We start from the raw sequence: 93,046 nt of genomic DNA on the forward strand, positions 1-93,046 counted from the left end.
CACCAGGGCCGCCTTGCCGATCGCCCGCGCCACGGTACGGCGGCTGCCGACCGTCCGCGCCGCCTCCTCGTCCGCCCACCGCTCCGCCGTATAGGCCACCGCCGTGCGCAGCGGACGCAGGAAGGGGTTGGCGCGCGCGGCCAGCTGGACGGCGAGCAGGAAGCGGTGGTGACGGGCGGCGAGATGGGCGCGTTCATGGGCGAACAGCGCCCGGCGCTCGCCTGGTTCCAGACGCTCCAGCAGCGCCGTGCTCACCACGACACGGTCCCGCCGGCCGCCCGGCAGCGCGTAGGCGTAGGGGACGTCGTCCGGCAGGACCGCCGTCTCCGTGCCGCGCAGCCCGGCCAGCGCCCGGTGGGCGCGGCGGCGCACCCGCCCGTGCCGCCACAGCGTCCGCGCGCATGCCGTGAGCACGGCGCACAGGGCGGGGATCGCCGCCTTCCCGGCCACCTCGTCGTACGGCACCGCGGCCCGCACCTCGGGGTCCGACCAGCCGTCGGGCAGCGGGTTGCCGGGCAGCTGGGCGGTGCCCACGACCATCAGCAGCCCCAGACAGACCGTGCTGCAGACCGCCATCACCGCGGCGACCCCGGTCAGCAGCCGGGTCGCCGTGCGCGGATGCAGATGCTGCTCGGCGAGGCGCGCGATGGGCCACGCCGTCAGGGGCAGCACCAGTGGCAGTAGGACGAACACCCCCATGGCGGCCTCAGACTTCCCCTTCGTCCTGCGTCTGGCGCAGCAGTTCGCGCAGCAGGCGTTCGTCGTCCGGTCCGAGACCGGTGACGAAGCTCGCCAGCACCGCCTCCCGGTCGCTCTCCGCGTCCAGCACCCGGCGCATCCGGTGGGCGGCGAGGCCCGCCTGGTCGGACGCGGACGTCCAGGCGAAGGACCGGCCCGTACGCTCCCGGGTGACCACGCCCTTGGCCAGCAGCCTGGTCAGGATGGTGATGACGGTCGTATAGGCGAGGTCGCCGCCGAGGCGCTCCTGCACCCGGCCGGCCGTCGCCGGACCGTCCGCCTCCCGCAGCGCCGCCAGGACCAGTGCCTCCAGCTCACCCTGCCCACGGCGCCGGGAACCCTCCCGCTGCTCCGTCACGCCCGCCTCCCTTCCGCCGCCGCCTGTTCGCCGGGCAGACATCGTATAGACGCCCGCGGAATCCGTACGCCGGACCGCCCCCGCCGTTCTCTACAGTGATGTAGATTCTGCCCGGGCCGTCCGTGCCACGGAGAAGGAGCTTTGCACCCATGTTCGGACTGAGCGAACTGGCCGTCATCCTCATCGTCGTCATAGCGGTCCTCGCCGCCAAGAAGCTCCCGGAACTGACCCGCTCGGCGGGCAAGTCGGCCCGCATCCTCAAGGCCGAGGCCCGCGCGATGAAGGAGCGGGAGGAGACGCCCGGGACTCCCGGGGCCCCGCGCGTCATCCAGGGCGAGACGCTGCCGCCGCGCACCGCGGAGGACACCCCGCCACGGCCCTGATGGGGCCCAACGGCCCCCTGTCGGGGCCGGTCGGCCCGTGGTGTCTCCTCCGGGGCGGTCGCACGCTGGCATCGAGGGCCGCGAAGTCGCCCGTTCGGCTCCGGCGGCAGCCACCGAGAGGAGACGGCGATGACTTCCACCACCACGCTGACCGCGGGTCTCCCGGCCGAGTACCGGGACCGGCTGATGGACCACGCCCGCGAGGTCTCCTTCGGCGCCGGGGTGCGGCTGTTCGAGGAGGGCCGGCGCGCCGACCGGTTCTGGATCGTGCGGACCGGATCCGTCGCCCTCGACCTTCAGGTGCCCGGCCACCGCGCGGCGGTGATCGAGTCGCTGGGCCACGGTGAGCTGATCGGCTGGTCCTGGCACTACCCGCCGTGCCTGTGGCACCTGGGCGCCGGGACCACCACCCCCGTACGGGCCTGGGAGTTCGACGCGGAGGGCGTACGCGCGCTGTGCGCCGCGGACGCCGAACTCGGCCGGATGATCGCCGTGTGGGTCGGCCGGGTGGTCGCCCAGCGGCTGCACGCGACCCGGGTACGGCTGCTCGACCTGTACGCCCCCTACGGCAGCGGAAGCAGGTGACCGCCGTGAACGGCAGCCCGTACACCGTGGGCGACGTCATGACGCGTGCCGTCGTGGCGGTCGGCCGCGACACCCCGTTCAAGGACGTCGTCCGGCTGATCCAGGAGTGGAAGGTCAGCGCGCTGCCCGTGCTGGAGGGCGAGGGCCGGGTCGTCGGCGTCGTCTCCGAGGCCGATCTGCTGCCCAAGGAGGAGTTCCGCGACAGCGACCCCGACCGGCTCACCCAGTTGCGCCGGCTGTCCGACCTGGCCAGGGCGGGGGCGCTGACCGCCGGGGAGCTGATGAGCAGCCCCGCCGTCACCGTCCACGCCGACGCGACCGTCGCCCAGGCGGCCCGGGTGATGGCACGGCTCCGGCTGAAGCGGCTGCCCGTCGTGGACGGCGAGGGGCTGCTGCGGGGCGTCGTCAGCCGGGTAGACCTGCTGAAGGTGTTCCTGCGCCCGGACGACGAGATCGCCGGGGAGGTCCGGCGGGAGGTCGTCGGCCGGCTCTTCCCGTCCCCGCCCGGCACGGTCGGGGTGGAGGTGGCCGACGGCGTCGTCACCCTCACCGGACGCGTCCCCGACACCTCCCTCGTGCCCGTCGCCGCCCGCGCGGTGCGCGCCGTCGAGGGGGTCGTGGACGTGGAGTTCAAGGTCGCGGACGGGGCTCTGACGGCAGGGCGGTAGCGCAACCCGTGTCACCCGCCGGGCGGACAGGGTTCCCGCACGCGGCGCAGGGCGTGTTTCGCGGCCGCGGTGAAAGGTGAATCCGACACTGACGTGGACGCCACGGCGCGGTCGCCGCGAGTGCCGGGCGGCCGTGGCCGCGTACCCGCCGGGGGCGCTGTGTCGGCGTACCCTTCGGCTCGCGGACCGCGCGGGTGGCAGTGGCGGCCGCGTCCGGGTGCGTACAGGCGAGCCGACGAAGGAGCGCACCGTGAGGCGTCATCTGCGCGCGTTCCGGCGTGGCTGGGAGTGGCTGGGCGCCGATACGCTGCTGCGGCGGGGCCGTGACCTCGAACTGATGCACAGGGCCATGGGGTTCGCCACGCTGGCGCTCGTCACTCTGGCGCCCCTGTTCATCGTGATCGCCGCCGCCGATCCGCTCGGGCGGGGCGGGTTCGCCGCCTGGCTGGCGGACGGCATGGGGCTGTCCGGCCGGTCGTCACGCGTGCTCACGAAGATCATCAGCCCGCCGCGCAAGGTCGTCGGCACGACCAGCGTGTGGGGTGTGGTGGCTCTCGCCGCGTTCGGCATCCCGTTCGGCGGCAGTGTGCAGAACGGTTTCGAGCGGATCTGGAACCTGCCCCCCGGCCCCTGGCACCGGATCTGGCGCCAGGCGACCTGGCTGTGCGTGCTGACCGCGTTCCTCTACCAGGAGGCGCAGACCCGCGGCGCCCTGCACGGGCCGGAGCGGATCACCCTGTCCCTGGTGACGGGCGTCCTGTTCTTCTGGTGGGGGCAGCGCTTCCTGCTGGGCGGCCAGGTCCGCTGGTGGCACCTGCTGCCGGGCGCGCTCGCCACGATGGCGGGCCTGATCGGTCTGCGGGGCTTCTCCTACTTCGTCTTCACCCCGCTGATCGTGGACAACGCGATCAGCTACGGCACGGTCGGTGTCGTCCTCGTCGTCGAGTCGTGGCTCATCGGCGTGGGCTTCGTCATCTACGGCGGCGCCCTGTTCGGCCGCTGGCTCCTGGACCACCACGGCCACCGCTGGACCACCGGGGACACGCAGGCGCCGCCCGCGGACGCCTGACACGCTCCGCGCGGACCTGCCGGCGGGTGCGGCCACCCGTTCCCCCGAGGGTGCCGGCCGGGGCGGGGCCCCCTGCGCGCACGCTTCCGGGCGCCCCGCCGATCGCACACGTGAGGCGCGTTCCCGGTCCGGGCCCGTCACGCGTGTGCCATCGCGCCGAGTGCCGTCACCCGGGTCAGTGCGTCCGCGTGGAAGAGTTCACGGCCGCGTGTGGTGCGTCGGTCTCGGTGGGGGCCGTCCGGGGCCAGGCGCCGCAGGGCGTTCAGCAGGGCGGCGGGGTCGGGGGCGAGCTCCGAGGCGCCGAGTGCCGCCATGCGTCGTACGCCCTCCGCGCCGTGACCGGGCAGCGGGCGGTAGCCCACCACGGGCAGTCCGGCGGCGAGGGCCTGTACGGCGGTCTGGCCGGCCGCGTTGTCGACGAGGACGCGGGCCGCGTGCAGCAGGCCGGGCATGTCGGTGACCCAGTCCGGCACGAGCGCGCCGGGAACCCGGGCGAGGCGGGCCCGCAGGTGCGCGTTCCGGCCGCAGAGCACCACCGGGAGGAAGCCGGCGCCGACGAGCAGCCGGGCCGTCCCCTCCAGTTCCGAGGCCGCGCCCCAGGCGCCCGCCGACAGGACGACGGGCGGGCGCCCCGGGGCGTACGCCCCGAAGCGCCGGCCCCACGCCTGTGCGCCCGCGCCGGGGGCGGAGAAGCCGGGGGCCACGACGGGCCCCGTCGCCTCGGCGGGCACCGGGACGGTCTCGCGCACGGTCCGCGCGGCCTCGTCGGTGAGGCAGAGGTAGAGGTCGTTGCCCGGGTGGAGCCATTGCCGGTGGACGGCGAAGTCGGTCAGGAGGACGGCGCTCGGGGGCCGCAGCAGCCGCCGTTCCCGCAGGTGGCCGGTCAGCTGGGCGGCCAGATGGAAGACGGGGACCACCACGTCGGCGCCGGAACGTTCCGCGAGGTCGGTGAGACCGCCGCCCGCCAGCCGGGCGAGCGGGGTGCCGTCGGGCCGGCGGTGCGGTCCGGGGCGCAGCAGCGCGCGGTAGATACCCGCGTAGGCCCACGGGAAGTGCCGTATCGACGACCGGTAGAAGAGGCGCAGCCCCGTGCCCAGGCCGCGCGGGAGCAGTCGCAGGAGGTCCACGGCCTGGGCCTCGTGACCCTGCTCGCGGGCGCGGCGGGCGAGTTCGCCGGCCACGGTGTCGTGGCCGGCGCCCATGCTCGCGCTGACGATCAGCAGGCGCAGTCCGCGGTTGGCCGGGGCAGACCGGTGGGGCGCCGGAGACGGTGCGTGCACGGATGGCGGGTCTCCCTCCGCCACGTCGGCGAAACACCCTTTGCCGCGTTTCGGTGGCCGCGTCCGGGATACTCCCGGTGCCCCCTCCCCCCGCCGGACGCGCAGCCGAGGTGCACCATGACTCACCCTTCCGCCCCGCACGCCGCCGTGTCCGGCTGAGCGGCGGTACGGCGTGCTGGTCGTCGTACTGGCCCTGCTGGCGGCGCTGTCCAACGCCACCGCCTCGGTACTGCAGCGGCGGGCCGCGGCGGACGAGCCGGACGGCGGCGCGGGGACGCGCCAGGCCGTCCGCTGGCTGCGGAACGTACTGCGGCGGCCCCTGTGGGTGGCGGGTGCGGGGATGCTCGCGCTGTCCACCGTTCTGCAGGCGGCGGCCCTGGGCCTGGGCAGTCTCGCGCTGGTGCAGCCGCTGATGGCCGCCGAGCTGCTGTTCACGCTCGTCGTCGGCAGCGCGGTCTTCCATCGCCGTCCGGATCTGAGGACATGGCTGGCGTTCGCCGCGCTGGCCGCCGGGCTGGCGGCGTTCCTGACCTCGGCCGCCCCCACCACCGGCCGCTCCACGGCCTCCGCGGGGCGGTGGCTGGTGGCCGCGGGGGTGGTCCTGGGGGTCGTGGTGGTGCTGACGGTGATGTCCCGCGGGGTGCGCGGCGCACCCCGCGCGGCACTGCTCGGGCTGGCGTCCGCGGTGTCGTTCGCCCTGACGGCGGCGCTGCTGAAGGAGGTCACCGGCAGGCTCACGGACGGTGTGGGGACCCTGCTGACGACATGGCCCCTCTACGCGACGGCCGCCGCCGGGGGCGTCGCCTTCCTGCTGCTGCAGGCCGCGTTCCGGGCCGGGACGCTGGCGGCGTCCCAGCCCGCTCTGACCCTCGGTGACGCGCTGACGAGCGTGGCGCTGGGGTGGGCGCTGTTCGGGGAGCAGATCACGCTCGGGGTGCGGGTGGTGCCCGCGGTGGCGGGCCTGCTGCTCATCGGGGCGGGCACCGCCCAACTGGCGCGCGCCCCGTCGGTCTCCGGACACTGGGACGAGGCACCACGGCCGCCGGACACCGGCCCGGGCCGGCCGGTGCCGTGAGGAGTCAGCGCCGATGCCCCCCACCCTCCGGCACGCGACGGCCACCGTGCTCGCTCCGCTCGCCGCCGTCGGCGCGGCGCACATCGTCCCGGCGGCGACCTGGCTGCCCGTGGTGCGCAGCCGTCTCCCGCGCCTCGCCGGCGCCGGAGACCCCGCCCATGTGGCACTGACCTTCGACGACGGGCCCGATCCCGAGTCCACCCCGCGCTTCCTCGACGCCCTGGACGCGCTGGACGTCCGGGCGACCTTCTTCGTCCTGGGCGACGGCGTCGTACGGCATCCCGCCGTGGTGCGGGAGACGTTCCGCCGGGGGCACGAACTGGCCGTGCACGGCTGGAGCCACGACCGCCCCTGGCGGCCGGCCCCGGCGGACGACGTACGGTCCCTGCTGCGGGCGGCCGGCGCGGTCCTGGAAGCAACGGGCCGGCGCCCCCGCTGGTACCGCCCGCCCTACGGCATCCTCACCGGCGGACGCTGGGCCGCCGCGCGTACGGCGGGCCTGCGGCCGGTGCTGTGGAGCGTCTGGGGCAGGGACTGGACGGCCCGGGCCACCCCGGCGTCGGTGCGTACGGCCGTGACGGCCCATCTGCGCGGCGGCGAGACGGTCCTGCTGCACGACACGGACCGCATGTCGGCCCCGGACAGCTGGCGGGCCACACTCGACGCCCTCCCCGGCATGGTGGACGACTGCCGCACCGCGGGCCTCTCGATCGGCCCGCTCGCCGAACACGCGGTACGGGGCGTCTGAGGCGCCACCCGGCGGCACGCGCGTACGGCCGTGGCCGGCCGTGCCGGGACGCGGGAGCGCTCGGCTCACGCGTGCCCCGCGCGGACCGCCGCGGCCAGTGCACCGCCGATCGCCCGCGCTCCCGCGGCGTTGGGGTGCAGGGGTGCGGCCGGGCTGGTGGGGGCCACGCCCTCGATGTAGCGGTCGGCGGGAGCGGCGCAGGTGTCGTGGCCGATGCCCAGGGTGTAGGTGTCGACGAAGGCGGCGCCGTGCGCCTCGGCCATTCGGCGCAGTGCGTCGCCGAGGTGGCCGACCGCGCCCTGGAGGTAGTTGGCGTCCTGTTTCCAGAAGGGCTGTACGGGATGGCAGCCGTCGGCACGGAAGTAGTTGCCGTAGCCGACGACGAAGATCTCGGCGTTCGGCGCACGCCGGGTGATCTCGTCCAGGACGCCGGCGAAGACGGGCGCCCAGGCGTCGATGCGGGCCGCGACCCTGTCGGTGCCGCCCGCGGTGTTCCGCTCCGCGCAGCTGGTGCCGAGGGGCGGGGGCAGGACGTTGACACAGCGCAGCGCCTCGTCGAAGAGGCCGGTGTCGTTGCCGCCGATGGTGATGCTGACGAGGTCGGTGCCGGGCGTGAGCGCGTCGTACTGGGGCGGGGTGCCCGGGTACGGGGAGCCGCTCAGATGGCCGACGGTGGCGGCGGAGCAGCTGACGTCGGTGAGCCGCGCGCCGAGCGCCGCCGCGGCGATGCGCGGATAGCCGGCCAGGGAGCGCACGCACAGCGGGGCCGCCGGATCGGGCGGCGGCACCAGGGGCGCCGCCGCGTAGGAATCCCCGAGCGCGACGTACTCGAGTGGTTCGGCCGCGTCCGCGGCGGCCGACAGGGCGCCGGTGACCAGCAGGGTGGCGAGGGCGATGCGCACGATCTTCAAGGACGGCCTCCGTACGGCGGCCACGGGCATACGGTGCCGCCTCGCGACGAGCATGCCCGGACGGCCGTACCACCGCACGGCGGACGGCCGATCCGTACTCCCGCCGGATGACATCACGGTCGGGGACGGCGAGCCCGTCGCTCCGGACCCGGTACCGTCCGCGCGCCCGCCCGCTCCTCGCCTCCGAACGGCCCGCTCCCGGCGGCGAGGTCGCGTTCCAGGTCGTCCAGGGCCCTGCGGGCCGCCTCGATACGCAGGCGCAGCTGCTGTCCCTCCGCCGGCCGGCGCGCGGGTGGTGCCTCCCCTTCCCCCTCGTCCATGTCCCGGGCCTCCTCGAGTGAGGTGAGGACGACACCGATGAGGACGTTGACGAGGACGAAGGAGGCGAGCAGGACGTAGGAGGCGTAGTAGAGCAGGCTCCAGCGGGAGATCTCCAGTCCCGCGTGGACGGCGTCACCTATGCCGTCGAGCATCATCAGGAGGAAGAGCGTGAGGACGGCGCGGCCGATGGAGCCGTAGTGCTCGGGGTCGTGACGGCCGAAGAAGACCCAGCCGACCATCGCGTACATGTACAGCAGCAGCGCGCCGACGAGCAGAAAGCTCAGGGTGCCGGGCAGACTGCGGGCGACCGCGACGAGCACGATGCGCAGCTGGGGCAGGAAGCGGGCGGTGCGCAGCACCCGGGCCAGCCTGAGCAGCCGCAGCACGGTGGTGTTCTCACGGACGACGGGCAGCAGGGTGCACAGGATGACGGCGAGGTCGAAGAGGTTCCACGGGTCCTTGCCGAAGTCCCGGGGACGGTCGGCGTGGGCGGCCACGCGCAGCAGGATCTCGACGGTGAAGGCGGCCAGACAGGCGTGCTCGGCGAGCCGTAACCAGCGGTGCCACTCCTCGACGAGTCCGGAGTACGTCTCCAGGCCCAGCAGCGCGGCGTTGGTGAGGATCAGGGCGAAGACGGTGAGGGCGAACCAGCGGGCCTGCGTGATGTCACGGCAGGTGCGCGCGAGTCGCCGGCGCCCGGACGGGGCGGTGGATCCGACCGGGTGGTCTTGGTGCTGCGGCATCCTGCTGCCTTGTCTCCTCCGGGCCTGCGGCGGTCCGCCCCCGGCCGGATCGGCCGGACACGGGATCGGTGAACGATCATGCTCCGGAAGAGACTTCTACAGCACTGTAGTTACCCGCGCGCGACCACCCCGGCGAAACCGTGGCGCCCGGCCGGGGGTCCGCCGTTCGCACGCTCCCGTGCGCCCGCGGGCGGCGAACAGGCAGGGCGTCCCACTCGCGGTGTCGCCGACCGGCAAGAACCGCGACGCGCGGTGTTCGGGGCTATCCGGCCGTGAAGTCGGCCGCCTTCGTGTCCAGGGTGCTGGAGCCGTCGTCCGCGGTGGCCAGGACCGCTATGTGCCACAGGCCGCCGGGCGACGAGTCGGCGTCGGCGCTGGTGACGGTGACGGTGTAGGCGCAACGGGCGCTGTCCTGGCCGGAGGGCTCGCAGGTGGCGGATTCCGCCGCGGCCATGTCCTTGGCGGTCAGCTCCTGCTGGGCGAAGGAGGAGTTCTCCGGCCAGGCCAGGACCTTGACGCTCTTGACACCCGAGGACGCGGTGACGTCCGTGGTGAAGGTGAGCGAGCCGTCGCGGTCCGCGCCGGGAGCGGTGTACCGCGCGGCGCTGTCCCCCAGGGCCGGAGGCTGCTCGCCGGCGTGGGCGAGAGCGAAGGCACCGGCACCGGCCAGCACCACGACACCGGCGGCGACGGACAGAACCATACGAGGCGACATGAGAATCTCCCACACTTCATCGGCTGGACCGGGCGAAGCTCCCTGGCTGCCCTCTGCCGTCGATCATCGCCGGGCGGGACGTACGGGACATGAGCGCGGGTACTCAGCGCGGCATGAGTAAGTACCCGGTGCGGCCCCTGTGTTGACGGAATCGCCTCCCCCGGGATCCGGCGGCGGGCCGGCCGCCCGCGGAGAGGCCGACGTCCGCTCCACCGAGCGCCGCGGTGCGGCCTCACGTGACCTTCACGGCCTCAAGGTCGATACTTCTTCCATAGGGCTCCTGTCGGCACGCGGTCGACCCACCGGAGGAGATCTCGGTACCGCGCCACCGAAGTCGGCATCATGACCGCGGGAACCCGGTCACGGCCGCCGTGGACCGCCCACGATCGACCACTTCCCCTGCCCGCCCCGACCAGCGACGGCGCAGGCCCGTCACCCACCTGCCAGCTCTCCCAGGAGGCACCCATGAAGATGCTCATCAACGTCCCGGAGACCGTGGTCGCGGACGCGTTGCGCGGGATGGCCGCGGCCCATCCCGAGCTGGCGGTGGACGTGGAGAACCGGGTGATCGTACGCAAGGACGCCCCCGTCGCCGGAAAGGTGGGGCTGGTGTCCGGCGGGGGGTCCGGGCACGAACCGTTGCACGGCGGGTTCGTGGGGCCGGGGATGCTGTCGGCGGCCTGTCCCGGTGAGGTGTTCACCTCCCCGGTGCCCGACCAGATGGTGCGGGCGGCGGCGGCCGTGGACAGCGGGGCCGGGGTGCTGTTCATCGTGAAGAACTACACCGGTGACGTGCTCAACTTCGACATGGCCGCCGAGCTGGCCGAGGACGAGGGCATCCAGGTCGCGAAGGTGCTGGTGAACGACGACGTGGCGGTGACCGACAGTCTGTACACGGCCGGCCGGCGCGGCACCGGGGCGACGCTGTTCGTGGAGAAGATCGCGGGCGCGGCGGCGGACGAGGGACAGCCGCTGGAGCGGGTGGAGGCCGTCGCCCGGCAGGTCAACGAGAACTCCCGCAGTTTCGGTGTGGCGCTGAGCGCCTGCACCACGCCGGCCAAGGGCAGCCCCACCTTCGACCTTCCCGACGGGGAGCTGGAGCTGGGCATCGGCATCCACGGCGAGCCGGGCCGGGAGCGGCGGCCGATGATGACGTCCGGCGAGATCGCCGAGGCCGCCCTCGACGCGATCCTGGACGACCTCAGCCCGCGCAGCCCCGTCCTGGTCCTGGTCAACGGCATGGGCGCGACGCCTCTGCTGGAGCTGTACGGCTTCAACGCCGAGGTGCAGCGGGTGCTCGGCGAGCGCGGGGTGCCGGTGGCCCGGGTGCTGGTCGGCAACTACGTCACCTCCCTCGACATGGCGGGCGCCTCGGTCACCCTCTGCCAGGTCGACGAGGAGCTGCTGCGGCTGTGGGACGCGCCGGTGCGGACTGCGGGGCTGCGCTGGGGTATGTGAGAAACGCCGAGGCCATGACCACACGAGGAGTTTCCTTGCTCGACGCCGACTTCTTCCGCCGTTGGATGACGGTCACCGCCGCCTCCGTGGACCGTGAGGCGGAGCGGCTCACCGCGCTCGACTCACCGATCGGGGACGCCGATCACGGCAGCAACCTGCAGCGCGGCTTCCGGGCGGTGCGCGACGCGCTGGACAAGGAGCCGCCCGCCACTCCGGGGGCCGTGCTGGTCCAGGCCGGGCGGCTGCTCATCTCGACCGTGGGCGGTGCCTCCGGACCGCTCTACGGCACCCTGCTGCGCCGTACCGGAAAGGCGCTCGGGGACGCCGCCGAGGTGGACGAGGGGCAGCTGGCTCAGGCGCTGCGCGCCGGGGTGGACGCGGTACGGCAGCTCGGAGGTGCGGCGCCGGGCGACAAGACGATGATCGACGCGCTGGTGCCGGCGGTGGACGCGCTCGGCGACTCGTTCGCCGCCGCGCGGGACGCCGCCTCGGAGGGTGCCGTGGCGACGACGCCGTTGCGGGCGCGCAAGGGCAGGGCCAGCTATCTGGGTGAGCGCAGTATCGGTCACCAGGATCCGGGGGCCACCTCGGCGGCGCTGCTGATCGCCGCGCTCGTGGACGCGGAGGCCGGCGGTGAGTGACGAGAACCTGGTCGGGATCGTGCTGGTGTCGCACAGCGCCGCGGTGGCCGCGTCGGTGGCGGAGCTCGCGCAGGGTCTGGCGGGCGCGGGCGCGGCGGTCCCCGTGGCTCCGGCGGGCGGTACCGAAGGCGGTGGTCTCGGCACGAGCGCCGAGCTGATCGCCGCGGCGGCCGCGTCCGTGGACCGGGGGGCGGGGGTGGCCGTGCTGACCGATCTGGGCAGCGCCGTGCTCACCGTGAAGGCGCTGCTCGCCGAGGGCGACGAACTGCCCGAGCCCACCAGGCTGGTGGACGCGCCGTTCGTGGAGGGCGCGGTGGCCGCGGTGGTCACGGCCTCCACGGGCGCGGACCTGGCGGCGGTGGAGGCGGCGGCCGTGGAGGCGTACACGTACCGGAAGGTGTGAGGGGCGGGGGCCGCCCGGGGCGGGACCGGCCCGGTTCCGCCTGCTTCCGCCGGCCGCCTCAGCCCGGGTCGTTCACGAACCGCCGGGCGAGGCGCTTGCCTTCCTTGACCACGGCCGCGTGGTCCTCGATGGGCGTCGCCCGGCTGTTCTCGAACACGATGTAGGTGACGCCCGACGGGGTGCCTCCGGCGCGCGGGTCGGGGTCGACACCGAGCGACTCGGCCAGGGCGTAGGAGCCTTCGCCGATGATGCCGGCGGGTCCGGTGTCGCCGACGACCGCGTACCGCACCCGGTCGCGGTACACGACCGCCGCGACCGATCCGCCGCGTACGCCGTGGGCCCAGTAGTTCCACCGCTCGCTGGGGGCGGGCACCACCACATAGGGCGTCTTCTCGGAGCTCAGCGGGCGGCCGTCGGACTGCGCGAAGGCCGTGGAGCCGGAGAAGTACGGGTCGGTGCGGGCGTTGCAGTGGCGGCCGGGGCGTCCGTCGCAGTCGATGTCCATGTCCGCCTTCCAGAACACGGCACCGCGCGTGCCGCACACCGGGACGGTGGCCTTGGCGCCCTGGTCCTTGCGGTAGCGGCCGTGGGAGACGGGGGTGCAGCCGCGCACCCCGGCCAGCAGGTCGGCGGCGGTGACGGGGGCGGCGCGCCGGGCCACCGGTGCGCTGCGGGGCGGGGGCTCGGGGACGGGGACAGGGAGCGCGGAGGGAGCCAGCAGGGCGGCTCCGGCCACGGCCAGGGTGAGCGAGGGGACTGGGGACACGGTCGAGGGGGCCTCTCGTCGGGGACGGGGACGCGCACCCACGGCACTTTGCACCATTCAGTACCGATTTTGTAACACTGCGGCCTCGGCTTGGGCCGGACGGCGCAGGCTCGCACCAGCGGCCACCACAGGGGCCGGGGACCCGGGCCCATGTCGGCCCGGGCCGTCCGGCCACCCGCACCGGCGCGGGATCTGCGACGACAGCGGTCCGCGCCACGACCCCGAACTCGCCTCTCCTGAAGGGCGGTTCGGGCCGTTCACGGCTTCAGCATACGTAACGCGGGCCGGCGCTCCGTCCGCACCCACCCTCTTGATGTGGCCGCGTCAGCCGGTCATATTGGTACGGACCATTACCGGATGTTCCGTGCCGAGCCGGGAGGCAGAGTCGTGCGTGGCGTTCCCTCCGCCGTGTTCCCGCGTCGCCTTCTCGCGACCGCCGGGGCCCTGCTGCTGCTCGCCTCCTGCCGCTCGGGCGGCACGGACGACGCCGGGGCCGGTGAACGCGTGCCCGGGGCGCCGACCGGTGTCACGGCCGAGGCAGGCAGCGCCACCAGCGTGCATGTCATGTGGAACACGGTCGCCGCCGAGGTGAGTCGTTACGAGGTGTATCGGGGCACCACCAAAATCAGGGAAGTGCCCGGTTCCGAGCACATGGTGGATGTCCCCAGGCTCCGGCCCGCGACCACCTATGTGTTCACCATCCGGGCCCGGGACGCGGACGGGCGGCTCGGGCCGCGCAGCGAGGAGGTGCGGGCGACCACACCCGAGGCCGCCCCGGCGGACACCACCGCCCCCACTCCGCCCGGCGGGCTGCACGGCCGGGCGGCGGGAGGCCGGGCGGCCCAGTTGTCCTGGTCCGCCGCACGGGACGACCAGGGTGTGGTGTCGTACAACATCTTCCAGGGCGGAACGAAGATCCACAGTGTGGGCGGCGGCCAGACCGCCACCGTGGTGACGGGACTGCGGCCGGGCACCCGCTACTCCTTCACCGTCCGGGCCCGGGACGCGGCCGGCAACCTCTCCCCCGCCGGCGCCGCGGTCCGTCTCACCACCGGCGGCGACGCGGACGGCCGGGCCACCGCGCCCACCGGCTTCCGGGCCGCGGCCGAACTCTCCGACGGCGCCCACTACCTGGTGCTCACCTGGGTGCCGCCGCGCGTCGACGGCGTCGTCACCGAGTACGAGGTGCGGCTGGACGGCAAGGTCGCCACGTCGCTCGTCTACGGCGGTGACGCCCCGCGCGACCGGGCGACGTACCGTTTCTACGCCGGCCGGGAGGACGGGATCACCCACCGGGTGCGGATCCGGGCGAAGCTGCCGGACGGGACCTGGGGCGGCCTCTCCGCGGAACGCACGGTGACGACGGGCCGCTGACGGGGTCCCACGAGGTCGACCACCAGGGGGAACGCGTCACCTGCCCGGCGGCGACCGGAGTGCGCGCCGGTGCGGGGGCCCGTTGGCTTGGCTCGTGGCAGCACGGGCGCTCCCCGACTAGGCGGCGCAAGGGATGTACCGCCGGCCGTGCCGCCGGAAAGCAGTCGACATGCGCATCTCGAAGCCACTGCTTCGCTCCGGTCCGGCAGCGGCTGCCGCCGCCGCCCTCGCACTGACCCTGGCCGGACCCGCCGTCGCGGCCGGGATCTCCGTCAGCACCACCGGGTCGACCGTCTCGGTCGTCACCAGTGCGTGCACCCAGGTCAACGGCCAATGGGGCACCGCCTCGCTGCTCGGCGGCGGCCAGGGAAGCTTCTCGCAGGGCCGTCAGGTGGCGTTGTCGGGGAGCGCTTCGGGGCAGTCGGCCGCCTGGTCGAACGTCAGTCCGGGCACCTACACGGTGGTCGTGCTGTGCGCCGACGGCAGCACGGCGGGCACGCAGTCCGTCGTCGTCTCCACGGCGCCCGGTCCCACGACGCCCGGTTCCACGGTGACTCCGACGTCCTCGCCGACCCTCGGGGTGATGGGCGGCCTCGGCGGCGGTACGACGGACTACGGCACGGTCACGCTGGTGGCGGGCGGCGCGCTGGTCGGCACGGGAATCGCCGCCACCGCCTGGTATCTGCTGCGCCGCCGCGACCGGCCGCAGCACCTGTAGGGGCCCGGGGCCCGGCCCGTCCCGCATGACACCCCCAGACCGGCGCCGGCCGCCCTCGTATCCGACGCGCTCCGGGCGGGCGGCCGGCGTCGACTCCCCCGCCGGGGGTCACTCCCGCGTGGTGTCCGGCAGCCGGGCGAACTCGGACAGGGCGTGGTCGAGCCACTGGGTCCAGAAGGTCTCCAGGTCGATCCCGGCCCGCAGCACCAGATGCCGCAGCCGGTCCTCCGGTCCGTCCTTGCCGGGCGGGAAGTCGCGCCGCTCGATCTCCCGGTACTCCGCCAACTGGAGTGCGTGCAGCTCCCGGTGGCGCCGCAGATCCGCCTCCAGGCCGTCGGTGCCGACCACGGCCGCCGCCCGCAGCCGCAGCAGCATCGCGTCGCGGTGCGGCTTGGGGTCCTGGGACGCGGAGGTCCAGCGGGCCAGTTCCGCGCGCCCGGCCGGCAGTACCTCGTACGCCTTCTTCTGCCCCCGGGCCGGCTGCTCGGAGGGGAGGGCCCTGATCAGGCCCTCCGCCTCGAGTCTGCCCAGCTCGCGATAGATCTGCTGGTGCGTCGCGGACCAGAAGTAGCCGATCGACCGGTCGAACCGGCGGGTCAGCTCCAGCCCGGACGACGGCCTTTCGAGCAGGGCGGTGAGGATCGCGTGCGGGAGTGACATGCCGCTCATCCTAGGGACGGGTGCTACAGGGCCGCCGCCAGCTCCGTGCCCTGCTTGACGGCCCGCTTGGCGTCCAGTTCGGCGGCCACGTCGGCGCCGCCGATCAGGTGGACGGGGCGTCCGGCGGCGACCAGCTCGTCGTACAGGTCACGGCGCGGCTCCTGCCCGGTGCACAGGACGATCGTGTCGACCTCGAGGACGCTGCTCTCGCCGTCGACGGTGACATGCAGTCCGGCGTCGTCGATCCGGTCGTAGCGCACGCCCGGGACCATGGTGACGCCGCGGTGCTTGAGTTCGGTGCGGTGGATCCAGCCGGTGGTCCTGCCGAGACCTGCGCCCACCTTGGACGTCTTGCGCTGGAGCAGGTGGACGGTGCGCGGCGGGGCGGGACGCTCGGGTGCGGCGAGGCCGCCGGGAGCGCGGTAGTCGAGGTCGACGCCCCACTGGCGGAAGTAGGTCTCGGGGTTCTCGTGCGCCTTGTCGCCGCCGTCGGTGAGGAACTCGGCGACGTCGAAGCCGATGCCGCCCGCGCCGAGGATCGCCACCCGGTCGCCGACGGGGGCTCCGTCGCGGAGCACGTCGAGGTAGCCGAGGACGCTGCTGTGGTCGGCGCCGGGGATGTCGGGGACGCGCGGGGTGACTCCGGTGGCGACGACGACCTCGTCGTGTCCGCTCACGTCGTCGGCACTGACGCGGGTGTCGAGGCGTACGTCGACGGCGAGTTCGGCGAGGCGGGTGCGGAAGTAGCGCAGGGTCTCGTCGAATTCCTGCTTGCCGGGGACCTTGCGGGCGACGTTGAGCTGGCCGCCGATCTCGCTCGCGGCGTCGAACAGGGTGACGTCGTGGCCGCGTTCGGCGGCGCTGACGGCGCAGGCGAGGCCCGCCGGGCCCGCGCCGACGACGGCGACGCGCTTGCGGCGGCGGGTCGGGGAGAGGACCAGCTCGGTCTCGTGGCAGGCGCGCGGGTTGACCAGGCAGGAGGTGATCTGCCCGCTGAAGGTGTGGTCGAGGCAGGCCTGGTTGCAGCCGATGCAGGTGTTGATCGCCTCCGGGCGGCCGTCGGCGGCCTTGGCGACGAAGTCGGGGTCGGCGAGCATGGGGCGGGCCATCGACACCATGTCCGCCGTGCCGTCGGCGAGCAGCCGCTCGGCGAGGTCGGGGGTGTTGATGCGGTTCGTCGTGACGAGCGGGACCGACACCTCGCCCATGAGGCGCTTGGTCACCCAGCTGTACGCGCCCCGGGGCACGGAGGTGGCGATGGTGGGGATGCGGGCCTCGTGCCACCCGATACCGGTGTTGATGATCGTCGCTCCGGCGGCCTCGACGGCCTTGGCGAGGGTGATCACCTCGTCCAGCGTGGAGCCGCCGGGCACCAGGTCGAGCATGGAGAGGCGGTAGACCACGATGAAGTCGTCGCCGACGGCCTCGCGCACCCGGCGGACGATCTCGACGGGGAAGCGCGTGCGGTTCTCGTAGGAGCCGCCCCAGCGGTCGGTGCGGTGGTTGGTCTGCCGGGCGATGAACTCGTTGATCAGATAGCCCTCGGAGCCCATGATCTCGACGCCGTCGTAGCCGGCCTCCCGGGCGAGGCGGGCGGCGCGCGCGTAGTCGTCGACGGTGCGCTCCACCTCGGCGTCGGTGAGCTCGCGGGGCCGGAAGGGGCTGATCGGTGCCTGGAGGGGGCTGGGGGCGACCAGGTCCTTGTGGTAGGCGTACCGGCCGAAGTGCAGGATCTGCATCGCGATGCGCCCGCCCTCGCGGTGCACGGCGGCGGTGATCTCCTCGTGCCGGCCGGCCTCGGCCGCGGTGGTGAGCTTCGCGCCGCCCTCGTAGGGCCGCCCCTCGTCGTTGGGGGCGATGCCGCCGGTGACGATGAGGCCCACTCCGCCGCGGGCGCGGGCGGCGTAGAACTCGGCCATGCGGGTGAAGCCGCCCTCGGCCTCCTCCAGACCGACGTGCATGGAGCCCATGAGGACCCGGTTGGGCAGGGTGGTGAAGCCCAGGTCGAGGGGGCTCAGCAGGTGGGGGTAACGGCTCATCGGGCCCTCCGTGCGCGGTGTCGTGCCTGTATTTGTAGGGCACGCGCACCGGGTTATGCAACTAGTTGCATAAGAGACGGAGGGCACACGGGCGTCACCGGCTTTCGAGTCGTACGTGCAGCTCCTTCTCCTGGTCACCGGGGACCGTGGTCAGGTCGTGCACCGTGAACAGGGAGTCCAGGGTCGTACGGAACCGGTCGATCGCCCAGTAGCCGCCGTGCACGTCGGCGTCGACCGACGCGGCGATCCGGGCGTCCGGGCGGGCGCCCTCGCGCGCGTCGGCGACGTCGAAGGTGCCGAGCCAGACCGTCGGGCGGGTCTCGGAGAACTCCTCCGGTACGTCGTCGGCGCACCGGTCGGACGTGAAGCACGCGCACAGCGTGTCGAACACGATCCGGGCGTCGTCCTTGCTGCATCCGCTGATCTCGACCGAGACGGATTCCGGGTGCGGTCGCTCGCTGCCCATCGTGATCGCTCCTCTCATGGCCATGCCGCCCCCGCACCTCAGCAAAGCACCGGCCGCCGAAGAGCACTACCGCGCGCGGGCGCCTTCACGCGGCGTGCCCCGCGCGGGTGGGAGAAGCTGGAAGGAGACACGTGGAACGGCGGACAACCGTGCTCCCGCGCGGTGGAACGGAGAAGGCGCCGGCAGGCGGCCGGTGACGGCGGGCCGTGGGAATCGGTGAAGACGGAGCGTGGGATGAGTGCAGCGGGGTCTCCCCCGGCCGGCGGTGCCGGACCGGTGCGTCCCAGCGGGCTGCTCGATGTGCTGCGGGTGGCCTCGGTGGTCCTGGACACCGAGGGGCGGATCGTGCTGTGGAGCCCCCAGGCCGAGGAACTGTTCGGGTACGGCGCGCAGGAGGCGCTGGGCCGGTACGCCGCCCGGATCATGGTGCACGAGCGGCATCTGGACCTCGTGTCGAAGCTGTTCGCCGAGGTCATGCGCACCGGACAGAGCTGGGCCGGGGTCTTCCCGATCCGCCGCAAGGACGGCGGCACCCGCCTGGTGGAGTTCCGCAACTCACGGCTGACCGACGACCGGGGGAAGGTGTACGCCCTCGGTCTCGCGGTGGACCAGTCGACCGTGCGGCGGCTGGAGCAGGACGTGGCCCTGTCGACCCGGATCGTCGACCAGTCGCCCGTCGGGCTGGCCGTGCTGGACACCGATCTGCGCTATGTGTCGGTCAATCCGGCGCTGGAGCGGATCAACGGCACACCGGCCGAGGACCATCTGGGCCGCACGGTCCGCCAGGTGCTGCCGCTGGTGGACGCCGAGGTGCTCGAGGCGGCCGCGCACCGGGTCCTGGCGACCGGCACGCCCTTCGTCGACCGGTCCACGACCGGCCGTACCCCGGCCGATCCCGACACGGAGCACGCCTGGTCGGTGTCGCTGTACCGGCTGGAGAACTCACTGGGTACGACGCTGGGCGTCGCCGTGTCGGTGGAGGACATCACCGAGCGGTACCGGGCGAACGCCGAGGCCGAGACCGCCCGGCGGCGGCTCGCGGTGATCGCCGACGCCACCGCCCGGATCGGCACCACCCTGGACCTGGAGCGTACGGCCGGCGAGCTGGTCCACGTGGCCGTGCCGGAACTGGCCGACGAGGCCGCCGTGGACCTGCTGGACGCGGTCGTGCAGGGCCGGCGCAGCACCCTCGGGCCCGCCGAGCCGGCGGTGATGCGGGCACTGGCGGTGCGCGGGCCGCCCTCGGGCGAGGTGCTGGCGGCGGCCGATCCGCCGGGCCAGGTGGCCCGGTACGCGCCGGACCGGCTGATCACCGAGTGCGTACGCACCGGGCTGCCGGTGATGGTGCCGAGGGCGAAGGACGAGGACCTGGCCCGGATCGCCCGCGGCCCGGAGGCGGCCGCACTGCTGGCGCGGGCGGGCGTGCACTCGTATCTGGCCGTACCGCTGATCGCGCGCGGAGAGGTGCTGGGCACCCTCGATCTGACCCGCACGCGCAACCCCCGCCCCTTCGACGAGGACGATCTGCTGCTGGCGCGGGAGCTGGCCTCCCGCGCGGCGATGCAGATCGACAACGCCCGCTGGTACCAGAACGCCCGCGACACCGCCCTCACCCTGCAGCGCAGCCTGCTGCCGAGCCATCCGCCGGTGACGCGCGGACTCGAGGTCGCCTCCCGCTACCAGCCGGCGGGCGCCACCAGTGAGGTCGGCGGTGACTGGTTCGACGTGATCCCGCTGGAGGGCGGCCGGACGGCGCTCGTCGTGGGGGACGTGATGGGCAGCGGCATCGCCGCCGCGGCCACCATGGGGCGGCTGCGCACGGCGACCCGCACCCTCGCCTCCCTCGCCCTGGATCCGGCCGTCCTGCTGGAGCACCTCGACCGGATCACCGCCGACCTGGACCAGGCGATCGCCACCTGTGTGTACGTCGTCCACGATGCCTGCGAGCGGATGTGCGCGATCGCCAACGCCGGACATCTGCCGCCGGCCCGGCTGCGGCCCGGTCACGCACCCGAACTGCTCGAGCTGCCCACCGGGGTGCCGCTGGGCGTGGGCGGGGTCGGCTTCTCCACCACCGAGGTCGAGCTGGAGCCGGGGGACCGGCTGGTGCTCTACACGGACGGTCTCGTCGAGACGCGCCGGCATCCGCTGGACGAGCGCCTGGACCGGCTGCTGGCCCTGCTGGACCACCCCGGCGACTCCCTGGAGGAGCTCTGCGACCTGCTGCTGCGCACCCTGCACGAACCCGACAACTCCGACGACGTGGCCCTGCTCATCGCCCGCGCGACACTCCCGGCCGACTGAGCGGTCCTACGACGGTGCCGCGCCGATCACGACATGGGCGTGCCCCTCGTCGGAGGCGGCCAGCCGGGTGCGCAGTCCGGCGGCGGTGAAGGCGGCGACGGCGGCCGGGGCCTGGCGGCTGCCGGTCTCCACCAGGAGGCAGCCGCCGGGCGCGAGCCAGCCGGGGGCCTCGGCGGCGACCCTGCGCAGCACGTCGAGGCCGTCCGCGCCGCCGTCGAGCGCGACCAGCGGCTCGTGGTCGCGGGCCTCCGCGGGCAGCAGGCCGATCTCGTCGCTGGGCACGTACGGCACATTGGCGGCGAGGATGCCGACGCGGCCGCGCAGCCCGTCGGGAAGCGCCGTGAACAGGTCGCCGGTGTGGACCTGCCCGCCGAGCGCGGCGATGTTGCGTCGGGCACAGCGCACGGCGGCCGGGTCGATGTCGGCGGCGTGCAGTTCGACCGCGCCGAGCGCGGCGGCCAGGGCGGCGCCGACGGCGCCGGAGCCGCAGCACAGGTCGACGACGACACGCGCGGCGGGCGCCTGGGCGAGCGCCTGGTCGACGAGGAACTCGGTACGGCGGCGGGGGACGAAGACACCGGGTTCGACGATGATGCGCCGGCCGTGGAACTCCGCCCAGCCGACGACGAGTTCGAGGGGCAGTCCGGCCGCCCGGCGTTCGGTCATCGCGGCGACGTCCCGCGGGGCGACCGCGGCGGAGAAGATCATCTCGGCTTCGTCCTCGGCGAAGACGCAGCCGGCGGCGCGGAGCGCGGCCACGACGTCGTCACGGGACGGCGGGGGCGGGACGGTGGAGGAAGAGGGGGACTGGGACGGCATGTGCGGCAAGAGCCTGGGCCTTTCGGGAGCCGAAGGGCGCTCTCGCGGTCACCTACAGCCGGTGGCCCGCGTCGCTTCGAGGTGAGAGCACCCGATCTGACACAGCGGTGATGGGTCTCACCTCCAGGACGTCCACCGGCCGGGACGGTCCGCGGCCGGAGGCACACAGTACCCGACGATCACCGGTGGCCGTACGGCGTTTTCGCGCCTCGGGCGACCGGGGCCGCGCAGGCCGCCGTGACCGGTCCGGTGACGCGCCGGCCGGGGTCACCGCGTACGGTTGAACACGGAAACACATGAGCACCCGTCGCAACGGAATCACCGATCACGTGAACATCACCCGAGGCTTCACCGGCCGCCCTCGCGTGCACGACCCCGGACTGCCGCCGGGGCAGTACGACGCGGGCGACGACTGGCCCGTCCTGTCCGCGGAGGTCACGCCCGACCTCGCGCCCGCCGACTGGTCCTTCCGGATCGACGGGCTGGTGGCCGAGCCCCGCACCTGGGACTGGGAGCAGGCGCACGCGCTGCCTGCCTCGTCGTACCAGGGCGCCATCCACTGTGTGACCAGCTGGTCGAAGTTCGGGGTGCGGTTCGGCGGCGTCTCGCTGGACGCGTTCCTCCATGGGGTCCGGCCCCATGGGTCGGCAACACATGTGGTCGCGTATGCGCACACCGGTTACACCGCCAATCTGCCGCTCGCGGACGTGACCGGCGGCCGGGCGTGGATCGTCTGGGAGTACGACGGCCGGCCGCTGCCCGCCGAGCACGGCGGCCCGGCGCGGCTGATCGTGCCGCATCTGTACTTCTGGAAGAGCGTCAAGTGGATCGCGGGGCTGCGGCTCCTCGACCACGACGAGCCGGGCTTCTGGGAGGGCAACGGCTATCACGAGCGGGGCAATCCCTGGGAGGAGCAGCGGTACTCCGGTGACTGAGCAGATCTCGGGGCGCACGCCCCGGCGGACACCGGAGCGTTTCGCTCCGCCGACGCGCTTCGCGGTGCCCGGACGGATCGGCGTGAACGAGCGGACGGCGTCCGTGTGGCGCACGGCGACACTGACCGGGATCCGTCCCGAGACCCCGCGCGCGACGACCTTCCGCTTCGCGGTACCGGGCTGGCCGGGGCATGTTCCCGGGCAGCATCTGCTGCTGCGGCTGACGGCCGAGGACGGGTATGTGGCCCAGCGCCACTACTCGATCGCGTCGGCGCCGGACGACTCCGGGCACATCGAGCTGACCCTGGACCGGGTCGAGGACGGCGAGGTCTCCGGCTGGTTCCACACGGTGGCCCGCCCGGGTGACCGGATCGAGATGCGCGGCCCGCTCAGCGGCTTCTTCGCCTGGCCGGGCGACCGGCCCGCACTGCTGCTGGGCGCGGGCTCCGGCGTGGTCCCGCTGATGTCGATGGTGCGGCACCACCGGGCCCGGGACATGCGGCTACCGCTGCGCCTGCTGGTGTCGGCGCGCGGACCCGAGGACCTGATCTACGCGCGCGAGTACGGCGCGGAGACCACCGCGGTGTTCACGCGGAGCGCCCCGGAGGGTGTGGCCGTGGGACGTATGACGGCCGCTCATGTGGCGCCCTTCCTGGCCAAGCAGCCTCCGAGTGGGTGGGAGGCCTATGTGTGCGGTTCCAACTCCTTCGCGGAGCACGCCTCCAGGCTGCTGGTGGCGGCCGGCCAGCCGGTGGAACGGATCCGGATCGAACGCTTCGGCTGACGGGCCACGGCCGGGCGGCCCGGCCGCCCGTTGCCGGACCTCCCGGAACCCGGGGCTCTGAGAAATCGCTTTCCATACCTTTGACCTGGCGTTTCGCCCGTAACCTCTGGCGGGCTCGCCGGTGATCCACGTACGGTGTCATCGCTTCGCACTGTCTCTTCACGAAGGCGGTTCCTGATGGCCCTGTTCGACCTCCCCCTCGACGAGTTGCGCGAGTACCTCAGCGCGTCCACCGCGCCCGAGGACTTCGACGCGTTCTGGTCCGGGACGCTCGAGGAGGCGCGCTCGTACGACCTGGACGCCCGTTTCGAGCCGGTCGACGCGGGGCTGACCACGGTGCGGGTCTTCGACGTGACGTTCGCCGGATTCGGCGGTCACCCCGTCAAGGGCTGGCTGACGCTGCCCGCGAACGCGGAGGAGCCGCTGCCGCTGGTGGTGGAGTTCATCGGCTACGGCGGCGGCCGCGGGCTGCCGCACGAGCATCTGCTGTGGGCGTCCACGGGCCGGGCCCACTTCGTGATGGACACCAGGGGCCAGGGCAGCGCCTGGGGCGCCGGCGGTGGCACCGCCGACCCGGTGGGCGGCGCTCCCGCGTACCCCGGTTTCATGACGCGTGGCATCGACGCCCCGGAGAACTACTACTACCGCCGGGTGTTCACGGACGCCGTACGGGCGGTGGAGGCGGCGCGCTCGCATCCGCTGACCGACGCGAGCCGCACGGTCGCCGTGGGCGCCAGCCAGGGCGGCGGCATCGCCCTCGCGGTCGGCGGTCTGGTCCCGGACCTGGCGGGTGTCGCGCCCGACGTGCCGTTCCTGTGCGACTTCCCGCGCGCGACGACGCTCACCGACCGGAACCCGTACCGGGAGATCGGCAACTACCTCAAGACGCACCGCGGCCGCTTCACGGACGTGCTGGGCACGCTGTCCTACTTCGACGGGGTGCACTTCGCCGCCCGCGGCCGTGCCCCCGCCCTGTTCTCGACGGCCCTGGAGGACCAGACCTGCCCGCCCTCGACGGTGTTCGGGGCGTTCAACGCCTGGGCGCACGAGGACAAGGAGATCGAGGTGTACGACTTCAACGACCACGAGGGCGGCGGCCCGTTCCAGCAGGCGGCCAAGCTGCGCTGGATGCGTTCCCACGGCTGAGGGGAGCGTACGGTTCCGGCCGAACTGCCCGGCCGCCCTTCCCTGCTGGTGTAGACCAATGCTAGATGTGGTGGCGCAACGAGCCCGCACGGCTACGGACCGTCATCAACAGGAGGCGCGGCATGGCCCGCACCACCCCGCACCACCATCCGCTCACCGAAGGGGAACCGCTCTACCGGAGGATCGCGACGGAGCTGCTCGGCGAACTGCGCGACGGGGCCATCCCGCCCGGTGAACGCCTCCCCGGCGAGCGGCGGCTGGCCGAGCACTTCGAGGTCAGCCGGGAGACCGTACGGCAGGCGCTGGAGGTGCTGCGCCGCGACGGACTCCTCGCCACGGACCGGCGGGGCAGCCACGCCACGCTGCCCGGCCGGCCGACCACGTCCGTGGAGGCGCCGGCCTGGTCCGGTTTCCCGCTGGGCGCCCGGTGTGCCGGGCGGGGTGCGGTGGCCCGGGCCACCGTGGCCTGGGAGGCTCCGCCGTCCGGGCACGCCGAGGCCCTGGGCGTGGCTCCGGCCCGGCCGACGCTGGTGCACCGGTACTGGTCGGCGTCGGCCGACGGGCGGGAGCTGCGGGCGGCGGTGACCTCGTTCTCCGCCGTGGCGCTCGCGGAGGTCGAGGAGCTGGGCCGCTACCGCGACCGCGCCGACGGCACCGGCGCGGCGGAGCTGCGGCGGGCCTACGACTGGATGCGCCGGGCGGGTCTGACCCTGCATCACCGGGACACGATCACACGGATCGCGGGGGCGCCGTCGGTGCGGGTCATCCGGCGGGTGCACGACCAGCACGCACGCCCGCTGGAGATCACCGAGCTGGTGATGGACGCCCAGGAGGACGTCCTGGTCTACGAGTTCACGGTGCCGGCCGCGGTCTGACCGGCCGCCTCCCGTACGACGCGGGCCTGGCGGGCGGTGGCCAGGAGCCGCCGGTCCGCCGACCACACCGCACTGTCGTCGACCGCCCAGCCGCCGCCCGCGTGCTCGGTGCGGATGCGTACGAGCGTCCAGCCCTCCAGGACTCCTTCGCCGAGGGCGTCGGTGAAGTGGACGGTCAGTTCGGCGGTGGGCACCGGGCGCGGGGCGCGCCAGCGGGCGTAGAGGGCGGGCGGGAGGACGTCGGCCAGGGTGGTGACCGCGGCGGCGTCCAGGGTACGGCCGTCGCGGAACCGCACCCAGGCGACGAGTTCGGCGCGCGGGCCGCCGGAGAGGGGGCGGTCGGCGGTGGCCGGGCGTATGTCCAGCTGCCGGGCGAAGGGGGCGAGTTCGGCCGGCAGTTCCAGCGCGGGACAGTCGTCCGGGCCGGGCACGTCCGGGGCGGGGAGGCCCAAGTGCGCGGGGCCGGTGCGCGCCGGGCCGAACAGCGCCGAGCCCATGACGACCGGCTCGCCGTCCTGGTGGCCGGTGAACAGACAGGTGGCGGTACGCCGGCCGGCCATGGGCCCGGTGCCCGAGAAGCGCAGCGGACCGGCGCCGACCGGGGCGAGGAAGTGCGTGGTCAGCGTGCGCACCGGCCGGTCCCCGCCCGTGAACCTGTCCCGTACGGCGGTCAGCGCGGCGCCGGCGACCCAGCCGCCGTGCGCTCCTTCCCAGGACCGCCACAGTGGATCGACACGGGTCTCGTCAGACGAAGTCATGGTCACGTGACCCACCCTAGCCAGGCAGGTTGGAAAATCCAACGGACTGGAGGGGTTGGGTTGGGAATTCCAACCCGCTAGGCTCCCGCCCGCGCGGCGACGACCAGCCGGACCTTCGGGCTGCCGTCCCGGCGCCGTCCGAACTCGGGCAGCGCCCCGAACTCCACCAGGAACCCGGCCCGGGCGAGTTCGCGCCGTATGTCGCCGAAGCGGAAGGTGCGGTAGTACATGACGAACGGCGGGCGCCGGACGGTGTTGCGCACCCGCATCACGGCGTCGAATCCCAGCAGCATCCCGTAGGTGAGGGAGCCCGGCCGGGGCGGTGCCACCACGGGGAAGACGAAGCGTCCGCCCGGCCGCAGCACCGCGTGGACGCCCGCGAACAGGCCCGGCAGCTCACGCGGCAGGAAGTGTCCGAAGGCGCCGAAGCTGACCACGAGGTCGAAGACCGGCCCGAACGGCAGCGCCCGCGCGTCCGCCCGCACCCAGCGCACCGGTGGCCCCGGCGGCCGGACCCGGTTCCGCGCGACGGTCAGCATGCCGGCGCTGAAGTCCACGCCCGTGACGCTCTCCCGGCACACCTGACCCAGCACCTCGACGCCCGCACCGGTGCCGCAGCACAGATCGAGACCGGCGTCGAAGGGCCCCGTCAGCCGCAGTGCGGAGACGGTGGCGTCGAGCACCGAGTCGGGCGTACGGAAGGGGGTGTGGTCGAACTTCGGTGCGAGGAGGTCGTATCCGTGCTCCACGGACGACAGTGCCTGGACGGCGAGTTCACGCAGGCGGGGGCCTTCGGGGCTGAACATCGGATCAGCCTAGAGCAGAGCCTCGCCCCATAGCGGCTCCGCACACCATCCGGCGGGTGGTACAGTGCAATCAGCATACGTAGCACGCCCCCATTCGGGCGTCGGTGCCAGTTCTTTCTCGCCTCTCGCGAGTGTTCTCCCCGGTTCGCCGAGCCGCCGTCGTGTCCGACCGGCGTACGGCCTTCCCCGCACCGCCTCATCGGCAGGATCTGTTCCCGCCGTGACCCAGGTGCTGTTCTCCGCCACGTGGAGGCGCGTGTCCGCCCTCCCCCCGCGGTCCCTCCTTCCCCTCGCATGTTCCCGCCCGTCGTCCGCGAAAGGACCGGCTCCATGACCACCACCACACTCGAACACCCTCCCGTACGGCAGCAGCCCCAGCTCGTCTCCGGTGTCCTCGACGTCGACGCGGCCGGGAAGGGGTGGCTGCGCGCCGAACACTGCCTGCCCTCCCCCGCCGACCCGGCGGTCTCCCCCGCCCTGCTGCGCCGCCACGGCCTGCGCAAGGGCGACCTCGTGGAAGGCGTGTGCGGCGACCGGCGCGCGCTCACCGGCATCACCCGCGTCGAGGGCCGCACGCCCGACGCGTCGCCGGTCCGGCGGCGCTTCCATGATCTGACACCGCTTCACCCCCACCGGCGGCTGCGCCTGGAGCACCCGGCGTCCGGCCTTGCCGGTCGGGTCGTCGACCTGCTCGCCCCCGTCGGCAAGGGACAGCGCGGACTGCTCGTGGCGCCGCCCAGGACCGGCAAGACCGTCCTCCTCCAGCAGCTCGCGGCGGCCGTCGCCGGCAACCACCCCGAGTGCCGGCTCATGGTGGTGCTGCTCGACGAACGGCCCGAGGAGGTCACCGACATGCGGCGCTCGGTGCGCGGCGAGGTGTACGCCTCCACCTTCGACCGGCCGGCCAAGCAGCACATCGCCCTCGCCGAACTGGTCATCGAACGGGCCAAGCGGCTCGTCGAGGCGGGCGAGGACGTCGTCGTACTCCTCGACTCGCTGACCCGGCTGTGCCGGGCGTACAACAACGCGGCCGCGTCCAGTGGCCGCACCCTCAGCGGCGGTGTCGACGCCACCGCGCTGCTCGGGCCCAAGCGGTTCTTCGGCGCCGCCCGGCAGGCCGAGGAGGGCGGCTCCCTCACCATCCTCGCGTCGGCCCTGGTGGAGACCGGTTCCCGGGCCGACGAGTTCTACTTCGAGGAGCTCAAGAGCACCGGCAACATGGAGTTCCGGCTGCACCGCGAGGCCGCCGCGCGACGGCTGTTCCCCGCCGCCGACATCACGGGGTCGGGCACCCGCCGTGAGGAACTGCTGCTCGATCCGGCGGAGTTGACCGCCACACGGGGACTGCGCCGGGTACTGCGTTCGCGGGACGGGCTGTCCGATCTGGAAACCCTGCTGGCCCGCATGCGCGAGACACCCGACAACGCCACGTTCCTGCGGCGCGTCCAGCCGACCCTGCCGGGCGCCTGACAGGACGCCGGCATGTGGCATCCGGGTGCTCGCGAGCGGCGTCCGGCCGGGGCAGCGCGGTGTTCCAGGACTCCATTCCTACGTTTGCGGTATGACTATCGGATTTACTTCCCGAGCTGTCGTGTCGACCTGTGCGCTGTGCACGGCGAGTCTGCTGGTGCCGGCGCCCACCGTGGCGATCGCCGGCGTCGATCCGGGGCCACGGGTGACGGCCGGGGCGCTGCTGTACCGGCCGGGCACACAGGTCCGCCCGCGCCCGGGGGCCCCCGAGGTCCCCGATCCGTCGGCGCTTTCGTGGCTGGTCGCCGACGCCGGCACCGGCGACGTACTGGCGGCGCACGACGCGCACCGCCCGCTGCCGCCGGCCAGCACCCTCAAGACACTGTTCGCGCTCACCGTGCTGCCGACCCTGCCGGCCGGTATCCGGCACCGGGTCCGCGAGCGGGAACTGGCGGGCATCGGCCCCGGCAGCAGTCTCGTCGGGGTCGCGGAGGACCGTACGTACCGGGTGTCCGACCTGTGGAACGGGGTGTTCCTCAGCTCCGGCAACGACGCCGTGCGTGTGCTGGCGGCGCTCAGCGGGGGCTGGCGGGCCACGGCCGAGCGGATGCAGGCCAAGGCCCGCACGCTGGGCGCCCGCGACACCCGGGTGAAGTCGCCCGACGGCTATGACGCGCCCGGCCAGGTGTCGTCGGCGTTCGACCTGGCGGTGTTCGGCCGGGCAGGCCTGCGCAACCACGACTTCGCCCGGTACTGCGGCCGGCGGGAGGCGCTGTTCCCCGCCCGGGACGGGGGCACGTACGACATCGTGAACACCAACCGGCTGCTCACCGGCCAGGACGGCGTCGAGCCGTACGACGGTCTGCTCGGCATCAAGAACGGCTACACCAGCGACGCGGGCAACACCCTCGTCACGGCCGCACACCGCGACGGCCACACCCTGGTGGTGACGGTCATGAACCCCCGCTCGGGCGGCGGCCACGCGGTCTACGAGGAGGCCCGCACCCTCCTGGACTGGGGCTTCGAGGCCACCGGCCGGGTGGACCCGGTAGGCACCCTGAACCTCCCGCACGCCGGGCAACTGGGCGGCCCACAAGCGGACACGGCCACGATCCCGCCGGCCCGCCCCGGCAACTCCCCGACCCACCACCCCGGTTGGCCCATCGCCGCAGCGGCCCTGGCAGGCGCGGCAAGCGTGTCCCTCTACCTGCGCCTGAGATGGGGCCCGGCACTCACACGCTGAGGGGAGAGGAGCGCGCCTCGCGGGGATCGACGCAGCATCACACCCACGCCGGCCCCGTCACCGAGGACAGCTCGGGAACGACCCGAACCTCCCCCACCGGCAGCCCGCCCCCCAGCACCGCCTCACCCCCGAACTCCTTGAGCAAGGACGCGTCCACCCCCGCCCGCGCCAGCGCCCCGGCGGCGACCGGTACCCGCGCCCGCCCCGCCCCGTCCGAGATCTTCACGGCGACCGCCCGCCCATCCGGCAGCGCGGCGACCTGCACACCTTCGAACCCGTCCTTGACGAGCAGCCCCGGCACGGCCCGCATCAGCGCGGCCGCGTCCCGCCCGGTCCCGGAGGCCATCTCCGGGTATCCCCGCATCGCGTCGGCTACGCGAGCCTCCGGCGTACCGGACGCGGCCGCCGCGATCCGCGCACCGGCACGGGCGAGACCGTGCAGGGACACGGCGAACAGGGGCGCCCCGCAACCGTCCACGGTGACCGTGGCGACCCGCTGACCGGTGAGATCCTCGACGATCTCGGCAACAGCCTGCTGAAGGGGATGCGAGGGGTCGAGACAGTCGTCGAGAGACCACCCGTTGAGCCGCGCGGTGTACAGCATCGCGGCGTGCTTCCCGGAGCAGTTCTGGGCGAGCCGCGACGGCGGCCGCCCCTCACGCACCCAGGCATCCCGTACGACGGGGTCGAACGGCAGGTCGGGGACGTTGCGGAGGTCGTCCTCGGTCAGTCCGGCGAGTTCGAGGATGCGCCGGGTACCCGCGAGGTGACGTTCCTCCCCGGAGTGGCTGGCCGCGGCGAGCGACAGCAGCTCGCCGTCGAGCGGAAGGCCCGCGCGGACCATCGCCACCGCCTGGACGGGCTTGAGCGCGGAGCGCGGATAGCAGGCGGCCTCGATGTCGCCGAGCCGGAAGCCGACCTCGCCGTCGGAGCCGAGGACGGCGACGGAGCCGTAGTGGACGCCCTCGACGACCCCGCCGCGTATCAGGTGGGCGACGGGGGCGTGGAGGGGCTCGCGGATCGGGGGTGCGTCCACGAGGTGGGTGCTGTACATCACACTGCCTGGGGGGAGTCGTGGTTCGGTGTGCGCCCGGGGCGCATGATCGCGGTCAGGGTCGTCTCGACCCGGTCGAGGTGGTGGGTCATGGCGTCGACCGCGTCCGGTGCGGAGCCGTCGATCAGGGCCTCGACGATCGCCCGGTGCTCGCGGTCGGACTGTTCGCGGCGGCCGCCCAGTTCGTTGAGGAAGGCGGACTGGCGGGCCAGCGCGTCCCGGATCTCCTCGATGACCCTGCGGAACACGGGGTTCTGGGCGGCTTCGGCGACCGCGAGGTGGAAGACGGTGTCCATGGCGACCCAGGCCGTGGTGTCGGTCTCGCGCCCCATCCGGTCGAGCAGATGGGTGAGCCGGTCCAGGTTCTCCGGGGTGCGGCGCTCGGCGGCGTACCCGGCGACGGGGATCTCGATGTGCCGGCGCACCTCCAGGAGATGGCCGGCCGAGTAGTCGCCGAAGGTCGGGTCCTCGACGGCGTCGGCGACGACGAAGGTGCCCCTGCCGGTCCTGGACACGGTCAGACCCATGGTCTGCAGGGCGCGCAGGGCCTCGCGGAGCACGGGCCGGGACACCTCGAGGGTGCGGCACAGCTCCGCCTCCGAGGGCAGCTTGTCGCCGATCGCGTAGTCGCCGCGCTCTATGGCGCCGCGGAGGTGGGAGAGCACCGCCTCCATCGCGCTGACGCGCCGCGGACCCACACCACCTGTCTGGCTGTCTGACAGGTTCACCAGGCGATGGTGCGGCGGCGGCCGGGGCACTGTCAAGCGGAGGGGTGGGGTCAGCCACACCCCGGCTCGGGGGCCGCCGTCACCCCTGCCCGGGGGTCAGCGCCATTCCGTGGGACCGAAATCGTTCACATACTCAAGCGCATGGCCGATCCCGCGGTACTCACCGCCGACTCTCCCGCACCCGCAGGTGAAAAGGGAAGCGATTTCTCCGTATTGTCACGACGTATAGCCGAAGCGGGTCTGCTGCGGCGCCGCCCGCTGTATTACACGGTGCGTTTCGGTGCCGTGGGGCTCGCGCTCGGCGGCTCCGTCGCGGCTTTTCTCGTCCTGGGTGACAGCTGGAGTCAGCTGTTCGTCGCGGTCGCCCTGGCCGTGGTGTTCGGGCAGCTCGGTCTGGCCGCGCACGATCTGGCGCACCGCCAGGTGTTCTCCCGCCGGCGCCCCAGTGAGATCGGCGGTCTGCTGGTGGCCGACGTACTGCTGGGCATGAGCTACGGCTGGTGGATGAACAAGCACACCCGCCATCACGCGAACCCCAATCATGAGAAGAAGGACCCGGATGTCGCCCCCGACCTCATCGTGTGGTCGCGGCGTCAGGCGAAGCAGGCGAAGGGCCCGGCGCGATTCATCGGAAAGCACCAGGCGGCTCTCTTCTTTCCGCTGCTGACGCTGGAGGGACTCAATCTGAGTGTCAGCAGTTTCAAGGCGCTGCGCAGCCCGTCGATGAAACGTCCGGTGCTGGAGGGAATTCTGCTCGTCACCCATTTCGCCGTGTATTTCGGCGGTCTTTTCCTGGTCCTCTCCCCCGGTAGGGCGCTCGCGTTCATCGCCGTCCACCAGGGACTGTTCGGAATCTATCTGGGTTCCGTGTTCGCCCCGAACCACAAGGGCATGCCGATGATCGAGGAGGGCACGGAGCTGGACTTCCTACGCCGTCAGGTGCTCACGTCCCGCAATGTCGACGGCGGGGTGTTCATCGACGCGTTCATGGGCGGGCTGAACTACCAGATCGAGCACCACCTCTTCCCGAGCATGCCGACACCGGCGCTGGGCCGGGCCCAGGTCATCACCGAGCGGTACTGCGCCGAGCTGGGCGTCCCGTACTGCCGGACGGGACTGCTCGCCTCGCACCGCGAGGCGCTGCGTCACCTGAGGCAGGTGGGGGAGCCGCTGCGCGGCACGTCCTAGTCAGCCCCAGACCGAGCCGGTCACGGCAGCGCCGGCGACGGCGGCGCCCAGGGCGGCCGCCGTGCTCGCCACGACGTTCACGGCGGCGTAACCGCGGGCGCCCGTCCCGGCCAGGCGGAGGGTCTCGTAGGAGAAGGTGGAGTACGTGGTCAGGGCGCCGCACAGGCCCGTGCCGAGGAACAGCTGGAGGCCGGGGCCCGCCGCGCCCGCGGTCACGGCGCCGGTGAGCAGGCCGAGGACCAGGCTGCCGGTGACGTTGACCGTGAGGGTCCCCCAGGGGAACACCGAGTCGTGACGGGACTGCACGGCGCGGTCGGTGAGATAGCGCAGGGGGGCGCCGACCATGGCGCCCAGCGCCACATACAGCCAGTTCACCGTGGTGCCTCGCCGGTGCCCGTGCCGTCGTCGCGGCGGACATGGCGTACGGCCTCGCAGTGGTCGAGGAGGACCAGGCCCTCGGTGACGAGCGTGTCGAGTTCCGGCAGGAAGGCCCGTACGCGCTCCTCGGTGTCCACGACGACGACCGCCACGGGGAGGTCCTCGCTCAGGGAGAGCAGCCGGGAGGTGTGGACGCGGGAGGAGCCGCCGTAGCCCTCGACGCCGCGGAAGACGCTGGCCCCCGCGAGTCCGGCCGCGTGGGCGCGGTGGACGATCTCGGAGTAGAGGGGCCGGTGGTGCCAGGTGTCGTTCTCGCCGACGTACACGGTCAGGCGAAGGACGCTGCCGGTCAGCCTGGTCATGGCTGCCTCCCGATCAGTACACGGCGGGTCGCCGAGGCGGCCGCCCATACGGCGGCGAGTGCCGCGAGCGGTGTCACCGCGAGGTACGCGAGTCCGGTGCCCACCTCGCCGGCGTCCAGCAGGTCGCGGATGCCGACGGCGTAGGTGGAGAAGGTGGTGAAGCCGCCGAGGACACCGGTGCCGAAGAACGGGCGGACCAGCGGGTGGGCGGTGCGGACCTCGGTGACGACCACCATGAACACGCCGATGACGGCGCAGCCGACGACATTGACCCAGAGGATCGTCCAGGGGAATCCGTGTGCCGGGTCCGGCCACCACAGGGAGGCCGCGTACCGTGCCGTCGCTCCCGCTCCCCCGCCCACCGCGACCACGCCGACCACGGGGGCCTGGGTACGGAGGGCGGTGCGGGCCCGTGGGCCCGCCGTTTCCGGGGCTGTCACCGTCGTACGTCTCCCCACTCGCTCGGGATCAGCCTAACGTCCCTGGTCGCACCACCACCCCTTCTCGAACAGATGCGCGACCTCGGCGATCCGTACCTCGTCGCACCGGTAGCGGCCGCGGTCCGTACGGAGCAGACCGAGGGCGGTGAGCAGCCGGAGGTGGGTGCGGACGGCCGGGCCCGGCAGGGCAAGGCGTGCGGCGACGGTCTGTGCGGTGAGGCCGACGGGCTCCGCCTGTCTCAGCAGCGTCAGGATGCGCAGTCGCGTCCCGTCGACGGGGGTCCTCAGCATGGCGTACACCTCCGCGCCGGGCCGCGCGCTCCGGAGCCCCTCCACTCTGCCCGAGTCGAACGCCCCGTGTCCCGTTCCGAAGGCAGCTTGTCCGGGACTCAACGGGCTTGTGGTACAAGGCTGTTCGGCCCCGCCATCGGATTCGCCGGGGCGGGGCCGGGTGGTTCAGCGGTGGCGGAACCACGCTGTGGCGGGCAGGGCGCGGTCGTCGTAGCCGAACAGTGCCTGGTTCTCCCAGCCGTTGCCGGAGGACGGATCGGTGGGGTCCCAGCCGTTGCCGGCGCGGGCGGTCCAGGTCGCCTCCCAGTAGAAGACGCCGAGGCCGCGGCCGTTCGGAACGGCTTCCACGATGCTCGTCACGTCGTTCATCCACCGGGTCTGGCCACTGGTGGACGCCGGGTAGCCGGGGACGAGTTCACCACTGACGTCGATGATGTTCTCGAGGCCGTCCTCGCTGTCGAGCCGGAACGGGTAGGCCGTCTCGGCGACGAAGACGGGCTTGCCGTAGCGGGCGGCCGTGTCGTCGAGGGTGGTCTGGAAGTCGTGCAGGGTGCCGTGCCAGTAGCCGTAGTAGGACAGGCCGACGGCGTCGAACCGCACGCCGTGGGAGACCGCGTTGTCGAACCACCAGCGGGTGCCCTCGAGGTCACCGCCCTCGGCGAGGTGCAGCGCGGCGACCGTGGAAGGGCTGACCGCCTTGACCGCGTCGTAGCCGGAGTTGAGCAGTCCGGCGAGCTGGGTCCAGTTGCCGGTGGAACCCTCGTTCCACAGCATGCCGCCGTTGATCTCGTTGCCCACCTGCACCATGTCGGCGGTGGTGCCCTGCGCCTTCAGGGCGTTCAGGACGTCGTACGTGTGGTCGTAGACGTCCTTCTTCAGCTGTCCGTAGCCGTGTCCGGCCCAGGCGGCGGGCTTGTTCTGCTTGCCCGGGTCGGCCCAGGCGTCGGAGTAGTGGAAGTCGACCAGGAGTTTCATGCCCTGGGCCTTGATCCGCTTGGCCAGGGCGAGGACGTGCGCCTTGTCGTTGTAGCCGTCGGCCGGGTTCACCCAGACCTTGAGGCGGGCGTAGTTCATGCCGGTGGACTTCAGGATCGCGACCGGGTCGCCGGCGGTTCCGGACGCGGTCCGGTACGTGCCGCCCTTCGCCTCGCTCTTGGGCAGTGAGGAGATGTCGGCGCCCTTGACCGCGACGCCCGGGGTGGTGCCGCGGGTGAAGGCCAGATCGTCGACGTTGATCCAGTTTCCGGCGTTGGCATCGCTGTTGACGCTGACGGTGCACTGGCTGCCGGTGACCCGGACGGGTACGACGATCCGTATCCAGCTGGAGTCGGAGACCGGCAGATCGGTGCGCTGTTCGGCGCCGCCGCAGTTCTTCAGGGCGAGGTGGGCGGCGTTCTGGCCGCCGCCGGAGCGGACCCAGGCGGTGAGCCGGTAGTCACCGCTCGTCAGTCCGGACAGGTACTGGTACGTCTCGACCTTGTAGGCGGCGGACGACCAGTGGGAGAGGCGGTGACCGCCGCTGCGGCCACCGGACTCCGTGTACGAGGCCGCCGTGTCGCCGTACTCGGACCAGCCGGCCGGGGTAGCGGTGCCCGAACCGTCGTTCTCGAAGCCGCCGTTGGTGAGCGTGCTGGCCGCCGTCGCGCTCTGGGCGGGCAGGGCGGTGAGGGCGAGCCCGGCCACGAGCGGCGTGAGCAGGGCGTGAAGTGTGCGTCTGGGATGGAACATGGGCGTTCGTCGTCCCTTCGACGTGGGGAGGGGGTGCCCGCACCCGGGAGGGGGTGAGGGCCCCCTCCGCCCGCGGCCGGTGTGCTCACGCGGGCGGAGGGGAGTCGCGGCTCAGCCGTCGAGCCGTACGACCCGGACGGCTCCGGCCGGGACCGCGAGGCGGCCCGCGGCGGGCTCGCCGGTCAGCAGCTCGGTGCCGGGGGTGTCCAGCGGCACCTTGGCGTCGGCGGCGGTGTGGTTGATCGCGAACAGGAAGGTGCCCGACTCGCCGGTGCGGCGCACCACTTCGACGTCGCGGGGCAGATCGCCGCGCGGGTCGGTCCCGGTGTCCTCGACGACCCGGCCGAGCAGGGTGGCCAGGCCCTCGGCGCCGAGCCGGGTGGAGACGTACCAGGCGGTGCCCTCGCCGAGCCGGTGCCGGGTGACGGCCGGGCGTCCCTCGGTCAGGCCGTCCGCGTACGTCCACACCGTCTCGGCGCCGCGCGGCACCACGAACTCCGTCCACACGTCGGCGTCGAGGCCGCTGCCGCCGGGGCCGGTGAGCCGGACCCGCTCGCCCCCCAGCAGGGGGGAGAACTCCTCGACGGTCAGGCCGAGCACGTCACGCAGGGCGCCCGGATAGGGGCCCTCGTGCACGGCGTCGTGCTCGTCGACGATGCCGGAGAAGTACGACACGACGAGGGTGCCGCCGTTCTCGACGTACTCCCGGAGGTTGTCCCCCGCCGCCCGTGTCATCAGGTAGAGGGCCGGTACGACGACGAGGGGATACCTCGACAGGTCGGCCTCGGGGTGGGCGAAGTCGACGGTGAGATGGTGGTCGTAGAGGGCCTCGTACCAGGCGTCGGCCCGTTCGCGGGCGTCGTGGTCCTCGCTGGGGCGCCAGTCGAGGTTCTGCGCCCACCAGGACTGCCAGTCCCACAGCACGGCGACGCCGGCCTCGGTGCGGCTGCCCCGGATCGGCCCCAACGAGGCCACGGCGGAGCCGAGTTCGGTCACCTCGTGGAAGACGCGGGTGTCGGTGCCGCCGTGCGGCAGCATCGCGGAGTGGAACTTCTCGGCGCCGCGCCGGGACTGGCGCCACTGGAAGAACATCGCGCCCTCGGAGCCGCGGGCCACGTGCGCCAGCGAGTTGCGGGCCATCTGGCCGGGGGCCTTGGCGGGGTTGCGGGGCTGCCAGTTGACGCCCGAGGTGGAGTGCTCGAGCAGCAGCCAGGGGGCGCCGCCGGCGACGGAACGGGTGAGGTCTGCGGCCATGGCGAGGTTGACGTGGGTGCGGCGGCCGTCGGTGATCAGATAGTGGTCGTTGGTGACGAGGTCCACCTCGCGGCCCCAGGCCCAGTAGTCGACGGAGTCGCACTGGCTGAGGGCGGTCATGAAGTTGGTGGTGACCGGGACACCGGGCGAGAGCCGGTGCAGGATGTCCCGCTCGGCGGTGAAGTTCTCCCGCATGGTGGCGTCGGCGAACCGGCGGTAGTCCAGCGCCTGGGCCGGATTGCCGACCGTCGGAGTGCGGCGCGGCGGGTTGATCTCGTCGAAGCCGGCATAGCGCTGGCCCCAGAAGGCGGTGCCCCAGGCCTCGTTGACCGCCTCGACGGTGCCGTACTCCCGCCGCAGCCAGCGGCGGAAGTGGTCGGCGCAGGAGTCGCAGTAGCAGGCGGAGACGGGAACGCCGTACTCGTTGTGGACGTGCCACAGGGCGAGCGCGGGATGGTCGCCGTAGCGCTCGGCGAGCCGTGTGGTGATGTTCGCGGCGGCCGCGCGGTAGTCGGCGTTGCTGTGGCAGATGGCGCCGCGTGAGCCGAACTCCAGGCGTACGCCGTCCTCGGTGACCGGCAGCGCGTCGGGGTGGGCGCGGTAGAACCAGGCGGGCGGCGCCACGGTGGGCGTGCCGAGGTCGACGCGGATGCCGGCCCCGTGCAGCAGGCCGAGGTTGCGGTCGAGCCAGCCGAAGTCGTACACGCCGGGCGAGGGCTCCAGCAGGGCCCAGGAGAAGATCCCGACGCTCACCATGGTGACGCCGGCCTCCCGCATCAGCCGTACGTCCTCGTCCCAGACGTTCTCCGGCCACTGCTCGGGGTTGTAGTCCCCGCCGAAGGCGAGCCCGGTGAGGCCCCTGGGGGTGGTCTCCGGCATGGAATCTCTCCCGATGTGTTCGATCTCCTGGGAACGTGCACACACCCTTCCCGGCGGTGCGAGGCCAACATAACCGCACAGCAACAACCATTGACAAGTGTCCGAGGTGTTTCTCTACTGTGAACGCTCACAGAAGCATGGCTGGTTCTCGCAGCAGGCGAGGGCCCCAGGTCAGGGGAGAGTTCCATGCCGTACACGAAGCGCCGTCGCCTCGTGAGTTCCGCCGTCGCGGTCGCGCTCGGCGCCACCGCACTCGCCGCCTGCGGCTCGTCGTCCGACGACGACGCGGCGCAGTCGGGGCCGGTCTCACTGACGTACTGGACCTGGACCCCCGGCATGGACAAGGTCGTCGACCTGTGGAACAAGGGGCCGGGCAAGAAGGAGCAGATCACCGTCACGGTGAAGAAGCAGGCGTCCGGCGACACGCTGGTCACCAAGATCCTCACCGCGCACAAGGCCGGCAAGGCGCCCGACCTGGTGCAGGCCGAGTACCAGGCGCTGCCGACGCTGGTCAGCAATGACGCGCTCGCCGACATCGGTGACGACGTGGGCGACGCGAAGAGCAAGTTCGCCGACGGCGTCTGGCAGCAGACCACGCTCGGCACGGACGCCGTCTACGCGGTCCCGCAGGACATCGGGCCGATGATGTTCTACTACCGCGAGGACCTGTTCAAGGAGTACGGGCTCTCCGTCCCGGCCACCTGGGAGGAGTTCGCCGAGACGGCCCGCGCGCTGAAGAAGAAGGCGCCGGACAAGGATCTGACCACCTTCTCCGCCAACGACTCCGGCCTGTTCGCGGGCCTCGCCCAGCAGGCCGGCGCGCGGTGGTGGACCACCTCCGGCGACAAGTGGAAGGTCGGCATCGACGACGCGGCGACGAAGAGGGTCGCCGAGTTCTGGGGCGGTCTGGTCGAGGAGGGCGCCATCGACAACCAGCCGATGTACACGCCGGCCTGGAACAAGGCGCTGAACACCGGCAAGCAGATCGCGTGGGTGAGCGCGGTGTGGGCGCCCGGCACGCTGACCACGGCCGCGCCGGACACCAAGGGCAAGTGGGCCATGGCCCCGCTCCCCCAGTGGGGTGACGGCGAGAGCCGTACGGGCAGCTGGGGCGGTTCCTCGACCGGTGTCACCACCGACTCCGGGAACAAGGAGGCCGCCGCGAAGTTCGCCACCTGGCTGAACACCGACGGCGACGCCCTGAACGCGCTGGCGAAGGAGGGCGGCATCTATCCGGCCTCCACGTCGGCCCAGCTCAGCGGCGCCTTCACCACCGCGCCGGAGTACTTCTCCAACCAGCCCGACTTCTACCGGAAGGCCGCCGACATCGCGGAGACCACCGCGCCGTCCGCCTGGGGCCCGAACGTCAACGTCGCCTACACGACGTTCAGGGACGCCTTCGGCGCGGCCGCGAAGAACAAGTCGGGCTTCACCGCCGCCCTGACCACCATGCAGGAGGACACGGTCGCGGACCTGAAGAAGCAGGGCTTCGGGGTCGCGGAGTGAGGTCCACGCCCCGCCGGACGTCGTACGGGGTCAAGGGGGCCCCGTACGCGTTCCTGATACCCGCCGGTCTGTTGTTCCTCCTGTTCTTCGCGCTGCCCATCGGGTACGCCGTCTGGCTCAGCTTCCGCAAGGTGCGGGTCTCCGGGCTCGGCCTCGGTGCCGGCGCCCGCGAGGAGGTCTGGGCCGGTCTGGAGAACTACACCGGCGCCCTGTCCGACAGCGAGCTGCTGGACGGCGCGCTGCGGGTGCTCGGTTACGGCTGCATCGTGGTACCGGTGATGCTGGGCCTGGCCCTGGTGTTCGCGCTGATGCTCGACTCCGAGCGGGTGCGGCTGGCGCCCGTCACCCGGCTCGCGATCTTCCTGCCGTACGCGATCCCCGGTGTCGTGGCGGCCCTGCTGTGGGGCTTCCTGTATCTGCCGGACGTGAGCCCGTTCTACTTCGTGCTCGACAGGTTCGGTCTGCCACAGCCGGATCTGCTGGACGGCGGGCCGCTGTATCTGGCGCTGTCGAACATCGCCGTCTGGGGCGGCACCGGCTTCAACATGATCGTCATCTACACCGCGCTGCGGGCCATCCCCGCCGAGGTGTACGAGGCGGCCAGGCTGGACGGGGCCACGCCGCTGCAGACCGCGCTGCGGATCAAGATCCCGATGGTGGCGCCCTCGCTGGTGCTGACCTTCTTCTTCTCGATCATCGCGACGCTCCAGGTGTTCAGCGAACCGACCACGCTCAAGCCGCTCACCAACTCCGTGTCCACCACCTGGAGTCCGCTGATGAAGGTGTACCAGGACGCCTTCGGCAACGGCGACATCTACGCGGCCGCCGCACAGGCCACCCTGATCGCGCTCGCCACGCTGGTGCTGTCCTTCGGGTTCCTGCGGGCCGCCAACCGACGCAGCAAGCAGGAGGCGGCCCGATGAGTTCTGTGGCCCTGCGCAAGGCCGAGCCCGCGGCCGGCACCACCCGGGGCCCGGCGCGCCCCCGCAGGATCGCGCTGGTCCCGACCCTGACCCTGCTGCTCGGCGCGGTCTACTGTCTGCTGCCGGTCGCCTGGGTGGTCATCGCGTCCACCAAGTCCGGCTCGGAGCTGTTCTCCACCTTCACGTTCTGGCCCGGCACCGGCTTCGCCGACAACGTCGCCGACCTCAGCGCCTACCGCGACGGCGTCTACTGGCAGTGGATGGGCAACTCCGCCCTGTACGCCGGGCTGGGCGCGCTGCTGTCGACGTGTGTGTCGGCGGTCAGCGGCTACGCGCTGGCGGTCTACCGCTTCCGGGGCCGCGAGTCGCTGTTCAACGTGCTGCTCGCGGGGGTGCTGATGCCGCCGGTGATCCTCGCCATCCCCCAGTATCTGCTGCTGGCGAAGGCCGACCTCACGGACTCCTATCTGTCCGTGCTGCTGCCGCAGATCCTCTCCCCGTACGGCGTCTACCTCGCGCGGATCTACGCCGCGGCCGCGGTGCCGTCGGACGTGGTGGAGGCCGGGCGGATGGACGGCGCGGGCGAGTGGCGGATCTTCTCCCGGGTGGCGCTGCCGATGATGGTGCCGGGACTGGTGACGGTGTTCCTGTTCCAGTTCGTGGCGATCTGGAACAACTTCCTGCTGCCGTACATCATGCTCAGCGACGACGAGAAGTTCCCGATCACCCTCGGTCTGTACACGCTGCTGGAACAGGGCGCGAACACGCCGGCGCTGTACACCCTGGTGATCACGGGGGCGTTCCTCGCGGTGTTCCCGCTGGTCGCGCTGTTCCTGGTCATCCAGCGGTTCTGGAGTCTGGATCTGCTCTCCGGGGCCGTAAAGTCATGACCATGAGCAACACGGGGGGCCGGCGCAAGCCGCCGACGATCCACGACGTGGCGCGCGAGGCCGGTGTCTCGCGCGGCACCGTCTCGCGGGTGCTCAACGGCGGCCACTACGTCAGCCCCGCCGCGGCGGAGTCCGTGAACGCCGCCATCCGCAGGACGGGGTACGTCGTGAACCGGCACGCCCGTTCGCTGATCACCGGCCGGTCGGACTCGGTGGGGTTTCTGCTCACCGAGCCCCAGGAGCGGTTCTTCGAGGACCCCAACTTCAATGTGCTGCTGCGGGGTTGTACGCAGGCGCTGGCCGCTCACGACGTGCCGCTGCTGCTGATGCTGGCCGGCACGGACGACGAACGGCGGCGTATCACGCGGTACATCACCGCCGGGCACGTCGACGGGGTGCTGCTGGTGTCCAGTCACTCGGGTGACCCGGTGGCGGAGGAGCTGCGGGCGGCCGGGGTGCCGCTGGTGGCGTGCGGGAAGCCGATCGGGCTGGGTTCGAAGGTGAGTTATGTGGCCGCCGACGACCGGGACGGCGCGCGGGACATGGTGCGGCATCTGCTGGCGCTGGGGCGGCGGCGGATCGGCGTGGTGACCGGCCCGCCGGACACGCCGGGCGGTGTGGAGCGTCTGGCCGGGTACCGGGAGGTGCTCGCCGAGGCGGGTGTGGAGGCCGACGAGCGGCTGGTGGTCTCCGGGGACTACAGCAGGGCCAGCGGTGAGGCGGGCGCGGAGCGGCTGCTGGCGCGGGTCCCGGACATGGACGCGGTGTTCGTCGCCTCCGATCTGATGGCCCAGGGTGTGCTCACCGCGCTGCAGCGGTCGGGGCGACGGGTGCCCGAGGACGTGGCGGTCGGCGGTTTCGACGACTCCCCGGCGGCCGTCGCCGCGAGTCCGGAGCTCACCACGATCCGCCAGCCGTGGGACCGCATCAGTACGGAGATGGTGCGGGTGCTGCTGGCCCAGATCGGCGGCGAGGACCCGGCTGCGGTGATCCTGCCGACGGAGCTGGTGAAGCGGGACTCGACGTAGAAGGCCCCCGGCGGACGAAGCCCCCGGACGGCCGAGGCGGTCAGGATCGGAGAAGCCGGGTGGCCCTCCCCCGGCCTAACGTGAGGTCATCGGCGCACACCGGGCGCCGGCCCCGCTTCGAGGAGGAGTACGCCATGACCCACGCGCTGAAGACCATCGTCTACCCCGTGAAGGACGTCGGCCCGGCGAAGGAGCTGTTCCGGACGCTGCTCGGGACGGAGCCGTACGCGGACGAGCCGTACTACGTCGGGTTCCGGACCGGCACCCATGAGATCGGTCTGGACCCGCACGGTCACGGCAAGGGCATGACCGGGCCGGTGCCCTACTGGACCGTGTCCGACATCCGGGCGACCCTGGCCCGGCTGCTGGAGGCGGGTGCGAAGCCGCTGCAGGACGTCCAGGACGTGGGCGGCGGCACGCTGATCGCCGCCGTGCAGGACCCGGACGGCAACCTCGTCGGTCTGTTCCAGGAAGGTGCCGCCTGACCTGCCGCCGAGGGTGATCCTTGCGCGGTCATTGAATCTCGAACAAGTGTTACGGTTCGAGTATGGCAGCGAAGACCGAGGCGCGGCTCGAGGAACGGTGGCGGGAGATCCTCACGGTGCACGCGCGCACCCTGGGCGAGATCGACCGCGCACTGCATCCGTACGGTCTCGGCGCCTCCGACTTCGAGGTGCTCGACCTGCTCGCGACCGCGACGCCCCGGGACGGGGAACACTGCCGGGTGCAGAACCTGGTGGGCCGTCTCCACCTCAGCCAGAGCGCGCTGTCCCGCCTGATCGCCCGTCTGGAGAAGGACGGCCTGGTCGAGCGCAGCCTGTGCCTGGAGGACCGGCGCGGCGTCTATGTACGGCTCACCGGCAAGGGCCGCGAGCTGCACGGCGAGGTGCTCCCGCTGCAGCGCGCGGCGCTGGCCCGCACGCTGGGCGAGTAGGGCCTGTCCGGCGGATCAGGCCCTGGGTCACGGACGGGCGAGGAGTGTGCGCACCCCCTCCGAGGTGAGCGTCAGGCGGTGCTCGGAGCTGCCGTCGATGGTGAGGGACAGGTCCTCGGCCGGCCACTGGGCGGCGAGCGCGCCGAGCGGGACCAGCCGGTAGCGGGAGACGAACGGCAGCAGTCCGGCCATCTCCAGTTCGGATGTGAACACGGGCACCACCTGGTTGCCGCCCGGCTGCTCCAGCACCGGCAGGGCGACCGCGCCGGGGTCGGCGGCCTCCTCGTCGCCCGCGTCGTCCGGCACCGGGATCAGCACATCACTGTTGGCGAGGGCGTCCAGCGCCGTCGTGTCCTGCGTGTTCTCCGACAGGGCGTCCAGGGCCCGCTGCGCGGGCGTGGTGGGGGCGTTGTTCTCGTGCGCGGGTGTGTCCATGGCAGATTCCCTGGTAGCGGCGGTCGTACGGGCCCACCCGGGACAGGATCCGGCCCGGGCACGGTGCTGCACGCGTACCCGTTCGCCTCTCGCGCAACCCCTCGATTCACGGCGTTCACCTGCCGTTCGGCACCCCCCGGGGCCCCGACAGTCCGCATGGCTATCATATGAGCACCCTCTAGCTCGAAAGATGATCCTGTGACTGTCAACGAAGACTCGTTCACCCATTGGAAACACCGCGAGGAGATCGCGGAGTCGATGATCCCGATCATCGGGAAGCTGCACCGGGAGCGGGACGTGACCGTCCTGCTGCACAGTCGCTCCCTGGTGAACAAGTCAGTGGTCAGCATCCTCAAGACCCACCGATTCGCCCGGCAGATCGCCGGCGAGGAGCTCTCGGTCACCGAGACGCTGCCGTTCCTCCAGGCGCTCACCGCGCTCGACCTCGGCCCGTCCCAGATCGACATCGGCCTGCTCGCCGAGGCCCACCGGGCCGACGACCGGGGTCTGTCGGTGGCCGAGTTCACCGCCGAGGCCGTCGCCGGCGCGACCGGCGCCGACAAGATCGACCGCCGTGAGCCGCGTGACGTGGTCCTGTACGGCTTCGGCCGCATCGGGCGGCTGCTGGCCCGGCTGCTCATCGAGAAGTCGGGGTCGGGCAACGGGCTGCGGCTGCGCGCGATCGTGGTCCGCCGGGGCGGCGAGCAGGACATCGTCAAGCGGGCCTCGCTGCTGCGCCGCGACTCCGTGCACGGCCAGTTCCAGGGCACCATCACCGTCGACGAGGCGAACAGCACGATCGTCGCCAACGGCAACACCATCAAGGTGATCTACGCGGGCGACCCGACGGAGATCGACTACACGGCGTACGGCATCAAGAACGCCATCCTCATCGACAACACCGGCATCTGGCGCGACCGCGAGGGGCTCTCGCTGCATCTGCGCCCCGGCATCGACAAGGTGGTGCTGACCGCGCCCGGCAAGGGCGACGTGCCCAACATCGTGCACGGCGTCAACCACGACACCCTCAAGCCGGACGAGCGGATCCTGTCCTGCGCGTCCTGCACCACCAACGCGATCGTGCCGCCGCTGAAGGCGATGGCGGACGAGTACGGGGTGCTGCGCGGGCATGTGGAGACGGTGCACTCGTTCACCAACGACCAGAATCTGCTGGACAATTACCACAAGTCGGAGCGCCGGGGCCGGTCGGCGCCGCTGAACATGGTGATCACCGAGACGGGTGCCGCGTCCGCCGTCGCCAAGGCACTGCCCGACCTCGACGCGACCATCACCGGCAGCTCGATCCGCGTTCCCGTACCGAACGTCTCGATCGCCATCCTCAACCTCCAACTGGGCCGCGCGGCCGACCGCCAGGAGGTTCTGGAGCATCTGCGGAACGTGTCGCTGACCTCGCCGCTGAAGCGCCAGATCGACTTCATCAGCGCGCCCGACGCGGTCTCCAGCGACTTCGTCGGCTCCCGCCACGCGTCGATCGTCGACGCGGGCGCGCTGAAGGTCGAGGGCGACAACGCGATCCTCTACCTCTGGTACGACAACGAGTTCGGCTACTCCTGCCAGGTGGTCCGCGTCGTCCAGTACGTTTCCGGGGTGGAGTACCCGACCTACCCGGCTCCGGCGGTCTGACCACTCCGGAAGGCGGCAAGCGGAACGCGGACGGAACGAGGGTGCGGGGCCGGTGAGATGTCCGGCCCCGCCCCGGTCTGCCCGCGCTACCGACGGTAAGGGGCAGATCGATAACGATCATCCCCGTCCGGGTTGCCTTGGCACGCGAAGTTCCTAGTCTTCCCGCATGGCTCTCTTCAGCAGTCGCACCAGCCGACGTCCCCGGATAGCACCCGCCCTCGACGATGCCGAACTCACCCGCGTACTAGGAAAGTTGAGCAAGCGGAACGGGGGCGGCAAGACCGCGGACGTGACCCTCGTGTCCGCGCTGCTGGAGGAGACCGGCGACGACTGGGACCGGCGCGGGCACCGGATGTCCGTACTGGCCGAGGCGACCGCCGACGTGGGGATCGCGACGGCGTGGCTGAGCCGGGAGCCGGCGAGTCCGGACGCCCTGCTGTTGCACTCCTGGGCCGGACTGGCCCGCGGTCTGCGGGACGGACACCTTGAGGACGCCGGGCGGTTGATCGGCCAGTGCCACGAGGCCGCCGAGCGAAGACCTGAGGATCCGCTTCCGTGGGTCGTCCTGCTCGGGGTGTCCCGGATCGAGCGCTACGGCCAGAACGACGTCAACGCCATCTGGCGGGAGGCCACCGGGCGCGACCGCTGGCACCGCGAGGCGTATCTGCAGATGCTCGCGTATCTGTCCCCGGAGGAGGGCGGCTCCAGCGCGGCCGTACTCGACTTCGTCGACGTGGTGCGCACCCGGATACCGGCCAACGCGCCCTGCGCCGCCGTTGAGTTGACCGCCGCCGTACGGCAGTACCAGGGGCTGCTCGCACAGGGCGGGGTGCGGGCCATGACCGCCGGTCAGCTGTGGGAGGGCGGCCAGATCGCGGCCGCGCTGGAGCAGGCGGCCGCGCTGTGGGCGAAACCGGGCTTCTTCCAGCACGCGGCGGCGCAGGCCGACCTGAACGTGCTGGCGTACGCGCTGTGCGCGGCCGGCCGCGCCGCCGACGCGCACCCGGTCTTCCAGACCCTCCAGGGCATGGCCACCCCCTGGCCCTGGGACGCCGACGGCCCCGCCCTCCAACGCTACGAACAACACCAGTCCAAGTCCGAACGAGGCCGCGGCATCGGCACCCCGTAGCAGCACCCAGCCCCACGCGGCTACGGTCAGCGGCCGCACCTGCGAGCAACTGCCGCAGCGCCAGGCAGCGGCCGCTGCCTGCGGCCAACTGCCCCAGCTGCGGGCAGTCGTGCCGCAGGGGCGGCACGGGTGGGCGCAGCGGCACCCCACAGCGGAGCGCACCGCAGCCCACCCCCGCCACCCTGCGGCGGCAGCCACCCCTCAGTCCCGGGACAGAACCGCCTTCACCGCCTCCGCCAGGGACTTCGCCGGGTCCGCGGACTCGCCCTCGTGGCGCCACGCCACGAACCCGTCGGGGCGGACCAGCACCGCCCCCGACGGGGTGATCCCGTGGGCGGCGGCCCACTCGGGCCCGGGCTCAGGGACCAGGTCGGCCCCGGCCCCGCCCCCGACCCGGTACGAGTCCAGCGGAACCGACAGCGACGCCGCCACCTCGGCCCCCGCCGCATGCCACCCCCCACCCTCCGAGCTCAGCAGCACCAGTGCCCGCTCGTACAGATCGAGCGTGGAGATCCGTGAGCCACCCCGCCTCACCCACAGGTGCGGAGCCCGGCTCCCGGGCTCCCCGTTCAGCACGACCCCGTCCGGCACGACCGCCGTACCCGGATCCGCCCCCACCACCGCTCCGCGCGGATACCGGTACGCCAGTGCCACATTGAGGATCCCGCCCTTGCGCCCCCCGGGCCCGCCCCCGGCTCCCTCCGCGGGCGTGTACCCGGGGTGGCTGTGCTCCACGGACCGCGTGGACGCCCGCGCACTCGTCGCCTCCGCGACAGGCCGCCGCTCCGCGTCGTACGACGCGAGGAGCCCGGGCCCGGCCCACCCTCCCAGCACGGCCGCCAGCTTCCACGCGAGGTTGTGCGCGTCCTGGATCCCGGTGTTGGACCCGAACGCCCCCGTGGGCGACATCTCGTGCGCCGAGTCCCCCGCCAGGAACACCCGCTGGTCGGCGTACCGTTCGGCGACCCGCTCGGCCGCGTGCCAGGCGGCCCGCCCGGTGATCGTCACGTCGAGGTCGGGTACGCCGACGGCCCGCCGGATGTGCGCGGCGCACCGCTCGTCGGTGAACTCCTCGATCGTCTCGCCGTGTTCGGGGTGCCACGGCGCGTGGAACACCCATTTCTCCCGGTTGTCGACCGGCAGCAGCGCCCCGTCGGCGTCCGGGCTGGTGAGGTAGCAGACGATGAACCGCCGGTCGCCGACCACATCCGCGAGATCGCGGGAGGTGAAGGTGACACTGACGTTGTGGAACAGGTCCCCGGGACCGTTCTGCCCGATGCCGAGCCGCTCCCGTACGGGACTGCGCGGACCGTCGGCGGCGACGAGATAGTCGGCCCGGACGGTGGTGTGCTCGCCGGTCTCCCTGCTCTTGAGCCGAGCGGTCACCCCGTCACGGTCCTGGTCGAAGGAGAGCATCTCGGTGCCGAACCGCAGATCCCCGCCCAGCTCCCGGGCACTTCTCAGCAGCACCGGTTCGAGGTCGTTCTGGCTGCACAGGCACCAGCCGGCCGGACTGAACCGGGCCAGCCCGCCGCCGGGGTCGATCTCCCGGAACAGCCACTCCCCCGCGTCGCCCACCAGGGAAGGCGTCTGCAGGATGCCGTGGTTGTCCGCGAGGACGGAGGCGGCGTCCGCGATCCGCCCGTCCACCCCGGCGGTCCGGAACAGCTCCATCGTGCGTACGTTGTTGCCGCGCCCCCGCGGATGGATCGACGTGCCGGCGTGACGCTCGACGAGTGTGTGCGGCACGCCGAGCCGCCCCAGGAACAGGGACGTCGACAGGCCCACCAGGGAGCCTCCGACGATGAGGACGGGAGTGCGGTGGACCGCCTCCCCGGCCGAGTCCGATCGGTTCATTGAAACTCCTCCAGCATCACCCTCGACGGGCTGAGGAACAGGACGCACATTCCATGCCCGGTGCGGGCCCGTCCGCGTCCCCGCGGCACCCGGATGGCGCGCGGTTCACCCAGGTGCCCCGTGTCGCTCGCGCATCCCGGGAGGCCGGATCGACCATCGACTCATGGCGACCGGCGTCCCACCGGACACGGCGGTCGTTCCTGACCTTCAAGAAGAGGAGAGGTGCGCCGGATGACCATGTCGGGACGCATATCGCAGTCCGCTTTCGACGGCTCCAGGCTGCGGGTGATCCTGCTGCTCGACCTGTACGAAGGAGCCCAGGAGCAGTTCCTCGACGCATACGAGCACATGCGCAACCAGGTGGCGTCCGTTCCCGGTCACCTCAGTGACCAGTTGTGCCAGTCGATCGAGAACCCCTCGCAGTGGCTCATCACCAGCGAGTGGGAGAGCGCCCCGCCGTTCCTGGCGTGGGTGAACAGCGAGGAGCACGTCGAGACCGTCCGGCCGATGCACAGCTGCGTCCGGGACACCCGGTCGATGCGCTACAGCATTCTCCGCGAGACCCACCCCGGACGGCCGCTGAGCGCCGAGGCCGCGACCGGGGGGCTCCAGTCGGCGGCCCGTGTCGGCGACGGTGTGGCCCGCCACGCCCTCACCTTCACCGTGAAGCCGGGCTCCGAGTCCAAGGTCGCCGAGCTGCTGTCGGGCTATCAGTCGCCCAAGGCGCAGGTCGACGACACCACGCGGCTGCGCCGCACCTCCCTGTTCATGCACGGCAACCGTGTCGTACGGGCGGTAGAGGTGGAGGGCGACCTGCTGGCCGCGCTGCGCCACGTCGCCCGGCAGCCGGAGATCCGGGCGGTCGAGGAGGCCCTCAACCCCTATCTGGAGCAGGACCGGGACCTCTCCGACCCCGACTCCGCCCGGGTGTTCTTCACCCGGGCCGCGCTCCCCGCCGTGCATCACGTGGTGGCGGGCGGGCCCGAGCCGGCCGCCGTAAGCCGGCACGCGCTGTACTACCCGGCCGTCAAGGGCCGCGGCATGGAACTGGCCCGGTTCCTCGCCCACCAGGACGAGGCGGCGACCGAAGACCCGGACAGCCCGGTGCACGCCAGCACCGTGTTCCAGCGGGACGACACCGTCGTACGGCTCGTCGACGTCACCGGCCAGCTGGACCTGGACCCGCTCGCCGCCCTCGGCATCAAGGGCGCCGGGAAGGCGGCCGAACTGGAGCGGCTCCTGGACGGCGCCGCGATCGGCGTCGAGGGCTCCCTGGACTCCGAGCGCAATCTCAACCGGCTTCTGGCACACGCCGACATGCTGCCCGTCACCGACCGCAGCGCGGCGGACGCCTGACGGTTCACCGCGGTGACGTCCGCGGCCGTGCCCGCGCGGACGTCACCGCAACACCCGGAGGTATCAACCATGTCCCAGCAGCATCCACGCATCGTGGACCTGAGCGAGACGGAACCCAACCGACGGCGCGGGGGTGACCTCAGAACCCTGCTCACCCCGGCCACCGTGGGTTCCACCAGCGGCTTCATGGGCCTGGCGATCATCAAGCCCGGCGAGCGCATCGGCGAGCACTACCACCCGTACTCCGAGGAGTTCGTGTACGTCGTCAGCGGCGCGCTCGAAGTGGACCTGGACGGAGAGCCGTTCGCGCTCCGCGCCGACCAAGGGCTGTTGATTCCCGTCGACATGCGGCACCGCTTCCGCAACGTCGGCGAGCGGGAGGCCCGGATGGTGTTCCATCTGGGGCCGCTCGCCCCGCACCCGAGCCTCGGCCACGTCGACACGGAGGAGACCGAAGGCGCGGCCGCCGGTCCCCAGTTGGCGGTCGGCGGGCCGGAGCAAGGCCGGGTCGCCGAGCCCAGCGAGGCCATAAAATGACCCGCCGGGTGGCCGTCACCGGTATAGGTGTGGTCGCTCCCGGCGGCATCGGGGCGACGGCTTTCTGGGATCTTCTGGCGGCCGGCCGCACCGCGACCCGCGGCATCTCCCTGTTCGACCCGGCGGGGCTGCGTTCCCGCATAGCCGCCGAGTGCGACTTCGACCCCTTCCAGCACGGACTGGACGCGGAACTGTGCCAACGCGCGGACCGTTACGTCCAGTTCGCCGTGGTCGCGGCCACGGAGGCGGTCCGGCACTCCGGGCTCGACATCGCCGCCGGGAACCCCTGGCGCACGGCGGTCTCGCTGGGCAGCGCGGTGGGCGGCACCACCCGGCTGGAACAGGACTACGTCCGGGTCAGCGAAGGCGGCCGGCGCTGGGACGTGGACCACGAGAAGGCCGGGCCTCAGCTGCACACCGCGTTCCAGCCGAGCACGCTGGCCTCGGTCGTCGCCGAGCGGTTCGGCGCCCGGGGGCCGGTGCAGACGGTCTCCACCGGCTGCACCTCCGGCCTCGACGCGGTGGGTTACGCCTTCCACACCGTCGCGGAGGGCCGCGCCGACGTGTGCATCGCGGGGGCGTCGGACTCGCCGATCTCACCGATCACGATGGCCTGCTTCGACGCCATCAAGGCGACCTCGCCCAACAACGACGACCCGGAGCACGCCTCCCGGCCCTTCGACGCCCACCGCGACGGCTTCGTGATGGGCGAGGGCGCGGCCGTACTCGTCCTGGAGGAGTACGAGCACGCACGGGCGCGCGGCGCGGAGATCCTCTGCGAGATCAGCGGCTACGCCACCTACGGCAACGCCTACCACATGACCGGTCTGACCAGTGAGGGACTGGAGATGGCCCGGGCGATCGACAGCACACTCGACCAGGCCCGTATCGACCCCACACGGATCGACTACGTCAACGCGCACGGCTCCGGCACCCGGCAGAACGACCGGCACGAGACGGCCGCCGTGAAGCGGTCCCTGGGCGCGCACGCCCATGAGACGCCGATGAGCTCCATCAAGTCGATGGTGGGGCACTCGCTCGGCGCGATCGGCGCGATCGAGGTCGTCGCCTGCGTGCTCGCGCTGCGGCACCAGGTGGTGCCGCCGACGGCGAACTACGAGACCCCCGACCCGGAGTGCGACCTGGACTACGTGCCGCGCACCGCCCGCCCGCGGAAGCTGGACAACGTGCTCTCCGTGGGCAGCGGGTTCGGCGGCTTCCAGTCCGCGGTGCTGCTGACCGGGCCGGGCGGGAGGACACGATGAGCAACCGTCACCCCCGGCGCGCGGCCGTCACCGGCATCGGTGTGATCGCGCCCAACGGACTGCGCACCGACGCGTACTGGAAGTCGGTCAACGAAGGGCTCACCGTACTGGACCTGATCGGCCGCGAGGGCTGCGGGCAGCTGCCGCTGCGGGTGGCCGGCGAGGTGCGGGCCTTCGACCCGTCGGGCCTCATCGAGGACCGGTTCCTCGTCCAGACCGACCGGTTCAGCCACTTCGCGATGGCGGCGGCCGCCCTCGCCCTCGACGACGCGGGACTCGGCGGCGACCCCGCCGAGCCGTTCTCCATCGGCGTGGTCACCGCCGCCGGTTCCGGAGGCGGCGAGTTCGGCCAGCGCGAGCTGCAGAAACTGTGGGGCAAGGGCTCCAAGTACGTCGGCCCGTACCAGTCCATCGCCTGGTTCTACGCCGCCAGCACCGGCCAGATCTCCATCCGGGGCGGCCTCAAGGGGCCCTGCGGGGTGGTGGCGAGCGACGAGGCCGGCGGTCTGGACTCCCTCGCGCACGCGGCACGGGCCGTGCACCGCGGTACCGACGTCATGGTCGTGGGCGCCGCCGAGGCGCCGCTGGCCCCGTACTCGATGGTGTGCCAGCTCGGTTACCCCGAGCTCAGCACCCTCGACGACCCCGACCGTGCCTACCGTCCGTTCACCGAGAAGGCGTGCGGATTCGTGCCCGCCGAGGGCGGCGCCCTGCTCGTCGTCGAGGACGAGGACCGGGCGCGTGAGCGCGGGGTGCCGGTACGGGCCGTCGTGGCCGGCCATGCCGCGACGTTCACCGGGGCGTCCCGCTGGGCGGAGTCCCGGGAGGGTCTGGCCCGTGCGATCAGTGGCGCCCTCGACGAGGCGGGCTGCGCCCCGGAGGAGATCGACGTCGTGTTCGCCGACGCCCTGGGCGTGCCCGAGGCGGACCGCGCGGAGGCGCTGGCGCTCGCCGACGCGCTCGGCGCGCACGGCACCCGGGTCCCGGTGACGGCGCCCAAGACGGGCATCGGCCGCGCCTACTGCGCGGCTCCCGTGCTGGACACGGTGGCGGCGGTGCTCGCCATGGAACACGGCTCGGTGCCCCCGACACCGAACGTGTTCGACGTCTGCCATGACCTCGACCTGGTGACGGCGCACGCCCGCCCGGCCGAACTGCGTACCGCCCTCGTCCTCAGCCGGGGACTGATGGGCTCCAACGCGGCGCTGGTCGTGCGCCGCGGTGACGATTCCGCCCGTTAGGACCGGGCGGGGAAGGAGCAGGCACCCATGATCACCACCGAAGTGACCTTCGACGAGCTGTCCGCGCTGATGAAGCAGGCCGCCGGCATCACCGTCGACCCCAAGGAGCTCAGGGAGTCGGCGGGGTCCCCCTTCGACGTCTTCGGTCTCGACTCGCTCGGCCTGCTCGGCATCGTCGGCGAGCTGGAGAACCGGTACGGCCAGTCGCTTCCCCCCGACTCGGAGCGCTGCCGGACGCCCCGCGAGTTCCTGAACCTGATCAACAGCACCCTCACGGCTGGAGCCTGAAAGTGGCAGGACACACCGAGAACAGCATCACCATCGACGCTCCCTTCGACCTCGTGTGGGAGATGACCAACGACCTGGACAACTGGCCCCGGCTGTTCAGCGAGTACGCGTCCGTGGAGGTCCTCTCCCGTGAGGGCGCCACGACGACGTTCCGGCTCACCATGCACCCGGACGACAACGGGAAGGTGTGGAGCTGGGTGTCGGAGCGCACGCCGGACCGCGAGAAGCGGACCGTCCGGGCCCGCCGGGTCGAGACGGGTCCGTTCGCCCACATGGACATCGTGTGGGAGTACGCGGAACTGCCGGGCGGTGTGCAGATGCGCTGGACGCAGGACTTCGCGATGAAGCCCGACGCCCCGGTCGACGACGACTGGATGACGGACAACATCAACCGCAACTCCCGTACGCAGATGGCCCTGATCCGGGACCGGATCGAGCAGGTCGCCCGCGACAGCGAGAGCGCGTCCGTCGCGTCCACCCGCTGAACGCGGTCCGGGAGGACCGGGAAGTCCCGAAGTCCCGAAGTCCAGGCAGTCCAGGCAGTCCAGGAAGGACACAGCCGATGCACCACGCCCTCATCGTCGCCCGGATGAAGCCCGGTTCGGCGCCGGACATCGCCGAGGTGTTCGCCGACTCCGACCGGGGTGAACTCCCCCATCTGGTCGGGGTCGGCCGGCGCAGCCTCTTCCAGTTCGGTGACGACGTGTACCTGCACCTCATCGAGTCCGAGCGGGACCCGGCGCCGGCGATCGCGAAGCTGGCCTCGCACCCCGAGTTCCGCGGTGTCAGCGAGCGGCTCGAGGCGTACGTCAGCCCGTACGACCCCGCCACGTGGCGCGGCCCCAAGGACGCCATGGCGCGGTGCTTCTACCGCTGGGAGAGCGGGCCCCGCTCCTGAGCCCGGCACACCCCGAGGCCGCCGGTTCCGCGTCAGTCGCGGAGCCGGCGGCCTCGGGGTTCTCGCGGCCCGCGGATCAGCCGGGGACGGTGCATTCGAAGGCGTGCAGATAGGCGTTGACGGGGCGGATGTCGCCGATGACGAGGCCCGCGGCGGTCAGCCGGTCGACCATGCTCTGCCGGGTGTGCTTGGCGCCGCCGACGTTGAGGAGCAGCAGCAGGTCCATGGCGGTGGTGAACCGCATGGACGGGGTGTCGTCGACGAGGTTCTCGATGACGACGACACGGGCGCCGGGCCGGGCCGCCGCGCGGACGTTGGCCAGCACCCTGCGGGTGCTGTCGTCGTCCCACTCCAGGACGTTCTTGATGATGTACACGTCCGCCTGGACGGGGACGTCCTCGCGGCAGTCCCCGGCCACGACCTGGACGCGGCCGGCGAGGGCGCCGCCCGCGCGAAGCCGGGGGTCGGCGTTCTCGACGACGCCGGGCAGATCGAGCAGGGTGCCGTGCAGATGGGGGTGCTTCTCCAGGAGGCTGGCCAGGACATGGCCCTGGCCGCCGCCGATGTCGATGACGGAGGAGGCGCCTTCCAGGTCGAGCAGCAGGGCGACGTCGCGTGCGGACTGCTCGCTGGAGGTCGTCATGGCCCGGTTGAACACATGGGCGGACTCGGAGGCGGACTCGTTGAGGTAGGTGAAGAACTCCTGGTCGTACACGTCCTCGAAGACGTTGCGGCCGGAGCGGACCGCCTCGTCGAGCTGGGGCCAGACGTTCCAGGTCCACGGTTCGGTGCACCACAGGGCGATGTAGCGCAGGCTGTGCGGGTCGTCCTCGCGCAGCAGCCGGGACATCTCGGTGTGTTCGAAGGTGCCGTCGGGGTGCTCGGTGAAGACGCCCTGGCAGGACAGGGCCCGCAGGAGCCGCCGCAGGGTGTGCGGCTGGGTCTTCACCGACGCCGCCAGGTCGTCGACGGTCATGGGGGTGTCGTCCAGCGCGTCGGGCACGCCCAGGCGGACGGCCGCGCGTACGGCGGCGGCGCAGGCCGCCCCGAAAACGAGCTCCCGCAGCCGCATGGGCGGCGGGGGAGCCGGATCAACGGTGGTCATCCGTTGCCTCGCTTCTGCTGTCGTGCGGTCGGTGGGGGGGAGGAGCGGTGGTACGGGGGTCAGCACATGCCCGCGGGCTCGGAGAGGGTGCAGGCGTTGCCGCTGAACGTGTTGGTCCTGGCGGTGTCCCGGTTGGCCAGGTCGGCCGGGCTGTTGCCGGTGAGGAGGTTGTCCCGGATCTCGTTGCGCTCGCTGGGGACGCCGACGAGGCTCTTGAACAGGACGATGCCGCCGGAGAGCGGGGACGTGCCCTTGTTGCCCTCGACCCGGTTGTAGGCGACGAGCGTCTCCTCGGCGCCGGTCAGGACGATGCCGGAGCCCTGGAGGAAGGGCAGCCGGGGGGTCTTGGCGCAGTACTTGTTGTTGTCGTGGATGTGGTTGCGGGTGACGCTCAGGTGGCCGGCGCGGGGTGTGGACTCGTCGCCGACGACGAACACGGCGGCGCAGTTGCCGGTGGCCTCGTTGCGGTCGACGGTCAGGTTGCGCAGCCGGCGCACGGTGACGCCGACCCGGTTGCCGTCCGTCCGGTTGTGGCGGATCACGGTCCTCCGCGCGTCCCGGGCGCCTTCCTCGCTGTCGACGGTGTTGGCGACGAACAGTCCGGCGTCGCCGTTCTTCCGGGCGAGGTTGTGGGTGAGCGCGCTGCGTGTGGAGCGTTCCTCCGCGATGCCCCACTGGCCGTTCTTCTCCGCCACCACGCGCCTGACCGCCAGCCGGTCGGTGCCGGTGGCCCACAGCCCGTTCCTCGTGAACCCACGGACCGTCAGGGACCGTACGGTGACGTCCTTCAGAGGCTTCTTGTCGGTGCCGGTCACGCAGATGCCGTTGCCGGCCTTGGCGCAGGCGCTCGACCCGGTCTTCGCGGCGGGCGTCAGGACGGTGACGGCGGCGCTGTGGCCGCGCAGGGTCACGCCCGATTTCCTGACGGTGACACTCTGCTTGTAGGTGCCGGGCGCGAGCAGGACGGTGTCCCCCGCCTTCGCGGCGTCCAGCGCCTTCTGGATCGACTGGCCGGGCTGCACCCGGTGCACGGTCGGGTGGTGGGCCGACGGGGCCGCACCGAGACCCGCGGCCACGGCGGCTGCCGTACAGGCCAGGAGGGCGATGTGTCGTTTGTTCATGAGCCGAAGCTATGAGCGGGGGTTGGGGCCCGCCACCGGTGATCGCCCAGGCGGGCTGAGCCACCCGTCCGCCGGGTGATCACCCGGTCGGCTCATCCCTCGGGGACGACGGCGGGCGCGCGGGTGGCCGCCGTCGTCCCCGGGGGTCGTGGTTCAGCCGACCGGAGTCACCGGGTCCTTGCCCGCCGGTGACGTGCCGTCGGATTCCAGCGGGGCGCCGGCGGACTCCTCGGCGAGGCGCTCCATGCCGCTGGTGGTCTTCAGCGGCTTCTCCTTGAGGAACACGACGGCGACGAGGGCGAGCACCGCGAACGGCGTGGCGACGAGGAACAGGTCGGCGGTGGCGACGGCGTAGGCGTGCTCGACGATGCCCCGCATCGGCTCGGGCAGCGTGGACATGTCCGGGACGCTGCTCTCTGTGGAGCTCCCTCCGCCCGGCACCGTGATGCCGGCGTCCTCGAGGCCCTTGGCCGTCTCGCCGGCGACCCGGTTGGCCAGGATCGCGCCGAGGACGCTGACGCCGATGGTGCCGCCCATGCTGCGGAAGAAGGACAGCACGGAGGTCGCGGCGCCGAGGTCGGCGGCGGCCACGTCGTTCTGCGCGGCGAGGACCAGGTTCTGCATCAGCATGCCGACGCCGGTGCCGAGGACCGCCATGTAGACGCTGAGCAGGCCGAAGTGCGTGTCGGCGTCGATCGTGGACAGCAGCGCGAGGCCGACGGCCATGACGACCCCGCCCGCCACCAGGTACCGCTTCCACTTGCCGGTCTTGCTGATCACCTGTCCGGCGACGGTGGACGACACCAGCAGGCCGAGGATCATGGGCAGGCTCATCAGACCGGCGACGGTCGGCGACTTGCCGAGGGAGATCTGGAAGTACTGCGAGAGGAAGACGGTTCCGCCGAACATGGCGACACCGACCAGGAGGCTGGCGACGGTGGTCAGGGTGACCGTGCGGTTCCTGAAGATGTCGAGCGGGATGACCGGCTCGGGCGTACGGGCCTCGACGAAGACCGCGGCGGCCAGCACGACCACGCCACCGCCGGCGAGGGCGGCGGTCTGCCAGGAGGCCCAGTCGAACTCGGTGCCCGCCAGGGACACCCAGATGAGCAGCGCGCAGACGCCGGCGACGATCAGGAAGGCGCCGAGCCAGTCGATGCGCACCTCGCGCCGGGTGGTCGGCAGCCGCAGGGTGCGCTGCAGCAGGGCGATGGCGAGCAGCGCGAACGGCACGCCGATGAAGAAGCACCAGCGCCAGCCCAGCCAGGAGGTGTCGACCAGCACACCGCCGACCAGCGGTCCGGCCACGGTGCCCACGGCGAAGACGGCACCGAACATGCCGGCGTACTTGCCCAGCTGACGGGGCGGGATGACGGAGGCCATCACGACCTGCGCGAGGGCGGTCAGACCACCGGCGCCGATGCCCTGGACGACCCGGCTGAAGATCAGCAGGCCGACGCCGTGGGAGAAGCCGGCCAGCAGCGAGCCGACGACGAACATGCCCAGCGACAGCTGGAGCAGGAGCTTCTTGTTGAAGAGGTCGGACAGCTTGCCCCACAGGGGCACCGTCGCGGTCATCGCCAGCAGTTCGGAGGTGACGACCCAGGTGTACGAGGACTGGCTGGCGTCCAGGTCGGCGATGATCGTCGGCAGTGCGTTGGCCACGACGGTGCCGGCCAGGATCGCGACGAACATGCCGGCCATCAGGCCGGACATGGCCTGGAGTATCTGCCGTTGGGTCATGGAGGTGGGGGGCGCGTCGGCGGGCGCCACGGGTGAGCTCACGGGATCTCTTTCAGGTGATGGTCGTACGGTCGCACGCGCGGGACGGGCACCGGGAAACTGCGCACGCGTGGGCGTGGAACGGTCAGTGGGGCGTCGGCCGCGACGGGCTCACGCGGGGGGAGCCGGAAGTCCGGCGGCGAGGAGGTCGAACACCTCCTGGAACACCTCGAGGTAGGCGGCTTCCTCCTGCCGGGCGTACCAGTGCTCCACGCTGGTGCGCACCGCGGTGCCCGCCACCGCGGCCAGCAGCCGCGGGTACAGGTCGAGCGCACCGCGCCGTTCCTCGTCGGTCGCGCCGGCGGGCGGGGGCGCGGACGCCGTCGGCCCGCCGGCGCGGATGCGCGCGGCGATGGCCTCGGCCAGTCCCGTCTCGTCCGCCATGTGCTCGCCCAGCGTGCGGACCAGCAGATGCGGTGAGGCGTGCAGCACTCGGGCGTGCAGCCGCCACAGTTCGTGCTGCTGCTCCGCCTCGGCGAGTTCGGCCGCCATGGCCTCGCGCAGGGCCCGCAGCGGGGTGTGCTCGGCCGGCGCGTCGAGTACGGCCTGCCGTATCCGCTCGCCCGCCTCCGCGTCGATCACCACGAAGGCGTCGTCGCGGGTGTCGAAGTAGTTGAAGAAGGTCCGTACGGACACCCCGGCCGCCGCGCTGATCGCCTCGACGGTGACCTTCTCGGCCCCGTGTTCGGCGGCCAGCCGTACGGCGGCCTCGGCGAGGGCGGCACGCGTCGCGCGCTTCTTCCGCTCCCGCAGCCCGCCCTGTGGGGCACCCTTCTCCGACATGCCTTGCATGGTATGCAAAGATGCACGTCATGCAAAATTACCGTCCGGTACCGGAATCGGCCCGGCGGGCGGCCGCGCGGGCGGCGCGCGCCACGGGCAGATAGCGCAGACGCTCGGGCAGCGGCGGCACCACGGTGCGTACGACGGCGCCGAGCCGGCGCAGCCGGCGTTCCTGCCGGGGTGTCCAGGTCACGCCCAGGCGGTCGCGGGCGGCGGGCGGAAGCAGGCCGGCGGTGAGGAAGACCTGCAGCCGGGTGAAGAGCGGGCACAGCAGCGGCCAGAGACGGCGCGGCAGCGGGCCGGGCGGCGGCGGAAGCGGCCGGTGCGGGTCGAGCAGTTCGCCGGCCACGACCGTCCGTTCCAGTTCACGGGCGACCGTCGTGTCGAAGTAGCGCCAGTACGCCTCGGGTGTCGGGGGCATGTCGCGGTCGTCGATGCCGAGGATGCGGCCGAGGTGCAGCAGTTCGCCGTAGAGCCTGCGTTCGTCCTCGGGCGTGAAGGGGCGGTCGAGGTAGCGGGCGGCGCGCAGGAAGACGGGGTAGGCGGTGGCGTGCACCCAGGCGTAGTGGGCGGGGGTCAGGGCGCTGTAGGGGCGGCCGTGGCGGTCGGTGCCGCTGATGTGCCGGTGCAGTGCCCGGAGCCGGCGGCCCTCCTCGATCGCGCGGTCGCCGCCGTAGACCCACAGCTGGAGCGATTCCAGGGAGCGGGCGGCGCGGCCCCAGGGGTCGGTGCGGAAGACCGAGTGGTCGTCGACGCCCGCGCCGACGGCGGGGTGGGCGACCTGGAGGACGGTGGCGGCGGGCAGCGACAGCAGCAGCCGTACGTCTCCCGCGATGTCCCACAGGACGGTCCCGGGTGCGAGCGGTTCCGGTGCGGTCCGGGGGGTCATGTCGGGGCGCTCCCTCCGTCGAGGGCGACGTCTCCATTCTCCGCCGGCGGGGCCCGCGCGACACGTCGCGCGTATCCACCGCGGCCGTGCTCTGGATTTCGAAGATCCGGTTCCCGTTCAATGGGACCGTCCGTCGTCACCCGGCGCGGACCGGCGCCGGACCCGTGCCAGCCCGTCGGCCGTCGAAGGAGACGACATGCCCGTGCGCACCCGAGTCGCCGTCATCGGAGCGGGGCCGGCCGGCCTGCTGCTGTCCCATCTGCTCGGCCGCCACGGCATCGAGTCGGTCGTCGTCGACTCCCGGAGCCGGGCGGAGATCGAGACGACCATCCGGGCCGGCGTCCTCGAGCAGGGCACCGTCGAGATCCTGAGCGGTTCCGGGGCCTCGGACCGTGTCCTCACCGCCGGGCACCGGCACGAGGGCATCGAGCTGCGCTTCGACGGCGAGGGCCACCGGATCGACTTCACGGGCAGTGTCGGCCGGGCGGTGTGGCTCTATCCGCAGCACGAGGTGCTCAAGGACCTGATCGCCGCGCGCCTCACGGCCGGCCAGGATCTGCGCTTCGGGGTGACCGCCGAGCGTGTGGAGGGCGCGGAGACGGACCGGCCGCGCGTGCTGGCCCGGGACGCCGGGGGCCACGCCGTCGAGATCGAGGCCGATGTCGTCGTCGGCGCGGACGGCTCCCGCAGCGTGGTCCGCGAGACGGTCACCGGCGCGTACGGCGGCTCCTTCCGGGAGTATCCGTTCGCCTGGTTCGGCATCCTGTGCGAGGCGCCGCCCAGCTCCGAGGAGCTGATCTACAGCAACTCGCCGGACGGCTTCGCGCTGATCAGCCGGCGCGGTCCGGGTGTACAGCGCATGTACTTCCAGTGCGACCCGGGGACCGACGCCGAGGCGTACACCGAGGAGCGGCTGTGGGAGATCCTGCGGTCCCGCGTCCCCGGCGTCACCCTCAACGAGGGCCCCGTCTTCCAGCGGGACGTGCTCCGTTTCCGCAGCTTCGTGGCGCACGAGATGCGCCGGGGCCGGGTCGTGCTCGTCGGCGACGCGGCCCACACGGTGCCGCCCACCGGCGCCAAGGGCATGAACCTCGCGGTCGCCGACGTCGTCGTCCTCACCGAGGCGCTGCGCGCCCTGCTGCTCGACGGCGACGAGTCGTTGTTCGGCGCGTTCTCCGACACGGCCCGGCGGCGCGTCTGGAAGGCGCAGCACTTCTCCTGGTGGATGACGAGCATGCTGCACCGGCAGCCCGGGGCGAGCGACTTCGACCATGGGCGCCAGCTCGGCGAACTGCGCTCGGTCGTCGAGTCGGCCGCCGGCCGCGCCTACCTCGCCGAGGGCTACACCGGCTGGCCGCTCGCCCGGTGACCCCTCTCAGGCGTCACCGGCCGCCGCGCGGAGGGCGTCCAGCACCGGGCGGATCAGCGGATGGTCCTCTGCGCCCCGGCGTACGGCGGCGAAGACGCGGCGGGTCGGGGCCGTACCGTCGACCGGGCGGACGACCACACCCGTGAGGTCCATGCCGCGCAGCGCCGAACGCGGGACCAGGGCCACGCCCACGTCCGCGGAGGCGAGGGCGACCACCGCGCGGAAGTCGTCCGAGGAGTGCTCCAGCCGTGGCTGGAAGCCCGCGCTCTCGCACGCCAGCACGACCACGTCGTGACAGGGGTTGCCGGGGTACGGTCCGATCCACGGGTCCTTGGCCAGCTCGGCGAGCGGCACCTCGGCGGTGTCGGCCAGCCGGTGGGTGACGGGGACGACGGCGTCGAAGGGCTCGGCGTACAGCGGTACGTGGGACAGTCGCGGATCGTCGGCGGGCGGCGCCCCGCGGTACTCGACCGCCACGGCGACGTCGACCTGCCGGTCCAGGACCATCGGCAGGCTGGCATCGCCCTCGGCGTCCTGGACCCGGATACGGATACCGGGCGCCACCGCGGCGAGGCGGGCCACGGCGGGAGCGACGACCTGGGCGATGCCGGTGGCGAACGCGGCCACCGTGACCGTGCCGGACTCCCCCGACCCGTAGGCGGCCAGTTCGGCCTCGGCCCGCTCCAGCTGGGCGAGGACCACGTTGGTGTGGCTGAGCAGGATCTCCCCGGCCGGGGTCAGCCGTACGCCCTTGGCGCCGCGCTCGACGAGACGGTGGCCGGTCTCCTGCTCCAGGGCGGCCAGCTGCTGGGAGACCGCCGAGGGGGTGAGATACAGCGCGGCGGCCGCCGCCGTGACCGTACGGTGGTCCGCCACCGCACGGAGGATGTGGAGCCGCCGCGCTTCGATCATGAGATCGATTGTCTCAAATGCGGATTGCCTTGAATCCGGGGGTGTGCTCCGGTCAGCCGTCGAGCTCCGCCCGTGCCGCCACGAAGGCGTCCACCGCGCGGTTCACGTCCTCGGTGGAGTGCGCGGCGGACAGCTGGACGCGGATACGGGCCCGGTCCTGCGGCACCACCGGGTAGGAGAAGCCGATCACGTACACCCCGCGCTCCAGCAGCAGCTCGGCCATCCGGCCCGCCTCCGACGCGTCGCCGATCATCACCGGGGCGATGGCGTGGTCGCCGGGGAGGATGTCGAAGCCCTCCTCGGTCATCCGGCGGCGGAACAGGGCGGTGTTGTCGGCGAGCCGCACGCGCAGGTCGTCGGCCGATTCCAGCAGGTCGAGAACCTTCAGGGAGGCGGCGGCGATCACCGGGGCGAGGGTGTTGGAGAACAGGTACGGGCGGGAGCGCTGGCGCAGCAGGGCGACGATCTCCGCGCGGGCGGCGACATAGCCGCCGGACGCGCCGCCGAGCGCCTTGCCGAGGGTGCCGGTGATGATGTCGACCCGGTCCATGACGCCGTGCAGTTCGGGCGTACCGCGCCCGCCGGGGCCGACGAAGCCGACGGCGTGCGAGTCGTCGACCATGACCATGGCGCCGTGCCGGTCGGCGAGGTCGCAGATCTCGGCCAGCGGGGCGACGTAGCCGTCCATGGAGAAGACGCCGTCGGTGACGATCAGCGTACGGCGCGCACCGCCCTGCGCCGCCTCCTTCAGCTGCCGCTCGAGGTCGGCCATGTCGCGGTTGGCGTAGCGGAGGCGGCGGGCCTTGGACAGCCGGATGCCGTCGATGATGGACGCGTGGTTCAGCGCGTCGGAGATCACCGCGTCCTCGGGGCCGAGCAGTGTCTCGAAGACACCGCCGTTGGCGTCGAAGCAGGAGGAGTAGAGGATCGTGTCCTCCTGACCGAGGAACGCCGACAGGCGCGCCTCCAGCTCCTTGTGCACCTCCTGGGTGCCGCAGATGAATCGTACGGACGCCATGCCGTAGCCCCAGCGGTCGAGGGCCTCGTGGGCGGCGGCGATCACCTCGGGGTGGTCGGCGAGGCCGAGGTAGTTGTTGGCGCAGAAGTTGAGGACCTCGCCGGGGCGTCCGCCGGCGGTGACGTTCACCGTCGCCGACTGCGGGGTGCCGATGACCCGCTCGGGCTTGTGCAGTCCGGCGGCGCGGATCTCGTCGAGGGTGGCGCGCAGGTCGTCACGCACGGAGTCGAACATTCGGAAGGCTCCTAGGGATACAGATGGCTTACGCGGTCCAGTCGAGGATCACTTTTCCGCCCTTGCCGCCGGCCGCTTCCTCGAAGGCGGGCTCGAAGTCGCGGTAGGAGTAGCGGCCGGTGATCACCGGGGCGAGGTCGAGGCCGCCCTCGAGCAGCACCGACATGGCGTACCAGGTCTCGAACATCTCCCGGCCGTAGATGCCCTTGATGGTGATCATCGAGGTGACGATGCGGGACCAGTCGACCGGGAACTCCTCGGCCGGCAGACCGAGCATGGCGATGCGTCCGCCGTGCGTCATGTTGTCGATCATGTCCCGCATGGCCTCGGGGCGGCCGGACATCTCCAGGCCGATGTCGAAGCCCTCGCGCAGTCCGAGGGTGTGCTGTCCGTCGGCGATGGTCGTCTCGGCGACGTTCAGCGCCAGGGTCGCGCCGATCTTGCGGGCGAGTTCCAGGCGCTCCTCGCTGACGTCGGTGATCACGACGTTGCGCGCGCCCGCGTGCCGGGCGACGGCCGCGGCCATCAGGCCGATCGGGCCGGCGCCGGTGATCAGGACGTCCTCGCCGACGAGCGGGAACGACAGCGCGGTGTGCACGGCGTTGCCGAAGGGGTCGAAGATGGCGGCGACGTCGAGGTCGACGGGGACCCGGTGCACCCAGACGTTGGTGGCGGGGAGCACCACGTACTCGGCGAAGGCGCCGTCGCGTCCGACGCCGAGGCCGACCGTGGCGCGGCACAGATGGCGGCGGCCGGCCAGGCAGTTGCGGCACTTGCCGCACACCAGGTGGCCCTCGCCGCTGACCCGGTCACCGGACGCGATGTCGGTGACGTCCCGGCCGGTCTCCACGACCTCGCCGACGAACTCGTGCCCGAGGACCAGCGGGGTGGTGATCGTCTGCCGGGCCCAGCCGTCCCAGGACCGGATGTGCAGGTCGGTGCCGCAGATACCGGTGCGCAGCACCTTGATCAGCACGTCGCCCGGTCCGACGGCGGGCTCCGGCACGTCCACGAGCCACAGCCCGGGTTCCGCCTTCTGCTTGACCAGTGCCTTCAACGCTACGGCTCCCGAGGGTGAGTCCCGGCCCCCGGGCACGCCGAAGCGGCCCGCGTCCGGGAACGAGGAGTGGAATCGCACTGCAATCTGCCGTACGACACCCTCACCGGTCCATCGAGGATTTCTTAAGCGCTGCCACAGCTTTCCTTCACACCGTCACCCGCACGGCCCTCCGGCGCGCGGAGTCACAGCGGCAGTCCGTCGTCCTCCCGGCGCTCCAGCCGTACGACGAGATCAGCGGCCTGCGCCTTGATGGCGGCCAGCCCCGGCTGCCCCCAGGCGCGGGGCTGGATGTCGGTGACGGACACGGTGCCGAGCACCATGCCGGTGCGGTCGATGAGCGGGGCGCCCATATAGGAACGGATGCCGAACTCGTCCACCACCGGGTTGCCCGCGAACCGCGGGTAGTCGCTCACGTCCTCCAGGACCAGTGCCTTGCGCCGGGCCACCACATGGGGGCAGAAGCCGTGGTCGCGGGGCAGCACCCGGCCGAGAAGGGCGCCGGTGCCGTCGCCGCGCACCACCGGTGCGACGGCCGGGGTGTGCAGACCCGCGAAGAACTGCCCTCTCTCACCGAGGAAGTTGACCATGGCGTACGGCGCTCCCGTGAGGTCGGCGAGGCGGTGCGCGAAGGTGTCGAGCGTGGGCTCGGGGTGCTCCCCCAGTCCCAGCCGGCGCAGTCGCAGGACGCGCTCCGGCGCCTGGCCGTCCTCCGGGGTGACCAGCAGACGACCGGCCGGGCGGGGCGGGTCGTAGCTCATGGGCGGACTCCCGGCGTAGGGGCGTAGGTCATGGGGCGACTCCGAGGGTGTGCGGGGATCACATGTGGGCGCCGTACCCCGTCGTGGTGGCGGGGGTGTGGGCGATGAGGTGGCGGACCAGGGTCAGCAGGGTCTGGACGCTGGAGCTGGAGATCCGGGCGTCGCAGCGGACGACGGGGATACCGTCGGGGAGGTCGAGTGCGGCCCGTACCTCTCCGGGGTCGTAGCGGAAGGCGCCGTCGAACTCGTTGACGGCGACGATGAATCCGAGGCCGCGCTGTTCGAAGAAGTCGACCGCCGCGAAGCATTCCTCCAGGCGCCGGGTGTCGGCGAGGATGACCGCGCCGAGGGCGCCCTCGCAGAGTTCGTCCCACATGAACCAGAACCGTTCCTGGCCGGGGGTGCCGAAGAGGTAGAGCACATGCTGCGCGTCGAGGGTGATGCGGCCGAAGTCCATGGCCACGGTCGTCTCGACCTTGTTCTCGATGCCGTCGAGGTTGTCGGTGGCGGCGCTGACCGTGGTGAGGAGTTCCTCCGTGCTGAGGGGCGCGATCTCGCTGACCGCGCCGACGAAGGTCGTCTTGCCCACGCCGAACCCGCCCGCCACCAGGATCTTCAGCGCGTTGGGGAACGCCTCGTCGTCGCGGTCCGCGGCGTGGATGTGGTCAGAGCTGTCGTCGTAGTCCATCGAGCACTGCCTCCAGAAGGGCCCGGTCCGTCGGGTTGTGGTGGAACGCGGGGGGCTTGTCGGTCAGCGCCCCGCATTCGAGGAGGTCCGCCAGCAGCACCTTGGTGACGGCCACCGGCAGTCTGAGATGGGCGGCGACCTCGGCGACCGGGACGGGAGCGCGGCACAGGTCGAGGGCCTGTGCGTGCTCGGGGCCGAGATAGCCGAAGGGGGTGGCACCGGTGGCTCTGACCTGCGACAGCAGATCGAGGGCGACGGTGGGCCGGGTGCGGCCGTTGCTGACCGTGAAGGGCCGCACCAGCCGTCCCGCCGCGTCGTCGAGCCAGGGCCCGTCACCGGCCGCCGTCACGCTCAAGGCCTCATCGCCGGCGGTTCGACGCCCTGCTGGCGGGGAGCGGTCACCAGATACGGCCGTACGGACTTGACCAGCATCGCCATCTCGTAGCCGAGGACGGCGGCGTCGGCCTCGCGGCCGGCCATGACGGCGAGGCAGGTGCCGGAGCCGGCGGTGGTGACGAACAGCAGGGTCGAGTCGAGTTCGACGACGACCTGCCGGACGTCGCCGCCGTCGCCGAAGCGGACGCCGGCACTGCGGCCGAGGGAGTAGAGGCCGGAGGCCAGGGCGGCCATGTGGTCGGCGGCGTCCGGGTCGAGGCCGTGCACGGACTTCACCAGCCCGTCGCAGGAGAGCAGTACGGCGCTGCTGGTGTGCGGTACGCGTTGTACGAGGCCGCTCATCAGCCAGTCGAGGTCGGATACCTGGGCGGTCGGCGCGTCGCTCGCCATGGTGGATCGACTCCTTGGGGTACGGAAGGGTGCGGGAGCGCTGGGGGTGCTGGTCATCCGGCGGGCGTGCTCCCGTCGTGCCGGGCGGGGTGGTCGGCCGGGGGTGGGGGGAATCCCCGCGGGGGGTCCTGCGGGGGTCCCTGCCGTGTCTCCTGCCGGGTTTCCGCGAGACTGACGCCGCGCTGGAAGGCGGCCATCAGACCGGGGTCGTGGCCTGCGACGTACTCGCTGTCCTGGCGGGGGGCGGGGCCGTCGCGGAGCTGCGGTGCGATGTGCTCCTGGGCGCGGCGGCGGGGCAGGCCGGGTCTGTCCATGGTGCCGCGCACGGCGCCGCCGCGCGGGGTGAGGGGCACGGTCCCGGGGTCGGTGAGGGCGTCGCGGTCGCCGTGGTGGACGCCGGGTACGGCCTCGGCCGGGGTGGGCCGCACCGAGCGGGCACCGCGCAGCGGCAGCGGCGGGGCGACGGCGCCGGCGGGCGGGGCCGGGGGACGGGGTGGTGGGGACGCTTCCGCGGGGGCCGGTACGGGGGACAGGTGCCGGGCGGCCGGCAGCGGGCCGGTGTCCGGCTCGGGCGGGCGGGGTGCCGGGGCCGGTCCGCCGCCGACGGCGAGCGGTTCGGGGCCGAGCAGTGCCTGCGGCACCACGAGCACGGCCTGGACCCCGCCGTAGATGTTGCTCTGGAGCCGGACGTGGATGCCGTGCCGCCTGGCGAGCTGGGAGACCACGAACAGGCCGATCCGCCCGTCGGCGAGCAGGCTGGCGACATGCACCTGGTCGGGGTCGGTGAGCAGGGCGTTCATCCGGTCCTGTTCGCCGGCCGGCATGCCGAGTCCGCGGTCCTCGACCTCGACGGCGAGCCCGGAGGTGACGAGGCCGGCGCGCAGCAGGACCTGGGTGTGCGGGGCGGAGAACACGGTGGCGTTCTCGACGAGTTCGGCGAGCAGATGGATGACGTCGGCGACGGCGTGCCCGCGCAGGGTGCCGTCGATCGGCGGCACGAGCTTGACGCGTGAGTACTGTTCGACCTCGGCGATCGCCGAGCGCAGCACCTCGGTCATGGAGACCGGGTTGCTCCACTGCCTGCGGGAGACGGCCCCGCCGAGCACGGCGAGGTTCTCGGCGTGGCGGCGGATGCGGGTGGCGAGGTGGTCGACGTGGAAGAGCCCCTTGAGCAGGTCGGGGTCCTCCATCTCGTTCTCCAGCTCGTCGAGGATGGAGATCTCGCGGTGCACCAGGGACTGCAGCCGCCGGGCGAGGTTGACGAACACCTCGAGCTTCTGTTCGCTGCCGGTCTGGCTGGAGAGCTGGGCCGCCTGCGCCACGGCGCTGACGGCGCCGTCGTGCGCGCGGGCGAGGTCGGCGGCGAGCAGGTCGAACTCGTCGGCGTCGTCGGCCTGTTCGCCGTGCCGCCCGCGTGGCGGCGGGGGGTCGCCGCGGCGCAGGGTGTCGACGAGGGCGCGCAGGTCGGCCTCGCGCCGGGCGGTGCTCCGGCGCAGGGTACCGACGCGGTCGTGCACCGACCGGGCGGCGCGGTCGGCGGCCACGGCGGCGATGACGATGCCGGCGAACGCCACCGAGGTGGCGCCGCCGAGAACGGCCCACAGGGTGGGGCTCGGCCGGATGCCGGTGGAGCGGACGGTGAAGATCAGGGCCGCGCAGGCACTGAGGGCCACCGCCACGGGCGGCAGCACGGCGAGCCGCAGCAGCTGGGGCCGTATCTGCGTCTCGGGCGGCGCGGGCAGGGCCCGCACGGCCGGCCTGCCGTGCCGTCCGCCCTCGCGGCGCTCCGCCCGGGTGGCCGGGCCGGGCCGGCGGGGCCGGACATCGGCAAGTTTCACGTCCTGGCGACCGGGCTCACGGGCCATGACCGTGGTGCCGACCGCGCCCCGCGTACCGGCCGGGCCCGGGGCGCCGGCCGGGCCCGGGCGTCGGGGTCCTTGGCCCCGTCCGCTCCCTCGTCCGCCTTGTGGCTGCACGTACCGGTCCCCGCTCCCTGATCCGACTGTTGGACGCGGCCGCTCGGCGTGCCATGCCCCACGACATGAGGTGCCGCGTGCCGCCCGACCGACACTCACCGTAGTCGCCACCGCATCATGTGCGGTGGGCAGTTGACAAACTCAGACGGACGGCATCGCGCTCTGGTATGAGGCTTCGTACGACAGACCGATAACCCTCCCGAGCGAAGAATCGGGAGTGAACAGGGACCGATCAGAGCTGGTCACAAGCGGTCGCTACGAGCGCGCGGAACAGAGCGGCGCCCGACCGCCCGAGCCCGCCACCCCTTCGTCGCGAACGCGTCGGGCACGCACCGAAGCGCTTCAGCCCTCCGGCCAGAACATCACTCACCGTCACTTCCGGGTCGGGGCAGGGAGCTCGCTCCACCCCGTACGGTGTTCAGGTAGTGGTCGCCGATGGCCCGCATGGTGGGACCGGCGGGACCGCGGTCGACCAGGGCGAGGACGTTGCGCCAGAACCGGTCGATGCCGTCCGCGTCGGTGAGTGCCAGGACGCGTTCGCCGGTGAGGAGGGCGGCCCGGGCGGTGACCGTGCCGGCCATCGCCACCTGGGCGGCCGTGTCGGCGCGTTGCTCGTGGCCGAGCCCCCGCCCCGCCGCGAGGGCGTCCGCCATGGCCGTCGTCGCGCGGTCGGTCACCGCCGAGGCGGTGTGCAGGGCGAGCGCCGACTCCCCGTAGGCCAGCAGCAGATCGGCGTCGTCGTCGAGCGCCCGGATGTGGCGTGCGGAGCGGCTGAGGTCCCTGGCCTCCGCCAGCGCCCCCTCGGCCACGCCGAGCGCGACCTGGGTCAGCATGAGCCCGAGGGCGTGCGGCGCCAGGGCGGTGTGCGGCGGGATCGTGTCCTCGTCGCGGCCGGCCGGGCCCAGCACGTCGGCGGGGTCGACCGGTACGCCGTCGAAGCGGACGGTGCCCGCGCCGGTGAGCCGCTGACCGAGCCGGTCGTGCGACGGATCACGGCCGACGCGCGGGTGCCGGGCGTCCACGACCACGACGACCGGTTCGTGCGTGCCGGCCCGGACGGCGTCGAGGACCAGCCGGTCGGCCTCGTCGACGGCGGCGGGCAGGGCGCGGTGTCCGTCGAGGACCGGACCGGGGGCGAGCGTGGGGCCCGGAAGCTCGCCGCGGGGCAGCGGCCCGGGTGTACCGGTGGCACCGGCCCACAACCACTGTTCCCGCGCCGCGCGCGCCTCCAGCGCGGCGGCGCGCTCCGGGGTGCCGAAGAAGCGCGCACTCCAGGACAGCACGTAGTGGCGGCCGAGCAGTTCGCCGATCGATCCGTCGGCGGCGGCGATCCGGCGGACGACGGCACAGGCATCGCGCCAGCCCATGCCGCCGTCCGGCGAGGGAGGGGCGAGCACGGCCGGCAGCCCGGACTCACGCAGCCGCGCGACCTCGTCGAAGGGCGGCTTGCCGGCCCGGTCCCGCTCGATCGCGTCCACGGCGAGGTCGTCGGCGACCTCGTCGGCGACCCGCCGCCAGAAGTCCCCGGCGGCCTCGGTGATCACCTCCACCTCACCCACGATTCCCCATTTCCCTATTGGATTAGTAGGGAATCATCCTGTGGGACGGCAGGGCCGTGGACAAGGGAGCATCCACCCATCGGACGCGCCCGTTCCACCGAACGGAACTGCGGGGACTACGGGTTGGTCCAGGCGGCCGGCGCGTCGGCCAGCCGCACGACGTCCTCGGGCAGCCGGCCCGAGACGACGTCCGCGAGGGACACACCCTCCAGGATCTGCCGCACATTGGCCCGCAGGGCGATCCACAGCGGGAGCAGGGCGGTGGCCGGTCCGGTGTACGAGAGGTCGGGCGGCCGCACGTCCTGTACCGAGACGAGCGGGCCGTCGACGGCCCGGATGACGTCGGCGATGCTGATGTCGTCCGCGGGCGCGGCCAGCCGGTAGCCGCCGTTGGCGCCGCGCCGGCTCATCACCAGGCCCTCGCGGCGCATGTCGTTGAGGATGCCCTCCAGGAACTTGTGCGGGATCTCCTGGGCGTCGGCGATCGTCTCCGCGGTGAGCGGACACGCCTCGGGCGCGGCAGCGAGCTGCAGCGCGGCACGCACCGCATAATCCGCCCTGGCCGAGATCCGCATACCCGCATTATCCAGCACGCCCGTACGGCTACAGCTGGTCCCCCGCGCCGGCCGGCTCCGGGGGATGCGCCCCGCCACCGTCCTTGGAGTCGTCCTCGCAGGTCCGTCTGTCGAAGACGGACTGGTCATTGGGGATCATCAGCACGGCGGCGACCCGCTCCGGATGCTCGACGACGAGATAGTCGTCCCCGGTGGGATCGCCGCCCGGCCCGAACGCCTGGGACGCGTCGACCGTCCGGCACCCCAACGCCACCCGCGCGTCATCGACCGCACAGGCGTCCACCGCCGGACCGGATCCGTCGTCACCGCCGTGGAAGCGGAACCGGAAGTGCACCTGGTCGCCTTCGGCGGGCACCTGCGGATGCGGCTCGAGCCGCCACCCGACGACCTCGGCGGTGACCCCGACGAGCCGCCCCGTCGCGTCCTCGACCTCCACCCTGACCGCGGCCTCCCCCCGCTCCGCGGTCGTCTCGGAACAGACCCAGGAAGAACACCCGGACAGCACGACCATCCCGAGTCCCACCGAAACCCCGGCACACGCCCGCACGACGAACACTCAGGTGACCTCCGGTCGGAATGGAGTGGATCACTCTAGTCCCGACCCGGACGCCACGTGACGCACCCGCCCGGCGCTGCCTTCCTGGCGGCGCTCGTCCCGGCCGGCGGCTCGGGAGACGCTCCAGCAACCGGACCGTCTCCCCCCCCGACTGCCCCCCCCGGCCCGCGTCAGCGGTCGCCGGCCAGGTCGAGGGTCTCCTCGGGGGCCGGGGTGGCGCCGCCCCGCTTCGCGGTGGGGGTCCAGTGGTGTGTGACCGCGGAGGTCAGGGGGCGCCACCAGGGGGTGGTCGGGACGTCACCCGTGGGTTCGAAGGGCTCGCCCGGGTGGGGGAACGCGGCCGTCTGGCCGGCGGCCGCCGCCGCGTCCGTCATCCACTCCCCCGGCTCCGCCCACGCGTGCGGGGCCAGGTTGAAGGTGCCCCAGTGGATGGGGAGGAGGACGCCGGTCGCCTCGCCGGACTGGAGGTCGAGGTGGGCGCGGACGCCTTCCTCGGGGGTCATGTGGATGTCGGGCCAGAAGTCCGAGTACGCGCCGACCTGGATCATCGTGGCGTCGAACGGGCCGTGGTCGGCGCCGATGTCCCTGAAGCCGTCGAAGTAGCCGGTGTCGCCGCTGTGGTAGATCCGGTGGTGCTCGCCCGCGACGGCCCAGGACGCCCACAGGGTGTGCTGGGTGTTGCGCAGGCCCCGGCCGCAGAAGTGGCGGGCCGGGGTGGCGGTGAGGGTGAGGCCGCCGACCTTGGTCGCCTCGTGCCAGTCCAGCTCGCGCAGCCGGCCGGGGGACACGCCCCAGCGCTCCAGGTGCGCGCCGACGCCGAGGGGTACGGCGAACAGGGTGTCCGTGCCGGCCAGCGCCTTGATCGTGGGCAGGTCGAGGTGGTCGTAGTGGTCGTGGGAGATCACCACGACGTCGACCGGGCCGAGGGCGGCCAGCGGCAGCGGGGCGGGGTGCAGCCGCTTGGGGCCCGCGAAGGGGAACGGCGAGCAGCGCTCACCCCATACGGGGTCGAAGAGCACCCGGTGTCCGTCGATCTCCGCGAGCACGCTGGAGTGGCCCATCCAGGTCAGCCGCAGCCCGCTCGCCGGCGGGCGGGAGATGTCGGCGAGGGTGGTGGGGTGCACCGGGATGGTGCCCTTGGGTGCGCGCCGGGAGCGGGAGTCCTTGTCGAAGTAGATCTTCGCGAGGTCCCGCGTCGAGCCCGAGGGGCGGATCCGGGCGGTGCCGCCGGGATTCTGGAACACGCCGTCCCTGAAGTGCGGGGATCTGCGGATGCGGGCCATGCGCTCGCCGCTCGGGTCCGCGCCGAAGGCTTCGGGCCGCAGGGCGCGCAGCCCGGAGCTCTGGGAACGGGAACCGGCCACGGTACCTCCAGGTGGAGTCGGTCAGACATTCCATTATGTGCGGCCGGAGCGACAACGCGGTGCCGGGTTCGGCCGGGACGGTTCGCGGGTCATGAACACGTCGACCGGGTCCTCCGTCCGTACGGTGAATCCGTGCCGCTCGTAGAGGCGGCGGGCCGGACTGCCGCGCAGGACGTTCAGCCGTACGACGGTGGCGGCGCGGTCGCACCGCTCCAGCAGTTCGCGCAGCACGGCCGAGCCGATGCCGCCGCCCTGACGGTCCGGTGCCAGATAGAAGTGCTCCAGCCAGTGGCAGTCCCCGGCGGGACGCAGGGCCACACAGCCGGCGAAGGCGCCGCCCGTCTCGATCACCCACGTGTGGGCCGGGTCGAAGCCGTCGCGCAGCCGCTGCCGTACCCGCTGCGCGTCGTAGCGGCCGAGCCGTTCCAGATCGGCCCGCAGGACCAGGGCGCGCAGCTCGGCCACCGCCTCCACGTCCGTGGCGGCCGCCTGCCGCAGGCCCCAGTCCTCCATGATCACCACGCTACCGCGCGGGTGCTCACGCCACCGAGGCGATCCGCTCCTTGATGTCGTGCGGCGACAGCGCCCCCTTGGCGATCACATGGTCGCCGGAGGACTCCCCGCGCAGCCGGCGGCCGATCCACGGCACCAGGTACTCGCGGGCCCAGTGGACGTCGTCCCGCCGGATCTCCAGGACGCCGCGGGGCGGCAGGGACGGCCAGGGCTGCTCCGGGTCGGCCGGGGTCCTGAGGCCGAGGGCCTGTCCCGCGCGCAGTGCGACGCGGGTGTGCCCCTCCGGTGACAGGTGCAGCCGGTCGGCGTCCCACGCCCTGCGGTCCTGGACGCTCCTGAGGGACCACAGGTCGAGCACCGGGCAGCCGTAGCGGTCGGCGACGGCCCGCACATGCCCGTTGTACGTCGCGATCTTGCCGCGCAGATGCTTCAGCAGGGGCACGCCACGGGTGTCGAACCCGGTCGTCACCATCACCGTGCCCGATACGGCCGTGAGCGCGGCGATCGCCTGCTCGAACCGCTCGGCCACCTCGTCCGGGTCGCTGCCGGGACGGAGGATGTCGTTGCCGCCCGCGCAGAACGAGACCAGGTCGGGGGCGAGTTCGACCGCCCTCACCAGTTGGTCCGCCATGATCTGGTCCAGGAGCTTTCCGCGCACCGCGAGATTCGTGTACTGGAAGTCGCCTTCGGGCCGGAGGTCCGCGAGAAGGACGGCGAACCGGTCGGCCCAGCCGACGAACGCCCCGTCGGGGCCGGGGTCGCCGACGCCCTCGGTGAAGCTGTCCCCCACCGCCACGTACGACCCGATCACTGCTCTGCTGTCACTCTTCGAATCGTCTGCCACGGGAGCTCATGATTCACCTTCCAATGTGACCTACGCGACCGTAAGGAAGGGTTGACGCGCGGTGAGATAAGACACTCTCAAAATGTTGGCCAATTCCGGAATACGCCGAAGGCCGGCCCCGTGGATCGGGGTCCGGCCTTCGGCGCGCGTGTCAGGAAGGGATGCCGCGGGGGTCAGCCGATGGAGACGCCCTTGGAGCGGAGGTAGGAGACCGGGTCCACGTCCGAGCCGTAGTTCGGGGTGGTGCGGATCTCGAAGTGCAGGTGCGGGCCGGTCACGTTGCCGGTCGCACCGGAGAGGCCGACCTGCTGGCCGGCGGTGACGGACTGTCCGGCCGAGACGGACAGCGAGGACAGGTGGGCGTACTGGGCGTAGTAGCCGTCGTTCAGCTTGACGACGACCTGGTTGCCGTACGCGCCGCCCCAGCCGGCGGAGACGACGGTGCCCGCGCCGACGGCCTTCAGGGAGGTGCCGGTCGGGACGCTGAAGTCGACACCGGTGTGGTAGCCGCTGGACCACATGCTGCCGGCCACCTTGTAGGCGGTGCCGAGGCCGCCGGCGCCGGGCACCGGGGAGCTGTAGGCGGAGGCGTTCGCGTTCTGCGCGGTGGTGTCCGGGGAGGACTGCTCGGCGGGCTGCTCGGCCGCCTTGGCGGCGGGCTTCGCGGCCTTCGGCGCGGCGGGCTTCGCCGGCGCCGGGGAGGACTGCTCCGGCGAAGAGGACTGCTTCGGCGCGCTCTTGGCGGCCGCGCCGTCGATGGAGAGCTTCAGACCGGGGTGGATGAGCGCCGGGTCGGCGCCGACGGCCTCGCGGTTGTCCGCGTAGAGCTGCTTCCAGCCACCGTCGATGTGCTGGGTCTCGGCGATCTTCGCGAGGTAGTCGCCGGCCTTCACGGTGTACGTGCGGGCCTCGTCGCCCTTTTCGGCGGTGGCCTGCCGGCTCACCACGGAAAGGGACTGGACGGCCTTTTCGGGGGCGGCCGCCTCAGTGGCGGCGTACGCGCCGGTCGCGCCGAGAAGCGGCAGGGCCAGTGCGGCGCCGCCGGTGCCGGCGACGGCGACGGCGATGGAACGGGTGAAACGCTGTGCCGTGGTACGGCGGTGCTTACCCTTCGCGGGCATGTCGAATTCCTCTCCGGCGCCTACGAGGTGAGCTGTCGGGTTCGGGCTGGAGATGCCCGGCCGCATTGCCGCGCGGCTTAACCCCTAGCCGTTCCGGGAACCGGAACAGGCGGTCTTGCCTGTGGGTCCCCCGTTCCTGCCGTGCACGGGTATGTGTGTGCGGGGCTCCGGGCGGCGGCAGGATTAGGCGTCCGTCCGGATCGGTGGCGAACGTAAGCGACCCGGACGCGAGGGGACAAGCGCGGGTTCCCCGGGGGCGGGTTTTTCCGTGATCCAACAACGGAAAAGATCTCACCCAGCGTCAGCCGGGATTCCTTTTCCCTCATGAATTCCCTTGCCACTCCAGAGAATTACGTGAACATGGCGATAACGCATCGTCACGAATATGACGGTGCTCACGCACCCCCTCCCCATCTCCCTTCCTTTCGGGGCGTGTTATGCCAAAGCCGCCCAAACGGACAGAACGCCCTAATCGGTCGATCGTTGGCGGCGGAAGCGGAGCACCGTGGCGTCCAGATCCCCCCGCAGCCCGGTGTGCAGTCCGTGGTGCAGCAGTACGGCACCCCGGTGCGTTTCACCCGTTTCGAGGCATTCGTACGTCGCCTGAGGGTCGAGTCCGCGCAGCCGGAGCGCCGGGACGGGTTCGCCGTAGTGCTGTGCCTGGAGGCACGCGAGGACGACGGTCTCGTCACCGAGGACGTACTGCACCGCACTGAGCCCGCCCTCCGGGGGCCGCAGCCGGTACTGGTCGCCACGCTGGACGAGCGGCCGGATCTCCTTGTAGAGCCCGACCCACTCCCGCGCCTCGGCGAGCTCCTCCCCGGTCCACCGGGCGAGGTCGCCGCCGACACCGAGCACCCCGGCCATGGCGCTGACGAACCGGAACCGCAGCGAGCTGACCCGTCCGTTGAGCATCACGTTCGGGCTGTCGGTGACCCAGGCCGCCATCACCCGCGCCGGGTGGACCTGGCTGAAGCCGTGCTGGATGGCGAGCCGGTCGAGCGGATCGGTGTTGTCCGAGGTCCACACCTGGTCGGTACGGGAGAGGACGCCCAGGTCGATCCGGCCGCCGCCGCCCGAGCAGGACTCGAAGGCCACGCCAGGATGGGCCGCCCGCAGCCGGTCGAGGAGCGCGTACAGCCCACGCACATGGTCCGTCCACAGCCGCTGCGGATACGGGTCGTCCGGCCAGCCGGCGTCGGTGAAGGAGCGGTTGAAGTCCCACTTCACATAGTCCACGGGAGCGCTGGAGAGCAGCCCGTCGAGCTGTTCCCAGAGGTACTCCCGGACGTCGTCCCGCGCGAGGTTGAGGACCAGTTGGTTGCGCAGCTCCGTACGCCGGCGGCCCTGCTGGAACTGCACCCAGTCGGGGTGCGCCCGGTAGAGATCGCTGTCGGGGTTGACCATCTCCGGCTCGACCCAGATGCCGAACCGCATCCCGAGTCCGTGCACATGGTCGGCGAGGGGCTTCAGACCGCCCGGGAAGCGGTCCGGGTTGGGCGTCCAGTCGCCGAGCCCGGCCCGGTCGCTCGTGCGGGCCCCGAACCAGCCGTCGTCGACGACGAACAGCTCGACGCCCAGCGCGGCGGCCCGCTCCGCGAGGGCCCGCTGCTGCTCCTCCGCGATGTCGAACTGGGTGGCCTCCCACGAGTTGAACAGCACCGGCCGGTCCCGGTCCGCGGCCGGGATCACATACGTCCGCTGATAGGCGTGCCAGGCACGGCTGGCGCCGCCGAAGCCGCCGTCGCTCCACAGACCGGCGAAGACCGGCGTGACGTACGTCTCGTCCGTGCCCAGCATCAGCAGGCCGGAGTCGTCGTGTCCCGCGCCGCCGGTGATCTGCACGCGCGCGTCGGGAAGCTGGGCGACGCCGATCCGCCAGGACCCGGACCAGCCCAACGCGCAGCCGTAGACCTCGCCGCGCTCCTCGGTGGCGTCGGTGTCGAGCGCGACCCAGGGCAGATGGTGGTGCCCGGTGTGGCCGCGGCGGCTGCCGATGACCTTCTCGCCATAGGTGAGCGGGGCGCGGGTCAGCCGGGACTCGGCGGCCCAGCGGCCGTGCAGCTGGGACAGCCGCCAGTGCTCGCGCTCGGGCAGGGTCCAGGTCGCGGAGTCGGCGCGCAGGAGTTCGACGGCGGGGCCCCGGTTGCGCAGGGTCACCCAGCGTTCGATCACGTCGTCGCGCATCCGGTAGTGCAGGGTGACGGTCAGGTCGCCGTCGCGAAAGCGCAGGCGCAGTCCGCCGTCGTCGCTCTCGTGGCCGTCGAAGGTCCACTCGGTGCCGCGCCGTCCGTCGGCGGCGCGTACGGACAGGGCGGGCCGGGTGAAGCGCGGGCCGCCCTCGACCGGGTACTCCTCGCGCCCGTCCAGCCGGGACTCGAAGGAGCAGTGCTCCGGCATCGGACGGGTGGCGAGAGCCTCCGCGTCGGCGAGCGCGATCCTCGGACCCCAGTGCAGATGCACCAGCTCGTCACGGTCGGTGAGATGCAGCGCGTAGGCGCTGGCCGGCCCCGACAGGAGCCACGTACGACCGTTTTGGGAGACCTGCGTCACCCGAACCTCCAACAGACCCGAACAGATGCGATCAGACACCAACATCATCGGGGATATGGGGGCGGCCGGGCAATGCCTGTGGACAACTCATTGGCCCAGGCAGGCATGTCGTATCGTCGAGGCGTGCCCGTCGGCGAGCCCGCCGACGGCGCCGCGAGTGGGAGGAGTCCTTCGTGACGCAGCAGGTGCCGTCGACCGAACCCGAGCTGGCCGGAGTGCGCAACTTCCGCGACGTGGGCGGGCTGCCGACCGTCGACGGTCGGCGGGTGCGCCACGGGGTGCTGTTCCGCAGCGGGCATCTCGCGCACGCGACCGCCGAGGACGCCGCCTTCCTCTCCTCCCTCGGACTGCACACGGTCTTCGACTTCCGCAACGCGGCCGACCAGAAGCTGGAGGGGCCGGACGTCGCGCTGCCGGGCGTGCGCAATGTGAACCTGCCGCTGAGCGACCCGGCCGACGGCGCCGAGTTCTGGAAGATGGTCCGCGACGGCGATCTGGAGCAGCTGCGCTCGATCCTCGACGACGGCAAGGGCGCGGACCGGATGATCAGCTCCTACCGTCTGATCGTCAAGGAGCGCACCGCCGAGCACTCCCGTGTGCTGCGCTCGCTCGCCGAGGACAGCGTGCCCGCGCTGATGCACTGCGCGGCCGGCAAGGACCGCGCGGGGCTGTCGGTGGCGGTGACGCTGCTCGCGGTGGGTGTCGAGCGCGACGCGATCCTCGCCGACTATCTGAAGTCCAACGAGAAGCACCGGCGCTACAAGGTGCGGCGCAGCGGCAGCTCCGCCTCGGCCTACTCCCCCGAGGTGATGGAGCTGCTCAGCCCGCTGTTCGACGCGCGCGCGGAGTATCTGTCGGCGGCCTTCGAGACGGTCGAGGAGACCTGGGGCGGGGTCGAGCCGTATCTGGAGAAGGGGCTCGGACTCACCCCCGAGGCCCGGGAGCGGCTGCGTGAACGCCTGCTCGACTGATACGCGGCCCGAGGCCGGGGCCGGTACGAGGGCCGGGGCGGGCGGTTACTTCTTCGGAGCCACCTCGAAGAGGAAGTAGATGAAGGCCGCGAAGAGGTGCCCCACGACCACGTAGACGAACAACCGCACCCACAGGGCCCGGGGGAGCTTCTCTTCCATGTCACGGCCGGTCATGTCGTATCTCCGTGGATCGGGCCCAGGCACAGGGCGGCCGTGGGACTCTGCAGCAGGGTGTGGACGAACAGCAGCTCGACCCCGTCGGGGTCGGACGCGGCGATACGGTGCGGGGTCAGCGAGTCGAAGTGCGCGCTGTCCCCCGGGCCGAGGCGGTGCAGGGTGTCCCCGAGGCGCAGCCGCAGCCGCCCCCTGAGGACGTAGAGCCATTCCTCGCCGGGGTGGACGCGCACGATGTCGCCCTGGGAGCCGTGCGGCACGCGGACCCGCAGGGCCTGCATACCGCGTCCGGCGGCACCCGCCTGCCAGTACGTCCAGCCACCGGCCTCCGTGGACTCCATGTCGTCCGCGCGCACCACGGGGTCCCGGTCGGCGGCCGTCTCACCGAGCAGGTCGGAGACCGTCGTACCGTAGATGCGGGCGAGGGAGAGCAGCATCGGCAGCGAGGGCTGGCGCTGCCCGGTCTCCAGCCGGGAGAGGTGGGCCGGCGACAGACCGGCCTCCCGGGCGGCGGCCTCCAGGGTGAGGGAGGCGCGTCGCCGCAGGGCGCGCAGCTGTGGCGCGACCACGGGGAGCGCGCCGGCCGGTTCGGCCGGCGGCCCTGTGTCGGAGGAGCTCATGCCTCCATTCAGCCCCGGATTTGCCTCGCGGGCAAGTTTCTTGCCTCTGTGGCAAACCGGGCGGCTTCAGCGATCGGCGACCGCCTGCTTCACCAGTGTCCTGCCGAACTCCCACACCAGTCCGCCGTCGTGCGCGTCGTCCATCACCGCGGTGAAGGCGTCCACGAACCGCTGTACGTCCTCCTCGTCGATGACCAGCGGCGGAATCAGCTTGATCACCTCCATGTGGTCACCGGAGACCTGGGTGAGGATGCGGTGCCGCTGCAGCAGCGGTACGACCACCATCTGCGCGAAGAGTCCCTTGCGGGCGGCCTGGAGCATGGCCCAGCGGGAGCGCAGCCGCAGCGAGCGGGGCCGGCCGAACTCGATGCCGATCATCAGGCCCCGGCCGCGGACGTCGGCGAGCAGCTCGTACCTGTCGGTCAGCGCGGCCAGCCGGGTGCGCAGCAGATCGCCGGTGCGCCGGGCGTGGGCGACGGTCCCCTCCTTCTCCATGACCGACAGCACCGCGAGGCCCGCCGCCATGGCCTGGGCGTTCGCCCCGAAGCTGGCCGAGTGGACCAGCACCCGGTCCATCGAGGAGTACACCTTCTTGAAGATCCAGTCCTTGCCGAGGGTGGCGCCCACCGGTACGTAGCCGCCGGAGAGCGCCTTGGCGACGCACACCAGATCGGGTTCGACGCCCTGCTCGTGCTGGTAGGCGTAGAAGTCGCCGGTGCGGCCGAGGCCGGTCTGCACCTCGTCGGCGATCAGCAGCGCCTTGTGCCGGTGCAGCAGCTCCTGAGCGGCCCGCAGATAGCCGGGCGGGGACTCGTGCACGCCCTTGCCCTGGATGGGCTCCACGATCAGGGCCGCCACGTCCTGCCTGCGCAGCTCCCTCTCCAGCGCGTCGAGGTCGCCGAGGGGGACGGCCGTGTCGGGCAGCAGCGGGGCGAAGCCGTCCCGGAAGCCGGACTCGCCGTTGACGGAGAGGGAGCCGGTGGTCAGCCCGTGGAAGGCGTGCTCGCAGTACAGGACGCGCGGTCTGCCGGTCGCGAACCGGGCGAACTTCAGGGCGCCTTCGACCGCCTCGGTGCCACTGTTGCCGAAGAACACCCGGTCCAGATGGGGGCTGTGGGCGAGCAGCCGCTCGGCCAGCAGGCCGGGCAGCGGCTGGCAGTCGAAGCGGGTGAGGTCGGCGAGGGAGGCGTCCAGGACGTCGTGCAGCGCCTTGCGGACGACGGGGTGGTGGCGGCCCAGGCCCATCACCCCGAATCCGGCGAGCATGTCCAGGTGGTCGTTGCCGTCGGCGTCCCAGAAGTGGGCGCCCTCGGCACGCTCGTAGACCTTGTCGAAGCCGATGGTGTGCAGCATGCGCGGGAGCTGGTGGTTGAGGTACCGGCTGTGCAGCTCGTAGCGCTCGGCTCCGCGTTCGGCCAGCAGTGCGCCGAGGTCGAAGTCTCCGGTTCCGGACGGCGCCGGCGCCGACTCCGCGGTGGTCATGCCTGATGCTCCTGTGGGTCCTGGGACTGTTTCGCGAGATGGTCCCCGACGGCGAGGCTCGCGCTGATCCGTCCGGCGATCTCGACGGGGGTGAGGCCGATGTCCGCGAGCACCTCGCCGCGCTTGGCGTGCGGGAGGAACTGCTCCGGGATGCCGAACCGCCGTACGGGTACGTCCACTTCGGCGTCGCCCAATGCCAGCGCCACCGCCGAACCGACGCCTGCCGCACGGCTGTTGTCCTCGACGACGGCCACCATCCGGTGTTCGGCGGCCAGTTCCGGAAGGGCGGGATCGACGGGTTTGACCCAGCGGGGGTCGACCACCGTGCAGCGGATGCCGCGTGCTTCGAGCAGTCCGGCGGTCTGGAGGCAGACCGGGGCCATCACACCGACGGCCACCAGGAGCACCTCGGCCCCGGCGGTCCGGTGCAGAACATCCATGCCGCCGGCCCGGTCGAGGGCGGGGATCGCCGGGCCCACGGACTCCTTGGGGAATCTGAGCAGGGTGGGCGCGTCGTCGACGGCGACCGCCTCGCGCAGCTGGGCACGGAGCTGGTCGGCGTCGCGGGGCGCGGCGATGCGCAGTCCGGGGACGACCTGGAGGACGGACATGTCCCACATGCCGTTGTGCGAGGGCCCGTCGGCGCCGGTGACACCGGCCCGGTCCAGGACGAAGGTCACCCCGCAGCGGTGCAGCGCCACGTCCATCAGCAGCTGGTCGAAGGCGCGGTTGAGGAAGGTGGCGTAGACGGCGACGACCGGGTGCAGGCCGCCGGTCGCGAGGCCCGCCGCGGACACGGCCGCGTGCTGCTCGGCGATGCCGACGTCCCACACCCGGTCCGGGAACCGTTCGGCGAAGCCGCCCAGGCCGACCGGGTGCAGCATGGCGGCGGTTATCGCCACCACGTCCTCGCGCTCCTCACCGATCCGGACGAACTCCTCGCCGAACACGGAGGTCCAGGACGGGCCGCCGGACGGTGCCAGCGGCGCGCAGGTGAGGGGGTCCATCACCCCGACGGTGTGGAAGTGGTCCTCCTCGTGGGCGAGGGCGGGTTCGTAGCCGCGGCCCTTCTCGGTGAGGCAGTGGACCAGGACGGGGCCGTGGAAGCGTTTGGCGCGGCGCAGCGCGGACTCCACCGCCTTGATGTCGTGTCCGTCGATGGGGCCGACGTACTTCAGGCCCAGGTCCTCGAAGAGGCCCTGCGGGGCGAAGGCGTCCTTGAAGCCCTTCTTCGCGCCGTGCAGCGCCTCGTAGACGGTGCGGCCGATCACCGGGGTGCGCTGGAGTACGTCCTTGCCCCAGGCCAGCACCCGTTCGTAGCCGTCGGTCGTACGCAGGGTGGCGAGGTGGTTGGCGAGGCCGCCGATGGTGGGGGCGTAGGAGCGCTCGTTGTCGTTGACGACGACGATCAGCGGCCGGTCCTTGGCGGCGGCGATGTTGTTCAGTGCCTCCCAGGCCATGCCGCCGGTGAGCGCGCCGTCGCCGATCACCGCGACGACATGGCCGCCCGCGCCGCGCACCTGGCGGGCCTTGGCGAGTCCGTCGGCCCATCCCAGGGCGGTGGAGGCGTGGCTGTTCTCGATGACGTCGTGCTCGGACTCCTCGCGCGAGGGGTAGCCGGAGAGTCCGCCCTTGCCGCGCAGTTTGGAGAAGTCCTGACGTCCGGTCAGGAGTTTGTGGACGTAGCTCTGGTGACCGGTGTCCCACAGGACGCGGTCGACGGGCGACTCGAAAACCCGGTGCAGGGCGACGGTCAGTTCCACCACGCCCAGGTTGGGTCCGAGATGGCCGCCGGTCCTGGCGACCGCCTGCACCAGGAACTCCCTGATCTCGTGGGACAGTTGTCCGAGTTCCGCCTCGGACAACGCCTTCAGGTCGCGTGGTTGCCGGATGTTCTCCAGGATCGTCACGCTCTGGCCCCCTTCGAAGATGCCGTGCTGTTCAGCTCACGGTGACGGCCGGCTCCCCCGGCGCGGCGCCGTCCTTCTCCATCTGCTCGGCGATCTTCATCGCCTCTTCGATCAGCGTCTCGACGATCTTCGACTCGGGCACGGTCTTGATGACCTCGCCCCTGACGAAGATCTGGCCCTTGCCGTTGCCGGAGGCGACACCGAGGTCGGCCTCGCGCGCCTCACCGGGCCCGTTGACGACACAGCCCATGACGGCCACCCGCAACGGCACCTCCATGCCGTCCAGGCCCGCGGTGACCTCGTCGGCGAGCCGGTACACGTCGACCTGGGCGCGGCCGCAGGACGGGCAGGACACGATCTCCAGCCTGCGCTGCCTGAGGTTCAGCGACTCCAGGATCTGGATGCCGACCTTGACCTCCTCGACCGGCGGCGCGGACAGCGACACCCGGATGGTGTCGCCGATGCCCTCACTGAGCAGCGCGCCGAACGCGACGGCCGACTTGACGGTGCCCTGGAACGCCGGCCCGGCCTCGGTCACACCGAGGTGCAGCGGGTAGTCGCACCGCTCGGCGAGCTGGCGATAGGCGTTGATCATGACGACCGGGTCGTTGTGCTTGACGGAGATCTTGATGTCGCGGAAGTCGTGCTCCTCGAAGAGGGACGCCTCCCACAGGGCCGACTCGACGAGCGCCTCCGGGGTGGCCCTGCCGTACTTCTGGAGCAGGCGCCGGTCCAGCGAGCCGGCGTTCACGCCGATGCGGATCGGGGTGCCGTGGTCCCTGGCGGCCTGGGCGATCTCCTTCACCCGGTCGTCGAACTGCTTGATGTTGCCCGGGTTCACCCGGACCGCGGCGCAGCCGGCCTCGATCGCGGCGAAGACGTACTTGGGCTGGAAGTGGATGTCGGCTGGCGAGGACGGCGGTGGGCTCGTAGCCGCAGTGCGCCATGCAGTTGTCGCAGCGCGGGTCCTTGCCGCGGCCGTACCGGTCCCAGTCGGTGTCCTCGATCAGTTCCCGGTACGTCGGCACATAGCCGTCGCTCATCAGATAGCAGGGGCGCTGCCAGCCGAAGAGGGAGTAGTTCGGGATCGCCCACGCGGTGCAGGGGAAGTCGACCTTGCCCTCGAGGAAGTCGAGGAACAGCGGGGAGTGGTTCAGCCGCCAGCGGCCCCGGTTGCCGCCCGCGAAGGCCTTCTTGAACAGCTCCCGGGTCTGCTCCACACCGAGGAAGTGCTCCTGGTCGGGGGCCTTCTCGTAGGCGTAGGCGGGCGAGATCATCATCTCGTCCACGCGCAGGTCGTCGTTGAGGAAGTTCAGCACCTCGACGATGGTCTGCGGGGTGTCGGTGTTGAAGAACGTGGAGTTGGTGGTGACGCGGAAGCCGCGCCGCTTGGCCTCCTTGATGGCCGCCACGGCCTCGTCGAACACGCCCTCCTTCGCCACGGACTCGTCGTGCCGCTCGCGCAGTCCGTCGATGTGCACGGCGAACGCGAAGTACCGCGAAGGAGTGAACCTGTCCATCTTCTTGCGCAGCAGCATCGCGTTGGTGCACAGGAAGACGTACTTGCGCCTGGCCACCAGCTGGCGCACGATCTCGTCGATCTGGGGGTGCATCAGGGGCTCCCCGCCGGCGATGGACACCATCGGCGCCCCGGACTCCAGTACGGCGCCCACGGCCTGCGCGACGGGCATCCGCTGCTTGAGCACCCCGGCCGGGTGCTGGATCTTCCCGCAGCCCTCGCACGCGAGGTTGCAGGCGAAGAGCGGTTCCAGCTCGACGATCAGCGGGAACTTCTCCCGCCCGCGGAGCTTCTGTTCGGCCAAGTATGTAGCGACCTTGATGGACTGACGCAGCGGCATGGCCATCTGGCTCACCTCCTGGGGAGCAGCAAGGAACGGTGCCATTCATAGAAAGCCGGAAGTACGGAACGAAGGACACGGAAAGCCGATATTCCACCGCGCACCGTGCCGATGCGGACCAGTTCGTGTTCAGGAGCGTCCACGACCACCCGGACGGCCGCAACCGGGCGCTCGCCCGCACGCACGGCGCTCAGAAGCGTGGCGGCGGATTCCATGTCGACCGCGATCGCGCCGGTCGCGAGCAGATCGGCGCGTTCGTGACCGCGCACGACATGGTCGGAGCCGGTGAGCGGCCCGGTGTGGACGGTGCGCCCGGGCACGGCGCGCACCAGCTCCTTCTTCAGCAGTTCGGTTCCCACGCACGGAACACTGCCGCGCGGGTCCCGGGTCTCCTCGGCGACGACCAGGTCGCCGGGGTGCATGCCGGGGGCGAGTCCGGCGCAGAAGCCCGTGGCGAGGACGGCCGCCTCGCGCAGGGCCGGATCGGTGAGCATCCGGGTGACGGACCGCTCGGCCGCCGCCGGCCCCATGCCCGTACGCAGCACGGTGACGGGTCCGCCGGTGGTGACCCGCTCGCGCCTGCGCAGGGCGAACTGCTCGATGCCGAGCGCGCAGGCGATCAGCAGCGGGGCCGGGGCGGGCCGGGGGCTCATCAGCTTCCCTTCGCCTCGGCGAGCGACGGCTGCCCGGCGGCGGCCTTCGCCACGGGCGGCCGCTTGGCGAAGGGGTCGCCGTGCACGTACCGGCCGAGCGCGGTGAGCGGGAACACCTGCCGGTAGAGGTGGTAGTTGATGGAGAAGTCCCAGGGGAAGCCGGTGCCGGTGAAGTACGGCTCGTCCCAGGAGCCGTCCTCGCGCTGGGTGTCCGCGAGCCACCGGACCCCGTGTTCGACGGCCTCGGACTCCCTCTCCCCCGCCGCGAGCAGCGCCATCAGCGCCCAGGCGGTCTGCGAGGCGGTGGAGGCGCCGCGGCCGCTCCACTCGCGGACGTGGCGGTAGGAGCGCAGGTCCTCGCCCCAGCCGCCGTCGTCGTTCTGCACCTTCTCCAGCCAGGACACCGCGCGGCGGATCGCCGGGTGGGAGGCGGGGAACCCGGCCGCGGTCAGCGCGGGGACCACGGAGCCGGTGCCGTAGAGGTAGTTGACGCCCCAGCGGCCGAACCAGGAGCCGTCGAGCTCCTGTTCGGCGAGCAGCCACTGGATGCCGCGCCGGGTGCGCGGGTCGTGGGTGAGGCCCTCGAAGGCGAGCATCTCCACGACGTGCGCGGTGACATCGGCCGACGGGGGGTCGATGACCTCGCCGAAGTCGCAGAAGGGCAGCCGGTTGGGGAACGGGCTGGTGTTGTCGACGTCGAAGGCGCCCCAGGCGCCGTTCTTCGACTGCATGCCGAGGTTCCAGCGGACCCCGCGCCCGATCGCGTTGTCCATCCGCTCGGGGTCGTGGTGCTTGACCCGGCGCAGCGCGAGGACCACCTCGGCGGTGTCGTCGATGTCGGGGTAGTTGTCGTTGTGGAACTCGAACGCCCAGCCGCCCGGCGGGAGATGGGGGCGGCGTACGGACCAGTCGCCGGGCCGTACGATCTGCTCGCCGAGCATCCAGTCGGCGGCCTTGACGAGTTGGGGGTGGTCGGCGGGCAGGCCGGCGTCCGCGAGCGCGATGGTGGCGAGGCAGGTGTCCCAGACCGGGGACTGGCAGGCCTCGATCATCCGGGCGCCGTCCTCGCGCCATACGGCGAACCGGTCCAGCGATTCCAGGCCGGCGCGCATCACCGGGTGGTTGAGGTCGTAGCCGAGCAGGTGGAGCGCGATGACCGAGTAGACGGCGGGGGGCTGGATGCCGCCCCAGCAGCCGTCGTTCTCCTGGCGTTCGACGATCCAGCGGGCGGCGGTGTTCATGGCCGCCCCGCGCAGCCGGCGCGGTACCGCCCTGCGCAGGGTGTGCAGGGCTTTGTCGAGGCGCTGGAAGGCGCCGTCCCAGGTGTTGGCCGGGGCGAACGGCCGGACGGGGTTCGGGTGTTGTGGGTCGGCGTGCAGTTCGTCCAGCGGGAACGGGGCGGGGCGCACCGGCCGTTTGGCGGAGACGATCGTCAGCGGCACGATGGTCTGCCGGGCCCAGCAGCCGAAGTCGTAGATGTTGAGCGGCAGCCAGGACGGGAACCAGATGAGTTCGGGCGGGAGTTCGGGCAGGTCCTCCCACTTCCACCAGCCGAACAGGGCGAGCCAGATCCGGGTGAAGACGCGAGCGGCGGCGACTCCGCCCCGTTCCCTGATCCAGGCGGAGGCCCTCGCCATGTGGGGGGCGTCGGGCGGGTCGCCGGCCAGTCGCAGGGCGACGTACGCCTCGATGGTGGCGGAGAGGTCGCCGGGTCCGCCGAAGAAGGTGGCCCAGGTGCCGTCCTCGCGCTGCTCGCCGCGGATGAACAGGGCGGCGGCACGGGTGGTGTCCTCGTCGGCGATGCCGAGGAACTGGCGCAGCAGCAGGTCCTCGGCGTCCATCGTGACGTTGGTCTCGAGGTCGCCCTTCCACCAGCCCTGGTCGTCCTGCCTCGACAGCAGGAAGTCGGTGGCGCGCCGCATGGCGCGGGCGGCGACGTCGGACGGTGCCCCGGTCGCCTCGGGGATTTCGGTGTCGGTGTCGCTGGCCGCGGTCACGCGGAACGGCAGGGCCGCCCCGGTGCTTCCGTCGGTCGTCGCTGTCATGGCTTCCCCTTCGTGCAGTCCTGCGAGTGGTGTCTGCTGTGGGTCCGCCGTCGGCCGGTGCCGTTCTCCTCGCCGCACCGGCCGGCGACTACGCGAGGGCTATTCGACCGATAGTGATCATCTCTTTCGTACGACGACGAAGTCCGCAAGCGCCGTGAACTGTTCCCGCACCCGGTCGGGCATGTCCACGGCGTCGAGGGCCTCGATGGCGATGGTGTGCTGGCGGCGTGCCTCCCCGGCGGTCCAGTCGCGGCCGCCGGCCTCCTCGATCAGGGCGGCACGGGCCGCGAACTCCTCCTCGGAGAAGTTCGCGAAGTCGCTGCTCTTGGCGTCCGCGGCGAGGATCTCGCCGAGCCGCTCGGAGGCGGGGCCGCCCGCCGCGAGCGCGGCCACCACGGGGAGCGACTTCTTGCGCTGGCGCAGGTCGCTCCAGGTCTGCTTGCCGGTGGCCTCCGGGTCGCCCCAGATGCCGAGGAGGTCGTCGACGGCCTGGAAGGCGAGGCCGAGGTGGTAGCCGTACCGCTCCAGGCTGTCGGCGGTGCGGTCGTCCGCGCCGCCGAGCACCGCTCCGATGGAGCTGGCGCAGGCGAGGAGGGCGCCGGTCTTGTTGCCCTCCATCTCCAGGCACTCCTCGACGCTGACGCGGTCGCGGTGCTCGTAGGAGATGTCCTGGGCCTGGCCGTCGATGAGGGAGCGGCTGGCGGTGGTCAGCCGGCGGGTGGCGCGGCCCGCCTCGACGGTGCCGAGTTCCAGCAGCACCTCGTTGGCCAGGGCGAACAGGGCGTCGCCGACCAGGATGGCCTGGGCGGGGCCGTGCACCTTCCAGACGGTGTCGCGGTGCCGGCGCTGTTCGTCGCCGTCCATCAGGTCGTCGTGCAGGAGGGAGAAGTTGTGGACCAGTTCGACGGCTACCGCGCCGGGTACGCCGGTCTCGGGGGCGGCCCCGGTGACCTCGGCGGACAGCACGGCCAGGGCGGGGCGTACGGCCTTGCCCCCGTCGCCGTCCGCGGGCCGGCCGTGGGCGTCGATCCAGCCGAAGTGGTACGCGGCGACGGTGTCCATGGGAGGTGCCAGGCGGTCGACGGCCGCCCGCAGTACCGGCGTGGCCAGGGTCCGGCCGCGCTCCAGGAGCGCGGACACGTCCACCGCGGTCCTTCGAGCGGCCTGCGAGGCCGGGGGCACAGTGGGCACAGTCTCTCCTCTTGTCGCGGTACCGGGAGTGCGGGATCCCGCCGCGCCGGTCTCGTGCAGCATCAGGCCGCCTCCTCCAGTGCGAAGAGCCGGCGGGGGCGAGGGCGGCCCAGGGCGTTCAGCGCGGCGTCCGCCGCGCCGACGCCGCTGCGGACCGCGCTCTCCATGGTCGCGGGCCACCCGGTGGCGGTCCACGCTCCGGCCAGGTACAGGCCGGGTGCCTTGGTGCGGGCGCCGGGCCTGAGGCGTCCGACGCCGGGGGCGGGAGCGAACGTGGCGGTGCGCTCCCGGGTGACGAAGAAGTCCTCGACCCGGGCCTCGCGGGTGTGCGGCAGCAGCCGCTCCAGTTCGGGCAGATACCGCTCGCGCAGGACGGCGACCGGCTCGTCGATGTCGTCGTGGGCGACCGACTGGGACAGCGCCAGATACTGGCCGCGCTTCAGCCCGGAGGCGTCGGTGCGGTCGAAGACCCACTGCACGGGGGTGCCGAGGGCGGCGAAGAAGGGAGCGTCGAGCACCTTGCGGTCGTAGACGACGTGCATGTTGAGGATGGGCGCGGTGCCGATGGCGAGCAGCCGCCCGGGGTCGTCGAGCGCGCCTTGGGGCAGCAGGTCGTACGCCTCGCGCTGCGGTACGGCGAGGACGACCGTGTCGGCCGCGATCGTCTCGCCGGGAACCCCGACGCTCCATCCCCCGTTCCCGTCCGCACCGACGGAGGTGACCCGGGTACGGACCTCGGTGCGCACGCCGGCGGCGTCGAGCGCCTCGCGGGCGAGCCGGTCGTGCAGTTCGCCCAGCGGCACCCTGGCCCACCCGATGTCGGCCGCCGCGGGGTCGGAGAGCAGACCGGTCTTGAAGACCATCGCGGCGAGCGCCAGGGACGAGTCGCCCGCGACCGCGTTGAGGGTGGCGACCCCGACCAGGTCCCAGAGGGCCTCAATGGCGCGTGCCGACTGGCCGTGCGCGGACAGCCAGCTGCCGAAGTCCTGGGCGTCCAGGGCCGGATCGGTGAGGTCGAGCCCCTTCAGCGCGAGCGCGGCCCGGCCCACCCTGGCCCGGTCGGCGAGCGACAGGTGCGGATAGGTGGCGAGGCCGCGCCCCAGGTGCAGGGGTACGGGCAGCGCGTCGCGCCGCAGTCTGCCGAGCCGCCGCCCCTCGGGGCGGCCGACGTCGACGACGGGCACGTCGAGACGGTCCTGCAGGGGCGCCAGTGCCGCCCCGCCGATCCGGTCGAGGAACCAGCGGTAGGCGGTGCAGCAGCGCAGATACACGTGCTGGCCGTTGTCGACGGTCAGTTCGCCCCGCCGGAAGGAGAAGGCGAGTCCGCCCAGACGCGGCCGGCCCTCGAGCAGGGTGACGCGGACTCCGGCGTCGGCCAGGGCGAGCGCGGCGGTGACACCGGCCAGCCCGCCGCCGACGACCACGGCGTGCCGTCCCGCCGGGACGGGGGCGTCCGCGCGCGGCTCTCCGGAGCGTGTGCCGTGACTCATGCGCCCTCCCCCGACGGTGCGGAACCGGCCGTCTTCGTGGGGGACGCGGCGCCGTGGCGGAGGGTTGCCCGCCGTTTGCCGCCGGGGTACGGGACGTCCATCAGGCACGCCTCCTGACGGTCCGCCGGGTCACATGCCGGGTGTCCAGGCCGGACAGGCCGCGCACCGCGACATACGCCTTCTCGCGCCCGGGCAGGGAGACCCGGCCGCGCAGCACCGCCTCGGGGTCGCGCTCGATACGGTCCAGGAGGCGGCGGTAGATGCCGGCCATGGCGGCGACGCAGGCGCCGCTGCGCCGGTCGAGCAGCGGGAGCAGCCGGTAGCCCTCGGCGAAGAGGGCGCGGGCCCTGCGCACCTCGAAGTGCACCAGGCCCGCGAAGTCGGACCCCTGCGGTGGCGTCGGCCCGGCGAACCCGGCCGAGCAGCCGAACTTGGCGAGGTCGTCCGCGGGCAGATAGGTGCGCCCGCCCTCGGCGTCCTCACGGACGTCCCTCAGGATGTTGGTGAGCTGGAGGGCGAGGCCGAGCGTGTCCGCGTACTCGGACGCGCGCTCGGCGCCGCGCGCGCCCGGTTCGGCGCCGAACACGCCGAGCGAGAGCCGGCCGATGGCGCCCGCGACGCAGCGGCAGTAGACCTTGAGGTCGTCCCAGGTCTCGTAGGTCTCGCCGCGTACGTCCATCTGGACGCCGTCGATGAGTTCGTCCAGGCCGCCGAGCGGGATCGGGAAGTGCGCGGCGGCGTGGGCGAGGGCGACCGCGACCGGGTCGGTGTCGTCCTCGTCGACCGCGCCGTCACGGATCCGGGTGAGCAGCGCCCTGGTGTCCTCCAGCCGGGTGACCTTGACGTCGTTCGCCAGCGGACCGTCGCCGATGTCGTCGACGCGCCGGGAGAACGCGTACAGCGCCGACATGGCGCGCCGCTTGGGCGTGGGCAGCAGCCGGATGCCGTAGGCGAAGTTGCGTGCCTGCTGTCCGGTGACGGCCTCGCAGTAGCTGTAGGCGGCGAGTACCGGTGCGGGCGTGGGTGGTTGCGACTCCACGGTCCGGATCACCCCTCTTCTCGCAGGGTCACGCCCGCCTCGCGCAGCAGCTGGACCTTGCCGGGCTTGGGCGGGCCGGGAAGTACGTCGTAGTCGGCGGCGGCGATCGCGTGGAGGGCAGCCCTGCCTCCCGCCACGAACCCGGCGAGCAGCAGCCTGAGCCTGCCGTGAACGCTACCCACGAGGGGGGCGCCCGCATTCAGCAGCTCACCGGCGCGTTCCGCCTGGAACGCGACCAGGGCGCGCACCGACGCGCCCGCGCTGGGCGCGGCGAGGTCCGTCTCCCGCACGTGGAAACGTTTCATGTCCGTGGCCGGCAGGTAGACGCGGTCGCGGCCGAGGTCCTCGGCGACGTCCTGAAGGTGTTCGACGATCTGGAGTGCGGTGCAGATGTCGTCGGAGCGCCGCACCCGCTCGGGGGTCGAGGTGCCGGTGACGGCGAGGACCAGCCGGCCGACCGGGTTGGCGGACAGTTCGCAGTAGGCGAGCAGGTCGTCGTAGGTCTCGTACCGCTTGACGAGCTGGTCCTGGCGGTTGGCGGCGATCAGGCCGAGAAAGGGATCGGGGGCCAGACCGTGGCGGCGGACGGTCGGCAGGAGCCGGCGCAGCAGCGGGTGGCGCGGGTCGGGTCCCGCCGGGTCGAACACCCGGTGAAGGTCCGCCTCGAAGGCGTCCAGCAGCACCAGCCGGTCGCCGGCCTCGTCGTCGGCGACTCCGAGGAGTCGGGCGTCCGCGCCGCCGGGGGCCAGATCACCGTCGCCGATGTCATCGACCAGACGGGCGAAGCCGTACACCGCCATGAGGTCGGCCCGCCACGGCCGGGGCAGGAAGAAGGGAGCCACCGGGAAGTTCTCGGCGGCGGCCTTGTCGAGGGTGGCGCGCTCGGTGTCGGCGGCGCGCGCCGCGGCCACGGGCGTCATCGCGGACTGCCATGGGCGGGGACGGCACACGCTGCGTTCACCTGGGGAGTTTCCGTAGCCATTGCCGTCACATCTCCCGTTCTACACTGCTGACCCAATGCACACTATTTCGGACACGCCGCCCAGGCTTTCGCCGGGCGGCATCGTTGGATGGTGTCGGGCATTATGGCCCTGATTGCTGCCTTTCGGGACCGCTCCAGCTTACGTTGTACAACGCGGCGGGCTCCGGCGGGGGTCTCCGCGCAACACGACAACACACCGTTCGGCGTCAAGATTCCACAGGGCGGCCGGAGTTGACGCTTCCTTTGCAGACGCCGGGCCCCGCCGGAGGGTTCCGGCGGGGCCCTGGACTCACCGGGCTACTTGCCGGTGAACTTCTCGTACTCCCGGAGCACCTCGTCGGTCGGGCCGTCCATGCGGAGTTCGCCGCGCTCCAGCCAGAGGACCCGGTCGCAGGTGTCGCGGATCGACTTGTTGTTGTGGCTGACCAGGAACACCGTGCCGGCCTGCTTGCGCAGTTCCCGGATCCGGGCCTCGGAGCGCTTCTGGAACTTGCGGTCGCCGGTGGCCAGCGCCTCGTCGATCATCAGGACGTCGTGGTCCTTGGCGGCGGCGATGGAGAACCGCAGCCGGGCCGCCATGCCCGAGGAGTAGGTGCGCATCGGCAGGGTGATGAAGTCGCCCTTCCCGTTCGCCGGTGAGGTCGTTCATCAGGGCGGCGTTGACGCCGAGCAGGGAGGGCTGGCCGTCGGTGTAGACCTTGCCCCGTTCGGCGGGCAGCAGCCCGGCGATGGCCCGCAGCAGGGTCGACTTGCCCGAGCCGTTGGAGCCGATCAGGCCGATGGCCTCGCCCCGGTAGGCGACGAAGGAGACCCCGCGTACGGCGTGCACCTTGCGCACGCCCCGCTCCTCGCCCCGCTTGACGATGCGGCTGAGCGCCGCCGTGGCACTGCCCTTGCCGGTCTTCGCGCCATTGACGCGGTAGACGATGTGCAGATCGTCCGCGATGACCGTGGGGATCTTCGCGTCGGTGGTGTCAGCCACGGCCGTACCTCTCCTCTGCCTTCCAGAAGTAGACGAACCCGATCACGCCGGCCAGCAGCGCCCAGCCCAGCGCGAACGCCCACACGTGCGGGGGCAGGTACGAGGAGCCGTAGCCGTCGATCATCGCGAAGCGGATCAGGTCCATGTAGACCGCGGCCGGGTTCCACTGCAGGACGTCGGCGAGCCAGCCGGGCACGTCCTTGCCCTCCAGCATCGCCGGGATGCTGAACATCACGCCGGACGCGTACATCCAGGTGCGCAGCACGAACGGCATCAGCTGGGCCAGGTCGGGTGTCTTGCTGCCCATCCGCGCGAAGATCAGCGCGAGCCCGGTGTTGAACACGAACTGCAGCACCAGCGCCGGGATCACCAGCAGCCAGGAGAGATCCGGGAAGCTGCGGAACGCGCACAGCACGATGACGAGCACGAGCATCGAGTACAGCAGTTGCTGGAGCTGCTGGAGCGCGAACGAGACCGGCAGCGACGCTCTGGGGAAGTGCAGGGCCCGCACCAGCCCGAGGTTCCCGGAGATCGCCCGCACACCGGCGAGCACGGAGCTCTGGGTGAACGTGAACACGAACACGCCCGTC

Annotated in this window: 91 protein-coding genes, 4 pseudogenes and 1 riboswitch (1 of these 96 cut by a window edge); of the genes and pseudogenes, 36 read left to right on the forward strand and 59 right to left on the reverse strand. The window is 72.3% G+C overall.

Annotated features, from left to right (window positions below; all coding sequences use genetic code 11):
- Together IF28_RS0121755 and IF28_RS0121760 are read right to left on the reverse strand one after the other, a co-directional pair.
- Positions 1–699, reverse strand: partial view of a M56 family metallopeptidase gene (locus IF28_RS0121755; RefSeq protein ID WP_030223028.1) — the 5' portion only. The gene continues 234 nt to the left of window position 1, outside the view; the window shows 699 of its 933 coding nt (coding positions 1–699); it begins with the start codon at positions 697–699; its stop codon lies beyond the left edge, outside the window.
- Between the two features lie 7 nt (positions 700–706).
- Positions 707–1,138 carry a BlaI/MecI/CopY family transcriptional regulator gene (locus IF28_RS0121760; protein WP_078621305.1) on the reverse strand — a complete coding sequence of 144 codons (432 nt, stop codon included), beginning with the start codon at positions 1,136–1,138 and terminating at the stop codon, positions 707–709.
- A 107-nt stretch (positions 1,139–1,245) separates the two neighbouring features.
- Between IF28_RS0121760 and IF28_RS0121765 the strand changes: the two genes are divergently transcribed.
- The 4 genes from IF28_RS0121765 to IF28_RS0121780 all read left to right on the forward strand — a co-directional run bounded on the left by IF28_RS0121765 (position 1,246) and on the right by IF28_RS0121780 (position 3,801).
- On the forward strand, positions 1,246–1,479 hold the full coding sequence (locus tag IF28_RS0121765) for a twin-arginine translocase TatA/TatE family subunit (protein ID WP_037893716.1): 234 nt from the start codon (positions 1,246–1,248) through the stop codon (positions 1,477–1,479).
- Positions 1,480–1,608: 129 nt separating this feature from the next.
- Positions 1,609–2,064, forward strand: a complete 456-nt coding sequence (locus tag IF28_RS0121770) for a cyclic nucleotide-binding domain-containing protein (protein WP_030223035.1) — start codon at positions 1,609–1,611, stop codon at positions 2,062–2,064.
- A gap of 5 nt (positions 2,065–2,069) precedes the next feature.
- Entirely contained in the window at positions 2,070–2,732 is a 663-nt protein-coding gene (locus tag IF28_RS0121775) for a CBS domain-containing protein (RefSeq protein ID WP_030223038.1), read from the forward strand.
- 250 nt (positions 2,733–2,982) lie between these two features.
- Positions 2,983–3,801 carry a hypothetical protein gene (locus IF28_RS0121780; protein WP_037893719.1) on the forward strand — a complete coding sequence of 273 codons (819 nt, stop codon included), beginning with the start codon at positions 2,983–2,985 and terminating at the stop codon, positions 3,799–3,801.
- 137 nt (positions 3,802–3,938) lie between these two features.
- On the opposite strand, the gene IF28_RS0121785 is transcribed toward IF28_RS0121780, so the two are convergent.
- Positions 3,939–5,003, reverse strand: a complete 1,065-nt coding sequence (locus IF28_RS0121785) for an MGDG synthase family glycosyltransferase (RefSeq protein ID WP_078621314.1) — start codon at positions 5,001–5,003, stop codon at positions 3,939–3,941.
- Positions 5,004–5,253: 250 nt separating this feature from the next.
- Between IF28_RS0121785 and IF28_RS0121790 the strand changes: the two genes are divergently transcribed.
- Together IF28_RS0121790 and IF28_RS0121795 are read left to right on the forward strand one after the other, a co-directional pair.
- Entirely contained in the window at positions 5,254–6,156 is a 903-nt protein-coding gene (locus IF28_RS0121790; RefSeq protein ID WP_030223047.1) for a DMT family transporter, read from the forward strand.
- A gap of 13 nt (positions 6,157–6,169) precedes the next feature.
- Positions 6,170–6,904: a polysaccharide deacetylase family protein gene (locus IF28_RS0121795; protein WP_051713823.1), complete on the forward strand. Its 735-nt coding sequence runs from the start codon at positions 6,170–6,172 to the stop codon at positions 6,902–6,904.
- Positions 6,905–6,969: 65 nt separating this feature from the next.
- Here IF28_RS0121795 and IF28_RS0121800 read toward each other — a convergent pair whose 3' ends face one another.
- From IF28_RS0121800 to IF28_RS0121810, 3 genes are all read right to left on the reverse strand, one after another.
- A complete protein-coding gene (locus tag IF28_RS0121800; protein ID WP_234325317.1) occupies positions 6,970–7,806 on the reverse strand; it encodes an SGNH/GDSL hydrolase family protein in 837 nt (278 codons plus the stop codon).
- Positions 7,807–7,928: 122 nt separating this feature from the next.
- Positions 7,929–8,879 carry an ion transporter gene (locus IF28_RS0121805; RefSeq protein ID WP_030223054.1) on the reverse strand — a complete coding sequence of 317 codons (951 nt, stop codon included), beginning with the start codon at positions 8,877–8,879 and terminating at the stop codon, positions 7,929–7,931.
- Positions 8,880–9,141: 262 nt separating this feature from the next.
- Entirely contained in the window at positions 9,142–9,594 is a 453-nt protein-coding gene (locus IF28_RS0121810; RefSeq protein WP_030223057.1) for a DUF5707 domain-containing protein, read from the reverse strand.
- A gap of 465 nt (positions 9,595–10,059) precedes the next feature.
- Here IF28_RS0121810 and dhaK point away from each other — a divergent pair, with 465 nt between their 5' ends.
- From dhaK to IF28_RS0121825, 3 genes are read left to right on the forward strand one after another with little or no spacing between them, the layout of a single operon-like run.
- Positions 10,060–11,052 (forward strand): dihydroxyacetone kinase subunit DhaK, encoded by a 993-nt coding sequence (dhaK, locus tag IF28_RS0121815; protein ID WP_030223060.1) that lies wholly within the window; start codon positions 10,060–10,062, stop codon positions 11,050–11,052.
- A gap of 35 nt (positions 11,053–11,087) precedes the next feature.
- Positions 11,088–11,693, forward strand: coding sequence for a dihydroxyacetone kinase subunit DhaL (dhaL, locus tag IF28_RS0121820; protein ID WP_030223062.1), 606 nt, complete (start codon positions 11,088–11,090; stop codon positions 11,691–11,693).
- Positions 11,686–12,096 (forward strand): PTS-dependent dihydroxyacetone kinase phosphotransferase subunit DhaM, encoded by a 411-nt coding sequence (locus IF28_RS0121825; RefSeq protein ID WP_030223065.1) that lies wholly within the window; start codon positions 11,686–11,688, stop codon positions 12,094–12,096. Before dhaL ends, IF28_RS0121825 begins: the two co-directional genes overlap by 8 nt.
- A 58-nt stretch (positions 12,097–12,154) precedes the next feature.
- Here IF28_RS0121825 and IF28_RS0121830 read toward each other — a convergent pair whose 3' ends face one another.
- Positions 12,155–12,862, reverse strand: coding sequence for a glycoside hydrolase family 75 protein (locus tag IF28_RS0121830; RefSeq protein WP_051713824.1), 708 nt, complete (start codon positions 12,860–12,862; stop codon positions 12,155–12,157).
- A gap of 387 nt (positions 12,863–13,249) precedes the next feature.
- Here IF28_RS0121830 and IF28_RS0121835 point away from each other — a divergent pair, with 387 nt between their 5' ends.
- Complete coding sequence (locus IF28_RS0121835; RefSeq protein WP_030223069.1) at positions 13,250–14,236, forward strand: fibronectin type III domain-containing protein; 987 nt, start codon at positions 13,250–13,252, stop codon at positions 14,234–14,236.
- A gap of 169 nt (positions 14,237–14,405) precedes the next feature.
- Positions 14,406–14,954 (forward strand): hypothetical protein, encoded by a 549-nt coding sequence (locus IF28_RS0121840; RefSeq protein WP_030223072.1) that lies wholly within the window; start codon positions 14,406–14,408, stop codon positions 14,952–14,954.
- A gap of 108 nt (positions 14,955–15,062) precedes the next feature.
- On the opposite strand, the gene IF28_RS0121845 is transcribed toward IF28_RS0121840, so the two are convergent.
- From IF28_RS0121845 to IF28_RS0121855, 3 genes are all read right to left on the reverse strand, one after another.
- A complete protein-coding gene (locus IF28_RS0121845; RefSeq protein ID WP_030223075.1) occupies positions 15,063–15,614 on the reverse strand; it encodes a PadR family transcriptional regulator in 552 nt (183 codons plus the stop codon).
- 23 nt (positions 15,615–15,637) lie between these two features.
- Entirely contained in the window at positions 15,638–17,653 is a 2,016-nt protein-coding gene (locus IF28_RS0121850) for an NADPH-dependent 2,4-dienoyl-CoA reductase (protein ID WP_030223078.1), read from the reverse strand.
- 94 nt (positions 17,654–17,747) lie between these two features.
- Complete coding sequence (locus tag IF28_RS0121855; protein ID WP_030223081.1) at positions 17,748–18,119, reverse strand: hypothetical protein; 372 nt, start codon at positions 18,117–18,119, stop codon at positions 17,748–17,750.
- 234 nt (positions 18,120–18,353) lie between these two features.
- Here IF28_RS0121855 and IF28_RS0121860 point away from each other — a divergent pair, with 234 nt between their 5' ends.
- Positions 18,354–20,423, forward strand: a complete 2,070-nt coding sequence (locus IF28_RS0121860; RefSeq protein WP_030223084.1) for a SpoIIE family protein phosphatase — start codon at positions 18,354–18,356, stop codon at positions 20,421–20,423.
- 6 nt (positions 20,424–20,429) lie between these two features.
- Here the strand turns inward: IF28_RS0121860 and IF28_RS0121865 are convergent, their stop codons facing one another.
- Positions 20,430–21,242 carry a putative protein N(5)-glutamine methyltransferase gene (locus IF28_RS0121865; protein ID WP_030223086.1) on the reverse strand — a complete coding sequence of 271 codons (813 nt, stop codon included), beginning with the start codon at positions 21,240–21,242 and terminating at the stop codon, positions 20,430–20,432.
- Between the two features lie 329 nt (positions 21,243–21,571).
- Between IF28_RS0121865 and IF28_RS0121870 the strand changes: the two genes are divergently transcribed.
- The 4 genes from IF28_RS0121870 to IF28_RS0121885 all read left to right on the forward strand — a co-directional run bounded on the left by IF28_RS0121870 (position 21,572) and on the right by IF28_RS0121885 (position 24,982).
- Complete coding sequence (locus IF28_RS0121870; protein WP_030223089.1) at positions 21,572–22,177, forward strand: sulfite oxidase-like oxidoreductase; 606 nt, start codon at positions 21,572–21,574, stop codon at positions 22,175–22,177.
- Positions 22,178–22,241: 64 nt separating this feature from the next.
- Positions 22,242–22,961, forward strand: coding sequence for a ferredoxin reductase (locus tag IF28_RS0121875; protein WP_051713830.1), 720 nt, complete (start codon positions 22,242–22,244; stop codon positions 22,959–22,961).
- Positions 22,962–23,138: 177 nt separating this feature from the next.
- A complete protein-coding gene (locus IF28_RS0121880) occupies positions 23,139–24,107 on the forward strand; it encodes an acetylxylan esterase (RefSeq protein ID WP_030223093.1) in 969 nt (322 codons plus the stop codon).
- Positions 24,108–24,229: 122 nt separating this feature from the next.
- On the forward strand, positions 24,230–24,982 hold the full coding sequence (locus IF28_RS0121885) for a GntR family transcriptional regulator (protein WP_030223096.1): 753 nt from the start codon (positions 24,230–24,232) through the stop codon (positions 24,980–24,982).
- Here IF28_RS0121885 and IF28_RS0121890 read toward each other — a convergent pair.
- Together IF28_RS0121890 and IF28_RS0121895 are read right to left on the reverse strand one after the other, a co-directional pair.
- The gene (locus IF28_RS0121890; protein ID WP_078621318.1) at positions 24,952–25,740 is read right to left on the reverse strand and encodes an acyl-CoA thioesterase; all 789 of its coding nucleotides are present in this window, start codon (positions 25,738–25,740) and stop codon (positions 24,952–24,954) included. The two genes, IF28_RS0121885 and IF28_RS0121890, sit on opposite strands and share 31 nt — an antisense overlap.
- A 77-nt stretch (positions 25,741–25,817) precedes the next feature.
- The gene (locus tag IF28_RS0121895; protein WP_030223099.1) at positions 25,818–26,546 is read right to left on the reverse strand and encodes a class I SAM-dependent methyltransferase; all 729 of its coding nucleotides are present in this window, start codon (positions 26,544–26,546) and stop codon (positions 25,818–25,820) included.
- A 220-nt stretch (positions 26,547–26,766) separates the two neighbouring features.
- Between IF28_RS0121895 and rho the strand changes: the two are divergent.
- A pseudogene (rho, locus tag IF28_RS0121900) lies at positions 26,767–28,016 on the forward strand (transcription termination factor Rho).
- A 91-nt stretch (positions 28,017–28,107) separates the two neighbouring features.
- A complete protein-coding gene (locus IF28_RS0121905; protein WP_037893725.1) occupies positions 28,108–29,259 on the forward strand; it encodes a D-alanyl-D-alanine carboxypeptidase family protein in 1,152 nt (383 codons plus the stop codon).
- Between the two features lie 37 nt (positions 29,260–29,296).
- Here IF28_RS0121905 and IF28_RS0121910 read toward each other — a convergent pair whose 3' ends face one another.
- The gene (locus tag IF28_RS0121910; protein WP_030223103.1) at positions 29,297–30,313 is read right to left on the reverse strand and encodes an asparaginase; all 1,017 of its coding nucleotides are present in this window, start codon (positions 30,311–30,313) and stop codon (positions 29,297–29,299) included.
- Complete coding sequence (locus tag IF28_RS0121915) at positions 30,313–30,987, reverse strand: FadR/GntR family transcriptional regulator (protein ID WP_030223105.1); 675 nt, start codon at positions 30,985–30,987, stop codon at positions 30,313–30,315. The genes IF28_RS0121910 and IF28_RS0121915 overlap by 1 nt, the downstream gene beginning before the upstream one ends.
- 195 nt (positions 30,988–31,182) lie before the next feature.
- Between IF28_RS0121915 and IF28_RS0121920 the strand changes: the two genes are divergently transcribed.
- Positions 31,183–32,229 carry a fatty acid desaturase family protein gene (locus tag IF28_RS0121920; RefSeq protein ID WP_030223108.1) on the forward strand — a complete coding sequence of 349 codons (1,047 nt, stop codon included), beginning with the start codon at positions 31,183–31,185 and terminating at the stop codon, positions 32,227–32,229.
- On the opposite strand, the gene crcB (IF28_RS0121925) is transcribed toward IF28_RS0121920, so the two are convergent.
- From crcB (IF28_RS0121925) to IF28_RS0121950, 6 genes are all read right to left on the reverse strand, one after another.
- Positions 32,230–32,604, reverse strand: a complete 375-nt coding sequence (crcB, locus tag IF28_RS0121925) for a fluoride efflux transporter CrcB (RefSeq protein ID WP_030223112.1) — start codon at positions 32,602–32,604, stop codon at positions 32,230–32,232.
- Complete coding sequence (locus tag IF28_RS0121930; protein ID WP_030223114.1) at positions 32,601–32,969, reverse strand: DUF190 domain-containing protein; 369 nt, start codon at positions 32,967–32,969, stop codon at positions 32,601–32,603. Before IF28_RS0121930 ends, crcB (IF28_RS0121925) begins: the two co-directional genes overlap by 4 nt.
- Positions 32,966–33,409 carry a fluoride efflux transporter CrcB gene (crcB, locus tag IF28_RS0121935; RefSeq protein ID WP_030223116.1) on the reverse strand — a complete coding sequence of 148 codons (444 nt, stop codon included), beginning with the start codon at positions 33,407–33,409 and terminating at the stop codon, positions 32,966–32,968. Before crcB (IF28_RS0121935) ends, IF28_RS0121930 begins: the two co-directional genes overlap by 4 nt.
- Before the next feature lie 33 nt (positions 33,410–33,442).
- Positions 33,443–33,700 carry a helix-turn-helix domain-containing protein gene (locus IF28_RS0121940; RefSeq protein WP_030223119.1) on the reverse strand — a complete coding sequence of 86 codons (258 nt, stop codon included), beginning with the start codon at positions 33,698–33,700 and terminating at the stop codon, positions 33,443–33,445.
- A gap of 165 nt (positions 33,701–33,865) precedes the next feature.
- A complete protein-coding gene (locus IF28_RS0121945) occupies positions 33,866–35,428 on the reverse strand; it encodes a glycoside hydrolase family 53 protein (RefSeq protein ID WP_030223122.1) in 1,563 nt (520 codons plus the stop codon).
- A 111-nt stretch (positions 35,429–35,539) separates the two neighbouring features.
- Positions 35,540–37,561 carry a beta-galactosidase gene (locus IF28_RS0121950; RefSeq protein WP_030223125.1) on the reverse strand — a complete coding sequence of 674 codons (2,022 nt, stop codon included), beginning with the start codon at positions 37,559–37,561 and terminating at the stop codon, positions 35,540–35,542.
- A 186-nt stretch (positions 37,562–37,747) separates the two neighbouring features.
- On the opposite strand from IF28_RS0121950, the gene IF28_RS0121955 reads away from it, so the two are divergent.
- The 6 genes from IF28_RS0121955 (at position 37,748) to IF28_RS0121980 (ending at position 42,842) form a co-directional block, all read left to right on the forward strand.
- On the forward strand, positions 37,748–39,067 hold the full coding sequence (locus IF28_RS0121955) for an ABC transporter substrate-binding protein (protein WP_030223128.1): 1,320 nt from the start codon (positions 37,748–37,750) through the stop codon (positions 39,065–39,067).
- Entirely contained in the window at positions 39,064–39,990 is a 927-nt protein-coding gene (locus tag IF28_RS0121960) for a carbohydrate ABC transporter permease (RefSeq protein WP_030223131.1), read from the forward strand. Before IF28_RS0121955 ends, IF28_RS0121960 begins: the two co-directional genes overlap by 4 nt.
- Positions 39,987–40,880 (forward strand): carbohydrate ABC transporter permease, encoded by an 894-nt coding sequence (locus tag IF28_RS0121965; protein ID WP_030223134.1) that lies wholly within the window; start codon positions 39,987–39,989, stop codon positions 40,878–40,880. The genes IF28_RS0121960 and IF28_RS0121965 overlap by 4 nt, the downstream gene beginning before the upstream one ends.
- Positions 40,877–41,908: a LacI family DNA-binding transcriptional regulator gene (locus tag IF28_RS0121970; RefSeq protein WP_030223137.1), complete on the forward strand. Its 1,032-nt coding sequence runs from the start codon at positions 40,877–40,879 to the stop codon at positions 41,906–41,908. Before IF28_RS0121965 ends, IF28_RS0121970 begins: the two co-directional genes overlap by 4 nt.
- A gap of 134 nt (positions 41,909–42,042) precedes the next feature.
- Positions 42,043–42,393: a VOC family protein gene (locus IF28_RS0121975; RefSeq protein ID WP_030223140.1), complete on the forward strand. Its 351-nt coding sequence runs from the start codon at positions 42,043–42,045 to the stop codon at positions 42,391–42,393.
- A gap of 62 nt (positions 42,394–42,455) precedes the next feature.
- The gene (locus IF28_RS0121980; protein ID WP_030223142.1) at positions 42,456–42,842 is read left to right on the forward strand and encodes a MarR family winged helix-turn-helix transcriptional regulator; all 387 of its coding nucleotides are present in this window, start codon (positions 42,456–42,458) and stop codon (positions 42,840–42,842) included.
- Positions 42,843–42,869: 27 nt separating this feature from the next.
- Here the strand turns inward: IF28_RS0121980 and IF28_RS0121985 are convergent, their stop codons facing one another.
- Positions 42,870–43,277: an SseB family protein gene (locus IF28_RS0121985; protein ID WP_030223145.1), complete on the reverse strand. Its 408-nt coding sequence runs from the start codon at positions 43,275–43,277 to the stop codon at positions 42,870–42,872.
- A gap of 198 nt (positions 43,278–43,475) precedes the next feature.
- On the opposite strand from IF28_RS0121985, the gene IF28_RS0121990 reads away from it, so the two are divergent.
- Positions 43,476–44,921: a glyceraldehyde-3-phosphate dehydrogenase gene (locus tag IF28_RS0121990; protein ID WP_030223147.1), complete on the forward strand. Its 1,446-nt coding sequence runs from the start codon at positions 43,476–43,478 to the stop codon at positions 44,919–44,921.
- 253 nt (positions 44,922–45,174) lie between these two features.
- Positions 45,175–46,050 carry a hypothetical protein gene (locus IF28_RS0121995; RefSeq protein WP_234325309.1) on the forward strand — a complete coding sequence of 292 codons (876 nt, stop codon included), beginning with the start codon at positions 45,175–45,177 and terminating at the stop codon, positions 46,048–46,050.
- 201 nt (positions 46,051–46,251) lie between these two features.
- Here IF28_RS0121995 and IF28_RS0122000 read toward each other — a convergent pair whose 3' ends face one another.
- Entirely contained in the window at positions 46,252–47,907 is a 1,656-nt protein-coding gene (locus IF28_RS0122000; RefSeq protein ID WP_030223151.1) for an FAD-dependent oxidoreductase, read from the reverse strand.
- 231 nt (positions 47,908–48,138) lie between these two features.
- Here IF28_RS0122000 and IF28_RS0122005 point away from each other — a divergent pair, with 231 nt between their 5' ends.
- The 7 genes from IF28_RS0122005 to IF28_RS0122035 all read left to right on the forward strand — a co-directional run bounded on the left by IF28_RS0122005 (position 48,139) and on the right by IF28_RS0122035 (position 53,492).
- Complete coding sequence (locus IF28_RS0122005; RefSeq protein WP_030223154.1) at positions 48,139–49,263, forward strand: SchA/CurD-like domain-containing protein; 1,125 nt, start codon at positions 48,139–48,141, stop codon at positions 49,261–49,263.
- A 69-nt stretch (positions 49,264–49,332) separates the two neighbouring features.
- On the forward strand, positions 49,333–49,800 hold the full coding sequence (locus IF28_RS0122010) for a cupin domain-containing protein (RefSeq protein ID WP_030223157.1): 468 nt from the start codon (positions 49,333–49,335) through the stop codon (positions 49,798–49,800).
- Complete coding sequence (locus IF28_RS0122015) at positions 49,797–51,065, forward strand: beta-ketoacyl-[acyl-carrier-protein] synthase family protein (RefSeq protein ID WP_030223160.1); 1,269 nt, start codon at positions 49,797–49,799, stop codon at positions 51,063–51,065. Before IF28_RS0122010 ends, IF28_RS0122015 begins: the two co-directional genes overlap by 4 nt.
- Positions 51,062–52,306 (forward strand): beta-ketoacyl synthase N-terminal-like domain-containing protein, encoded by a 1,245-nt coding sequence (locus IF28_RS0122020; RefSeq protein WP_030223164.1) that lies wholly within the window; start codon positions 51,062–51,064, stop codon positions 52,304–52,306. Before IF28_RS0122015 ends, IF28_RS0122020 begins: the two co-directional genes overlap by 4 nt.
- Before the next feature lie 27 nt (positions 52,307–52,333).
- Positions 52,334–52,594 carry an acyl carrier protein gene (locus tag IF28_RS0122025; protein ID WP_030223166.1) on the forward strand — a complete coding sequence of 87 codons (261 nt, stop codon included), beginning with the start codon at positions 52,334–52,336 and terminating at the stop codon, positions 52,592–52,594.
- A gap of 2 nt (positions 52,595–52,596) precedes the next feature.
- On the forward strand, positions 52,597–53,079 hold the full coding sequence (locus tag IF28_RS0122030) for an SRPBCC family protein (protein WP_030223168.1): 483 nt from the start codon (positions 52,597–52,599) through the stop codon (positions 53,077–53,079).
- Positions 53,080–53,156: 77 nt separating this feature from the next.
- Complete coding sequence (locus tag IF28_RS0122035) at positions 53,157–53,492, forward strand: TcmI family type II polyketide cyclase (protein ID WP_030223170.1); 336 nt, start codon at positions 53,157–53,159, stop codon at positions 53,490–53,492.
- Positions 53,493–53,568: 76 nt separating this feature from the next.
- On the opposite strand, the gene IF28_RS0122040 is transcribed toward IF28_RS0122035, so the two are convergent.
- The 5 genes from IF28_RS0122040 to IF28_RS0122060 form a co-directional block, all read right to left on the reverse strand.
- On the reverse strand, positions 53,569–54,597 hold the full coding sequence (locus IF28_RS0122040) for a methyltransferase (protein ID WP_030223175.1): 1,029 nt from the start codon (positions 54,595–54,597) through the stop codon (positions 53,569–53,571).
- Positions 54,598–54,656: 59 nt separating this feature from the next.
- Positions 54,657–55,718 carry a right-handed parallel beta-helix repeat-containing protein gene (locus IF28_RS0122045; RefSeq protein WP_030223178.1) on the reverse strand — a complete coding sequence of 354 codons (1,062 nt, stop codon included), beginning with the start codon at positions 55,716–55,718 and terminating at the stop codon, positions 54,657–54,659.
- A 153-nt stretch (positions 55,719–55,871) separates the two neighbouring features.
- Complete coding sequence (locus IF28_RS0122050; RefSeq protein WP_030223180.1) at positions 55,872–57,461, reverse strand: MDR family MFS transporter; 1,590 nt, start codon at positions 57,459–57,461, stop codon at positions 55,872–55,874.
- A 150-nt stretch (positions 57,462–57,611) separates the two neighbouring features.
- Positions 57,612–58,292, reverse strand: coding sequence for a TetR/AcrR family transcriptional regulator (locus IF28_RS0122055; RefSeq protein ID WP_030223182.1), 681 nt, complete (start codon positions 58,290–58,292; stop codon positions 57,612–57,614).
- 28 nt (positions 58,293–58,320) lie between these two features.
- Complete coding sequence (locus IF28_RS0122060) at positions 58,321–59,172, reverse strand: oxygenase MpaB family protein (protein WP_030223183.1); 852 nt, start codon at positions 59,170–59,172, stop codon at positions 58,321–58,323.
- Between the two features lie 196 nt (positions 59,173–59,368).
- Here IF28_RS0122060 and IF28_RS0122065 point away from each other — a divergent pair, with 196 nt between their 5' ends.
- Complete coding sequence (locus tag IF28_RS0122065) at positions 59,369–60,541, forward strand: 4-hydroxybenzoate 3-monooxygenase (protein WP_030223186.1); 1,173 nt, start codon at positions 59,369–59,371, stop codon at positions 60,539–60,541.
- A 6-nt stretch (positions 60,542–60,547) separates the two neighbouring features.
- Here IF28_RS0122065 and IF28_RS0122070 read toward each other — a convergent pair whose 3' ends face one another.
- The 16 genes from IF28_RS0122070 to IF28_RS0122145 form a co-directional block, all read right to left on the reverse strand.
- The gene (locus IF28_RS0122070) at positions 60,548–61,453 is read right to left on the reverse strand and encodes a LysR family transcriptional regulator (RefSeq protein ID WP_030223189.1); all 906 of its coding nucleotides are present in this window, start codon (positions 61,451–61,453) and stop codon (positions 60,548–60,550) included.
- A 52-nt stretch (positions 61,454–61,505) separates the two neighbouring features.
- On the reverse strand, positions 61,506–62,705 hold the full coding sequence (locus IF28_RS0122075) for a glycine C-acetyltransferase (RefSeq protein WP_030223192.1): 1,200 nt from the start codon (positions 62,703–62,705) through the stop codon (positions 61,506–61,508).
- Between the two features lie 28 nt (positions 62,706–62,733).
- The gene (gene tdh, locus IF28_RS0122080) at positions 62,734–63,762 is read right to left on the reverse strand and encodes an L-threonine 3-dehydrogenase (protein WP_030223195.1); all 1,029 of its coding nucleotides are present in this window, start codon (positions 63,760–63,762) and stop codon (positions 62,734–62,736) included.
- A 185-nt stretch (positions 63,763–63,947) separates the two neighbouring features.
- Positions 63,948–64,523 carry a GAF domain-containing protein gene (locus tag IF28_RS0122085; protein ID WP_030223199.1) on the reverse strand — a complete coding sequence of 192 codons (576 nt, stop codon included), beginning with the start codon at positions 64,521–64,523 and terminating at the stop codon, positions 63,948–63,950.
- A 58-nt stretch (positions 64,524–64,581) separates the two neighbouring features.
- Complete coding sequence (locus IF28_RS0122090; protein ID WP_030223202.1) at positions 64,582–65,211, reverse strand: GTP-binding protein; 630 nt, start codon at positions 65,209–65,211, stop codon at positions 64,582–64,584.
- Positions 65,189–65,560, reverse strand: a complete 372-nt coding sequence (locus tag IF28_RS0122095) for a DUF742 domain-containing protein (RefSeq protein ID WP_030223204.1) — start codon at positions 65,558–65,560, stop codon at positions 65,189–65,191. The genes IF28_RS0122090 and IF28_RS0122095 overlap by 23 nt, the downstream gene beginning before the upstream one ends.
- A 2-nt stretch (positions 65,561–65,562) precedes the next feature.
- Complete coding sequence (locus IF28_RS0122100; RefSeq protein WP_030223208.1) at positions 65,563–65,997, reverse strand: roadblock/LC7 domain-containing protein; 435 nt, start codon at positions 65,995–65,997, stop codon at positions 65,563–65,565.
- 53 nt (positions 65,998–66,050) lie between these two features.
- The gene (locus IF28_RS0122105) at positions 66,051–67,862 is read right to left on the reverse strand and encodes an ATP-binding protein (protein ID WP_030223211.1); all 1,812 of its coding nucleotides are present in this window, start codon (positions 67,860–67,862) and stop codon (positions 66,051–66,053) included.
- Positions 67,863–68,335: 473 nt separating this feature from the next.
- Positions 68,336–69,532 carry an acyl-CoA dehydrogenase family protein gene (locus IF28_RS0122110; protein ID WP_234325311.1) on the reverse strand — a complete coding sequence of 399 codons (1,197 nt, stop codon included), beginning with the start codon at positions 69,530–69,532 and terminating at the stop codon, positions 68,336–68,338.
- 116 nt (positions 69,533–69,648) lie between these two features.
- Positions 69,649–70,107: an RrF2 family transcriptional regulator gene (locus tag IF28_RS0122115; RefSeq protein ID WP_030223217.1), complete on the reverse strand. Its 459-nt coding sequence runs from the start codon at positions 70,105–70,107 to the stop codon at positions 69,649–69,651.
- 28 nt (positions 70,108–70,135) lie between these two features.
- Complete coding sequence (locus IF28_RS0122120) at positions 70,136–70,618, reverse strand: hypothetical protein (RefSeq protein WP_030223219.1); 483 nt, start codon at positions 70,616–70,618, stop codon at positions 70,136–70,138.
- Positions 70,619–70,833: 215 nt separating this feature from the next.
- Positions 70,834–72,027 carry an MBL fold metallo-hydrolase gene (locus IF28_RS0122125; RefSeq protein WP_030223222.1) on the reverse strand — a complete coding sequence of 398 codons (1,194 nt, stop codon included), beginning with the start codon at positions 72,025–72,027 and terminating at the stop codon, positions 70,834–70,836.
- A gap of 33 nt (positions 72,028–72,060) precedes the next feature.
- Positions 72,061–72,540, reverse strand: a complete 480-nt coding sequence (locus IF28_RS0122130) for a GNAT family N-acetyltransferase (RefSeq protein ID WP_030223226.1) — start codon at positions 72,538–72,540, stop codon at positions 72,061–72,063.
- A 25-nt stretch (positions 72,541–72,565) separates the two neighbouring features.
- The gene (locus IF28_RS0122135; RefSeq protein WP_030223229.1) at positions 72,566–73,351 is read right to left on the reverse strand and encodes an SGNH/GDSL hydrolase family protein; all 786 of its coding nucleotides are present in this window, start codon (positions 73,349–73,351) and stop codon (positions 72,566–72,568) included.
- A gap of 206 nt (positions 73,352–73,557) precedes the next feature.
- On the reverse strand, positions 73,558–74,505 hold the full coding sequence (locus IF28_RS0122140) for a M23 family metallopeptidase (RefSeq protein WP_030223230.1): 948 nt from the start codon (positions 74,503–74,505) through the stop codon (positions 73,558–73,560).
- 4 nt (positions 74,506–74,509) lie between these two features.
- Positions 74,510–74,667: riboswitch (cyclic di-AMP (ydaO/yuaA leader) on the reverse strand.
- 306 nt (positions 74,668–74,973) lie between these two features.
- A complete protein-coding gene (locus tag IF28_RS0122145) occupies positions 74,974–77,103 on the reverse strand; it encodes an alpha-galactosidase (RefSeq protein ID WP_420713790.1) in 2,130 nt (709 codons plus the stop codon).
- Between the two features lie 128 nt (positions 77,104–77,231).
- Between IF28_RS0122145 and IF28_RS0122150 the strand changes: the two genes are divergently transcribed.
- On the forward strand, positions 77,232–78,029 hold the full coding sequence (locus IF28_RS0122150) for a tyrosine-protein phosphatase (RefSeq protein ID WP_030223232.1): 798 nt from the start codon (positions 77,232–77,234) through the stop codon (positions 78,027–78,029).
- Positions 78,030–78,074: 45 nt separating this feature from the next.
- On the opposite strand, the gene IF28_RS36490 is transcribed toward IF28_RS0122150, so the two are convergent.
- The 15 genes and pseudogenes from IF28_RS36490 to IF28_RS0122220 all read right to left on the reverse strand — a co-directional run.
- On the reverse strand, positions 78,075–78,203 hold the full coding sequence (locus tag IF28_RS36490; RefSeq protein ID WP_037893732.1) for a DUF6126 family protein: 129 nt from the start codon (positions 78,201–78,203) through the stop codon (positions 78,075–78,077).
- Entirely contained in the window at positions 78,200–78,823 is a 624-nt protein-coding gene (locus IF28_RS0122160; RefSeq protein WP_030223233.1) for a helix-turn-helix domain-containing protein, read from the reverse strand. The genes IF28_RS36490 and IF28_RS0122160 overlap by 4 nt, the downstream gene beginning before the upstream one ends.
- A gap of 66 nt (positions 78,824–78,889) precedes the next feature.
- Complete coding sequence (locus IF28_RS0122165; protein ID WP_030223234.1) at positions 78,890–80,305, reverse strand: aspartate aminotransferase family protein; 1,416 nt, start codon at positions 80,303–80,305, stop codon at positions 78,890–78,892.
- A complete protein-coding gene (gene dxs / locus IF28_RS0122170) occupies positions 80,302–82,215 on the reverse strand; it encodes a 1-deoxy-D-xylulose-5-phosphate synthase (protein WP_030223236.1) in 1,914 nt (637 codons plus the stop codon). The genes IF28_RS0122165 and dxs overlap by 4 nt, the downstream gene beginning before the upstream one ends.
- A gap of 31 nt (positions 82,216–82,246) precedes the next feature.
- Positions 82,247–83,122 (reverse strand): annotated as a pseudogene (gene ispG / locus IF28_RS0122175) (flavodoxin-dependent (E)-4-hydroxy-3-methylbut-2-enyl-diphosphate synthase); the annotation flags it as partial.
- Positions 83,082–84,080: pseudogene (gene hpnH / locus IF28_RS37935) on the reverse strand (adenosyl-hopene transferase HpnH); the annotation flags it as partial. The pseudogenes ispG and hpnH, both read right to left, overlap by 41 nt.
- Before the next feature lie 5 nt (positions 84,081–84,085).
- Positions 84,086–84,727 carry a hypothetical protein gene (locus IF28_RS0122185; protein ID WP_030223242.1) on the reverse strand — a complete coding sequence of 214 codons (642 nt, stop codon included), beginning with the start codon at positions 84,725–84,727 and terminating at the stop codon, positions 84,086–84,088.
- Positions 84,727–86,772: a squalene--hopene cyclase gene (shc, locus tag IF28_RS0122190; protein WP_030223244.1), complete on the reverse strand. Its 2,046-nt coding sequence runs from the start codon at positions 86,770–86,772 to the stop codon at positions 84,727–84,729. Before shc ends, IF28_RS0122185 begins: the two co-directional genes overlap by 1 nt.
- A gap of 117 nt (positions 86,773–86,889) precedes the next feature.
- Positions 86,890–87,954 (reverse strand): polyprenyl synthetase family protein, encoded by a 1,065-nt coding sequence (locus tag IF28_RS0122195; protein WP_030223246.1) that lies wholly within the window; start codon positions 87,952–87,954, stop codon positions 86,890–86,892.
- Positions 87,955–88,025: 71 nt separating this feature from the next.
- Positions 88,026–89,453 carry a hydroxysqualene dehydroxylase HpnE gene (gene hpnE / locus IF28_RS0122200; RefSeq protein WP_030223248.1) on the reverse strand — a complete coding sequence of 476 codons (1,428 nt, stop codon included), beginning with the start codon at positions 89,451–89,453 and terminating at the stop codon, positions 88,026–88,028.
- Complete coding sequence (locus tag IF28_RS40395; protein ID WP_369016197.1) at positions 89,450–89,554, reverse strand: DUF6380 family protein; 105 nt, start codon at positions 89,552–89,554, stop codon at positions 89,450–89,452. Before IF28_RS40395 ends, hpnE begins: the two co-directional genes overlap by 4 nt.
- Positions 89,554–90,504, reverse strand: coding sequence for a presqualene diphosphate synthase HpnD (gene hpnD / locus IF28_RS0122205; RefSeq protein WP_030223250.1), 951 nt, complete (start codon positions 90,502–90,504; stop codon positions 89,554–89,556). Before hpnD ends, IF28_RS40395 begins: the two co-directional genes overlap by 1 nt.
- Complete coding sequence (gene hpnC, locus IF28_RS0122210; protein WP_030223253.1) at positions 90,501–91,412, reverse strand: squalene synthase HpnC; 912 nt, start codon at positions 91,410–91,412, stop codon at positions 90,501–90,503. Before hpnC ends, hpnD begins: the two co-directional genes overlap by 4 nt.
- 359 nt (positions 91,413–91,771) lie before the next feature.
- Positions 91,772–92,456, reverse strand: a pseudogene (locus tag IF28_RS36495) (ABC transporter ATP-binding protein).
- A partial coding sequence (locus IF28_RS0122220; protein WP_030223256.1) for an ABC transporter permease occupies positions 92,449–93,046 on the reverse strand: 598 nt, incomplete at its 5' end. The gene IF28_RS0122220 and the pseudogene IF28_RS36495, both read right to left, overlap by 8 nt.

This window comes from Streptomyces sp. NRRL WC-3626 (assembly GCF_000718785.1).
GTDB classification, from domain to species: Bacteria; Actinomycetota; Actinomycetes; order Streptomycetales; family Streptomycetaceae; genus Streptomyces; species Streptomyces edwardsiae.

Excerpts from the sequence above, each read along its gene's own strand:
- IF28_RS0122065 (WP_030223186.1), top strand. The coding sequence starts at position 59,369 with ATGCCCGTGCGCACCCGAGTCGCCGTCATCGGAGCGGGGCCGGCCGGC.
- shc (WP_030223244.1), bottom strand. The coding sequence starts at position 86,772 with ATGACAGCGACGACCGACGGAAGCACCGGGGCGGCCCTGCCGTTCCGC.
- IF28_RS0121975 (WP_030223140.1), top strand. The coding sequence starts at position 42,043 with ATGACCCACGCGCTGAAGACCATCGTCTACCCCGTGAAGGACGTCGGC.
- dhaK (WP_030223060.1), top strand. The coding sequence starts at position 10,060 with ATGAAGATGCTCATCAACGTCCCGGAGACCGTGGTCGCGGACGCGTTG.
- IF28_RS0122120 (WP_030223219.1), bottom strand. The coding sequence starts at position 70,618 with ATGGTCGTGCTGTCCGGGTGTTCTTCCTGGGTCTGTTCCGAGACGACC.
- IF28_RS0121905 (WP_037893725.1), top strand. The coding sequence starts at position 28,108 with ATGACTATCGGATTTACTTCCCGAGCTGTCGTGTCGACCTGTGCGCTG.
- IF28_RS0121985 (WP_030223145.1), bottom strand. The coding sequence starts at position 43,277 with ATGGACACACCCGCGCACGAGAACAACGCCCCCACCACGCCCGCGCAG.
- IF28_RS0122045 (WP_030223178.1), bottom strand. The coding sequence starts at position 55,718 with ATGAACAAACGACACATCGCCCTCCTGGCCTGTACGGCAGCCGCCGTG.
- IF28_RS0122115 (WP_030223217.1), bottom strand. The coding sequence starts at position 70,107 with ATGCGGATCTCGGCCAGGGCGGATTATGCGGTGCGTGCCGCGCTGCAG.
- IF28_RS0121965 (WP_030223134.1), top strand. The coding sequence starts at position 39,987 with ATGAGTTCTGTGGCCCTGCGCAAGGCCGAGCCCGCGGCCGGCACCACC.
- IF28_RS0121760 (WP_078621305.1), bottom strand. The coding sequence starts at position 1,138 with ATGTCTGCCCGGCGAACAGGCGGCGGCGGAAGGGAGGCGGGCGTGACG.
- IF28_RS0122075 (WP_030223192.1), bottom strand. The coding sequence starts at position 62,705 with ATGTTCGACTCCGTGCGTGACGACCTGCGCGCCACCCTCGACGAGATC.
- IF28_RS0121895 (WP_030223099.1), bottom strand. The coding sequence starts at position 26,546 with ATGTTCAGCCCCGAAGGCCCCCGCCTGCGTGAACTCGCCGTCCAGGCA.
- hpnE (WP_030223248.1), bottom strand. The coding sequence starts at position 89,453 with ATGAGTCACGGCACACGCTCCGGAGAGCCGCGCGCGGACGCCCCCGTC.
- IF28_RS0122130 (WP_030223226.1), bottom strand. The coding sequence starts at position 72,540 with ATGGAGGACTGGGGCCTGCGGCAGGCGGCCGCCACGGACGTGGAGGCG.
- IF28_RS0122025 (WP_030223166.1), top strand. The coding sequence starts at position 52,334 with ATGATCACCACCGAAGTGACCTTCGACGAGCTGTCCGCGCTGATGAAG.
- IF28_RS0122145 (WP_420713790.1), bottom strand. The coding sequence starts at position 77,103 with ATGTTGGTGTCTGATCGCATCTGTTCGGGTCTGTTGGAGGTTCGGGTG.
- IF28_RS0122015 (WP_030223160.1), top strand. The coding sequence starts at position 49,797 with ATGACCCGCCGGGTGGCCGTCACCGGTATAGGTGTGGTCGCTCCCGGC.
- IF28_RS0122160 (WP_030223233.1), bottom strand. The coding sequence starts at position 78,823 with ATGAGCTCCTCCGACACAGGGCCGCCGGCCGAACCGGCCGGCGCGCTC.
- IF28_RS0122090 (WP_030223202.1), bottom strand. The coding sequence starts at position 65,211 with ATGGACTACGACGACAGCTCTGACCACATCCACGCCGCGGACCGCGAC.
- IF28_RS0121955 (WP_030223128.1), top strand. The coding sequence starts at position 37,748 with ATGCCGTACACGAAGCGCCGTCGCCTCGTGAGTTCCGCCGTCGCGGTC.
- IF28_RS0121850 (WP_030223078.1), bottom strand. The coding sequence starts at position 17,653 with ATGAGCCGTTACCCCCACCTGCTGAGCCCCCTCGACCTGGGCTTCACC.
- IF28_RS0122185 (WP_030223242.1), bottom strand. The coding sequence starts at position 84,727 with ATGAGCCCCCGGCCCGCCCCGGCCCCGCTGCTGATCGCCTGCGCGCTC.
- IF28_RS0122060 (WP_030223183.1), bottom strand. The coding sequence starts at position 59,172 with ATGACCCCCCGGACCGCACCGGAACCGCTCGCACCCGGGACCGTCCTG.
- IF28_RS0121915 (WP_030223105.1), bottom strand. The coding sequence starts at position 30,987 with ATGGAGGCGGTGCTCTCCCACCTCCGCGGCGCCATAGAGCGCGGCGAC.
- IF28_RS0121940 (WP_030223119.1), bottom strand. The coding sequence starts at position 33,700 with ATGCTGAGGACCCCCGTCGACGGGACGCGACTGCGCATCCTGACGCTG.
- IF28_RS0121795 (WP_051713823.1), top strand. The coding sequence starts at position 6,170 with ATGCCCCCCACCCTCCGGCACGCGACGGCCACCGTGCTCGCTCCGCTC.
- IF28_RS0121970 (WP_030223137.1), top strand. The coding sequence starts at position 40,877 with ATGACCATGAGCAACACGGGGGGCCGGCGCAAGCCGCCGACGATCCAC.
- IF28_RS0122070 (WP_030223189.1), bottom strand. The coding sequence starts at position 61,453 with ATGATCGAAGCGCGGCGGCTCCACATCCTCCGTGCGGTGGCGGACCAC.
- IF28_RS0121880 (WP_030223093.1), top strand. The coding sequence starts at position 23,139 with ATGGCCCTGTTCGACCTCCCCCTCGACGAGTTGCGCGAGTACCTCAGC.
- IF28_RS36490 (WP_037893732.1), bottom strand. The coding sequence starts at position 78,203 with ATGACCGGCCGTGACATGGAAGAGAAGCTCCCCCGGGCCCTGTGGGTG.
- IF28_RS0122105 (WP_030223211.1), bottom strand. The coding sequence starts at position 67,862 with ATGGCCCGTGAGCCCGGTCGCCAGGACGTGAAACTTGCCGATGTCCGG.
- IF28_RS0121920 (WP_030223108.1), top strand. The coding sequence starts at position 31,183 with ATGGCCGATCCCGCGGTACTCACCGCCGACTCTCCCGCACCCGCAGGT.
- IF28_RS0122010 (WP_030223157.1), top strand. The coding sequence starts at position 49,333 with ATGTCCCAGCAGCATCCACGCATCGTGGACCTGAGCGAGACGGAACCC.
- IF28_RS0122055 (WP_030223182.1), bottom strand. The coding sequence starts at position 58,292 with ATGCAAGGCATGTCGGAGAAGGGTGCCCCACAGGGCGGGCTGCGGGAG.
- IF28_RS40395 (WP_369016197.1), bottom strand. The coding sequence starts at position 89,554 with ATGGACGTCCCGTACCCCGGCGGCAAACGGCGGGCAACCCTCCGCCAC.
- IF28_RS0121910 (WP_030223103.1), bottom strand. The coding sequence starts at position 30,313 with ATGTACAGCACCCACCTCGTGGACGCACCCCCGATCCGCGAGCCCCTC.
- IF28_RS0122100 (WP_030223208.1), bottom strand. The coding sequence starts at position 65,997 with ATGGCGAGCGACGCGCCGACCGCCCAGGTATCCGACCTCGACTGGCTG.
- IF28_RS0121765 (WP_037893716.1), top strand. The coding sequence starts at position 1,246 with ATGTTCGGACTGAGCGAACTGGCCGTCATCCTCATCGTCGTCATAGCG.
- IF28_RS0121840 (WP_030223072.1), top strand. The coding sequence starts at position 14,406 with ATGCGCATCTCGAAGCCACTGCTTCGCTCCGGTCCGGCAGCGGCTGCC.
- IF28_RS0122050 (WP_030223180.1), bottom strand. The coding sequence starts at position 57,461 with ATGACCCAACGGCAGATACTCCAGGCCATGTCCGGCCTGATGGCCGGC.
- IF28_RS0121950 (WP_030223125.1), bottom strand. The coding sequence starts at position 37,561 with ATGCCGGAGACCACCCCCAGGGGCCTCACCGGGCTCGCCTTCGGCGGG.
- IF28_RS0122020 (WP_030223164.1), top strand. The coding sequence starts at position 51,062 with ATGAGCAACCGTCACCCCCGGCGCGCGGCCGTCACCGGCATCGGTGTG.
- IF28_RS0121890 (WP_078621318.1), bottom strand. The coding sequence starts at position 25,740 with ATGACTTCGTCTGACGAGACCCGTGTCGATCCACTGTGGCGGTCCTGG.
- IF28_RS0121945 (WP_030223122.1), bottom strand. The coding sequence starts at position 35,428 with ATGTTCCATCCCAGACGCACACTTCACGCCCTGCTCACGCCGCTCGTG.
- IF28_RS0121785 (WP_078621314.1), bottom strand. The coding sequence starts at position 5,003 with ATGGGCGCCGGCCACGACACCGTGGCCGGCGAACTCGCCCGCCGCGCC.
- IF28_RS0122005 (WP_030223154.1), top strand. The coding sequence starts at position 48,139 with ATGACCATGTCGGGACGCATATCGCAGTCCGCTTTCGACGGCTCCAGG.
- IF28_RS0121770 (WP_030223035.1), top strand. The coding sequence starts at position 1,609 with ATGACTTCCACCACCACGCTGACCGCGGGTCTCCCGGCCGAGTACCGG.
- hpnC (WP_030223253.1), bottom strand. The coding sequence starts at position 91,412 with ATGACGCCCGTGGCCGCGGCGCGCGCCGCCGACACCGAGCGCGCCACC.
- IF28_RS0122165 (WP_030223234.1), bottom strand. The coding sequence starts at position 80,305 with ATGACCACCGCGGAGTCGGCGCCGGCGCCGTCCGGAACCGGAGACTTC.
- IF28_RS0122140 (WP_030223230.1), bottom strand. The coding sequence starts at position 74,505 with ATGCCCGCGAAGGGTAAGCACCGCCGTACCACGGCACAGCGTTTCACC.
- IF28_RS0121980 (WP_030223142.1), top strand. The coding sequence starts at position 42,456 with ATGGCAGCGAAGACCGAGGCGCGGCTCGAGGAACGGTGGCGGGAGATC.
- IF28_RS0121810 (WP_030223057.1), bottom strand. The coding sequence starts at position 9,594 with ATGTCGCCTCGTATGGTTCTGTCCGTCGCCGCCGGTGTCGTGGTGCTG.
- IF28_RS0121885 (WP_030223096.1), top strand. The coding sequence starts at position 24,230 with ATGGCCCGCACCACCCCGCACCACCATCCGCTCACCGAAGGGGAACCG.
- IF28_RS0122085 (WP_030223199.1), bottom strand. The coding sequence starts at position 64,523 with ATGAGCTACGACCCGCCCCGCCCGGCCGGTCGTCTGCTGGTCACCCCG.
- IF28_RS0121865 (WP_030223086.1), bottom strand. The coding sequence starts at position 21,242 with ATGCCGTCCCAGTCCCCCTCTTCCTCCACCGTCCCGCCCCCGCCGTCC.
- IF28_RS0122035 (WP_030223170.1), top strand. The coding sequence starts at position 53,157 with ATGCACCACGCCCTCATCGTCGCCCGGATGAAGCCCGGTTCGGCGCCG.
- IF28_RS0122040 (WP_030223175.1), bottom strand. The coding sequence starts at position 54,597 with ATGACCACCGTTGATCCGGCTCCCCCGCCGCCCATGCGGCTGCGGGAG.
- IF28_RS0121805 (WP_030223054.1), bottom strand. The coding sequence starts at position 8,879 with ATGCCGCAGCACCAAGACCACCCGGTCGGATCCACCGCCCCGTCCGGG.
- IF28_RS0121860 (WP_030223084.1), top strand. The coding sequence starts at position 18,354 with ATGAGTGCAGCGGGGTCTCCCCCGGCCGGCGGTGCCGGACCGGTGCGT.
- IF28_RS0121855 (WP_030223081.1), bottom strand. The coding sequence starts at position 18,119 with ATGGGCAGCGAGCGACCGCACCCGGAATCCGTCTCGGTCGAGATCAGC.
- IF28_RS0121930 (WP_030223114.1), bottom strand. The coding sequence starts at position 32,969 with ATGACCAGGCTGACCGGCAGCGTCCTTCGCCTGACCGTGTACGTCGGC.
- IF28_RS0121845 (WP_030223075.1), bottom strand. The coding sequence starts at position 15,614 with ATGTCACTCCCGCACGCGATCCTCACCGCCCTGCTCGAAAGGCCGTCG.
- IF28_RS0122000 (WP_030223151.1), bottom strand. The coding sequence starts at position 47,907 with ATGAACCGATCGGACTCGGCCGGGGAGGCGGTCCACCGCACTCCCGTC.